115 protein-coding genes and 1 riboswitch (2 of these 116 cut by a window edge) are annotated in these 115,343 nt (G+C 35.7%); of the genes, 100 read left to right on the forward strand and 15 right to left on the reverse strand.

The genetic code is table 11. The features are described 5' to 3' along the window. From LA20249_RS01485 to LA20249_RS01530, 10 genes are all read left to right on the forward strand, one after another. Positions 1–35, forward strand: partial view of a F0F1 ATP synthase subunit epsilon gene (locus LA20249_RS01485; RefSeq protein ID WP_057739264.1) — the 3' end only. It extends 394 nt beyond the left edge of the window; only the last 35 of its 429 coding nucleotides appear in the window; its start codon lies off the left edge, out of view; it ends in the stop codon at positions 33–35. Positions 36–157: 122 nt separating this feature from the next. Then, positions 158–391, forward strand: coding sequence for a DUF1146 family protein (locus LA20249_RS01490; protein ID WP_057739265.1), 234 nt, complete (start codon positions 158–160; stop codon positions 389–391). Between the two features lie 24 nt (positions 392–415). Continuing rightward, a complete protein-coding gene (murA, locus tag LA20249_RS01495) occupies positions 416–1,738 on the forward strand; it encodes a UDP-N-acetylglucosamine 1-carboxyvinyltransferase (protein WP_057739266.1) in 1,323 nt (440 codons plus the stop codon). Positions 1,739–1,843: 105 nt separating this feature from the next. Continuing rightward, entirely contained in the window at positions 1,844–2,833 is a 990-nt protein-coding gene (mreB, locus tag LA20249_RS01500) for a rod shape-determining protein (RefSeq protein WP_057739267.1), read from the forward strand. Between the two features lie 8 nt (positions 2,834–2,841). Next, on the forward strand, positions 2,842–3,024 hold the full coding sequence (locus tag LA20249_RS01505; protein WP_057739268.1) for a DNA-directed RNA polymerase subunit beta: 183 nt from the start codon (positions 2,842–2,844) through the stop codon (positions 3,022–3,024). A 1-nt stretch (position 3,025) separates the two neighbouring features. Next, positions 3,026–3,319 (forward strand): membrane protein insertion efficiency factor YidD, encoded by a 294-nt coding sequence (gene yidD / locus LA20249_RS01510; protein ID WP_057739269.1) that lies wholly within the window; start codon positions 3,026–3,028, stop codon positions 3,317–3,319. 11 nt (positions 3,320–3,330) lie between these two features. Further along, on the forward strand, positions 3,331–3,552 hold the full coding sequence (locus LA20249_RS01515) for a DUF2969 family protein (protein WP_057739270.1): 222 nt from the start codon (positions 3,331–3,333) through the stop codon (positions 3,550–3,552). 11 nt (positions 3,553–3,563) lie between these two features. Beyond that, the gene (locus LA20249_RS01520; protein ID WP_057739271.1) at positions 3,564–4,763 is read left to right on the forward strand and encodes an FtsW/RodA/SpoVE family cell cycle protein; all 1,200 of its coding nucleotides are present in this window, start codon (positions 3,564–3,566) and stop codon (positions 4,761–4,763) included. Positions 4,764–4,772: 9 nt separating this feature from the next. Next, positions 4,773–5,069, forward strand: coding sequence for a glycine cleavage system H family protein (locus LA20249_RS01525; RefSeq protein ID WP_057739272.1), 297 nt, complete (start codon positions 4,773–4,775; stop codon positions 5,067–5,069). Between the two features lie 103 nt (positions 5,070–5,172). Then, complete coding sequence (locus LA20249_RS01530; protein ID WP_057739273.1) at positions 5,173–6,030, forward strand: helix-turn-helix transcriptional regulator; 858 nt, start codon at positions 5,173–5,175, stop codon at positions 6,028–6,030. A gap of 86 nt (positions 6,031–6,116) precedes the next feature. On the opposite strand, the gene LA20249_RS01535 is transcribed toward LA20249_RS01530, so the two are convergent. The 3 genes from LA20249_RS01535 to LA20249_RS01545 form a co-directional block, all read right to left on the reverse strand. Next, positions 6,117–6,590 (reverse strand): universal stress protein, encoded by a 474-nt coding sequence (locus tag LA20249_RS01535; RefSeq protein ID WP_057739274.1) that lies wholly within the window; start codon positions 6,588–6,590, stop codon positions 6,117–6,119. 76 nt (positions 6,591–6,666) lie between these two features. Further along, positions 6,667–6,945 (reverse strand): hypothetical protein, encoded by a 279-nt coding sequence (locus tag LA20249_RS01540; protein ID WP_057739831.1) that lies wholly within the window; start codon positions 6,943–6,945, stop codon positions 6,667–6,669. Positions 6,946–6,952: 7 nt separating this feature from the next. After that, entirely contained in the window at positions 6,953–8,239 is a 1,287-nt protein-coding gene (locus LA20249_RS01545; RefSeq protein WP_057739275.1) for a replication-associated recombination protein A, read from the reverse strand. A gap of 51 nt (positions 8,240–8,290) precedes the next feature. Between LA20249_RS01545 and LA20249_RS01550 the strand changes: the two genes are divergently transcribed. Next, positions 8,291–8,890, forward strand: coding sequence for a DUF1054 family protein (locus tag LA20249_RS01550; RefSeq protein ID WP_057739276.1), 600 nt, complete (start codon positions 8,291–8,293; stop codon positions 8,888–8,890). A gap of 59 nt (positions 8,891–8,949) precedes the next feature. Here the strand turns inward: LA20249_RS01550 and rpsD are convergent, their stop codons facing one another. Then, on the reverse strand, positions 8,950–9,561 hold the full coding sequence (rpsD, locus tag LA20249_RS01555) for a 30S ribosomal protein S4 (RefSeq protein WP_057739277.1): 612 nt from the start codon (positions 9,559–9,561) through the stop codon (positions 8,950–8,952). 323 nt (positions 9,562–9,884) lie between these two features. Here rpsD and LA20249_RS01560 point away from each other — a divergent pair, with 323 nt between their 5' ends. From LA20249_RS01560 to thiT, 12 genes are all read left to right on the forward strand, one after another. Then, positions 9,885–11,573 carry a septation ring formation regulator EzrA gene (locus LA20249_RS01560; RefSeq protein WP_083477943.1) on the forward strand — a complete coding sequence of 563 codons (1,689 nt, stop codon included), beginning with the start codon at positions 9,885–9,887 and terminating at the stop codon, positions 11,571–11,573. A gap of 74 nt (positions 11,574–11,647) precedes the next feature. Further along, complete coding sequence (locus LA20249_RS01565; RefSeq protein ID WP_057739278.1) at positions 11,648–12,793, forward strand: cysteine desulfurase family protein; 1,146 nt, start codon at positions 11,648–11,650, stop codon at positions 12,791–12,793. A gap of 9 nt (positions 12,794–12,802) precedes the next feature. Further along, positions 12,803–14,020 carry a tRNA uracil 4-sulfurtransferase ThiI gene (gene thiI / locus LA20249_RS01570; RefSeq protein ID WP_057739279.1) on the forward strand — a complete coding sequence of 406 codons (1,218 nt, stop codon included), beginning with the start codon at positions 12,803–12,805 and terminating at the stop codon, positions 14,018–14,020. Between the two features lie 470 nt (positions 14,021–14,490). Beyond that, the gene (locus tag LA20249_RS01575; protein ID WP_057739280.1) at positions 14,491–17,139 is read left to right on the forward strand and encodes a valine--tRNA ligase; all 2,649 of its coding nucleotides are present in this window, start codon (positions 14,491–14,493) and stop codon (positions 17,137–17,139) included. Between the two features lie 75 nt (positions 17,140–17,214). Then, positions 17,215–18,480: a bifunctional folylpolyglutamate synthase/dihydrofolate synthase gene (locus LA20249_RS01580; RefSeq protein WP_057739281.1), complete on the forward strand. Its 1,266-nt coding sequence runs from the start codon at positions 17,215–17,217 to the stop codon at positions 18,478–18,480. Between the two features lie 11 nt (positions 18,481–18,491). Then, a complete protein-coding gene (gene radC / locus LA20249_RS01585) occupies positions 18,492–19,127 on the forward strand; it encodes a RadC family protein (RefSeq protein WP_244946205.1) in 636 nt (211 codons plus the stop codon). Between the two features lie 93 nt (positions 19,128–19,220). After that, a complete protein-coding gene (locus LA20249_RS01590) occupies positions 19,221–20,222 on the forward strand; it encodes a rod shape-determining protein (protein ID WP_057739283.1) in 1,002 nt (333 codons plus the stop codon). Positions 20,223–20,267: 45 nt separating this feature from the next. Continuing rightward, positions 20,268–21,128 carry a rod shape-determining protein MreC gene (mreC, locus tag LA20249_RS01595; protein ID WP_057739284.1) on the forward strand — a complete coding sequence of 287 codons (861 nt, stop codon included), beginning with the start codon at positions 20,268–20,270 and terminating at the stop codon, positions 21,126–21,128. After that, positions 21,128–21,670, forward strand: a complete 543-nt coding sequence (mreD, locus tag LA20249_RS01600) for a rod shape-determining protein MreD (RefSeq protein WP_057739285.1) — start codon at positions 21,128–21,130, stop codon at positions 21,668–21,670. The genes mreC and mreD overlap by 1 nt, the downstream gene beginning before the upstream one ends. Beyond that, the gene (locus tag LA20249_RS01605) at positions 21,667–22,335 is read left to right on the forward strand and encodes a septum site-determining protein MinC (RefSeq protein ID WP_057739286.1); all 669 of its coding nucleotides are present in this window, start codon (positions 21,667–21,669) and stop codon (positions 22,333–22,335) included. The genes mreD and LA20249_RS01605 overlap by 4 nt, the downstream gene beginning before the upstream one ends. A 2-nt stretch (positions 22,336–22,337) precedes the next feature. Next, the gene (gene minD / locus LA20249_RS01610; protein ID WP_057739287.1) at positions 22,338–23,135 is read left to right on the forward strand and encodes a septum site-determining protein MinD; all 798 of its coding nucleotides are present in this window, start codon (positions 22,338–22,340) and stop codon (positions 23,133–23,135) included. Between the two features lie 33 nt (positions 23,136–23,168). Then, positions 23,169–23,269, forward strand: a riboswitch (TPP riboswitch). A 49-nt stretch (positions 23,270–23,318) separates the two neighbouring features. Continuing rightward, entirely contained in the window at positions 23,319–23,903 is a 585-nt protein-coding gene (thiT, locus tag LA20249_RS01615; RefSeq protein ID WP_057739288.1) for an energy-coupled thiamine transporter ThiT, read from the forward strand. A gap of 101 nt (positions 23,904–24,004) precedes the next feature. Here thiT and LA20249_RS01620 read toward each other — a convergent pair whose 3' ends face one another. Further along, the gene (locus LA20249_RS01620; RefSeq protein WP_418236094.1) at positions 24,005–24,133 is read right to left on the reverse strand and encodes a DUF4044 domain-containing protein; all 129 of its coding nucleotides are present in this window, start codon (positions 24,131–24,133) and stop codon (positions 24,005–24,007) included. A 223-nt stretch (positions 24,134–24,356) separates the two neighbouring features. Here LA20249_RS01620 and mraZ point away from each other — a divergent pair, with 223 nt between their 5' ends. The 26 genes from mraZ (at position 24,357) to recD2 (ending at position 50,156) form a co-directional block, all read left to right on the forward strand. Next, positions 24,357–24,788 (forward strand): division/cell wall cluster transcriptional repressor MraZ, encoded by a 432-nt coding sequence (mraZ, locus tag LA20249_RS01625; protein ID WP_057739289.1) that lies wholly within the window; start codon positions 24,357–24,359, stop codon positions 24,786–24,788. After that, on the forward strand, positions 24,778–25,728 hold the full coding sequence (gene rsmH / locus LA20249_RS01630; RefSeq protein ID WP_057739290.1) for a 16S rRNA (cytosine(1402)-N(4))-methyltransferase RsmH: 951 nt from the start codon (positions 24,778–24,780) through the stop codon (positions 25,726–25,728). The genes mraZ and rsmH overlap by 11 nt, the downstream gene beginning before the upstream one ends. 12 nt (positions 25,729–25,740) lie before the next feature. Further along, positions 25,741–26,106: a cell division protein FtsL gene (gene ftsL, locus LA20249_RS01635; protein WP_057739291.1), complete on the forward strand. Its 366-nt coding sequence runs from the start codon at positions 25,741–25,743 to the stop codon at positions 26,104–26,106. Further along, positions 26,097–28,271: a penicillin-binding transpeptidase domain-containing protein gene (locus LA20249_RS01640; RefSeq protein ID WP_057739292.1), complete on the forward strand. Its 2,175-nt coding sequence runs from the start codon at positions 26,097–26,099 to the stop codon at positions 28,269–28,271. The genes ftsL and LA20249_RS01640 overlap by 10 nt, the downstream gene beginning before the upstream one ends. Before the next feature lie 14 nt (positions 28,272–28,285). After that, on the forward strand, positions 28,286–29,251 hold the full coding sequence (gene mraY / locus LA20249_RS01645; RefSeq protein WP_057739293.1) for a phospho-N-acetylmuramoyl-pentapeptide-transferase: 966 nt from the start codon (positions 28,286–28,288) through the stop codon (positions 29,249–29,251). 16 nt (positions 29,252–29,267) lie between these two features. After that, entirely contained in the window at positions 29,268–30,641 is a 1,374-nt protein-coding gene (gene murD, locus LA20249_RS01650; protein ID WP_057739294.1) for a UDP-N-acetylmuramoyl-L-alanine--D-glutamate ligase, read from the forward strand. Positions 30,642–30,649: 8 nt separating this feature from the next. After that, positions 30,650–31,750, forward strand: coding sequence for an undecaprenyldiphospho-muramoylpentapeptide beta-N-acetylglucosaminyltransferase (gene murG, locus LA20249_RS01655; protein WP_057739833.1), 1,101 nt, complete (start codon positions 30,650–30,652; stop codon positions 31,748–31,750). Between the two features lie 18 nt (positions 31,751–31,768). Next, positions 31,769–32,464: a cell division protein FtsQ/DivIB gene (locus LA20249_RS01660; protein ID WP_158294582.1), complete on the forward strand. Its 696-nt coding sequence runs from the start codon at positions 31,769–31,771 to the stop codon at positions 32,462–32,464. Between the two features lie 74 nt (positions 32,465–32,538). Continuing rightward, entirely contained in the window at positions 32,539–33,873 is a 1,335-nt protein-coding gene (gene ftsA / locus LA20249_RS01665) for a cell division protein FtsA (RefSeq protein WP_057739296.1), read from the forward strand. Positions 33,874–33,918: 45 nt separating this feature from the next. After that, positions 33,919–35,166 (forward strand): cell division protein FtsZ, encoded by a 1,248-nt coding sequence (gene ftsZ, locus LA20249_RS01670; protein ID WP_057739297.1) that lies wholly within the window; start codon positions 33,919–33,921, stop codon positions 35,164–35,166. Between the two features lie 14 nt (positions 35,167–35,180). Continuing rightward, complete coding sequence (locus tag LA20249_RS01675; RefSeq protein WP_057739298.1) at positions 35,181–35,591, forward strand: cell division protein SepF; 411 nt, start codon at positions 35,181–35,183, stop codon at positions 35,589–35,591. 16 nt (positions 35,592–35,607) lie between these two features. Next, a complete protein-coding gene (locus LA20249_RS01680) occupies positions 35,608–35,874 on the forward strand; it encodes a YggT family protein (protein WP_057739299.1) in 267 nt (88 codons plus the stop codon). 1 nt (position 35,875) lies between these two features. Further along, entirely contained in the window at positions 35,876–36,670 is a 795-nt protein-coding gene (locus LA20249_RS01685) for a YlmH family RNA-binding protein (RefSeq protein WP_057739300.1), read from the forward strand. 12 nt (positions 36,671–36,682) lie between these two features. Beyond that, entirely contained in the window at positions 36,683–37,426 is a 744-nt protein-coding gene (locus LA20249_RS01690) for a DivIVA domain-containing protein (protein WP_057739301.1), read from the forward strand. Between the two features lie 175 nt (positions 37,427–37,601). Continuing rightward, entirely contained in the window at positions 37,602–40,379 is a 2,778-nt protein-coding gene (ileS, locus tag LA20249_RS01695; protein WP_057739302.1) for an isoleucine--tRNA ligase, read from the forward strand. A gap of 12 nt (positions 40,380–40,391) precedes the next feature. Next, complete coding sequence (locus LA20249_RS01700; RefSeq protein WP_057739303.1) at positions 40,392–40,607, forward strand: cold-shock protein; 216 nt, start codon at positions 40,392–40,394, stop codon at positions 40,605–40,607. Positions 40,608–40,642: 35 nt separating this feature from the next. Next, positions 40,643–42,064, forward strand: a complete 1,422-nt coding sequence (locus tag LA20249_RS01705; RefSeq protein ID WP_057739304.1) for an MFS transporter — start codon at positions 40,643–40,645, stop codon at positions 42,062–42,064. Further along, positions 42,057–42,626 carry an NUDIX hydrolase gene (locus tag LA20249_RS01710; RefSeq protein WP_057739305.1) on the forward strand — a complete coding sequence of 190 codons (570 nt, stop codon included), beginning with the start codon at positions 42,057–42,059 and terminating at the stop codon, positions 42,624–42,626. The genes LA20249_RS01705 and LA20249_RS01710 overlap by 8 nt, the downstream gene beginning before the upstream one ends. After that, positions 42,627–42,911 carry a hypothetical protein gene (locus LA20249_RS01715; RefSeq protein ID WP_057739306.1) on the forward strand — a complete coding sequence of 95 codons (285 nt, stop codon included), beginning with the start codon at positions 42,627–42,629 and terminating at the stop codon, positions 42,909–42,911. 10 nt (positions 42,912–42,921) lie between these two features. After that, positions 42,922–43,611: a 5'-methylthioadenosine/adenosylhomocysteine nucleosidase gene (locus LA20249_RS01720; protein ID WP_057739307.1), complete on the forward strand. Its 690-nt coding sequence runs from the start codon at positions 42,922–42,924 to the stop codon at positions 43,609–43,611. A 12-nt stretch (positions 43,612–43,623) separates the two neighbouring features. Then, positions 43,624–44,772, forward strand: a complete 1,149-nt coding sequence (locus LA20249_RS01725) for a cysteine desulfurase family protein (RefSeq protein WP_083477946.1) — start codon at positions 43,624–43,626, stop codon at positions 44,770–44,772. Positions 44,773–44,818: 46 nt separating this feature from the next. After that, positions 44,819–45,166, forward strand: a complete 348-nt coding sequence (locus tag LA20249_RS01730) for a DUF1831 domain-containing protein (protein WP_235806777.1) — start codon at positions 44,819–44,821, stop codon at positions 45,164–45,166. A 9-nt stretch (positions 45,167–45,175) separates the two neighbouring features. Further along, positions 45,176–46,294, forward strand: a complete 1,119-nt coding sequence (mnmA, locus tag LA20249_RS01735; RefSeq protein WP_057739309.1) for a tRNA 2-thiouridine(34) synthase MnmA — start codon at positions 45,176–45,178, stop codon at positions 46,292–46,294. A 166-nt stretch (positions 46,295–46,460) separates the two neighbouring features. After that, positions 46,461–47,111, forward strand: coding sequence for a histidine phosphatase family protein (locus LA20249_RS01740; RefSeq protein ID WP_057739310.1), 651 nt, complete (start codon positions 46,461–46,463; stop codon positions 47,109–47,111). 8 nt (positions 47,112–47,119) lie between these two features. Continuing rightward, a complete protein-coding gene (locus LA20249_RS01745; RefSeq protein ID WP_057739311.1) occupies positions 47,120–47,785 on the forward strand; it encodes a tetratricopeptide repeat protein in 666 nt (221 codons plus the stop codon). Then, positions 47,772–50,156 (forward strand): SF1B family DNA helicase RecD2, encoded by a 2,385-nt coding sequence (gene recD2, locus LA20249_RS01750; protein WP_057739312.1) that lies wholly within the window; start codon positions 47,772–47,774, stop codon positions 50,154–50,156. Before LA20249_RS01745 ends, recD2 begins: the two co-directional genes overlap by 14 nt. Positions 50,157–50,196: 40 nt before the next feature. Here the strand turns inward: recD2 and LA20249_RS01755 are convergent, their stop codons facing one another. The 4 genes from LA20249_RS01755 to def all read right to left on the reverse strand — a co-directional run bounded on the left by LA20249_RS01755 (position 50,197) and on the right by def (position 53,811). Then, the gene (locus LA20249_RS01755; protein ID WP_057739313.1) at positions 50,197–51,150 is read right to left on the reverse strand and encodes a diacylglycerol/lipid kinase family protein; all 954 of its coding nucleotides are present in this window, start codon (positions 51,148–51,150) and stop codon (positions 50,197–50,199) included. Between the two features lie 57 nt (positions 51,151–51,207). Further along, positions 51,208–52,899, reverse strand: coding sequence for a ribonuclease J1 (gene rnjA / locus LA20249_RS01760; RefSeq protein ID WP_057739314.1), 1,692 nt, complete (start codon positions 52,897–52,899; stop codon positions 51,208–51,210). Between the two features lie 3 nt (positions 52,900–52,902). Then, complete coding sequence (locus tag LA20249_RS01765; protein WP_057739315.1) at positions 52,903–53,115, reverse strand: DNA-directed RNA polymerase subunit epsilon; 213 nt, start codon at positions 53,113–53,115, stop codon at positions 52,903–52,905. 135 nt (positions 53,116–53,250) lie between these two features. Next, positions 53,251–53,811, reverse strand: a complete 561-nt coding sequence (def, locus tag LA20249_RS01770; protein ID WP_057739316.1) for a peptide deformylase — start codon at positions 53,809–53,811, stop codon at positions 53,251–53,253. A gap of 224 nt (positions 53,812–54,035) precedes the next feature. On the opposite strand from def, the gene LA20249_RS01775 reads away from it, so the two are divergent. The 16 genes from LA20249_RS01775 to holA all read left to right on the forward strand — a co-directional run bounded on the left by LA20249_RS01775 (position 54,036) and on the right by holA (position 70,681). Beyond that, positions 54,036–55,034, forward strand: a complete 999-nt coding sequence (locus LA20249_RS01775; protein ID WP_057739317.1) for a D-2-hydroxyacid dehydrogenase — start codon at positions 54,036–54,038, stop codon at positions 55,032–55,034. A gap of 146 nt (positions 55,035–55,180) precedes the next feature. Beyond that, complete coding sequence (locus LA20249_RS01780) at positions 55,181–56,284, forward strand: thiamine pyrophosphate-dependent dehydrogenase E1 component subunit alpha (RefSeq protein WP_057739837.1); 1,104 nt, start codon at positions 55,181–55,183, stop codon at positions 56,282–56,284. Between the two features lie 2 nt (positions 56,285–56,286). Continuing rightward, a complete protein-coding gene (locus tag LA20249_RS01785) occupies positions 56,287–57,264 on the forward strand; it encodes an alpha-ketoacid dehydrogenase subunit beta (RefSeq protein WP_057739318.1) in 978 nt (325 codons plus the stop codon). A gap of 25 nt (positions 57,265–57,289) precedes the next feature. Then, a complete protein-coding gene (locus LA20249_RS01790) occupies positions 57,290–58,570 on the forward strand; it encodes a 2-oxo acid dehydrogenase subunit E2 (RefSeq protein ID WP_057739319.1) in 1,281 nt (426 codons plus the stop codon). 6 nt (positions 58,571–58,576) lie between these two features. Next, entirely contained in the window at positions 58,577–60,004 is a 1,428-nt protein-coding gene (lpdA, locus tag LA20249_RS01795) for a dihydrolipoyl dehydrogenase (protein ID WP_057739320.1), read from the forward strand. A gap of 123 nt (positions 60,005–60,127) precedes the next feature. After that, a complete protein-coding gene (locus tag LA20249_RS01800; protein ID WP_057739321.1) occupies positions 60,128–60,421 on the forward strand; it encodes a UPF0223 family protein in 294 nt (97 codons plus the stop codon). Continuing rightward, the gene (locus LA20249_RS01805) at positions 60,405–61,184 is read left to right on the forward strand and encodes an inositol monophosphatase family protein (RefSeq protein ID WP_057739322.1); all 780 of its coding nucleotides are present in this window, start codon (positions 60,405–60,407) and stop codon (positions 61,182–61,184) included. The genes LA20249_RS01800 and LA20249_RS01805 overlap by 17 nt, the downstream gene beginning before the upstream one ends. A 74-nt stretch (positions 61,185–61,258) precedes the next feature. Then, positions 61,259–63,094, forward strand: coding sequence for a translational GTPase TypA (typA, locus tag LA20249_RS01810; RefSeq protein ID WP_235806778.1), 1,836 nt, complete (start codon positions 61,259–61,261; stop codon positions 63,092–63,094). Between the two features lie 131 nt (positions 63,095–63,225). After that, on the forward strand, positions 63,226–64,401 hold the full coding sequence (locus tag LA20249_RS01815) for an FtsW/RodA/SpoVE family cell cycle protein (protein WP_057739324.1): 1,176 nt from the start codon (positions 63,226–63,228) through the stop codon (positions 64,399–64,401). A 6-nt stretch (positions 64,402–64,407) separates the two neighbouring features. After that, the gene (locus LA20249_RS01820; protein WP_083477947.1) at positions 64,408–64,674 is read left to right on the forward strand and encodes a DUF2129 domain-containing protein; all 267 of its coding nucleotides are present in this window, start codon (positions 64,408–64,410) and stop codon (positions 64,672–64,674) included. Continuing rightward, the gene (gene rsmD / locus LA20249_RS01825; protein WP_057739325.1) at positions 64,671–65,225 is read left to right on the forward strand and encodes a 16S rRNA (guanine(966)-N(2))-methyltransferase RsmD; all 555 of its coding nucleotides are present in this window, start codon (positions 64,671–64,673) and stop codon (positions 65,223–65,225) included. The genes LA20249_RS01820 and rsmD overlap by 4 nt, the downstream gene beginning before the upstream one ends. 1 nt (position 65,226) lies before the next feature. Continuing rightward, positions 65,227–65,718 (forward strand): pantetheine-phosphate adenylyltransferase, encoded by a 492-nt coding sequence (coaD, locus tag LA20249_RS01830; RefSeq protein ID WP_057739326.1) that lies wholly within the window; start codon positions 65,227–65,229, stop codon positions 65,716–65,718. A gap of 6 nt (positions 65,719–65,724) precedes the next feature. Next, positions 65,725–66,771 (forward strand): SepM family pheromone-processing serine protease, encoded by a 1,047-nt coding sequence (locus LA20249_RS01835; protein WP_083477948.1) that lies wholly within the window; start codon positions 65,725–65,727, stop codon positions 66,769–66,771. Positions 66,772–66,819: 48 nt separating this feature from the next. Beyond that, the gene (locus LA20249_RS01840) at positions 66,820–67,440 is read left to right on the forward strand and encodes a helix-hairpin-helix domain-containing protein (protein ID WP_057739327.1); all 621 of its coding nucleotides are present in this window, start codon (positions 66,820–66,822) and stop codon (positions 67,438–67,440) included. A gap of 204 nt (positions 67,441–67,644) precedes the next feature. After that, positions 67,645–69,693: a DNA internalization-related competence protein ComEC/Rec2 gene (locus LA20249_RS01845; protein ID WP_158294583.1), complete on the forward strand. Its 2,049-nt coding sequence runs from the start codon at positions 67,645–67,647 to the stop codon at positions 69,691–69,693. Then, positions 69,668–70,681 carry a DNA polymerase III subunit delta gene (holA, locus tag LA20249_RS01850; protein ID WP_057739329.1) on the forward strand — a complete coding sequence of 338 codons (1,014 nt, stop codon included), beginning with the start codon at positions 69,668–69,670 and terminating at the stop codon, positions 70,679–70,681. The genes LA20249_RS01845 and holA overlap by 26 nt, the downstream gene beginning before the upstream one ends. A 70-nt stretch (positions 70,682–70,751) precedes the next feature. Here holA and rpsT read toward each other — a convergent pair whose 3' ends face one another. After that, positions 70,752–71,000: a 30S ribosomal protein S20 gene (gene rpsT / locus LA20249_RS01855; protein WP_057739330.1), complete on the reverse strand. Its 249-nt coding sequence runs from the start codon at positions 70,998–71,000 to the stop codon at positions 70,752–70,754. A 215-nt stretch (positions 71,001–71,215) separates the two neighbouring features. Between rpsT and rpsO the strand changes: the two genes are divergently transcribed. From rpsO to yihA, 7 genes are all read left to right on the forward strand, one after another. Next, on the forward strand, positions 71,216–71,485 hold the full coding sequence (gene rpsO / locus LA20249_RS01860) for a 30S ribosomal protein S15 (protein WP_057739331.1): 270 nt from the start codon (positions 71,216–71,218) through the stop codon (positions 71,483–71,485). A 170-nt stretch (positions 71,486–71,655) separates the two neighbouring features. Beyond that, positions 71,656–73,353 carry a ribonuclease J gene (locus LA20249_RS01865; protein WP_057739332.1) on the forward strand — a complete coding sequence of 566 codons (1,698 nt, stop codon included), beginning with the start codon at positions 71,656–71,658 and terminating at the stop codon, positions 73,351–73,353. 36 nt (positions 73,354–73,389) lie between these two features. Continuing rightward, positions 73,390–74,337, forward strand: a complete 948-nt coding sequence (locus tag LA20249_RS01870) for a hypothetical protein (protein WP_057739333.1) — start codon at positions 73,390–73,392, stop codon at positions 74,335–74,337. A 205-nt stretch (positions 74,338–74,542) separates the two neighbouring features. Further along, positions 74,543–75,733 (forward strand): elongation factor Tu, encoded by a 1,191-nt coding sequence (gene tuf / locus LA20249_RS01875; protein ID WP_057739334.1) that lies wholly within the window; start codon positions 74,543–74,545, stop codon positions 75,731–75,733. Between the two features lie 213 nt (positions 75,734–75,946). Further along, on the forward strand, positions 75,947–77,233 hold the full coding sequence (gene tig, locus LA20249_RS01880; protein ID WP_057739335.1) for a trigger factor: 1,287 nt from the start codon (positions 75,947–75,949) through the stop codon (positions 77,231–77,233). 139 nt (positions 77,234–77,372) lie between these two features. Next, positions 77,373–78,620, forward strand: a complete 1,248-nt coding sequence (clpX, locus tag LA20249_RS01885) for an ATP-dependent Clp protease ATP-binding subunit ClpX (protein WP_057739336.1) — start codon at positions 77,373–77,375, stop codon at positions 78,618–78,620. 48 nt (positions 78,621–78,668) lie between these two features. Continuing rightward, entirely contained in the window at positions 78,669–79,256 is a 588-nt protein-coding gene (gene yihA / locus LA20249_RS01890; RefSeq protein WP_057739337.1) for a ribosome biogenesis GTP-binding protein YihA/YsxC, read from the forward strand. 77 nt (positions 79,257–79,333) lie between these two features. Here the strand turns inward: yihA and LA20249_RS01895 are convergent, their stop codons facing one another. After that, positions 79,334–79,915 carry a histidine phosphatase family protein gene (locus LA20249_RS01895; RefSeq protein ID WP_057739338.1) on the reverse strand — a complete coding sequence of 194 codons (582 nt, stop codon included), beginning with the start codon at positions 79,913–79,915 and terminating at the stop codon, positions 79,334–79,336. 336 nt (positions 79,916–80,251) lie between these two features. On the opposite strand from LA20249_RS01895, the gene tyrS reads away from it, so the two are divergent. The 6 genes from tyrS (at position 80,252) to LA20249_RS01925 (ending at position 86,417) form a co-directional block, all read left to right on the forward strand. Then, positions 80,252–81,496, forward strand: coding sequence for a tyrosine--tRNA ligase (gene tyrS, locus LA20249_RS01900; protein WP_057739339.1), 1,245 nt, complete (start codon positions 80,252–80,254; stop codon positions 81,494–81,496). 260 nt (positions 81,497–81,756) lie between these two features. Continuing rightward, positions 81,757–82,656, forward strand: coding sequence for an aspartate carbamoyltransferase catalytic subunit (locus LA20249_RS01905; protein WP_057739340.1), 900 nt, complete (start codon positions 81,757–81,759; stop codon positions 82,654–82,656). Beyond that, positions 82,656–83,939, forward strand: coding sequence for a dihydroorotase (locus tag LA20249_RS01910; RefSeq protein WP_057739341.1), 1,284 nt, complete (start codon positions 82,656–82,658; stop codon positions 83,937–83,939). The genes LA20249_RS01905 and LA20249_RS01910 overlap by 1 nt, the downstream gene beginning before the upstream one ends. A 2-nt stretch (positions 83,940–83,941) precedes the next feature. Next, entirely contained in the window at positions 83,942–84,634 is a 693-nt protein-coding gene (gene pyrF, locus LA20249_RS01915) for an orotidine-5'-phosphate decarboxylase (protein WP_057739342.1), read from the forward strand. After that, positions 84,634–85,269, forward strand: coding sequence for an orotate phosphoribosyltransferase (pyrE, locus tag LA20249_RS01920; RefSeq protein WP_057739343.1), 636 nt, complete (start codon positions 84,634–84,636; stop codon positions 85,267–85,269). The genes pyrF and pyrE overlap by 1 nt, the downstream gene beginning before the upstream one ends. Beyond that, positions 85,269–86,417, forward strand: coding sequence for a quinone-dependent dihydroorotate dehydrogenase (locus tag LA20249_RS01925; protein ID WP_057739344.1), 1,149 nt, complete (start codon positions 85,269–85,271; stop codon positions 86,415–86,417). Before pyrE ends, LA20249_RS01925 begins: the two co-directional genes overlap by 1 nt. Before the next feature lie 81 nt (positions 86,418–86,498). Here the strand turns inward: LA20249_RS01925 and LA20249_RS01930 are convergent, their stop codons facing one another. Further along, a complete protein-coding gene (locus LA20249_RS01930; RefSeq protein WP_057739345.1) occupies positions 86,499–88,085 on the reverse strand; it encodes an L-lactate permease in 1,587 nt (528 codons plus the stop codon). A gap of 179 nt (positions 88,086–88,264) precedes the next feature. Here LA20249_RS01930 and LA20249_RS01935 point away from each other — a divergent pair, with 179 nt between their 5' ends. Next, positions 88,265–88,615, forward strand: a complete 351-nt coding sequence (locus LA20249_RS01935) for a PadR family transcriptional regulator (protein WP_057739346.1) — start codon at positions 88,265–88,267, stop codon at positions 88,613–88,615. Continuing rightward, positions 88,608–89,951: a DUF4097 family beta strand repeat-containing protein gene (locus LA20249_RS01940; protein WP_158294584.1), complete on the forward strand. Its 1,344-nt coding sequence runs from the start codon at positions 88,608–88,610 to the stop codon at positions 89,949–89,951. The genes LA20249_RS01935 and LA20249_RS01940 overlap by 8 nt, the downstream gene beginning before the upstream one ends. Positions 89,952–90,019: 68 nt before the next feature. Here the strand turns inward: LA20249_RS01940 and LA20249_RS01945 are convergent, their stop codons facing one another. Continuing rightward, on the reverse strand, positions 90,020–90,562 hold the full coding sequence (locus LA20249_RS01945) for a hypothetical protein (protein WP_057739348.1): 543 nt from the start codon (positions 90,560–90,562) through the stop codon (positions 90,020–90,022). A 167-nt stretch (positions 90,563–90,729) separates the two neighbouring features. Here LA20249_RS01945 and LA20249_RS01950 point away from each other — a divergent pair, with 167 nt between their 5' ends. From LA20249_RS01950 to LA20249_RS11805, 14 genes are all read left to right on the forward strand, one after another. Then, on the forward strand, positions 90,730–92,232 hold the full coding sequence (locus LA20249_RS01950) for a YfcC family protein (RefSeq protein WP_057739349.1): 1,503 nt from the start codon (positions 90,730–90,732) through the stop codon (positions 92,230–92,232). A gap of 17 nt (positions 92,233–92,249) precedes the next feature. Then, positions 92,250–93,587, forward strand: a complete 1,338-nt coding sequence (locus LA20249_RS01955) for a M20 family metallopeptidase (RefSeq protein WP_057739350.1) — start codon at positions 92,250–92,252, stop codon at positions 93,585–93,587. Between the two features lie 145 nt (positions 93,588–93,732). Then, positions 93,733–95,037, forward strand: coding sequence for a 3-phosphoshikimate 1-carboxyvinyltransferase (aroA, locus tag LA20249_RS01960; protein WP_057739351.1), 1,305 nt, complete (start codon positions 93,733–93,735; stop codon positions 95,035–95,037). Between the two features lie 78 nt (positions 95,038–95,115). Then, entirely contained in the window at positions 95,116–95,937 is an 822-nt protein-coding gene (locus LA20249_RS01965; RefSeq protein ID WP_083477950.1) for a Cof-type HAD-IIB family hydrolase, read from the forward strand. A gap of 234 nt (positions 95,938–96,171) precedes the next feature. Beyond that, positions 96,172–96,480 (forward strand): PTS sugar transporter subunit IIB, encoded by a 309-nt coding sequence (locus LA20249_RS01970; protein WP_057739352.1) that lies wholly within the window; start codon positions 96,172–96,174, stop codon positions 96,478–96,480. A 99-nt stretch (positions 96,481–96,579) separates the two neighbouring features. Beyond that, positions 96,580–96,912 (forward strand): PTS lactose/cellobiose transporter subunit IIA, encoded by a 333-nt coding sequence (locus LA20249_RS01975; protein ID WP_057739353.1) that lies wholly within the window; start codon positions 96,580–96,582, stop codon positions 96,910–96,912. 6 nt (positions 96,913–96,918) lie between these two features. After that, a complete protein-coding gene (locus tag LA20249_RS01980; protein ID WP_057739354.1) occupies positions 96,919–98,364 on the forward strand; it encodes a 6-phospho-beta-glucosidase in 1,446 nt (481 codons plus the stop codon). 16 nt (positions 98,365–98,380) lie between these two features. Further along, a complete protein-coding gene (locus LA20249_RS01985) occupies positions 98,381–99,838 on the forward strand; it encodes a 6-phospho-beta-glucosidase (protein ID WP_057739355.1) in 1,458 nt (485 codons plus the stop codon). Positions 99,839–99,977: 139 nt separating this feature from the next. Then, entirely contained in the window at positions 99,978–100,751 is a 774-nt protein-coding gene (locus LA20249_RS01990; protein ID WP_057739356.1) for a MurR/RpiR family transcriptional regulator, read from the forward strand. A gap of 143 nt (positions 100,752–100,894) precedes the next feature. Continuing rightward, positions 100,895–102,199 (forward strand): PTS cellobiose transporter subunit IIC, encoded by a 1,305-nt coding sequence (gene celB, locus LA20249_RS01995; RefSeq protein ID WP_057739357.1) that lies wholly within the window; start codon positions 100,895–100,897, stop codon positions 102,197–102,199. Between the two features lie 26 nt (positions 102,200–102,225). Beyond that, a complete protein-coding gene (locus tag LA20249_RS02000) occupies positions 102,226–103,311 on the forward strand; it encodes a DUF871 domain-containing protein (protein ID WP_057739358.1) in 1,086 nt (361 codons plus the stop codon). Positions 103,312–103,372: 61 nt separating this feature from the next. Continuing rightward, positions 103,373–104,536, forward strand: coding sequence for a GNAT family N-acetyltransferase (locus LA20249_RS02005; protein ID WP_057739359.1), 1,164 nt, complete (start codon positions 103,373–103,375; stop codon positions 104,534–104,536). Positions 104,537–104,667: 131 nt separating this feature from the next. Further along, on the forward strand, positions 104,668–105,795 hold the full coding sequence (locus LA20249_RS02010; protein ID WP_057739360.1) for a GGDEF domain-containing protein: 1,128 nt from the start codon (positions 104,668–104,670) through the stop codon (positions 105,793–105,795). A gap of 597 nt (positions 105,796–106,392) precedes the next feature. Next, entirely contained in the window at positions 106,393–107,028 is a 636-nt protein-coding gene (locus LA20249_RS11805) for a GGDEF domain-containing protein (protein ID WP_236900095.1), read from the forward strand. Between the two features lie 59 nt (positions 107,029–107,087). Here LA20249_RS11805 and LA20249_RS02020 read toward each other — a convergent pair whose 3' ends face one another. Further along, positions 107,088–108,437 carry a uracil-xanthine permease family protein gene (locus LA20249_RS02020; RefSeq protein ID WP_057739361.1) on the reverse strand — a complete coding sequence of 450 codons (1,350 nt, stop codon included), beginning with the start codon at positions 108,435–108,437 and terminating at the stop codon, positions 107,088–107,090. Next, the gene (guaD, locus tag LA20249_RS02025) at positions 108,430–109,731 is read right to left on the reverse strand and encodes a guanine deaminase (protein WP_057739362.1); all 1,302 of its coding nucleotides are present in this window, start codon (positions 109,729–109,731) and stop codon (positions 108,430–108,432) included. Before guaD ends, LA20249_RS02020 begins: the two co-directional genes overlap by 8 nt. Before the next feature lie 409 nt (positions 109,732–110,140). On the opposite strand from guaD, the gene LA20249_RS02030 reads away from it, so the two are divergent. The 6 genes from LA20249_RS02030 to LA20249_RS02055 form a co-directional block, all read left to right on the forward strand. Further along, positions 110,141–111,094 carry a glycosylasparaginase gene (locus LA20249_RS02030; RefSeq protein ID WP_057739363.1) on the forward strand — a complete coding sequence of 318 codons (954 nt, stop codon included), beginning with the start codon at positions 110,141–110,143 and terminating at the stop codon, positions 111,092–111,094. 12 nt (positions 111,095–111,106) lie between these two features. Beyond that, entirely contained in the window at positions 111,107–111,823 is a 717-nt protein-coding gene (locus tag LA20249_RS02035; protein WP_057739364.1) for a GntR family transcriptional regulator, LSA1692 subfamily, read from the forward strand. Positions 111,824–111,839: 16 nt separating this feature from the next. Continuing rightward, positions 111,840–112,364 (forward strand): GrdB-related putative oxidoreductase, encoded by a 525-nt coding sequence (locus LA20249_RS02040; RefSeq protein WP_057739365.1) that lies wholly within the window; start codon positions 111,840–111,842, stop codon positions 112,362–112,364. Positions 112,365–112,380: 16 nt separating this feature from the next. After that, the gene (locus LA20249_RS02045; RefSeq protein WP_057739366.1) at positions 112,381–113,697 is read left to right on the forward strand and encodes a PTS sugar transporter subunit IIC; all 1,317 of its coding nucleotides are present in this window, start codon (positions 112,381–112,383) and stop codon (positions 113,695–113,697) included. A 13-nt stretch (positions 113,698–113,710) separates the two neighbouring features. Continuing rightward, positions 113,711–115,015, forward strand: coding sequence for a Sapep family Mn(2+)-dependent dipeptidase (locus LA20249_RS02050; protein ID WP_057739845.1), 1,305 nt, complete (start codon positions 113,711–113,713; stop codon positions 115,013–115,015). 263 nt (positions 115,016–115,278) lie between these two features. After that, positions 115,279–115,343, forward strand: partial view of a Cof-type HAD-IIB family hydrolase gene (locus LA20249_RS02055; RefSeq protein ID WP_057739367.1) — the start only. 697 nt of this gene lie beyond the right edge of the window; 65 of the gene's 762 nt are visible here — the first part of the coding sequence; it begins with the start codon at positions 115,279–115,281; the stop codon falls past the right edge of the window.

Consider the following 115,343-nt stretch of genomic DNA (forward strand, 5'->3'; position numbering starts at 1 on the left):
TCAATAGAATTAACGTAAGTTCACATCGTAATTGATATAAGTAATTCAAAGACTGAGGAGACTCAGTCTTTTTTTTTAAATAATTTTAAAGTATTTCGAAGAAAGAAGTCTCCCTAATTGTAAAAATGTTATTATCTAGAAAAGTGAGGTTTATAAAATGACAAATTTAGGAATAAATGCAATAATTACGCTTGTAAGCCATATTATCTTCATATGGATAAGCTTTAATATATTACAAGTTGTGGATTGGAAAAAGATATATAACAAAACTAATCCTAAAATGTTACAATTACTTGTAGCGTTTATTTCAATCGCTCTTGGCTATACTGTCAGCTCTTTTTTTATGAGCATATTTAGTTTATCCCAGAATATAGTCTTGCTTTTTAAATGATTCCAGGTTTTGGAGGAGAATATTGTGCAACAAATAATCGTAAATGGACCTACGCAATTAAAGGGAAATGTAAGAATTGAAGGCGCTAAGAATGCGGCCCTACCAATTTTGGCGGCGACTATCTTGGCGTCTAAGGGGAAAACCTCTTTAACAAATATCCCTCCGTTATCAGATGTAATTACAATGTCAAAAGTTTTAAAAGCTTTGAATGCTAAAGTTTCATATGATGAAATTGACGAAGTATTGACGGTTGATACAAGTGAAGGGACATCTACTACAGCTCCTGAAGATCTAGTCGATAAGATGCGTGCTTCAATTGTTGTTTTAGGGCCTCTACTAGCTAGAAATAAAGAAGCCCATGTTGCTATGCCTGGTGGCTGTGCAATTGGCTCCAGACCTATTGATTTGCATATCAAGGGTCTTGAAGCTATGGGTGCTGTTTTTAATCAAAATGGTGGTTTTATTGACGCCAAAACTGATGGATTACATGGTGCAAACATTTATCTTGATTTCCCAAGTGTTGGTGCTACACAAAATATTATGATGGCAGCAACTCTTGCCGATGGTGAAACCACAATTGACAATGCTGCCAGAGAACCAGAAATCGTTGATTTAGCTAATATTTTAAGTAAAATGGGTGCTGATGTTACAGGGGCTGGTACAAATACAGTTCGTATCAATGGTGTATCAAGCTTGCATGGATGTGAACATTCAATTATGCAGGATCGAATTGAAGCTGGTACATTTATGGTTGCAGCTGCTGTAACTAATGGTGACATCTTTATTAAAGATGCTGTTGCCGCTCATAATCGTCCACTTATTGCTAAATTAATTGAAATGGGCGTTTCAATCAAGGAAACAGACGAAGGTATTCGTGTTACTGGCAATAATCAATTGAAACCAGTTGATGTTAAAACAATGCCTCATCCTGGATTCCCAACAGATATGCAAGCACAAATGACTTTGGCTCAATTATTGAGTGTTGGAACGACCGTTATGACAGAAACTGTCTTTGAAAATAGATTTATGCATTTTCCAGAATTTGGAAAAATGAAGGCTGACTATAAAATTGAAGGTAATTCTGTCATAATGTTTGGTCCGGCTCAATTGAGTGGTGCTAATGTTGCTGCAACTGATTTACGTGCCGCTGCAGCACTTGTATTGGCAGGTTTAGTTGCCGAAGGCGAAACAAGAGTTTCTAACCTTCAATATTTGGATCGTGGATATTACCATTTCACTGAGAAATTAAGGAACTTAGGCGCTAATATAAGACGTGTAGCTGTCGATGAATCTGGTCGAGAAAGTTTAGTATTGAATACAATACCAAGTGTTACAAAATTGGCTTAAAGTTAGCTTAAGGAAGTGGAAGTTCCACTTTCTTTTTTTATTGGTAATTTAATGATTGAGCTGGTTATGATATACTTTTTGTGTTTAGATTTTGGAGGATATAGTATGTCGAAATATCTAGGAATTGATTTGGGTACAGCAAATGTACTTATTGATGTAAAAGGACAGGGAATCGTTCTAAATGAACCCTCTGTCGTAGCAATTAATACGAAGAACAATGATGTGGTAGCAGTAGGTAAAGATGCTTACTTGATGGTTGGTAGAACTCCAGCTAATATTAAAGCAATCCGTCCTTTAAAGGATGGTGTGATTGCCGATTTTGATATTACTGAGAAAATGCTTCAATACTTTATTGATAAGTTGAAGATGGGTAGTCGTTTCTCTAAGCCAACGATCATGATCTGTGCACCAACGAATGTTACTCCAGTGGAGCAGAAGTCTATTATTGAAGCGGCTGAACAAGCTGGTGGCGGTAAGGTCTATTTGCAATTGGAACCTAAGGTAGCTGCTGTTGGTGCGGGACTTGATATTTTTAAGCCTCAAGGTAACATGGTTATAGATGTCGGTGGTGGTACAAGCGATATCGCTGTTATTTCCATGGGAGACATCGTTACAAGCCGTTCATTGCGCTTTGCGGGTGATAAGATGACTGGTGCTATTCAAAGCTTTGTGAAGCAAAATCATGGCCTTATCATTGGTGAAAGAACAGCTGAACAAATTAAGATTGAGATTGGCTGCGTTATTGGCGCTGATGAGAATAAAACATTTTCAGCCAGTGGGATTGATGTTGTCACTGGATTGCCAAAAGAAATTACAATTAATGAGGTTGAAGTTCAAAACGCTTTATCTGATGGGGTCAATCAAATTGTTGATGCTGCTAGAAACGTTTTGGAACAAACACCTCCAGAATTGTCAGGAGATATTATTGATCGTGGTATTATGTTAACTGGTGGGGGTGCTTTATTGAAGAATCTTGATAAACTACTTTCAGAGAAGTTGCAAGTACCAGTATTGATGACCGATAGTCCATTGGATTCCGTAGCATTAGGTACTGGAGTTTTGTTAGAGAATATCGAAAAACATAAGAAATACTAGGATGAAAAATGAAAAGAGATTTTGGTAAAGAATATCGTCGAGATATTTTCAAAAAAATAGGTTGGGTACTATTATTGATGTTAATATTTTTAGTTTTGGGTATGTTGATTGGTTCGACTTTGGGTGGTTCTAATCCTTTAGCTGTTTTGTGGCCTGGGACATGGATGCATATGTTTGACTTCTTAAGGTAAAATGTTAAAAAAGATTTTAATTGGATTCGTTAAGTTATATCAAAAGTTCATATCACCCGTTTTACCACCCAGTTGTCGATATTACCCAACGTGTTCGACTTACTTTATTGATGCAGTAAAAAAACACGGTGGAATTTTAGGTGCCATTATGGGGATTGCACGAATAATACGTTGTAATCCCTTTGTGCGTGGTGGGGTAGATCCCGTACCAGATAATTTCACCATTTTTAGAAATCCTCATCCGGAAAAATATGAAGATGAAATTATAGCAAAAAAATTTCATAACGAAGAATAGGAAAAGATTCAATGTCTAGAAGAAAAAAATCAGTTGAAATAAATTTAAAAGATATCAGCAGCGATCCTGAAACGTATGAACTTTGGGATGGCAAACATTATGTTGGTACTATCAAGAAAGAAGGAGAACGTTATTTATCATTTGTTGAAAGCAATGACACTCCTTTTAAGTCAGTTAAACTTGATGATGCGATAAATGAGCTGTTGATGCAATATAATTTACATAATCATTAATAGGTGTAGATATGCAAATAAGAAATGAAAATAAAAAGAACGATGTAGATTCGAGAATTGATTATGGAATAATTTTTTCCGTAATGATGTTGGCAATAATTGGTTTGATGTCTATTTATGTAGCAACGATTCAAGATTCTCAAAATCCATTAAGAAACGTAGTTTCGCAATTTGCTTGGTACGTCATGGGAGCAATCATTATTGCAATTATTATGCAATTTGATGCAGAACAACTCTGGCAGGTGGCGACTTATGCTTATTTTGCTGGACTGGCGTTACTATTTTTGGTTTTGATTTTTTACAGTCGTTCATATGCAGCAAATACTGGTGCTAAAAGTTGGTTTGCAATAGGTTCCTTTACGTTTCAGCCCTCTGAGGTAATGAAGCCGGCGTTTATTTTAATGTTGGGAAAAGTTATCACAAATCACAACAGTGAGTACACACACACAATCAAGAATGATTTTGTTTTGATTGGAAAATTGCTTTTGTGGACTTTGCCAGTTATGGTGCTTTTGAAATTGCAAAATGATTTTGGTACAATTTTGGTTTTCGTTGCCATTTTAGGTGGAATGATTTTAGTTTCAGGTATAGATTGGCGTATTTTGTTAATCGGATTTTCTATTTTGGCTGTTGTCGGTGGTACAGCTTTACTGTTTGCCACGACTGACTGGGGTCGTGAGATACTAGGTAATTTCGGATTTAGATCTTACCAATTTGCTCGTATTGACAGTTGGCGCAATCCGTCAGCGGATACGACCGAGAATGGCTATCAGATCTGGCAGAATATGAAAGCCATCGGGTCAGGTCAGTTATTTGGTAAAGGCTTTAACGTATCAAATGTTTATGTACCGGTTCGTGAATCAGATATGATTTTTTCAGTAATTGGTGAGAATTTTGGATTTGTGGGTTCTTGCGTTTTGATTTTATTGTATTTCTTATTGATTTATCAAATGGTTCAAGTAACTTTTGATACTAAAAATGAGTTTTATGCCTATGTTTCAACTGGCGTTATTATGATGATTTTGTTCCACGTCTTTGAAAATATCGGTATGAGTGTTGGATTGTTGCCATTGACTGGTATTCCGTTACCGTTTATTTCTCAAGGTGGTTCGGCTTTGTTTGGTAATATGATTGGAATTGGTTTGATTATGTCAATGAGATTCCATCATAAGAGTTATATGTTTGAAAATGGAACGTTTAAGCAAAGGTAGGAGTTTATGATGAGTGATAAAAAGAATTATTATTGGATAAAAAAGGACGAGCATACAACTCGTATAGGTCTAACAAAAGAGGCTCAAGATACTTTAGGCGATGTCAAATATGTCGAATTGCCTGATCTAGATTCTGACGTAAAAAAGGGAGAATCCAGTGGCGAGATTGAAGCGCAAAAGGCTGTGGTTGAGTTGGAATCGCCAGTTAGCGGGAAAATCGTCAAGGTCAATGATAAATTAAATGATAATCCTGAATTATTAAATGGTACTGAAAAAGACGCATGGTTCTTTGAAGTAAATAATTAAATTTTTAAAATTTATCTTTTTATTGCTGCATATTTCTTGCAACATTTTTTAATAACTGTTTAAATTATCCTTGGAATTAATAAATGAATGGGGATAGTTTAGAATGAAAATCTTAGGTGAAAAAATTCGCCATTACAGAAAACTCAGAGGTATTTCACAATCTGAATTAGCTGATGGCATTTGTACACAGGCAACTGTCAGCCTGATTGAAAAAAAAGACAAGATTCCAAGTATGGAAATATTGGTTCGCATTTGTGAGAGACTGGGTATCACAATGAACCTCGTGATCGTCAATGACGATAGTCAAATTTATTCAATAATCAGTGACATTAAAAAGTCATTTTATGAAGATGACTTTGATGGGATTAGTGATAAACTGGGTAAGCTCAATAACATCAATGTCAATAATAAACAGGAAATCAAGTTGATTCACTTTTTCCACGGTTTAATTGAATATGTTTCAAGTAAGAATTATGACAAAGCAATCTTTGACTTTAATCGCGCCATGAATGTGAATATTGCTAATGTCGATATGTATGATATCTTGATTGATATCTTTACGGCCAAGGCTTACATCAATAAGAAGTCGGACGATGAAGCTAGAGTTTATTACGATCAAGCCAAAGACTTGATCAAATCTAGTTTGGATAAAATTGGCGACGAGAACTATCATGATAGTATTTTGATTTATGCTAATATGGCTGATCTGTCATTGAGATTAGATGATAATCAACAGGCTGTCGAATATGCAAACGAAGGTATTTTCATTGCAAGAAAAGAACAAACATTATTCAAGCTTGATGAAATGTATTGTTACTTAGCTGATGCGGGAACTCGTGAAGGTCAAAAGACTGATGAAGATTATATCAAGGCCTATGTGATTTCAAGCGTTAGTGAAAATAAACAAGTATTTGAGAAGTTAAAATCTAAAGTGAAAGATATGCATTTAAATATCTTTTAATATAAAAAAATAATTTATTAATTTCCAAAAAAAGAGGATCGATTCGAAAGAATCGGTCCTCTTTTAATAGTTATAATTTGAATTAATTATTTTTTAGGTTTTTTGATAGCTTGGTTATCAAGATCAGTTCTTACGACTAGAACGTCACAAGCTGCTGTTCTAGTAACGTATTCAGTAACTGAACCGATTAATAATCTTTCCATGGCGTTGAGTCCAGTAGCTCCGATCATGATTAAATCAACTCCTAATTTCTTAGGGAAATCAGTGGCAATGATAGCCTTAGGAGCGCCGTATTCAATGCTGTAATCAATTTCATCTAATCCAGCGTCTTTAGCTGTTTTGACGTAACTCTTAACTGTTTCTTTGGCTTTTTCAGTAATTTGTTCGACCATTGTTGAATCAAAGCTAGAAACGTTTTGGAAAGCTCTAGTATCAATAACATGCAACAGATGAACTGCTGCATTGTTTCTTTTGGCTACTTCAACCGCTTTTTTAAAAGCTAATTCTGCTTCGAATGAACCATCAATTGGTACGAGAATGTTTTTATATTGTTGTAACATAATTATCACCCCGTTAGTGTAGTATTACTGCTTTTATATATCCATTTTAGTTGATTAAGGTAAATAAATACAGTCATCAGCGAATATTTGCTAAATAAATTGAAAAAGCAGCTGCAATTAAACTGCCAAGTAGCAAAGTTATCAAGTTTGATTCCTCACTACCAATAATTAGAATAACTATTCCAAGGATTGAAACTAGAACTAATAAGATGGCTGTAAAACGCATAATATTTTTTAATGTTAAGTTTTCATTTGGCGAATAAATCAGAAATTTTTTATCGCTGTGAGACCATAATGTGTAAGCTAATGCTAAAAGGAAGACAATGAAAAAGATCATTAATACTTTGATTATCATAGATAGTTTAACTCCGTTTTGAATTTTGTTTCCATTCATTAATTTGTTTCATACGTAGATTTAATGCTTGTTCATACTTACCAGTACTTTTAGGTTGATAGTATTCTTTATTAATTAAATTATCAGGCAGATACTGCTGTTTTACCCAAGAATTAGGGTAGTTGTGAGGATACTTGTAATTAACGCCGTGACCGAGTTTTTTGGCGCCAGAATAGTGTGCATCTTTGAGGTCGTCAGGGATCGAACTAGCTTTCCCATTTCGAACATCTTCTAAGGCTGTATCAATAGCGTTCATACCAGAATTAGACTTGGGACAAAGACACAGGTCAATAACGGCATCGGCTAGAGGTATACGTGCTTCGGGTAAACCGACCATTTGAGCAACCTGAGCTGCTTGAACCGCTCGACTGCAAGCTTGAGGATTAGCTAGCCCAACATCTTCATAAGCACAAACTAATAATCTTCTGATTGCAGACGTTAATTCACCCGCTTCTAAAAGCCGTGCAAGGTAAAGAAGAGCTGCATTGGGGTCGCTGCCACGGATAGATTTTTGAAAAGCCGAGATCACATCATAGTGACTGTCACCGTTCTTATCAGCTGAGATAGCTTTTCTTTGAATTGATTCCTCGATAGATTTAAGGTCAATATGAATCGTTTGATCTTTGTCGGGTTCTGTCGACAGAACTGATAATTCTAAGCCATTGAGGATACTTCTTAGATCGCCATTGGTTGAATCAACCAAGAGATTTAGAGCATTTTCGTCTAGCTGAACGTGGTATTTACCTAGACCATTTTTATCGTCATTAAGAGCTCTCTTAACGGCTTTTTTTAGATCATCACTATTTAGTGGATGAAGCTCAAAAATCTGCACACGTGAGCGAATAGCAGGGCTGATGTTGATGTATGGATTCTCAGTCGTCGCCCCAATTAAAATAATTGAACCACTTTCTAATAGTGGCAAGAGAAAATCCTGCTTAGTTTTATCTAGTCGATGAATTTCATCTAATAAAAGGACAACTGTACCACTCATCTTGGCTTCTTCGGCAACAATCTGTAAATCTTTTTTACTATCGGTTGCTGCATTGAGTTTTCTGAAAGCATATTTTGTACTCCCAGCAATCGCACTAGCAATACTAGTTTTGCCGATCCCAGGAGGGCCGTAGAGAATCATCGACGATAGCATTTTGGCTTTTACCATACGACGAATAATTTTATTGGGGCCAACTAAGTGCTGTTGCCCAACGATTTCATCAATATTTGTCGGTCGCATTCGATATGCTAATGGTTTTTGCATAATTCCTCCTATATAATTGATATGTATATTCTACAACAAAGGATTGAGAACATGTTTGATAAAAAAGATTTTCAAGTTTTCAATGATGATACCTTGAGTGGGCGATTAAACTTGATTAGAAGTGACTTAGACCCAAAATTTGAAATTTTAGGTCAAGAGTTACTTCAATCGCTTGAAAAAGAATATCACCAAAAATTTTTCCTTAAAATTGCTAAACACCAACGTCGAACGAAAAATCCACCACCTGATACTTGGTTAGCAATTAATCAGGATAAAAAGGGCTATAAAAAGACTCCGCATTTGGAATTTGGTTTGTGGCCCGATCGCTATTTTATTACGTTTAGTCTATTGGCTGATATCCGGCAACGTGGCGATTACTATCCCATTTTAGAGAAATATCAAAATGAGATCATAAAAGACGGGTGGGGCGTATCGAATAATCATACTTCGAGCGAAATGAAACCAGCCAGTGACTTTAAGCAAGTCATTAGTCATTATCAAAAAGTTAAATCTAGTGATTTGGTTATTGGTTTTGAATTAAAACAAAATGATCCAATCGTGATAGCTGGTGATTATGACAGATTGTTGAAAGATAAATTTATGAATTTGAGTAAGTATTTAGTCTTATTCAATGAGGAGGTCGCTAAATAGGCGGCTTTTTTTGTAAAAAAAATACATCCACCAAAGAGTGAATGTATTTTGTCCAAATATTAAAGAATTTGGTTGTAGTATTCAACGATCAATGATTCGTCAATATTTGGTTCTAGTTCGTCACGTTCTGGGTTACGTACTAGTGAACCTTCCATTGAGTTTTCGTCATAGTTAACGAAACCAGGACGACCAACAACGTTTTCAAGGTTATCCTTAACAATTGCAAGTTCCTTTGACTTTGTACGAAGGCTGATCTTTTGACCAATTTTAACTTCGTATGAAGGAATATCAACGCGTTTGCCATCAACAGTGATGTGACCATGGTTTACAAGTTGACGAGCTTGTGGGCGTGAACTTGCGAAACCTAATCTGTAAACTAAGTTATCCAATCTTTGTTCAAGAAGGATCATCAAGTTAACACCGTGGATTCCTTCCATCTTACCGGCACGGTTGAACAAGTTACGGAATTGACGTTCGTTAACATCATACATGAAACGTAACTTTTGCTTTTCAGCTAATTGTTGACCGTATTCTGAAACCTTACGACGACCACCATTTGGTCCATGTTGACCTGGGGCATAGTTTCTACGGGCAATTTCCTTACCTGTACCTGAAAGTGAAATTCCTAAACGACGTGATAATTTCCAACGTGGTCCTGTATATCTTGACATAAATATATTCCTCCAAAATGTTTGTCTGGAGTAAAATAATTAACTAGAACTTAGCATTCGTGCAGTTACCGTTACAAGCTTCACCATGCGCAGCCACAGGTTACTGGTTGAACTAAATCGTCGATAACTGTTGACGTTCTTGCCGTCCTTTGCTGCATATTTTACACGATGACTAGTGTAACGTGATTAATAGCAATTGTCAAAGTAATTTTTTTCTAATAGTTTAAAACTTTATTATGAAAAGTTAATAGCACTAATAATGCCAATAAACTTTGGTATAATTTCCCTAAGATAAGACTTAATTGTCAAATAGGGGTGTAAAAGTGTTTGCAATTATTATTGGAATAATATTGATTATTTTGATCTTCTTATGGTATATGTGGTTTTTGCAAAAGAAAAACGCATCGACGCTTAATAAGTTAAAAGATCAAACAGAACAATTAAAAAAAGCAAAATTAGATGACAAAATTGAAAAGTTGGAAAAAATGAAGCTGGCTGGAGCAAGTAGCGATCGCTTCAATCAACTTAAAGATGATTATAAGAAACAAACTGATCAAAATTTCTCTGATATTTTGACGCAGATGAGGACGGCTGAATATCGGAATACGGAATTTAAGGTGTTTGGTTCTTCTAGTCTCTTGAAAAAAACTAATACTGAAGTAGCTGATTTTGAAAAGAAATTAAGTGAAATTTCCAAAGGTTTTGATGATCTATTAGTCAGCAATGAGCGAAATGCCACTCATAGTGAGGAATTACAAAAAAATTATCAATCTTTGCGGAAACAAGTTTTGACACAATCCTTTAATTACGGTTCGGCAACGGATAAATTGGAAGATGAATTATCAGAGATTGCTAATTTACTTGATAAAGAGAAACAATTGACTAATAAGGGGGATCACATTGAAGCTAGTCAATATTTAGATGACATCAAGTTGAAATTAGGATTGATTACAGATCAGTTAAAGGTGATTGAGCCCTTATTTCACGATTTAAATGAAGTTTTTCCAGGTCAAATCGATGAAATCAAGCGTGTGTATCAAAAGCTGGTTAAACAGTATTTTCAATTTCAAGATGATATTGTGCAATTAATTTCTGAGACACAAGATGAAATTGATGAGTCCAATACTAAATTGGGTGAGCTTAACTTCGATGCAGTTAATACTAAAAATGAAGATATTAAGCAAAGAATCGATGATCTATATGAAACTTTGACAGTGGAAATCGACGGCAAGAAAGATGTTTTAAAAGAGCAAAAACCAGTTTTAGATTATTTAAATCATGCTGTTTTCCAACACAATCGACTTGATACTCGTATTCAAAAGTTGCAAGAAGGGTATATCTTAACTGACAAGACGGTAAAGACCTTTAATGATAATTTCACGATGTTAAATGAGGTTCGACAAGAATACGATGCAGATGTTCAAAGAATTGCCGACAAAAAAGCTGTGTTTTCAGCAGTAAGAAATGACTTCAAGGAAATAGTCAAACACTTGGATGATATTGAAGCCAGTGAAAAGACTATTAATGATGATTTGAATCAGATGCTATCAAGTGAACAGATTGCTCGTAACAGTGTGGATGACTATGCTAAACGACTAGAGATTCAAAAGAAAATGGTTGAACAATTGCGATTGAACGGTTTGCCAGATGATTATTTAGATTACTTTTATATGGTGTATGATGAAATCAATAAATTGTACGATGAATTAGATGCTAAACAAATTAATATGGAAGATATTAGTAAACAGGTCATTGTAACTCAAGAAGATTTGAGTAATTTGGTTGAGAAGACGAAGAAGTTAAAATACAATGTTGTTCTTACCGAAAAGTTATTGCAATATGCTAATCGTTATGCAAACAAGAATCCAGAGTTTACGGATCAATTAGTAAGAGCTAGGTCTTTATTTGATAATGATTACAATTATGATGAAGCGACAGAGGTTATTTCAAAGGCACTCGAAAGCGTTGAATCTGGATCAGTTGCTCGAATAAAAGAAACAATTACTGCATGATAGGTTACTTTTGTGTTAAGTTATAAGAGATAAAATTTTAGGCCGTGAGGCCTTTTTGTTTTGGTGAGGCAGACATGATATATTTTGATAACAGTGCAACAACTAAAGTTAACGATTCTGTTTTGAAAACTTACAATGCTGCTAGCGAGGAATATTTTGGTAATCCTTCTAGTTTGCATAAATTGGGTTTGAAAGCATATGAATTGTTAGAAACATCTCGTAAACAAATTGCGAATTTATTAGGATTTAAGCAGGATGAAATCGTCTTTACCAGTGGCGGTACTGAAGGAAATAATTGGGTTATTAAAGGAACTGCTTTTAAGAAGCGTGAATTCGGTAAGCATATTATTACGACTGAGATTGAACATCCCTCAGTTATGAATACGATGCATCAACTAGAAGAGTTAGGTTTTGAAGTAACTTATTTACCAGTTGATAAGTCTGGTCACATCAGTGCAGATGATTTGAAAAAGGCTATTAGAAAAGATACAATTTTGGTTTCAACAATGGCAGTTAACAATGAGATTGGTGCGATTCAACCAATTCATGAGATTGCTAACGTTTTAAAAGATTATCCTAGCATTAGCTACCATGTTGATTCGGTCCAAGCGATTGGAAAGAATCTTCAAGATCGTTTTATCGATCCACGAGTTGATTACTATACTTTCTCAGGTCATAAGTTCCATGCACCACGTGGAATCGGCTTTATTTATATGAAAGAAGGTAAACAATTGGAGCCATTGATGGCTGGTGGCGGTCAAGAGTCAAACCTTCGTAGTGGTACGGAAAATACTCCAGCAATTGCTGGTATGGCTAAAGCTATTCGTTTGTTAAAAGAGAATGAAGCACAAAAAGCTGACAAGATGGAACAATTGAAGGAAAAATTAGTCAATCACTTAAAGACTTTGGACAACGTTCATGTCTTTTCTAAGATTGGCGACGACTTTGCTCCTCATATTATTTGTTTCACAATTGATGGCGTTCGTGGCGAGACGATTGTTCATACTTTTGAGGAACGTGATATTTATATTTCAACAACTAGTGCTTGTTCATCTAAAAAAGGTCTCGAATCAGGTACATTAAAAGCTATGAATGTTCAAGAAAATGTCGCAACTAGTGCTGTGCGTGTCAGCTTGGATGAAAGTAATACAGAAAAAGAAATGGATGAATTCATTAAGAATTTAGATGAAATTCATGATCATTTCCAAATTTTGAACTAGGAGATTCAAATGGAATATACGGAAATTATGGTTCGTTATGGCGAACTATCAACTAAGGGGAAGAATCGTAAAAGCTTTATCGACCGCCTTCATGGTAATGTTGCTAAAGTTTTGAAAGATTATCCTGATTTAAGAATGCAACCACATCGTGATCGTCTGCATATTAAATTAAATGGTGTCGACGCTAAGCCGGTTATGGAGAAGTTAAAGAATGTCTTTGGTATTCAAACTTTTTCTTTGAGTGTTAAAGTTTCACGTAATTTTGAAGATGTGAAGAAAAAAGCTGTTGAAATGATGCATGAAGCTTATAAACCAGGCATGAGTTTCAAAGTGGGAACAAAGCGCTCAGACCATACTTATGAACTAGATACTAATCAAATCAACTTACAACTTGGGGATGCTATTTGTGATGAATTCCCAGGAATTGATGTTGAAATGAAGAAACCTGATATTAAGATTTCAGTCGAAGTCAGACAAGATGGGATTTATTTATCATATTTGACTGTGAAAGGTGCTGGTGGTCTGCCAGTTGGTACAGCTGGAAAAGCTATGTTGATGTTGTCTGGCGGAATTGATTCACCCGTTGCCGGATACTTGGCGATGAAACGTGGTGTCGATATCGAAATGGTTCATTTCTTTAGTCCGCCATATACATCAGAGCAAGCCTTGAACAAAGCTAAGGAGTTAACTTCAAAATTGACTGCCTTCGGTGGTAATATCAAATTTATTGAGGTTCCTTTTGCTGAGATTCAGGAAACAATTAAAGCCGGCGTTCCTGAAGGTTATTTAATGACAATTCAACGTCGCTTTATGTTACGCTTGACCGATTTGATTCGTGAAAAAGAAAATGGTTTAGCCATCTTTAACGGTGAAGCAGTTGGACAAGTTGCCTCCCAGACTTTGGAAAGTATGGCAGCAATTAACGATGTAACGACAACGCCAATCCTACGTCCCGTTGCAACAATGGATAAGACAGAGATTATTCGTTTAGCTGAAAAAATTGATACTTTTAATTTATCAATTCAGCCATTTGAAGACTGCTGTACGGTCTTTGCACCACCATCACCAAAGACCCGTCCTAGCATTGAGAAGACACGCAAATTTGAAAGTTCTCTCGATGTTGACGGTTTGATCAAGCGTTCAATGGAAGGTATTAAGATCACAACAATTGAACATGGCGATAAGTTCATGGAAAGTGATCAAAAAAACATCAGTAGTTTGCTATAAATTTAATTGACGTTTACAAAAATATGATTTATTATCAATTTATCAGCTTTGATCAGGAGGGTTAATTAGTTAGATTTCAGAGAAGGCATGTGAGTGTGAATTGCCAAATCAAGCTAGTTAATTGTTACCTGTGAGCTATCATAATGATCGGGCCACCGTTATCTGTTGAGTGAAGAGTCAAGTTGACTCTTAATTTAGGTGGTACCGCGAGTCTTCGTCCTATTGGGATGAGGGCTCTTTTTTTTATAGCTTCTTAGTGGCTAAGCCACTTAGAAGCTATTATGGGGACGTCGTAGACGTCCGTATGCCAAGAATTTAGTGGCTGAGCCACTTAGAAGCTGTTATGGGGACGTCGTAGACGTCCGTATGCCAAGAATTTAGTGGCTGAGCCACTTAGAAGCTGTTATGGGGACGTCGTAGACGTCCGTATACAGCAGCTATTATGAATTGAAAAGTTAAGGAGAAAACATATGAGAGAAATCGACATGGATACCAAATATAATCCGCAAGAAGTCGAAGAGGGACGTTATCAAGCCTGGCTAGATGACGATGATTTTAAACCTTCTGGCGATAAGAAAGCTAAACCTTATTCAATCGTTATTCCACCACCAAATGTTACTGGAAAATTACACTTGGGTCATGCCTGGGATACAACAATTCAAGATACTTTGATTCGTTACAAACGTATGCAAGGATTCGATACACTATATCTTCCTGGAATGGATCATGCCGGAATTGCAACACAAGCTAAAGTCGAAGCTAAGTTGCGCGAACAAGGCGTTACTCGTTATGACCTTGGTCGTGAGAAGTTTGTCAAAGAAGTTTGGAATTGGAAAGATGAATTTGCCAAAATCATTAAATCACAGTGGGGTAAATTAGGTTTATCACTTGATTATTCCCGTGAAAGATTTACCTTGGATGAAGGTTTGTCCAAAGCCGTTCGTAAAGTTTTCGTTCAATTGTACAATGAAGGCTTAATTTATCGTGGTGAGTACATTATTAACTGGGACCCACAATTACAAACAGCTTTATCAGATATTGAAGTTATCCATAAGGATGATCAAGGTGCCTTTTATCACGTTAAGTACCCTTATGCTGATGGCTCTGGTTACATTGAGATTGCTACGACACGTCCAGAAACAATGTTTGGTGATGTGGCAGTCGCAGTTGCACCTGACGATGATCGTTATAAAGACATCGTTGGTAAAGAAATCGTCGTACCACTAGTTGGTCGTAAGATTCCAATCATTACCGATCATTATGTTGATAAAGAATTTGGTACTGGTATGGTTAAAATTACTCCGGCTCATGATCCTAATGACTTTGCAGTTGGTAATCGTCATGATCTCAAGCGGATCAATACAATGAATGCTGACGGAACAATGAACGAAAATGCCGGTAAGTATAACGGTTTAGATCGCTTTGCTGCTCGTAAGGCTATCGTTAAAGACTTACAAGATCAAGGTTATATGATAAATATTGAACCATACGTACACAGTGTTGGACATTCAGAACGTTCAGGCGTTCAAGTAGAACCTAGACTTTCAACACAGTGGTTCGTGAAGATGAAGCCACTTGCTGAAATGGCTTTGAAGAATCAACAAGGCGATGAAAAAGTAAACTTTGTCCCAGAACGATTTGAAGAAACGTTCACACAATGGATGGATAATGTTCATGACTGGGTTATTTCACGACAACTTTGGTGGGGACATCAAATTCCAGCTTGGTATAACAAACAGACTGGTGAAACTTATGTCGGTGAAGAAGCTCCTAAAGATATTGAAAATTGGGACCAAGAATCTGACGTTTTGGATACATGGTTCTCAAGCGCTTTGTGGCCATTTTCAACTATGGGCTGGCCAGATACTGACGCTGATGACTATAAACGCTATTTCCCAACTGATACTTTAGTTACTGGCTACGATATTATTTTCTTCTGGGTTTCAAGAATGATTTTCCAAAGCTTGAAATTTACTGGCAAGAGACCATTTGAACACGTTGTTATTCACGGATTAATTCGTGATGAGCAAGGTCGCAAGATGAGTAAATCACTTGGTAATGGTATTGATCCAATGGATGTTATCAAAAAATATGGTGCTGACGCTTTGCGTTGGTTCTTAATGAATGGATCAACTCCAGGACAAGATACTAGATTTAGTTATGACAAGATGGATTCAGCTTGGAACTTCATCAATAAGATTTGGAATGCTTCACGTTACGTTATTATGAATCTTGATGACGATACACCAGCAATGGATGATCTTTCACAAGTAACTAACTATGATTTGTCAGATAAGTGGATCTTAGCTAAATTGAATCACACAGTTAAAGAAGTAAATCGCTTAATGGATAACTTCGAATTTGGTGAAGTAGGTCGTAATCTTTATAACTTTATTTGGAATGATTTCTGCGATTGGTACATTGAGATGAGTAAGGCAACTCTTACAGGGGATGATGAGGTTGCCAAAAAGCAAAAGAAGATGATCTTGACTTATGTACTTGATCAAACACTCAGATTAATGCACCCAATTATGCCATTTGTAACTGAGAAGATCTGGTTGACGATGCCTCATAATGGTAAAACTATTATGCAAGCCAAATATCCAGAATATCAGGCTGAGTTGGATAATGATGACGCGGTTGCTCAAATGGATGTCTTGATTGACTTAATTAAATCATTGAGAAAGATTCGTTTGGAAGCTAATGCTCCTATGTCTAAAGCTGTTGATATCTTGATCAAACCCCAGGATGAAAAGGTTAAAAATATTATTTTGAACAATAAAGAATATATTGACCGCTTCATGCATCCAAAGGAATTGCAAGTGGCAACTGATATTGTTGCACCTGCATTAGCAATGACCACAGTAACTAATAGTGCTGAATTGTCGGTTCCATTGGCTGAATTGATTGATCTTGATGAGGAAATTGCTCGTCAAAACGATGAGATGAAGAAATTGGATCAGGAAATCACACGTTTAGATAAGAAATTGTCGAATAAGAATTTCGTGGCTAAAGCTCCGGAAAAAGTGGTTAATGAACAAAAGGAAAAATTGGCTGATTATCAATCTCGTCAAGTTAAAGTTCAACAAAGAATTCAACAATTAAAAGAAAATAAATAAAAAATGAGTATATAATTATTGGGGTTGGCAAATGTCCAACCCCTTTTCTTTAAGAAAAAATGAGGTGAATAAGAATTGCTAAGTAGTTATCAAGAAGCTGTGAACTATATTCACTCGTTACCAAAGTTCCATCGAACTAATAATTTAGATAATATAAAAAAAGCCTTAAAAATTTTGGGCAATCCGCAAAATAGTTATGAAACCATTCATATTACCGGGACTAATGGCAAGGGAACGACTAGTAATTTTTTGGCTAATCTGTTAGAAGCAGATGGTAAAAGGGTTGGATTATTCATTTCACCCTATGTCAAAATCTTTAATGAACGGATTCAAATAAACCATCAATATATTCCTAATGATGATTTATTAAAAAATGTTAACCTATTAATTGAAAAGATTGGACAAATTCCTCTAGCTGAATTTGAATTTGTGACGGTTTTGGGTTATTTTTATTTCCGTGGGCGTGTCGATGTTGCGGTAATTGAAGCTGGAATTGGAGCACGGCATGATAAGACCAATGTGATTATTCCGGATGTTTCAATTATTACTTCAATTGATTTGGATCATGAGGCTTTGATTGGTCCGACTTTACAGGATATTGCTACTGAAAAGTCTGGTATTATTAAAGCAAATACGCCAATCATAACTGGAGCGTTACATGATTCGGTTAAGGGGATTATTGCTAAAGAAGCTGAGAAGTTATCCAGCCCATTGTTTAAATTTGGTCAAAGTTTTGGAATTAATGATTTTCAAACAAAGAATTTTAGAATATCATTTACATATTATGATGATAAGGTAACAATTAAGAAGGTACATTGTAATGGATTTGAAAAAACTACAGCGATAAATGCCGCGATTGCAATTTGTGCGTATAGCCGTTATGCTGAGAAGCATCATCAGATTGTTTCAAGTGATTTGATTTTGAAAAATTTAGATAGTCATGCTTTATTAGGACGAGCACAAATTGTAAGAAAACATCCATTGATAATGATGGATGGGGCACATAATATTTCAGCAATTTACAATTTAATTAATTCTTTGACTACAAACTATGTAAATAAAGATATAATTGTTTTGTATGCTGGAATGAAAGATAAGGATCGCAGTGAAATTATTCAAGAACTAGCTCCAAGAGTGAAGCATATTTATATAACTACTTTAGAAATGCAACGTTCTGCTGGTGTGAGTGATTATGATTTATCACAGTACGGGAATATTTCTTTTATTGAAAACTACCATCGGGAATTACAGAAAATTATTGCTAATTTGAGTGAAAAGCAAATGCTATTGATAACTGGTTCTTTTTACTTAATTTCGGATTTGGAAAATTATTTTTCGTAATTTCTAGTATGATGATAAATTTAAGAGAAAAAATTTTGACATATGGTGTCAGCACTTTAAAAGATGAAGAATTATTAGCCGTTATTATTGGTAACGGTACTAAGAAAAACAGCGTTTTGGATTTAGGTAGAAAAATTGTTTATAATTCGGATGGTTTAGATTTGAATTTAGATCAATTAATGGCTTTTAATGGTATTGGAGTGGCCCAAGCCTGTAAAGTTTTGGCTGCAATTGAACTTGGTACTAGAAAAGTCGAGTCTGACACCCTATCTGATGAGGTTGTTTCAATTGATGATGTTGGAAAACACTTAATAAATAGAATAGGTCATGCTCCACAAGAGAAGCTAGTAGCTGTTTATTTAAATAATGGTTATCATGTAATAGATGAAAAAGTTATTTTTGTAGGTACAATTGATCAAGCAACAGTTCATCCTAGGGATATATTGCGGGAAGCCTTGAGAATTTCAGCGACACAGATAATAATTGCCCACAATCATCCCAATGGATCAATGATGTTTTCTAAGAATGACCAAGCGTTTAGTTTGAGGTTAAGAAAATGCTGTCATTTAATAGGAATTAACTTACTAGATCATTTGATTATTACAAAGAAATCGTATTCAAGTTTAAAGAGTTTAAATTTAATTTAGGATATAGTTTTGTCATACTTTAAATCGTTATTTTATATGATATAATTTTGATTAGCGTAAAATGTGGTGTGTACTTTAAAGGAGAGAAATAAATTGTTTGGTATTGGATCAAAGAAGCTCGGCATAGATTTAGGAACGGCGAATACATTAGTTTATGCAGAAGGCAAGGGTATCGTGTTAAATGAGCCTTCTGTTGTCGCAAAAAATAATAATACAGGAGAAATTGTTGCTGTGGGCTCTGATGCCCGTGAGATGATTGGACGTACTCCAGGTAGTATCTCAGCTATTCGTCCCATGCGTGATGGTGTGATTGCTGATTATGATACAACTGCTGCCATGATGAAATATTTCATTGAAAAATCAGCGGGGAATTCTAAGCCATCAGTTATGGTTTGTGTTCCTAGTGGTGTTACTGAAGTTGAAAAAAGAGCCGTTATTGAAGCTACTCAACATGCGGGCGCTCGTGAAGCCTATGTGATTGAAGAGCCATTTGCTGCAGCTATCGGTGCAGGACTACCTGTTATGGATCCAACTGGTAACATGGTTGTTGATATTGGTGGTGGTACAACTGATGTTGCTACTATCTCATTAGGTGGTATCGTATCGTCACGTTCGATTCGTGTAGCTGGAGATAAGTTCGATGAGTCGATTTCAGCTTATATCAAATCTAATTATAACTTGCAAATTGGTGAGAGAACTGCTGAAGACGTTAAGATTCAAGTTGGTTCAGCTTCCATTGAAAAAGCTAAAGAAATTGATCCAATGCAAATTCGTGGACGTGACTTAGTTACTGGTTTACCAAAGACGGTTCAATTAACTGGCGAAGATATAGCAACTGCTATTCATGAAAATGTCGAAGAGATCATTGAAACAATTAAAGAAACTCTTGAGGAAACATCTCCTGAAATTGCTGCCGATGTTATCGATCATGGTATTGTTTTAACTGGTGGTGGAGCTTTATTACACCATCTACCAGAAGTTATTTCAGAAGCAACTGGAGTTCCTGTGTTCATTGCTCAAGACCCACTAGATTGTGTGGCTATCGGTACTGGAGAATCACTTAAAAATATCGATGTAATGCGTCGCCAAAAATAAGCGGGTTAATCCCGTTTTTTTTATTTGATCTACTAGGAGGAAGCAATGCAAAAATTTTTTTCAAATAAAAAATTAATTATTTTAATGATACTTATTATTGTTACTTTTGGTCTTCTGGCGGTAACGGTCAATATTCGTGATAACAAGAATACGCCACCAGTAGTACAACAAGTTGGTAATGATGTCGTCAGTGTTGTTGGAGGAGTCTTTGCTTATCCGACTAACGCTGTGAAGAATGCTACCTCAGAATTCTCTGATTTGTATGATACCTATTCCGAAAATAAGCGTCTTAAAGCTAGAATCGGTGAATTAGCACAGAATCAGGCAAAATTAGAAGTAGTTCAAGATGAAAATAAGAAATTGAAACAAGAATTAAAACTAGATGGAACTTTGACAGATTATAGTACTGTCAACGCTTCAGTTTTGTCGCGCTCACCAAGTAGCTGGCAAAACTATTTAACAATCAATCGTGGACAAACTAGTGGCATCAAGAAAAACATGCCGGTTATGTCTGGTAAGGGATTGATTGGAAGAATCATTGAAGTTGATAAGATAAGTTCTAAAGTTGAATTGATTTCCACTAATAACGAATTGAATGATAAATTTGCTGCTGAGATTTTAGGTAGTAATAAAAATGTCACTGGAGTTGTTAGTCGTTATGATAGTTCAACTGGTGATTTAGTGATGGAAAACGTTAATTCTACAAAGAATATTAAAAAAGGCCAAAGCGTTATTACATCTGGTTTGGGTGGCTTAACACCTCGTGGGTTGTACATTGGTAAAGTTTATGGAATTAAGAAAGATAATTACGGTATGACTAATTCTGTATATATCACTCCTGCAGCCGAATTGAGAAACTTTACAGTTGTGACGGTAATTAAGTCATCTGTTCATGGTGAAAATTAATGACAATTAAAACTCGAAAGATTGTTGGTCAAGTATTATTCATTTTATTCGCATTTTACCTAGATGGTTTAATGAAATGGGCCTTTTTGAATAATATGAATCGAGAAACAATCGTAGTTTTGCCACAACTAATGTTGATGACAATTGTTATGTTAACGATGCGAATTGAAGATCGTCGACAGTTGATTATTTACGGGATTGTTTTTGGGGTTGTCTATGATTCTTATTACTATGGAATAATTGGGTTGTATACAGTGTTATTGCCATTGGTAATGGTTGGGATCGACCATTTTAGATTTTTGTTGATCAAAAATAATATGGGGTATGACTTATCCGTTTATTTCTTAGCATTGACGTTTTTGCAATCAGGAATTTATTTATTAGAAAGATTATTACAACAAACTAGTACAGATGTTTTGGATTTCATTACATATACTTTGGGACCTACATTACTATGGAATATTGTGGTTTTTTTCATTCTGTATATTCCAATAGCAAATCTGTCAGAGTGGTTGGTGAAATATCGGAGGGATAGTAAATGAGTGACATCATTTTAAAAGGTGGTAAAGATGGCTTTTCAGTCATTTTTGACGAGAAAGCTAATTATGATGAGGCGTTTAAAGAATTAAAGGAATTAATTATGCAACAAAACGTTAAATCAACCAGCGAAAATGATGACATTATAAATTTTACTATTAAGACCGGTCGTCGGTTATTTACCGATGAACAAAAAGAAAGTATTGAAACTTTTTTCGATAAGTATCCTGAACTAGAATTAAAAGATATCGAGTCAGATGTTGAATCTAAAGTAGATGTTCAAAAATTACTAGACAAGAATAAAACTACTGTTGAATCGGGAATAGTTCGTAGTGGTCAACAATTAAAGTATCAGGGTGATTTAATTTTTCTTGGAACATTACACCGTGACGCACAGATCTGTGCTACTGGTTCAATTTATATTCTAGGAGAAGTAGATGGAATAGTTCATGCAGGTTATCCTGATAATACCAACGCCGTGATCTTTGGAAATTTGAAGAACGTTGACCAATTAAGAATCGCTGATGTGATTGAAATTGTTACAGACGATAATCGAATTAACTTTGAAAATGGCAAGTTTGCTTTTGTTGATGATTTACATGCAATCAGCATAGATGATTTGAAAAATTATAAAAACCGAATAAATGATTTAAGAAAAAGGACAGGTTAACTATGGGAATATCAATAGTTGTAACTTCAGGAAAGGGTGGAGTTGGTAAAACTACCACTACTGCCAATGTAAGTACTGTCTTGGCAAGTCTAGGGAAAAAAGTCTGCATGGTTGATTTGGATATCGGATTACGTAATTTGGATGCGGTAATGGGATTAACCAATCGAGTTGTTTATGATATTGTCGATGTTGCACAACACCGTGTCGTTGTATCTCAAGCATTAGTACGAGACCCTAGATTTGAGGATAACTTGTATTTACTAGCGGCCTCACAATTTGCTGATAAATATGTTTTAGATAAAGATTCTGTGGCTATGATCGTGAATGAATTGAAACAAAGGTTTGATTTTGTGATGATTGATTGTCCAGCAGGAATTGAATATGGCTTTCAAAATGCGGTTTCTACTGCTGATGGTGCCTTAGTTGTAACTAATCCAGAAGTCGCATCAGTCAGTGATGCTGATCGTGTGGTTGGTATTTTAGAGAATATGAATATGCCAATTACTCCTCATTTAATCATCAATCGTATTCGGAAGAATATGATCAATGATGGAACTTCAATGCGAATAGATGATATTGTTAATCATTTAGGAATTCCGTTGCTTGGAATCGTAATTGATGAGGATCGAGTGATCTCAGCGTCTAATTCAGGGCAAACTGTGGCTTTTGATCGTGATAGTGATGCTGGTCGAAGTTATCAAAACATTGCTAAGCGTATGCTGGGTCAAAATATTCCTTTGGATTTATTTAGCCAAACAAAAAAGGTTGGTTTTTGGGGTCGTATTTTTGGAAAAAATTAATCTGTATGCTATACTTTTAATTGAATTTAATAAAGTCAACACAGGGGGAGCCTTTGGCTGAGAGTGAACTATTCGTTCAGACCCTTTAAACCTGTTATGTTAATACATGCGTAGGGATGTGTTGTTCAAGCAAAATGCTCGAACTCTCTTGTGATGACTAAAATCAGAAGGGAGTTTTTTTGTATGATCGATAAAGCGAGTCGTCAAGATAGTTTAGTTGTCTTGACAGAAGGGGCAATCATTACGGCTTTGGCCATGGGATTATCCTATATTCCACATTCGACGGGGGTATCTTCAATAGAATTTGTCTATGGACTGATTCCAATGTCTATTTACGCTTTGAGAAGAGGCTTGAAGCCAGGATTAATGGCTGGATTAGTTTGGGGATTATTGGATATGCTTCTAAGAGGTCTCAGTACTGGTGGCGTCTTGAATCCATTTCAAGGTATCGTTGAATATCCATTGGCTTTCGCTGTTGTGGGATTGATTGGTCTAGGAAGTGTTCGAGTTCAACAGGCTATAAAAAATGGCAAGAATGCACTAGGTCTGATTATTTTCTATTCTGCAATTGGCTTTTTTGCCAAATACTTCTTACATTTCATTGCCGGTGGTATTTATTGGGGTTCATATGCACCTAAAACTATGAATCCTTGGATCTACTCTTTAGTTATCAACGGTGGTAGTTTTGTTGCTAATATGATTATGCTATTAGTTTTAGCAGTCATTTTGAATCGTATTTTTAAACAATTAATAATTCCTAAAAATTAATTCTAAATATATCAAAATAAAATGGCATCAGGTAATTTCTTACCTGATGCCATTTTATTTTGATGAAGAGTGAGTATTTATCTCAGTCGTTTATTCTACATTTAGATGAAGCTCATGACTGAGCCAAGGACTACACCGCCAATTGTGATAATAATCATTAGCCAAACAACAATTTGAATGATTTTGGTTAATGTGCTTTTAGGCTTTTTTTCGTTCAAAACTTCCACCACCCAATTAATATATAGTGAAATGTTACTTCACAAAGCAGATTTATGCAATATTTGTAATGGCTTTCTTTAGAAATAAAAATAAATTCCCCACTTCTATAAAGCTAATATTACCAATAGTTGACAAGTTTTTTTGTCAGTTTTAAATGATTGTAAAATATCGTGTGGTTAATTGTGGTGATTTGTGGTAAATTAGGAAGTGTTAAAGAATTGGGGTGAACTGTCCATGTTTATGGGTGAATTTCATCACACGCTTGATACTAAAGGCAGAGTGATTATTCCTGCTAAATTTCGAAAATTACTTGGCAACGAATTTGTGATCACTCGTGGAATGGATGGTTGCCTTTTTGGGTATCCATTGGATCAGTGGAATAAGCTTGAATCGCAATTGGATAAATTACCTTTAACAAAAAAGGATGCGCGAGCATTCACAAGATTCTTTTACTCTGCAGCTGCAGAGGTAGAATTTGACAAACAGGGGCGAATTAATTTATCGTCGCCGTTAATTGATTTTGCTAAACTGAATAAGAATTGTGTAATAGTAGGTGTTTCTGACCGAATTGAAATTTGGGATGAAGACCGTTGGAACAAATTTAGCCAAGAGGCTGAAGATAATTTTGAAGAAATATCGGAGAAAATGACAGATTTTGACTTCTAATGAATATAAACATAAGACAGTACTTTTAAAAGAAACTATTGATGAAGTAAACCCTCACGATAATGGTATTTACGTGGACGCTACTTTTGGACGTGGTGGTCATAGCAAGGAATTATTAAGTCGGATTCATCAGAGTCAACTTTATGTTTTTGATCGTGATGAAGCTGCCATTGAAGTCGGTGAAAGTATTCAAAATGATTCAAAAATAATTGGTGACAATTCACTAACGTTAATACGAGATAATTTTGAAAATATGCAAGAACGTTTGTTGGAGTTTGGTGTAACTAAAGTTGATGGTATCGTCTATGATTTAGGAGTTTCTTCTCCTCAATTTGACGATGCTGTTAGAGGATTTAGTTACAGAAAAGCAGCACGTTTGGATATGCGGATGGATCAAAGACAAGATTTAGATGCTGAAAAAATTGTCAATGATTGGTCTTATAATGATTTGGTCAGTATTTTTTATAAATATAGTGATGAAAAATTTTCCAAGCAGATTGCTCGAGCAATTGAACGTACTCGAGAAGATCATCGTATTACTTCTACGTTGGAATTAGCTGATATTATTAAAAATGCTATTCCAGCAGCTAAGAGAAGAACTGGTGGTCATCCTGCTAAGCGAGTCTTTCAAGCAATAAGAATTGCTGTTAATGATGAATTAGGATCTCTTGAAAGATCTTTAAATCAGGCAATTGACTTGTTAGCATCAAAGGGCAGGATAAGCGTTATAACTTTTCAATCAAAAGAAGACAGAATTGTAAAACATATTTTTAAGAATAATTCACATGTTGATTTGCCAAGAGGACTACCTGTAATACCGGATGATATTAAACCGGCTTTAAAACAGATAACTAGAAAACCGATCCTGCCTAATAATGAGGAATTATCTGAAAATAATCGTGCACATAGTGCCAAATTACGAGTTGTTGAAAAGATATAATGGAGAAATAATATGAGAGAAGAAAGCACAGCTAGAAATTTACAAGACTATCAAGTTGATCCTCAACCTAAAAAAGTTGAGCAATCAGCTCCCAGACGCCGTAGTGTTAGTTTGTCAAAATTTGAGACTTTTTCAATTGTTGGTCTCTGTCTTTTGACGTTGGCATTAATGGTGACTTTAGTTAGTATGAAAGTTTCTATGACCTCCTCTCAAAACGAGCTAGATAGTCTCGTGACACAAATATCCAAAACAAATACAAGTAATGTTAACTTAAGACAAGAAATTTCTGAGTTAAGTAGTTTTGATCGTTTTTCTTCTTTCGCTAAAAAGCACAATTTAAAAATGAGCGACAATAATGTAAGGAATATATCAAAATGAGTAAGTTCAGAAAACTATTAAAAAATAAGGCAAGACGCAATCATTATATAGTTGGTATATTAATCTTGATTGTGACTGCCTTTTCTTTTATCCTTTTTATCCAAAGATTCGCTTACATCTCGACAAGTAAGCAATATGACGGTGTTAATCTGGTAAAAAAGACTAAACAAAAGTATGAAAAAGTGACTAAGGTCAATGCTAAACGGGGCGACATCTTGGATGTTAATGGCGATATGATTGCTGGAGATTCAACGATTTATAATATCTATGCAATTGTTGATCATAAGTCAAAAACTGCTGCCGGTAAGGCGGATTATGTTGTCAATAAAGAAAAAACAGCCCAAGTTTTGAGTAAGTACTTACCACTTTCAAAGAAACAACTGATCAAGTATTTGACCCCTAAGAATAAAAAGCAATATCAAGTCGAGTTTGGCCAATCTGGGCGAGGTTTATCAATTGAAATTAAGCGAAAAATCAATGCTCAAAAATTACCGGGAATTCATTTTGTGGAATTGCCATCTCGATCTTATCCAAATGGTGTCTTTGCAACTAATTTAGTCGGAATCACTAAAGCTGATGATGTTAATGATCAAAATAGCAATATCAGTGGTGTGATGGGGATTGAGAAGTATTTCAATAAAATGCTTTCTGGTCAAAATGGTAAAAAAATTACTAAAGTAGATTTTAATGGTAATGAGTTGCCAAATTCTCAAGTTAGTGAGAAAAAGACTTCCAATGGTTCTAATGTCTATTTGACTTTAAATAGTAAGATACAACAGTATGCAGAGATTCTGGCGCAAGAAACTGCTGAAAAATATGAGCCTAAAAACTTACAGATATTAGTTATGAATGCTAAGACTGGTGCGATTGAAGCGGCCACACAACGCCCCACATTCAATCCCACCACTGGTAAGGGTTTGGCTAACAGTTGGCGTGATACTTTAGTTGAAGATCAATTTGAACCTGGTTCTGTAATGAAAATATTGACGCTTTCTGCTTCAATTGATTCTGGTAATTATAATCCAAATCAACTATACAAATCGGGTTCAGTTGAAGTTGGTGGTCGAACAATTAGTGATTGGAATAATGCTGGCTGGGGAATGATTCCTTTATCTGAAGCCTTTCCCAGATCATCCAATGTGGGAATGGTAAAGCTGGAACAAAAGATGGGTTCTAAAACTTGGCTAAAGTATATGCATCGTTTCAATATTGGTGAAAAGACTGGCATTGATTTACCAGGAGAAGTCGCTGGAGGAATTTCTTATCAACATACTAGTGATCAGGCGATGACTTCATTTGGTCAAAGTGTCAATGTAAACACTATGCAAATGTTGCAGGCATTTTCAGCAATTGCTAACGGTGGAAAAATGGTTAAGCCACAAATAATTCAAAAGGTTGTCAACAGCAATACAGGTAAGACGACACAAAGTTTTAAACGTCAAGTGGTTGGTCAACCAATTAAGAGTTCTACTGCTAAAAAGGTTCAAAAAGCAATGCGTCAAGTTGTTACTAAGAGTTATGGAACTGGACTTGTTTATAATATTCCCGGCATTAAAGTTGGGGTAAAGACTGGTACAGCTCAGATTGCTTCTTCTAAGGGAGGCTATTTAACTGGTTCTAACAACTATATTTTCTCCGTTACAGGGATGATCCCTTATGATGATCCAAATTATATTGTCTATATCACTATGAGACAGCCTCAAAAAATGACTGAATTTCCAGAAAAGATTTTATCTGAGATTTTCAATCCGCTGGTAAAACGATTGGTCAATCAAGGAAAATCACCAACAAGTGTGACTGAGGCTGGAAGTCAATATGTTAAGGTCCCAGGTCTATTGAATAAAACAACCGAAACAGCACTTTCCAAGATCAAAAAACTGGACTTGCAGTCTGGTGTTGTTGGGACAGGGGACAAAGTTGTTCAACAATTGCCATCTAGTGGCGAGAAAGTTATGCCTGGACAAAGGATGGTCTTATTAACTAATGGAGCGATGACTATGCCCGATCTAACAGGATGGTCTAAAAATGATGTTTTGAAGTTTGCTGAGATCACTGGTAAGCAAGTCACAACTAAAGGTGATGGTTATGTTACTGAGCAGTCAGTGAAGGCTGGTCAAGTGATAAATGACAGTGGTAAAATCATAGTTACATTGAAAAATAAATAAATAAGGGGATTTTCATGGAAATCAGTCATATTGTTTTCGATATAGTTAGCTCGTTTGCAATCGTAGCAATTTTAATGCCTTTTCTAATTGGTTATTTGGTTGCACATAAAGAAGGACAGTCCATTCGCGAAGAAGGACCTAAGTGGCATGAGAAAAAATCTGGTACGCCAACAATGGGAGGCTTGCTAGTTATTTTAGCCACATTGATTACTAATATTTGGGTCGGAGCTTGGCAAGGGCAATTGACTCATTCATTGTTGATTACAACATTTGTAATTGTACTTTACGGATGCATTGGTTTTATCGATGACTTCATTAAAGTTTTTAAGAAACGAAATTTAGGTTTAAGAGCTTACCAAAAGGCTCTCTTGCAAGTAATTGTTGGTTTTATCTTTTTGTATGTTTATAATGACGATCAATTACCAATGAACTTTACAATTCCTGGGGTTTTGTCAGTCAATTCCGCTATCGTTTTTATACTATTTACGCTGTTTTGGTTAGTTGGTTTTTCAAATGCTACTAACCTAACTGATGGTTTGGATGGCCTATTGGGCGGATTGGGAATTATTTCGTATGCAACTTATGGATTTATTTCTTTATATCAGAATCGAATCGACCTTGCTATCGTTTGTTTCTCAGTCGTTGGTGCATTGTTAGCCTTCTTGTTCTTTAATCATAAACCAGCTAAGATCTTCATGGGCGATGTTGGTTCACTAGCATTAGGAGCTGGTCTGGCAGCAATTTCTATTTTGTTAGGACGCTACTGGTCACTGCTTTTGATAGGTTTTGTTTATGTAGTTGAAACATTGAGCGTCATGTTACAAGTCTTTTCATTTAAAGTATTTCATCGCCGAATTTTCAAAATGACACCAATTCATCACCATTTTGAAATGTTAGGTTGGAGTGAATGGAAGATTGATATTGTTTTTTGGATTGTCGGTGTAATCTGTTCTGCAATTTATTTAATTTTATTTGTATAGGAAGTAAGTAAAAGCAATGAAAACTAAAAGTAATTATTCAAACAAAAAAATCTTAGTTTTAGGTTTAGCCAAGAGTGGTTTTGCAGTTGCTAAACTATTGAAAAAAATGGGTTCTGACGTTACAGTGGTCGACTCAAATCCTTTGGAGAAGAATACTGAGGCTAAAGCCTTGATGGATGCTGGATTCAAAGTTATTACTGGTAGTAATGATAAAAAATTGATTGATGATTCTTTTGATTATTTGGTTAAGAATCCTGGTATTTTCTATTCTAATGAATTAGTTCAACAGGCTGAAAAATTGAATATTCCAGTTATCACTGAGCCAGAAATAGCCTATAGTTATTCAGATGCGACTATGGTTGCAGTCACAGGGACTAACGGAAAAACTACAGTAACGACTTTGATTCAATTGATGTTAAAGCATTCCCCTGAATTCAAGCAGTCTTATTATGCCGGAAATATTGGTATTCCTATTTCAGACGTGATTCAAAAAGCCACTAAAGATGATGTCGTTGTAACTGAATTATCAAGTTTTCAACTTCAAGGAACCATTGATTTGCATCCACATGTGGCAGTTCTAAATAATATTTATTCAACACATTTAGACTTTCATAAGACTCGTGCAAATTACATAAAAGCTAAGATGCATATTACTAAGAATCAAAAAAAGAATGATTACTTTGTTGTAAATTGGAATACAAAAGAGTGGCAGAATTTGGCTAAAGAATCTGCTGCCAAAATTTTACCCTTTTCAGATAATCAAGAATTAGATAATGGAGCCTTTGTAAAAGATGACGTTATCTACTGTAATGGCGAAAAAATTATGTCTACAGCAGATATTCAGATTCCAGGCGAGCATAACGTTCAAAACGCTTTGGCGGCTATCAGTGTTGCTAAGCTTTATGATGTGTCTAATGATGACATAATTGAAGTATTGTCGTCATTTAGAGGTGTTAAACACAGAATTCAATATGTTGATACCTTCGGCGGACATAAATTCTATAATGATTCCAAAGCAACTAATGTTGAAGCCACAATCGTAGCTTTAACAGCCTTCAAAACACCGATTACTTTGATTGCCGGCGGACTTGATCGAGGAAATGGATTCGATGAATTGATTCCTTCTTTGAAGGGCAAGGTTAATAATCTTGTCGTTTATGGTGAAACCGCTGATAAAGTAATTAAATCAGCTGAAAAAGCTGACGTTTCGAATATTGTTAAGGTTAATAATTTAAAGGAAGCTGTTCCTGAAGCTTATAGACAAAGTAGTAAAGGCGATATAATTTTGCTTTCACCAGCTGCTGCAAGCTGGGATCAATTTAAGACCTTCGAGCAACGTGGAGATCAATTCATTGATGAGGTCGAAACATTAAAGGGAGAAGTTAAGTAATGACAAAAATGCGCATAATTGTCTCTGGTGGTGGAACCGGCGGGCATATCTATCCCGCAATGGCCCTTATAAAGCGCCTAAAAGAAAGAGATCTAATTGAGGATGTTTTATACGTAGGAACAGAAAAAGGCTTAGAGAGTAAAATCGTCAAGAATGCTGGGATTGATTTTAAAACAATTGAGATCCGTGGTTTTAAGCGTAAGCTGACTGTAGAAAACGTTAAAGTTGTTGAATTATTTCTCTCAAGCATTCGTAAATCAAAGAAAATTATTAAGGATTTTAAGCCAGACATAGTTGTTGGAACTGGCGGATATGTTTCAAGTGCCATTGTCTATGCAGCACATGTTTCGCATATTCCAACTGTGATTCATGAGCAAAATACTATTGCCGGCGTAACCAATAAGTTCTTGGCACATTTCGTTGATAAAATTGCAATTGCTTTCCCCGATGTTGTAGATCAATTTAGTGAAAAAAAGAAATTGGTCTTTGCTGGTAATCCTCGGGCTCAGGAAGTTGTCGATATTAAGAAAAATGATCGACTAAAGGAATTCAATTTAGAGGCTAACAAACCAACCGTAATGATTTTTGGTGGCTCTCGTGGAGCAAAGCCAATTAATCTTGCTACAATTGAAGCAATGGACAAATTTTTAACAGCTGATTATCAGATTTTATTTGTCACAGGACGAGTTCATTATGATAATGTTGTTAAAAAAATTGATTCAAAGTACCTAAAGAGTGCAAATATTTCCGTATTACCATATATTGATAATATGCCTGAAATTTTGCCTGATCTTAATTTGATCGTTGGGCGTAGCGGTGCGACAAGTATTGCTGAGATTACTGCCTTAGGAATTCCAGCGGTATTTATCCCTAGTCCGTATGTAACGCATGACCATCAGACTAAGAATGCTTTATCGGTTTCTAATGTTGGCGCAGCTAAGTTGATACCAGAATCAGACTTAACAGCCGAATCTCTTTTTGAAGAAATTGATGGAATAATGCGTGATGAGTCGTTACAAAAAAAGATGTCAGTTGAATCGAAGAAGATTGGTGTTCCCGATGCCGCTGATCGACTGATAAAAGTTTTGTTAGACTTGGTAAATAAGTAATATAAGGATTTGATGGTGTTGAAAAAAAGAATTAGGATAAGTAAAAATAGTCTGATATTTTTGATTGTTTTTATTATAATAATAATTGCTTATTTTGGTTCTCCATTGAGCAAGGTTAGAAATATCAATGTTGATGGCGTTAATGATTTGGGAGCGCAACAAGTAATTAATGCGACTAAAATTGATGATCATTCAGTGCTTTTAAATGTTATGCTACATCACAAATCCATTTCTCAAGAAACACAAAAAAAGTTGCCATCAATTAAGTCAATATCTATTAAGACAAAGAATTTACGCGATATAACGGTTCAAGTGAAAGAGTATTCCACATCAGGCTTTATCTATAAAAATGGCTATTATTACCGTATAATCAGTGGTGGTCAAGTGATAAATCAAAAGATAAGTTCACCAATTGGTAACTATCCAGTTTACAGTGGCTTTGGTACAAAACGTTTAAAGGAGATGTCAAATCTCTATTCTAAGTTGCCAAGTAATGTGAAGACCAATGTTTCTGAGTTTTATAACGCACCAACAAAATTGAATCCATATCGCATCAAGATAGATATGAATGATGGCAATAAGGTTATTGCAGATATGAGAACTGTTAATTCAAAATTAAAATATTATCCAGGAATGGCTGCTCAGATGAAGAAAAAGGGCGTTATAGATTTGGAAATAGGTGCTTATTCATATCCTTTTAAAGATAATAAATAGGTTTAATATAATCATATTTGTGTTAAAATTTTTTAGTGAATAGATTTTCTAGGTAAGGGAGGCTGCCACGATTAATGGACAATTCAGAGTTTTTTGTAGGTCTTGATATTGGCACAAATTCAATAAAAGTAGTGGTTGCTGAATCGTCAGATGATCGCTTAAGTATCGTTGGCGTAGGAAGCGAAAGATCACAAGGAGTTAGCCGTGGCGTTATAGTGGATATCGACAAGGCTGCTGGCGCTATTAAGAAGGCTGTCAAACGGGCTGAAACACAAGCAAACATTTCCATTCGTGACGTTGTGGTCGGTATATCGGCTAATATGTTACAAATCGAAAAATGTCAAGGAATGATTGCAGTAGGATCTCAATCTAAAGAGATCACTGAAAATGATGTCAGACAAGTTATGTTGGCTGCAATGGTACAAAACTTACCTAGTGAGCGAGAAGTAGTTTCTTTAATTCCCAAACAATTTTCCGTGGATGGATTCAATAACATTCGTGACCCACGTGGCATGATCGGTGTTCGATTGGAAATGTCTGGAATTATTTATACCGCACCAAAGACTATTGTGCATAATACTAAAAAAGCCATTCAAAAAGCTGGTTTAAATATTATTCATAAGGTTATTTCTCCGATGGCATTAAGCCAAGTTGTTTTAAATGATGGTGAGAGTGATTTTGGAGCGGTAATCATAGATATGGGGGCTGGTCAAACGACTGCCTCAGTTGTACATGATCACAACCTTAAATTATCTACTGTAGACTTTGAGGGTGGGGACTATGTTACCCATGATATTTCAGTGATTCTAAATACAACCGTTGATAATGCTAATCAATTAAAACTTTATTATGGTAATGCTTCATCGACTAAATCTTCGACTGAGGAAAATATCAATGTCGAGGTAGTTGGTAAAAATGATCCAGAAGTAATTTCCGAGGAATATTTATCAGAAATTATTGAGGCTAGGTTAGAACAGATCTTTACTAGATTACAGGCACCGCTTGAAGATGCCGGAGCATTGTCGCTTCCTGGTGGAATCGTTCTAACTGGTGGAGTGGCAGCAACTCCAAATGTTGAGGAACTGGCTCGAAGAATCTTTGATGTTAAAGTAAGAAGCTATGTGCCATCACAAATGGGGATGAGGTATCCTTCATACTCATTGGGCTTAGGATTGGTAACTTATGCTTCAAGATTAAACGATATTGGAATTATTGCTGATAATGTTGTTAATGGGGCAACTGTTAACCGTAATCAACCTCCTGTTCAGCAGACCCAACCGGTTAATCCTACGAAACCAAAGCAAGAACCCACTCAACCTCAACCAGATGAGACTGAGGATGTAAAAGAGGTTGAGAAACCTAAAAAAACATCCAAAATCAAGGATTTTTGGAGTAAATTTTTTGATTAATAATGAACAAATTAAATTTAATTTTAAACTAGGAGGAACTCCTTAATGGAATATACTTTAGACTCGACCGACAATAAGGGAGCGGTAATTAAGGTCATCGGTGTAGGTGGCGCCGGTGGTAACGCCGTTAATCGAATGGTAGAAGCAGGGATCAAAGGCGTTCAATTTATTACTGCTAATACTGATGTACAAGCACTAGAAAGTTCTAATGCTGAAACTAAAATTCAATTGGGACCTAAATTGACAAGAGGGTTAGGTGCTGGTTCAAATCCCGAAGTTGGACAAAAGGCTGCTCAAGAAAGTGAAGAAGCCATTAAAGAGGCCCTTGAAGGCGCCGATATGATTTTTGTTACTGCCGGAATGGGTGGTGGTACCGGTACTGGTGCTGCACCTATTGTTGCTAACATTGCCAAAGAAAGTGGTGCATTGACCGTTGGTGTCGTGACACGTCCTTTCGCCTTTGAAGGTGCTAAACGTTCACGCTTTGCAGCTGATGGAATCACTGAACTTAAAAAAGATGTTGATACATTAGTTATTATTTCTAATAGTAAGTTATTAGAGATTGTTGATAAGAAAACACCGATGGGCGAAGCTTTCAGCATTGCTGATGATGTCTTACGTCAAGGTGTTCAAAGTATTTCTGATTTGATTACATCACCAGGATTCGTTAACTTGGATTTTGCTGATGTTAAGACTGTTATGTCTGATCAAGGTTCAGCTTTGATGGGTATCGGTACCGCTAATGGTGAAAACAGAATTACTGAGGCAACTAAGAAGGCTATTTCTTCTCCACTATTGGAAGTTTCAATTGATGGAGCAAAACAAGTTCTTCTTAATATTACTGGTGGACCAGACTTGTCATTGTTTGAAGCTCAAGATGCAGCGCAAATTGTTTCCGAACAAGCTACATCTGATGTTAATATAATCTTTGGTACTTCAATTGATGATACTTTAGGTGACCAAGTTAAGGTTACTGTGATTGCTACTGGTGTTGAAAGTGAAGATAAGAAGCGCGAACCATCAAGACGTCCTTTAAATAATCCTAGAGCAGCTTTTAATAACAATCAAAATAAAGCTGAAAAGACTGATGAACAACCAGCTAAGCCAAAGGAACAAACTACTAATAATGATCCTTTGGCAGCTTGGGATATTAATCGTGACGCCTCAAAATCAAAGGATGTTTCCGGAGAAAAGGGAGATTTTGAAATTTTCCAAAAGCCAGAGACAATTGATTTAAGCGATGATGACGATGATTCAACTCCTCCAATCTTTAAACGTCGTAACAATAAATAAAAGGAGATTTTCTTATGGCATTTGAAAAGTTAAGCAGCTTTTTTGGTATTAATGATGATGAAGACTTTGAAGAAAAAAAAGTTGACGATCCACAACCCCAAAAAAATTATTCGAATAATGAAAAGGTCGTTTCAATGAGTGCAGCTAGTGAAAAAAATAGAAGTTCGGTAAATAGTAAAATTGCTATTTATCAACCCAGAGTTTATTCAGATGCAAAGGTTATTGCTAAACAACTCTTGAATAATAAAGCTGTGATCGTTAACTTTAATAATGTCAATGATGAGCAGTCTAAGAGAATCGTAGATTTTTTAACTGGGACAATTTTTGCCTTAGACGGTGAAATAAAACGTGTTGGAGAAAAAATCTTTCTTTGTACACCACCAAAGTTTGAAATTGATGGAAGTATACCAGATATAAACGAATAGTAAGTCGAGGAAAGATATGGATCGAATTGTAAGTGGATTACCATTTATTATTAGTATGGCATTTGAATTGTATGAATTCATTTTATTCGTATACTGTTTGATGTCGTTTGTACCGTCACTGTATGGTTCTAGTTTTGGAAGGTTCGTCGCATCACTGGTTAATCCATTGTTAAATCTGATCAGAAGAGTTATACCTACTACAATAGGTTTTCTTGATTTCTCCCCAATAATTGCCATAATATTGATTCAATTATTGCAGAAAGTGATATTTTTGATAATTTAAAATGGAAAATAAAAATAGTGTCATAGGCGGAGGTTACTTTAGACCTGAAGAAAAGCCATTCATTGATAAAATGAGTGATATTTTACTGAAGACTCAAACGATGTATACTCCACAATTAACTGATTTTTTAAACTTACGTGAACAAACGATTTTAAATAATTTAGTTAATAAGTATGATGATTTGTTTGTACATTACTTCGGTGGATTTAATAATGCCGAAAGAGTCAGGGGAATAATTGCTCCTGACTATTTTGTACCTCAAGAAAAGGATTACGATATTTCAATGTATGAGATTCGTTATCCCGAAAAATTTGCTAATTTACATCACGGTCAAATCTTGGGATCATTGACTGGTTCTGGAATTGATCGAGATCGCTTTGGCGATATAATTACCGATGGTGAAAATTGGCAATTTTTTGTGTTCAAATCAATGAGTGATTATGTTGAAGAACAAGTAAAAAAGATTGGTCCATTTAAGGTCCATTTGATAGCAAAAGACTTTAATGAATTACTTTTACCTAAGGATGAATCAACTGATGAGACCATCAATGTGCAGTCATTGCGATTGGATACAATCATTGCTACGGTATACAATTTATCAAGACAAAGCGCTAAAGCCCTAGTCGATCATGGAAAAGTTCAAATAAATTGGGCTGTTAATAAAAATGCTAGTTCATTTGTTACAATAACTGATACACTTAGTGTAAGAGGTTTTGGTAGAATAAGAATTAACGACATTATGGGACGTTCGAAAAATAATAAGTACATATTGTTCGTTAATGTTATTAAGAAATAGGGGCGTGAAGTTATGGTATTGTCACCAGTAGAGATACATGATAAAGAGTTTGATAGTAAATTTAGAGGCTATGACCGCGACCAAGTTAGTGATTTTTTAAAACAAGCAGCTCAAGACTATAATTTAGCATTACAAAAAAATGCTGAGTTAGAAAAAGAATTGAAGGATACTACTGATCAATTAAAATATTTTACTGATATGAAAGACGCCTTGAATCAGTCAATCTTAGTAGCTCAAGAAGCGGCGGAAAAGGTTAAATCAGAATCGGAAAAAGAAGCACAGATCATTGTCGAAGAGTCGCAAAAGAAGGCTCGAGATTTACTCAATCAATCTACTGAAAAATCTAATCAGATTTTACAGGATGCTTCCGATCGAGCACGTCAGGTAACGATCGAGACTGATGATTTGAAGAAATCAGTTAGTTCTTTCCGCAAGGGGTTGCAAGGAATGCTTAAGCAACAGTTGGATATGGTTGATAATCCTGAATGGTCGAAACTCAATGACAAGACTTCTACAGAAAAGTTGAAGCAAAAAATTGGTGGGCAGACAGCCTATAATTCAACTAATAATATGCAAACGGATCAAGTTAATTCTGAAAATGATCAAGATACGGTTTCCAAGAACGATCAAATGAATTATAATAATGATATTCAAGATGATCAGCCGGATGAATCATATACGATCAATCATCAGAAGAATGAACCAACATTCAATTTCAATGATGGTCAGACTGATAATGAATCTGAGAAAAATTAAAAGAACAAGTGCTTAAATGATATTTTTTCAGCGAACTAGTGAATGGTGTGAGACTAGTAAAAATTAATTTAGGTATATCAACTTTTAGACAATCTATGTAATTTACCAATAGGTGGTATAGCGAGAACTCGTCCTAAATTGGATGGGTTCTTTTTATTTTAGAAGGGGTGAAAGAATGCGAGTAAAAGATACTTTAAATTTGGGTAAAACCAAATTTCCTATGCGTGGTAATTTGCCAAACAAAGAAGCAGAATGGCAAAAAGCTTGGGAAGAAAATAAACTTTATGAACGTCGTCAAAAATTAAATGAGGGAAAACCAACTTTTGAATTATTAGATGGACCTCCATTTGCCAATGGTGATATCCATATGGGACATTCCTTAAATAAGATTTCCAAGGATATTATTGTTCGTTACAAATCAATGGACGGTTATCGTTCACCATATGTTCCCGGCTGGGATACTCATGGTTTACCAATTGAACAACAATTGGCTAAAAAGGGTGTTAAGCGTAAGGAAATGAGCATGAGTGAGTATCGTAAATTATGTTACGAATTTGCTCAAGGCGAAATTAAGAAACAAATGGCTGGATTCAAGCGTCTAGGAATCTCAGCTGATTGGGACAATCCATATATCACTTACCAACCCGAGTTTGAAGAAGCTGAGGTAAAAATCTTCGGTGAGATGGTTGATAAAGGTTACATTTATCGTGGTAAAAAACCAGTTTATTGGTCACCTTCTTCAGAATCAACCTTGGCTGAGGCTGAAGTTGAATACAAGGATGTTAAATCACCATCAATTTTTGTAGCTTTCAAAGTTCGAGATGGTAAAGGTGTGGTTGATAGTGATGCTTCATTCATTATTTGGACAACTACTCCTTGGACAATTCCATCAAATGAAGCTATCTGTGTAAATCCTAAATTTATTTACGCCGAAGTTAATGCCGACGGTAAAAAGTATGTTGTAGCTCAAGAAAGAATTCAATATGTTCAGGAACAATTAGGTTGGGAAAATGTTGAAATCCTTAAAACATTCAAGGGTTCTGAACTTGAAGGTTTAACAGCTACACATCCATTCTATGACCGTGAATCAGAATTGATCCTAGGTTTCCATGTTACTTTGGATGATGGTACTGGATTAGTTCATACAGCTCCTGGATTTGGTGCTGATGACTTTGTTGTTGGTATGAAGTATAAACTACCAGTCTTTTCTCCAATTGATGCACAGGGACGTTTTACTGATGAAGTACCTGAATATGAAGGTGTCTTCTATGATGATGCTAATAAGATGATTACAGAACGAATGAAGGAAAATGGTTCACTATTGAAATTGAGTTTCTTCACTCATAGTTATCCACATGATTGGCGTACTAAGAAACCAGTTATTTTCCGTGCTACACCACAATGGTTTGCTTCAATTGATAAATTTAGACAACAGATCCTTGACGAGATCGACAAGATCGACTTTAAACCAGAATGGGGTAAAACTCGTCTTTACAATATGATTCGTGATCGTGGTGACTGGGTAATTTCCAGGCAACGTGCTTGGGGTGTTCCATTACCAATTTTTTATGCTGAAAATGGCGATCCAATCTTAACTAAAGAAACAGTTGACCATGTAGCTGAATTGTTCGGCAAGTATGGTTCAAATGTTTGGTTTGAAAGAGATGCCAAGGATCTTCTTCCAGAAGGCTATACTAATGCAGGTAGTCCTAATGGTAAATTTACTAAGGAAACTGATATTCTTGATGTTTGGTTTGACTCTGGGACAGTTCATTCAGGTGTTGCAAGAACACGTAAGAACATGACTTTCCCAGCTGATTTAATCCTTGAAGGTTCTGATCAATATCGTGGTTGGTTTAATTCAATGTTAGTAACATCAGTTGCTGCTTATGGAGTTACTCCCTACAAGTCACTCATTTCTCAAGGCTTCACGCTTGATAAAAATGGCGTTAAGATGAGTAAGTCACTAGGTAATGTCATTTCTCCTAGCGATATTGAAAGACAATTTGGAGCTGAAATTATTCGTCTCTGGGTTGCCTCAGTTGATTCAAGTTCTGATGTCTCTGTTTCAGTTGATTCCTTCAAACAAGTTTCTGAAACATATCGTAAGATTAGAAATACGATCAGATTCATGTTAGCTAACACGACTGACTTTGATCCTAAGACAGAAGCTGTTGACTATAAGGATCTTCGTCCAGAAGATAAATACATCAAAGTTAAGTTAAATGACTTGGTTAAAGATGTTTTGGCTGATTATGATAAATACGATTTTGCTGATGTTGAGAAATCAATCGTTAGTTTCATCGTTAATGAAATGTCAACGTTCTACTTAGATTTTGCCAAAGATGTTGTTTATATTGATGCTGAAGATTCACATTCACGTCGTTCGATGCAAACTGTTATCTATGACGTCGTTGTTAAATTGGCTAAGATGTTGACACCAATCTTGCCACATACGATGGAACAAGTTTGGGAATATCTTAAAGAACCAGAGGACTTTGTTCAATTAGCAGAGATGCCAGAAGTTGAAGATATTCCTGATCAAGCCGAAATCGAAAGTGATTGGTCAACTTTCATGGACTTTAGAGATAATGTCTTGAAGTCACTAGAAGTTGCTCGTGGCGATAAGATGATTGGTAAATCACTTGAAGCTAAAGTAACAGTTCATCCAAGTGCTGAATTGAAAGCTGTCCTTGATAAAATTGACAGTAACTTTGGTCAGTTGTTGATTGTTTCTCAATTTGAAGTTTCTGATGAAGAACTTGAAAATGCTGATAAGTATGAACTTGCTGATGTTCTAGTTGAAAAAGCTCAAGGCGATGTTTGTCAAAGATGTCGTATGATTAAGACTGATGTCGGTAGCGATAGTAATTATCCAACATTCTGTGCTAGATGTGCTAAAATTGTTGCTAAAGAGTATCCAGAAACAAAGACTGAGGGCTTTGATGATTAGGAATGGTGAATAATGTTCACAGGAAAAATAGTAAGGTTCAATAAGGACCGTGGCTTTGGCTTTATAAATAATGGAGAAGAAGATATCTTCTTCTTTGCAGACTCGATTCTTAACCGTGATGATTTTTATATTGAAAAGGGACTAAGTGTTACCTTTGAGATTGCACCCGGATATAAAGGACCACAAGCTGTAAATATTAATGTCAAAGAAGAAGAAAGTGCTGAATAGTGCTTTCTTTTTTCTTTGGAATATGGAGTGAGAATATGAATGAAAAAGTGAATCCAAGAAGATGGATGATCTTGATTTCAGTGGGAATTTTTACTTTGATGGCAACGTTAGACGGTTCAATTGTTAATATTGCCTTGCCGATTATCAGTAAGAATCTTCATATTGAAATGAATATGGCTGAATGGGTCGTTTCCATTTATTTAGTAACCATTTGTATCTTTTTATTGATGTTTGGAAAGATTGCAGATTCAATTGGAAAAATTAAAATTTTTAAAATTGGATCGGTGATGTTTATTTTAGGTTCAATTATCTGTGGATTGAGCAATAATTTAGTTATGTTGTTGTTGGGACGTGTTGTTCAAGCGATTGGAGCTTCCATGGCTATGGCCACTAATAATGGGATCATTACGCAAACCTTTCCCTTGAGTGAACGTGGTTATGCTCTGGGATATATTGGTTCTTTTGTTTCGATTGGAGCTATTGCAGGACCAGGTATTGGTGGCTTGATATTAGGACACTTTCACTGGAGCTATATTTTTTGGATCAATATTCCTATTGGATTGATAGCTTTGATCCTTGGCTATATAAACTTACCTAAAGCAGAATCAACTAATCCAACTAAATTTGACAAAAGGGGTTTTGCAGTCTATTTTTTAACTCTATTGTTATTTTTCGGAGCAATTTTTATTGGTCAATCAGTTGGATTTACTAATCTTTATATAATCTTGACTTTCATTGTAGCTGTTGGTTGTTTTTTCTTGTTCTTACAAATTGAAAAAAGTGTCACTGACCCAATGATTGAATTGAGAATCTTTTCTAACCATAATTTCACTTTAGGTTTAGTTGCAGGATTCTTTATATTCGTTACTAATTTCTTTTTCAACGTTGTTTCGCCATTTTACTTGGAGAACGCCTTAGGAATTGCGGCTTCGACTGCTGGGTATATTTTAATGGCATTTCCGGTGGTACAGGTTGTCGTGGCACCAATTTCTGGTAAAATATCAGCAAAGGTCAATCCAATTGTTCTAACCATAATTGGATTAATCGTAATTGAAGTGGCTCAAATCGGTTATTTATTCTTCAACTTACAGACACAAATTTGGTTTATACTACTCTGTATTGGTTTGAATGGTTTAGGAAATGGACTTTTTCAAGCTCCTAATAATACAATGATTATGAGTTCTGTGGAAACAAAAGATTTGGGAATTGCCGGTGGCTTGAATGCTCTTTCTCGTAATTTAGGGATGATCATTGGAGTTTCACTTTCTACCACCGTGCTCTTCTTATCAATGAGTAAATTTTATGGAAAATCTGTGACAACTTATATTAACGGTAGACCGGATATTTTTATTGATGGGATGCGTGTTACAATGACATTTGCAGTAATAATTTGTTTGATTGCAATTGTGATGTCAGTTATTAGATTAATTAAGTCAGGAAGGTCAAATAATGAGTAAAGAAGATTCGAGATATTATGAGGAAGTAGTAGCTAAGAAAAGAATGTTTGGCGGTAAGATTTTTAACGTCGATGTTGAACAAGTTGTCTTACCTAACGGTATTCCTGACATTCGTGAAATTGTCGAGCATCATGGTGCGGTAGCAATTATTCCTTTTACTGACAACGGTAAAATGATTTTTGTCAGACAATGGCGTTCCCCTTTGGAACAAGAAACTTTAGAAATCCCAGCTGGAAAGATTGATCCAGATGAAGGCAGCGATTTGAAAGAAGTTGCTTTACGTGAGATGGATGAGGAATTAGGTTTGTCGACCGATAATTTAGAAAAAGTGACGACATTCTTTGCTAGTCCAGGATATTCCAATGAAAAAGTAACGATTTTCAAAGCTACTGACTTGAAGAAAATTGAATTCAAACGACCACTGGACCCAGATGAATTTTTAAATGTGGAAGAATTAACGTTAGACGAGGCTAAAGAACAAGTGAAAAAGGGCGTTATTTGTGATTCGAAATCAATTTATGCCATTACTTATTGGGAATTATTGCAAGCAAAGGAAAAATAAATGTTTTCAAAAATAAAAGACTTTTATCACATGAAGATAAAAAAAGATCAACCACAAACAGTAGTTCGAGCTGATCAAGTAGTTCAACAGCAAGAAAAGATGCGCAGACAAGAACAACAGCGTTCAAACCAAGAGTATAATAAGCAACATCCTGAACAAATTGCTGAAGAAAAAATGCAAGTTTTTGATTATAAGACAAATCGGTTGAAAAAAAAGTTAAATATTGCGATTATTACTATATTCGGCCTAATTGTTTTGGTATTTTTAATATTATTTTTTATTTAAGGAGTAAAGTATGAAAATTGGCGTAATCGTTCCTATGGAAGAGGAAATTAAATTAATGAAAGAATCTCTTACTGATGTTAAAAACGAATCAGTCGCTGGGGTTGATATTACAATTGGTAGTTATAAACAACACCAAGTGTATTTAGCTCAAAGTGGAATCGGTAAGGTTCAAGCGGGAATGACAACGACAATTATCAATGAACGTTATCAACCAGACTTCGTTGTAAATACGGGTTCAGCTGGTGGAATTGGTGAGGGTTTGCATATCGGAGATGTCGTTATTTCTGATAAAATGGCTTATCATGATGTTGATGCAACTGGCTTTGGTTACAAAATAGGCCAATTACCACAACAAGAGCTTTATTTTAAAGCAGATCCAACTTATGTTGAAAAAATTGCGGCAGCGGCTAAAAGAACTGGTTTAACATCTCGTGTAGGATTGATTGTAACGGGAGACCAATTTATTGACGCAGCTGAAAAAATTGCTACAATTAAAAAGTCTTTCCCAGATGCTTTGGCATCTGAAATGGAAGGTGGAGCTGTGGCCCAAGTTTGTACACAATTTAAAGTACCATTCGTCGTTATTCGTTCAATGAGTGATGTTGGTGATGAAGATGCTAGTGTAAACTTTGACGAATTTGTTTTACAAGCCGGACGCAAATCAGTAACAATGTTGCTGAACTTTTTAGACCAAGAATAGAGGGGATTTATTGTGGCATTTGTTTACTTAGATAATGCTGCTACGACACCAATGGCTACATCTGTAGTCAACGTGATCAGCGACCAAATGGCCCATAATTTTGGCAATGCTTCTGCAACCAATTATTTTGGACGTCAAGCTCGCAAGGTATTAGATGAAAGTCGGCATGTAATTGCTCAGAGTATCAATGCAAAAGATTCAGAAATTGTCTTTACAAGTGGTGGTACTGAAAGTGATAACACCGCTGTCATTGAAACGGCATTATCTCGACAAAAGTTAGGAAAACACATTATTACTACGGCTATCGAACATGAAGCAATTTTAAAACCGTTGGCTTATTTAGAGACCTTAGGTTTTGAAGTTACTTATTTGAAACCAAACAGTCGTGGTGAAGTAACCGTCCAACAAGTTAAGGATGCTTTGCGTGATGATACGATTCTAGTAACAATCATGTATGGTAATAATGAAGTTGGTTCAATGAATCCAATTAAAGAAATTGGTGAATTGTTAAAAGATCATCAAGCTTTCTTTCATACTGACGCTGTGCAAGCATTTGGTATGGAAGATATTGATGTCAAAGCTGAACACATTGATATGTTGTCAACTTCAGCACATAAGATCAATGGACCTAAGTTTATTGGTTTTCTTTACATAAATGATAAGATTCATATTCCATCCTTTGTGAAGGGTGGAGATCAAGAAACCAAACGTCGGGCTGGAACGGAAAATGTCCCAGCTATTGCTGGATTTGCGAAAGCTGTACAATTGTTGACCCCTGCTGAAAAAAAAGCTCGTCAAGAAAGATACTTTGGCTTCAAGCAAAAGATACAAGAAATTTTACGACAAAATAAGATTGAATTTGGTATCAATGGACCAACGGATAGTCATGCTTTGAATCATGTGATGAATCTGTATCTACCAGGAATCGATCGAGGGGTCTTGTTAACTCGTTTGGATCTGGAAGGTTTCGCTATATCTGGTGGCTCTGCATGTACAGCGGGTAGTTTGGAACCATCACATGTTTTGGTAGCGATGTTTGGTAAAGATAGTAAGAAAATCAATGATTCAGTCAGAATTAGTTTCGGTAAAGATAATACTGAAGAAGAAATCGTTAAATTTACAAATAAATTAGTAGATATCGTTAGAGACTTGACTAATTAATTAATTTTATTCAAACTTATAACTAATAGAAGATTACTTATAAGGGATGATAAATGTGGATAAAAGACAAGCTCAAGTATTAGGAGATCAAGAGATTTATGAATTGAACCCTGATGTAAAGCGTTACTCATTAATGGATAGTGGTTTTATGGAAACTAATAAAGGTGGTTTTCGTTTGGAACATCCACTTAATGGGACGTCTCCTTATGCAGCTAGATTTTATTTAAAGGCGGTCGTTAATAAGGATTTAGATAATCTAAAATTGTCGATCACTGATAAAAGCGGGATGCATAATATTAATATTTTTAAGCTTAAGGATTCTGAAGCAGAAATTGATGATTATCGTTATTTAATGAAGTTTTTAAAAGAAAAAAATGTATTAACAAATAAATGAGGTTTTAAAATGGATAATAAGAAGAAGCGTGTAGTTGTAGGTATGAGTGGTGGCGTTGACTCGTCAGTTAGTGCACTTCTTTTGAAACAACAAGGCTATGATGTCATTGGGGTTTTCATGAAGAACTGGGATGACGCAGACGACTCTGGCGTATGTACTGCTACTGAGGATTATGAGGATGTTGCTAAGGTTGCTAACAAGATTGGTATTCCTTATTACTCAGTTAATTTTGAGAAGGAGTACTGGGACCGTGTTTTCGAGTATTTCTTAGCTGAATATCGTAAGGGTAGAACTCCTAATCCTGATGTTATGTGTAACAAGGAGGTTAAGTTTAAGGCTTTCTTAGACTACGCTAACAAGTTAAATGCTGATTATATTGCTATGGGACATTATGCACAATCATTCCGTGATGATAATGGTGTTGTTCATATGCTCCGTGGTGGCGATGCTAACAAGGACCAAACTTACTTCCTAAGTACTGTTCAACAGGATCAATTGCAAAAGGCTTTGTTCCCAATCGGTGGTATGCAAAAGTCAGAGGTTCGTCGTATTGCTGAGGAAGCTGGACTTGCTACTGCTAAGAAGAAGGATTCTACCGGTGTTTGTTTCATTGGTGAGAGAAACTTCCGTAAGTTCTTAAGCGAGTTCTTGCCTGCCCAAGAAGGTACAATGATGACACCCGATGGTGAAGTTAAAGGTAAGCATGCTGGTTTGATGTACTACACTATCGGTCAAAGATCAGGTCTTGGTATTGGCGGAAATGGTAAGTCAAACGAGCCTTGGTTCGTTGTTGGTAAGGATATGTCAAAGAATATTCTTTATGTTGATCAAGGATATGATAATCCTAGATTATATGCGGATCATTTGGATGCGTCTGATCTATCATTTATCACTGGTTTAGATTATGGTGAGACATTCCATGCCACAGCTAAGTTCAGATACCGTCAACAAGATACTGGCGTTACAGTTCATGTTTTAGGTGACGGTAAGGTCAATGTTGAGTTTGATAACCCAGTCCGTGCAATTACACCTGGACAAGAGGTTGTCTTCTATGATGGTGAGGAGTGCCTTGGTGGTGCTACAATCGACGCTGCTTATATGGCAGAGAAGAAGTTACAGTATATTTAAGGACATAAGTTTTAAATAGGTCGTTATATTAATTATTTTTGATAATTAGTATAACGGCTTTTTTCATATTTGCTTCTTGGTATTTTCTGTAAAAGCAGTATCTAGCTTGAAAAAAGTAATCAATAAATCCATAATTATAAGTAACTAACTTTGTAAGGTGAGAAAAATGGAATTGTACTTTGTCAGGCATGGAAAGACTGAATGGAATTTAGAAGGAAAGTATCAAGGAGGTCACGGTGATTCTCCACTTTTGGAAGAGAGCTTACATGATATTAAGCTTTTAGCCAAACGGCTTAAGGACGTGCAAATAAATCATATGTATTCAAGTCCTTTGCCACGCGCAAAAACTACCGCTGAAACTTTGATCAAAGATTTGAATAAAAAAATTGCTTTGTCAGTTGTCGATAAGTTGCGTGAATTCGATTTAGGAATCATGGAGGGAAGGAAATTCTCCGAATTAGAACAAGAAATGCCGGAGGTTATCTATGCTTTCAGACATCAGCCTAAGGATTATGATTATAGTTTGATTCGTGGCGAATCTTTTGAACAAGTCGCTAAAAGAACCACAGAAGCGGTTAAAAGTATTGTTGAAGATAATCACGGTCAGGGTAATGTTGTGATTGTTAGTCATGGAGCTTGTTTAGTTACTCTGATACAATCTTTGTTAGGAACCAGCATTAATGATATTAGAAAAGATGGTGGACTTTCGAATACGAGTTTGACGCATCTTCATTATAATGATGGTCAGTTTACATTGATTAAATGGAATGAGACTGGATATTTGGGAAAGAAACTTGAGAGTTCAGACACAATTTGAGGTATTAAATGAACAAAAAAGCAGAACAATTATTTAAACAAGATAAAAAGCAAGAGGCAATTAAATTATTAGTCGCCGATTTAAATAAGGATGCTCACCAATTACCTGAGATTTTGCAATTGTCGACCTATTTGGTGCAAGCAGGTGATCTGGAGCAAGCAGAAGAATTAATAGCTCGGTCCTTAGAGATATTTAAGGATAATCAGGATTTGCTTTATAATTTGGGCAATATTTATTATTTAGCTGATAAATATGATAAGGCTAATAAAATTTTTAAAAACTTAGCTGATGATAATTATGCTTTTGAGGCTTATTTCATGTTGGCTAAGACACTTGATCAACAGGGTAAACGTCAGTTGGCAATTATGTATGCATTGACGGCGGTTGAAAAAGCTCCTAAAGATCTAGCCGCAAATGAGCTATTAGCTGATTTATTGCTTGCTAACGGCAATTTCCAAGAGGCCTTAGGATTTTATAAGACAGCTAATAAAATTAAACCAGAGGCCAAGAATTACTTCAACATGGCCTTATGTGCAATGAATTTAAAAGAAGATTATCAAATATATTTAAAAGAGTCTAAGAGATTAGATGAACAATATTATTTAAAGCATGAAAAAAAATTAGCCGATTTACAGGAATTTATCAAACAAGGAGAAAATCATGGCGGAAAGTAATAAGCAGTATTTTGTTGGTACTGTTAAAGCCATCTTTTTTGAGAATCCAGAGAATTTATTTAAGATTTTTACGATTAAGATTAAGAAGACCAATACGGATTGGGATGCTGGCGATATTGTCGTAACTGGTAGTTTTGGTGAAATCTCCGAAGAAGAAGAATATCGTTTTGAAGGCCATATGGTGGATCATCCTAAGTATGGAAAACAATTTCAGGCCACTTCTTACAAAAGGAGTTTGCCCAGTGGTCGTAAGGAATTGATTAGTTTTTTCTCCAGTGATGAATTTCCCGGAATTGGGAAGAAAAAAGCTGAAAAAATCGTCGATAAACTCGGTAACAACGCAATCGATAAAATCTTACAAGATCCACATGCTTTGGATTTTCTAAAATTGGGTGAAGAAAAAACTAATACTATCGTTGAACAAATTTCCAAGAACCATCAGACAGAACAAGTTCTATACCAATTAAATAATTATAGCTTTGGTAGTACTTTAAGTGCCCGTATTTATCAAAAATATGGTGTGCAGACATTAGAAAAATTGAATGATGATCCTTATCAATTAGTTTTGGATGTTAAAGGTGTCGGTTTCAAACGAGCAGATGAATTAGCCAAAAAATTAGGCATTACTGGCGATGACCCTCGCAGAATCAAGGGTGCTTTAATTCAGATGGTCAGTTTGATGATCAATGAGACTGGAGATACCTTCGTTTTACAAACAGAGCTTATAAAGCGTGTCAGCGGTGTTTTGAATACTAACTCAACACCCGATTTAAATAAGAAATTACTAGATGGTTTGAAAAAACTAGTCAACGATGGCGTGCTGTTGGTTGAAGATGGTCATGTGTATGACAAAGGACTATCTGATAGCGAATGGTCGATTGCCCAATCTTTGAAAATGATTACTGACACTTTCAAGGGTGTTTCCTGGACAAAGCATCAATTTAAAAAAGAACTCAAGCACGTTGAAAAGTCATTTTCAGTTCAATATGATAAATCGCAGGAAAGGGCTATTGAACAATCGTTAACTCATTCAGTTTTTCTTTTGACTGGTGGACCGGGAACTGGTAAGACAACGATTATTAATGCAATCGTATCTGCATATGCTAAGCTAAACGATGCAACTTTAGACCCAGCTTCAGAAGATTACGCGATTGCTCTAGCAGCTCCAACAGGAAGGGCTGCCAAACATATGGGTGAATCCACTGGTTTACCAGCTATGACGATTCATCGATTGTTAGGTTTGACGGGAACAGAGGATGATGAGTTTGCTGAGCCAACTTTGGATTGCAAGCTTTTGATTATTGATGAGATGTCGATGGTTGATACTAAATTGTTTAGGACCTTGATTGATGCAGTACAGCCAGGAACACAGGTGGTTTTAGTTGGTGATAAGGATCAGTTGCCCTCAGTTGGGGCGGGTCAAGTCTTCTCTGATTTGATTAACAGTCAAGTATTTCCCACGACAATTTTAAAGGAGATTCACCGACAAGATGAAGATTCAACGATTATTCAATTAGCTCACGACATTAATGAGGGCGTGATTGTTGATGGGATTTTTCAAAATAGAGCTGATCGTAGTTTTATTAATTGCAATAGTCGAAATGTACCAGAAGTTCTATCGCAGATCATCAGTAAATCAAGTGAACGTGGTTTCGATATTGCTGATGTACAAGTTTTGGCCCCGATGTATCGAGGACAAGCAGGTATCGACAACTTAAATGTCGTGATTCAAAATGTGGTCAACCCAATGGCACCTAAAAGAAAAGAAGTTTCCGTAGGCAATACTAAGTATCGGATCAATGATAAAGTAGTTTATTTGGTCAATACACCGGAAGACAATGTTTTTAATGGTGAGATTGGGAAAATTGTTGGGATAATCTTGGCTAAGGAGAATACTGATCACGTTGATAGATTGGTGATTGATTTTGACGGCAACGAGGTTACTTTGGATCGAAAAGATTGGCTAAATATTTCTTTAGCCTATTGTACTTCGATCCATAAAGCTCAGGGGTCTGAATTTGAGATGGTTATTCTACCTTTGGTCAATGAGGAATCAAGAATGTTAAGGCGAAACCTTTTATATACTGCAGTAACAAGGTCTAAACGTTTACTGATTATGGTAGGAGACCGTCAAGCTTTTGAACGTTCTATTAGAGATCAATCAAATGAGCGTCAAACTACTTTAAAGGAACGTATTTTTGCTAGTTTTAAAGTCAAACCTCAAGAAACAGTTTCTGAAAATAAAGATGAAGTAACTGAACCTAAAGATTATCATTTGACTTTAGATATGGTGATGAATAATTCGATTGATCCAATGATTGGGATGGATAATGTGACACCATATAATTTTCTAGAAAAAAATAACGCTTAATGTGATTTTACTCACATTAGACGTTATTTTTTTGCAATGCTTAAAAATTATTTTTTACTGGAAGCCAAAAGGGATGTTGACTTATTTCAAAGTTGAAATCAAATTCATGCTGATTTAACTCCTCACCATCCATTTGACCGTGTTGTTTAGTATAATTTTTTAATTCGAACTGTTTTTTTTCAATGTGCCAAACATTTTTATCTTTTAAATGTGAACCATCAGTCAATAGTTTAGTCATTAATTTAGCAAAAGTTAATCCTGTGATTTTTTTAACCACGACTAAATTTAAATGGTGATTAAAAGGAGTAGCTGTGGGGTCAATGGCAAAGCCGCCACCAAAATAGGGATGGTTTGTAGCAACAACAATATAAGCTGAATCAAAGTGCTTTTGTTGCTGCTGATAATTGACATCTAAACCAAAAGCTTTTTGTCTCTTGATGACTTTGAGTAGATTAGTGAAGTAGGATAAGGTTCCTAAACCAAGGCGATTGAGAAATTCCTTACGCTCGGAATGATTAGTGTAATAAACCGTACTAGCATCGAAACCAATTCCAATATTATTGATGAAGTAATGTGAGAATTGTTTGCTAGAGGCTTTTCCGACATCAATAACTTGCGGTGTCTTTAGAGATAAAATGGCTTGTATTAAAATAACAGGATCTTTGATCTTTAACTTGATGCCACGGCAAAAGTCATTCCCAGATCCACCGGGAATATAGCCTAGAGCAGTGTCGGGATAAGAAGAAGCCTTTACCCCGTTGACAGCTTGATTTAAAGTGCCATCGCCACCAATAACGACTATCTTATTTGGTTGATGAAGATTGGCTAGTTGTTTAGCAATTCTTTGTCCATCACCATTGCATTTAGTTAAATGAATTTCATAAGGAATATTTTGTTGAGTGAGGAAATTAGAAACCTTATTACAAGCTTTTTGAGCACGACCGTTTCCGGCGTGGTGGTTTAAAATTATTTCTATTTTTTCAGTTTTTTTCATTTTATTGCAACCCTTAAATAAAAAAAGTAGATCAAGTGATCTACTTTAAAATTGAATTTAGATTGAAGTGCCAATTAACATTGGTAGGATAACCGTATTTCTTTCTGTACGTTTGTACAAGAATTCTTGTAATCCTTCAATGATAACTCGCTTTAAAACGGCCTCAGTAGGCTTAGTGTCTTCATCGTCAAAAGCGTTTTTAATCAGATGGAAGACACGTTTTTGTGCCTGATTGATCAATTCGCCTGACTCACGCATATAGACGAAACCACGTGAAAGAATATCAGGTCCAGCCAAAACGATATGTTTTTGATAGTCAATTGTTGCAACAACCACGACCATACCTTCTTCGGATAGAACTTGACGGTCATGAATAACAACATTACCAATGTCACCGACACCCTTACCATCAACGTAAACGTCACCAGCAGGGAAGTGCCCAGCTACATGGGCGCTATCTTTAGTTAATGCTAAGACGTCACCATTTTCCAAAAGGAAAGAGTGATCTTGAGGCACGTCACATAGAGCAGCTAATTCAGTATGAATTTTTAACATTCGATACTCACCATGAATAGGCATAAAGAATTTTGGCTTCATTAAACGAAGCATTAATTCCTGTTCTTCTTGACCACCATGTCCAGAAGCATGAATATTGTTAACTTTACCATGAATAACTTCTGCACCAGCTTCAGAAAGTTGGTTGATTAGATGGTTAACACTGATTGTGTTACCAGGAATAGGGTTACTTGAGAAGATAACAGTATCGCCTGGCTGAATCGTAATTTGTCTATGAGTACCGTTGGCGATACGACTCAAAGCAGCTAATGGTTCACCTTGAGAACCAGTACATAGGATCAAAGTCTCATTAGCGGGTGTTTTGTTTAGAGCATGTGGATCAATCAACATATCATCTGTGATATTTAAATAGCCTAACTCACGACCATTTTCGATTGCTTGTTCCATGCTTCGTCCAAAGACGGCAATTTTTCGACCTTGTTGGATAGCAGCATCGACTGCTTGGGAAATACGGTAAATATTTGAAGCGAAGGTAGCAAAGATAATTCTACCCTTAATAGTTTCAAATATTTGATGAATAGTTAAACCAACTGAACGTTCAGACTTTGAAAAAGTAGGAATCTCAGCATTAGTACTATCTGATAGTAAGCAAAGAACACCTTTTTGTCCTAAGGCAGCCATTTTTTGAAGATTAGGTGAAGGTAATCCCGCAACTGGAGTCAAATCAAATTTGAAATCACCAGTTTCAACGATAATACCTTGAGGTGTGTGGACAGCAATACCTAAGGTATCAGGAATTGAATGAGTTGTTCTAAAGAATGAAACGCTTGTCTTAGGGAATTTAATAACATCGTCTTCATGTAAGACGTGCATTTCAGTTGTACTTAATAGTCCATGTTCTTCCAATTTACCCTTGATCAGTGCACATGCCAATGGACCGGCGTAAACAGGGATATTTGGAAGTTGTTGAAGTAAATAAGGAATACCACCGATATGATCTTCGTGACCATGGGTGATAAACAATCCTTTGATTTTATCCTTATTTTCTACTAAGTAACTGTAGTCGGAAATGACATAGTCAATTCCTAAGAGTTCATCTTCAGGAAATTTGATTCCGGCATCAATGACGATCAATTCATCTTGATATTGAACTCCATACATATTTTTACCGATTTCGCCAAGGCCCCCGATGGCAAAAACGGCAACTTCATTATTTTTAACTTTAAATGACATTAACTAAAACTCCGTCAATTTAAATTCAGGATTCTTTTTTTCATACTCTAAGTGTTTTTCGTCGAGCTCCTGAATAAATTCAATGTTATAGTCAGTATTCTTTTCAACGGCTTCACGTACCGCAATACTTGATTCTGCATCCATGTAAAGTGAATGTGTGAATTCGCGACGGGGGTTATCTAGTTCGCTTGTTTGATATAAAACTTTATAAATCAATATAAATTTCTCCTTTAATCGAATTAAATGAAACAGGTCAGTTCCATTTGTCTTTTTTCTAGTCCATTTGCGCATTAATCAATAGATAGCACAATTCTACCATATCTAATGAGGTAAGTATACTTACAGCCTATATTAAGAAATAACAACTGTACTTGGATCCAAGTCGAATGGTTCCTTTTTATTGATCTTGTCGTAATAAAGATGACCATTTAGATGATCGATCTCATGTTGACAAACGATGGCTGGGTAGCCTTTGACACGTAGAGTCTGTGAGTTACCTTCGAAGTCATCATATTTGATAGTAATTCGATCTGCTCGTGGAACGAATCCAGGAACATCTTTATCAACAGATAAACAGCCTTCGCCTTCAGAAAGAGCAGCTCTTTGAACAGAGTTTCTAATAATAACTGGATTGATCAAAGTGATTTTTAATAATGGCTTGTCAGGATCTTCTTCATTTGGTACTAGAACTGAGGCCATCATTTCCGAGACACCTACTTGTGGAGCGGCTAAGCCAACACCAGCACGTAATTGATGCTTTTCAGCATAATCTTCATCTTGACTCTTAACCAAGTATTCCATCATATTTGCGGCTAAGTTTTTATCTTCATCACTCAATGGGAATTTAACGTCTTTTGCGACTTTTCTTAAAACGGGATCGCCATCACGGACGATATCTTTCATAAAATACATAGTTTCCTCCGAATGTTTAATTGTATATAAATACTTCAGTATATCTATTATAGATTATTTTTCATTAAAAATAGGCAGAATTGAAAAAAAACATTCATCGGATATATAGAAAACGATTTCAGATGACACTATCTTTGTTAAAGGAAGTATCAGCATGATAAAATATCATTGTATGTTATCGGTTTCAGACCAATACATAAATAATGCTACTGGAGGCTTTTTATATGAAGTTAATTGATTTTGGTGTCAGACATGACGAGAAGAAATATATTCAAGAGTGGTCAAAGGACAATAATATAGAAGTAAAAATTGTTTCAGAATTATTGACTCCTGAAACTGTTCAGCTGGCAAAAGGATACGATGGAATTGTTGCCTATCAACAACTTCCATATGAAGAAAAGATTTTTGACACAATGAATGAATTTGGAATTAATGTACTTTCATTGAGAAATGTGGGTGTAGACAATGTGCCAATAGAAGCATTGAAAAAGAACAATATTCGCTTAACTAATGTTCCTAGTTATTCACCAGAAGCAATCGCTGAATATTCTGTAACCGGATTAATGGCTTTGTTAAGAAATATGAAACATATGATCAGAAAAGTTGATGCTCATAATTTCCAATGGGCTCCAGATATTGGGCGTGAATTAAATGAATTGACAGTCGGTGTTGCAGGTACTGGTAGAATTGGTCGCGCTGCTATAAAAATCTACCAAGGATTCGGTGCCAAAGTTATTGCATATGATAAATTTCACAATCCTAAATTAGAAAAAGCGGGATTATATGTCGATGACTTAGATACCTTATTAAAAGAATCAGATGTTGTTACATTACACATTCCAAGCCTTGGTAAGGGTCATACTTTGATTAATCGCAAGAGTATTTCCGAAATGAAAGATAATGCAATTGTCGTTAATACTGCTAGAGGAGATTTGATTAATACGTCAGATCTTTACGATGCGGTTGCTTCAGGAAAGCTTTATGGTGCTGTGATGGATGTCTATGAAAATGAGGTTGGAATCTTTAATTCCGATCTAAGCGATCAAGAATTCACAGATAAGTTGCTCGAAAAAGTGATCAAAAGTCCGAGATTTATTCTGACGCCACACATTGCTTTTTATACAACTAAAGCAGTTAAGAACATGGCAACAGTTTCATTAAATTCGATGGTCTCAGAATTGCAAACTGGGACTTCAGAAAATGAAATAAAGTTCGATAAATAGTGACTATTTTCACAAATAGTTTCAAAAAAATATGCTGAAAGAAAGCCTAAACTGCTTGTTTTTTGAGCGATCAATGTTAAACTGAAAATATATGAAAGCCCTTACAGATTCACAAGGGATAAGCTTTTATGAAAGGACTGTGGAGAATGGCAAATAAACCAATTGTTGATTTTGAAGCGATTAAAAATAATTTATCCAATGTTTCAAAACCTATTCAAGTATTGAATGAGAATGCTGAAGTAACTGATCAAGATATTTTTGATTCATTTTCAGATGATGATTTAGTTGAGTTTATGAAAAAGATGGTATGGGAGCGTGCATTGCATGAACAGACAATGAACTTTTCACGTCAAGGTCGTATGGGATTTTATGCTCCGACCGAAGGTGAAGAGGCTTCCGAAATGGGGACTGTCTTAGCAATGAAGAAGAATGATTACCTTCTTCCTGCTTACCGTGATGTACCTCAATTGATTCAACACGGTGCCACCATAACTGAAGCATATCTTTGGTCACGTGGTCATGTCTTAGGAAATAAATTTAAGGCTCGTTCAATGATGCCACAAATTATCATTGGTGCTGCATATGATGAGGCCGCCGGTGTTGGTTTGGGAATCAAGAAGAACGGTGAAAAGGATGCACTTGCTTTCACATATACTGGTGATGGTGGTACTTCTCAAGGTGATAGTTATGAAGGAATGAACTTCGCTGGTGCCTTTAAGGCTCCCGTATTGTTCATCGTTCAAAACAATGGCTTTGCTATTTCAACGCCACGTGCCAAACAAACCGCTGCTCCAACCTTGGCACAAAAGGCTGTTGCTTCTGGTATTCCAAGTGTTCAAGTTGATGGAATGGATATTCTAGCTTGTTACGCCGTTGCCAAAGCTGCCCGTGATTATATTGTTGCTGGTAATGGTCCGGTAATGATTGAGACATTGACATATCGTTATGGTGCTCACTCAAGTGCTGGTGATGATCCTAAACGTTACAGAACAAAAGCTGAAGAGCAACCATGGTTTGATAAAGATCCATTGATTCGTTTAAGAAAAATTTTGGAAGATAAGAAACTTTGGTCAGAAGATCAAGAAGATAAGTTGGTTGATGAATATAAAGCTTCATTTAAGGAAGCAATCAAGGAAGCCGATTCAGCTCCCGAAGATAAGGTTTCAGATATGTTGAAACGTACATTTGAAATTCCAACTCCAGAAATGAAAAAAGAAATCGCTAAATTTGAAGCAAAGGAGTCGAAGTAAAAATGGCTAAGAAAACTTATATTCAAGCAATTACCGACGCCTTAGACATCGTTCTTGAAGATGATCCAAAAACTTTGATCTTTGGTGAAGATGTTGGTAAAAATGGTGGTGTTTTCAGAACCACACAAGGACTTCAAGAAAAATATGGTGAAGATCGTGTTTTCGATACACCATTGGCTGAATCAGGTATTTTAGGATTGGCAACTGGCTTAGGTTTAACTGGTTGGCGTCCAATTCCCGAAATTCAATTCATGGGCTTCTCTTTTGAAGCAATTGATCAAATTGCTGGACAAGAGGCAAGAATGCGCTTTCGTTTTGATGGTACTAAGACCGCTCCAGTTACAATCAGAACTCCTTATGGTGGTGGTACTCATACTGCCGAAATGCATGCTGATAATTTGGAGAACTTCTTTACAGGGGTTCCTGGATTACGTGTCGTTATGCCAAGTAATCCATATGATGCTAAAGGACTTTTAATTTCGTCAGTTGAAAATAATGATCCTGTTATGTTCTTGGAAAATTTGAAGTTGTATCGTTCGATGAAGGATGATATTCCTGACGGCAAGTACACAGTACCTTTGGATAAAGCTAAGGTTGCTCGTGAAGGAAATGACATTACAATCGTAGCTTATGGAGCTGAAGTAAACGAAGCTTTGAAAGTTGCTGATAGTTTAGCAGAGAAGAATATTTCTGTAGAAGTCATTGACCTTAGAACTGTTTCACCAATCGATAGCGAAACGATTTTTAAATCTATTGAAAAAACTCACAAGGTTGTCATTGTCCAAGAAGCACAAAAGATGGCAGGTGTTGGTGCCCAAGTTGCATCAGCAATTGCTGAAGATGCGGTTCTTTCTCTTGATGCACCAATTGGTAGAGTAGCTGCTCCAAATAGTGTCTATCCATTTGCTTTAGGTGAAGACATCTGGATTCCACGCGCAAAAGAAATTGAAGAAAAAGTAAATGAAATACTCAACTACTAATTAATCGAAGGAAGGAAATCCGACTATGGCTTACAAATTTAAATTACCAGAACTAGGCGAAGGGATGGCCGAAGGTGAAATTTCCAGCTGGCTAGTCAAAGAAGGAGATTCTGTTAAAGAAGATGACTCTTTAGTAGAAATCCAAAATGATAAATCAGTTGAAGAATTACCTTCACCAGTTTCTGGTACTATTAAACAAATTGTTGCTAAGGAAGGGGAAACTGTTGAAGTTGGTGACACATTGATTGTCATTGATGATGGTTCTCCTGATACAGGTGATGATGAGCCTGCTAAAGCAGATGATAAAAAAGAGGAAGCTCCAGAAAAAGATGAGAAATCTGCTTCTGAACCTGCTAAAGAAACGGCAACTGCTACGGGTTCAGCCGATACAAATTATTTGGCTATGCCATCAGTTCGTCAGTATGCTCGTGATAAGGGCGTTGATCTTTCAAAAGTAACTCCTAGTGGTAAACATGGCCAAATCACAAAAGCAGATGTTGACTCATTTGATAGTTCAGCTGCACCAAAGAGTAGTGCTGATTCTGCCACTGCCCCAGCTGCTGCACCAAATAAAGTTACTCCATATGTCTCTGCTACACCAGAACTTGAAACACGTGAAAAGATGTCTATGACTAGAAAAGCCATTGCTAAAGCAATGCTCAATAGTAAACGCACCGCACCACATGTAACGAGTTTTGATGACGTTGAAGTAAGCGCTTTGATGGCTAACCGTAAGAAGTATAAGGCAATTGCTGCTGATAAGGATATTCATTTGACATTCTTACCATACATTGCCAAGGCTTTGGTTGCCGTATTGAAGGCTTATCCAGAATTGAATGCTTCAATTGATGATTCAACCGACGAAATCGTTTATAAACACTATTACAATATTGGTATTGCAACAAATACTGAACATGGACTATATGTTCCTAATGTTAAAAATGTTGATTCCAAGGGTATGTTTGAAATCGCCAAAGAAATCACTGAAAATTCACAGGCTGCTTATGACAATAAATTGAGTCACGACAAGATGTCTGGTGGTTCAATCACTATCAGTAATGTTGGTTCAATTGGTGGTGGCTGGTTCACTCCAGTTATCAATTATCCAGAAGTTGCTATTCTTGGTGTTGGTAAAATTGCTAAAGAGCCATATGTTGATGATGACGGCAATATCCAAGTTGGTAAGATGCTTAAATTGTCATTAAGTTACGATCATAGATTGATTGATGGTGCCTTGGCACAAAATGCCTTGAACCTCTTGAAGAAGTTGTTGCACGATCCAGATATGTTATTAATGGAGGGCTAGATTAACATGGCAGATGATGTTATAGAAAAAGATACCGTTATTATTGGATCCGGACCTGGTGGCTACGTTGCAGCAATCAGAGCCTCAGAACTCGGACAAAGCGTTACTATTATTGAGAAATCAGATACAGTCGGTGGAGTTTGTTTAAATGTTGGTTGTGTACCATCAAAGGCTTTAATCACAGCTGGTCACAGACTTCAACAAGCTAAAAACTCACAGACATATGGAATTACAACAAGTGATGCCAAGATTGATTTTACCAAGACACAAGCTTGGAAAGATCAAAAAGTCGTTAGTAGAATGACTAGTGGTGTTCAAATGCTTTTGAAGAAACATCACGTTGAACTCATTAATGGTGAAGCATACTTGGATAGCGATACACAATTACGTATCATGCCAAGTGGCGAGAGACAATTTATGGATAATGGTGGCGGTCAAACAATCAAATTTAAACATTTGATTTTGGCTACTGGTAGTCGTCCAATCGAAATCAGAGGTTTCAAGTTTGCTGATCGAGTAATTGATTCAACTGGTGGTTTGAACTTAAAAGAAATTCCTAAGGAATTCATTATTATCGGAGGAGGTTACGTTGGAACTGAATTAGCTGGCGCATATGCTGATTTAGGTTCACACGTTACTATCTTGGAAGGATCGCCTAATATCATTCCAAACTTTGAAAAAGATATGGTTTCAATCGTTAAGAAGAACCTTGAGAAAAAAGGCGTTACAATTATTACTAATGCTATGGCTAAGAGTAGCGAAAACAAAGGCGATAGCGTTGATGTAACTTATGAGGTTGATGGCAAACCAACAACTATCAGTGCTGATTATTGTATGGTAACCGTTGGTCGTCGTCCTAATACTGATAATTTCGGACTCGAAATGACAAATGTGAAATTATCTGACAAAGGCTTAGTTGAAGTCGATGAACAAGGTAAGACCTCAGTAGATAATATTTACGCAATTGGTGATATTACTAAGGGCCCAGCTTTAGCTCATAAGGCATTCTTTGAGGCTAAGACAGTTGCTGGAGCAATTTCTGGTAAACATACAGCCAATGATTATATCGGCGTTCCTGCCGTTTGTTTCACTGATCCTGAATTAGCTAGTGTTGGTTTAACAGAAGCTGACGCTAAAGATAAAGGAATCGAAGTCAAAACAGCTAAGTTTCCATTTGCTGGTAATGCTCGTGCTGTCTCTTTGGATGCCGCTGAGGGATTTGTCAAGTTGATTGCACAAAAAGACACTGGAACATTACTAGGTGGACAAATTGTTGGACCTGGTGCCAGTGACTTGATCTCTGAATTAAGTGTAGCAATCAATTGTCAACTTAATGCAGAAGATATTGCCTTGACAATTCACCCACATCCAACGTTAGGTGAACCAATTCAAGAAGCTGCGGATATTTTAATTGGTTACCCAACTCATATTTAGAATTTAAACGTTTAGAAACCGAAAAAAAGTTTTTTCGTATACTAAATTAGTAAAAATCAATCGAAAAGCGATGCAATTGTATCGCTTTTTTTGTATAGTAGAGTAAAAATGGAGGGGTAATTGATGCAAGATAACTACAGCTATCCACTTGATACCGATTGGACCAAAGAAGATATGGTCAAAGTGGTCTCCTTATACAATGCGGTCGAGAAAGCTTATGAATCCAGTATTAAAAGTGATGAGTTCTTACAAAAGTACCGTGCATTTCAAGAAGTTGTTCCAATGAAAATGGAGCAAAAAAGATTGGATAAAGAATTTGAATTGCAGTCTGGTTATTCTATCTACCAGGTTTTTAAAAAATGTCGAACAATGAAAAATGGTGAGAAGGTCAGAATCCACAATGAGAGAAGACAGTAAAGAAATAGATGCTTTTTTAGTTAGCTTGTTGAGAACCGTCGGTGAAAGTTTGCGTGGAGATTCAATTAAGAAAAAGTCTGTCGGTACTAAAAAGAATCGAAATGACTTAGTAACTAATTTTGATAAAAAAACTGAAAAATTTATTAATAGTGAAATAAAGAAAAATTATCCACAAGCAACAATTGTAAGTGAAGAAGGCTATGGCGATAAGGTTCAAGATATGTCAGGCTTAGTTTTCTTTGTTGATCCGATTGACGGTACCATGAATTTTGTTAAGCGTCGAGATGATTTTGCATCAATGATTGGCGCTTACATTGACGGTAAACCATTAATTGGTGCTATTATTAACGTTATGGATAATGAAATTTATCACGGTGGTAAAGAGATTGGACTATTTATTAACGATAAAAAAATAGATAATCCAAAAGATCTATCGTTGATAGAAGGGCTAGTAGATGTTTCTGCTCCGATGGCTTTGGCAAATAAATTTAATGTTCAAAGTGTCATCAAGAAAAGCAGTGGCTTTAGGGTTTATGGCAGTGCCGGAATAATTTTTGGGCATTTGCTGACTGGAAAAGAAGTCATGTATATGTCATACTTAGCTCCTTGGGATTTAGCCGCTGGACGTGTTATGTGTGAGGCTGCAGGGATGAGCATCGTAAGTATTGACGATAGCCCAATAAATATGTTAGAATCACAAGTCGTAATAGTTGGTACTCAGAAAGTAGTTTCTGAAGCACTGAAGACACTTAAAACGCGTTAGTGAACTGTGACAGTCATTCACAGTTTTTTTATTGCAAGTAATCTAAACACGTATTTATGGAAGGAAGAACTAATTTGACTAAGAGAAGAGAAGATATTAGAAATATTGCGATCATCGCTCACGTTGACCACGGTAAGACTACATTAGTTAACGAAATGCTAAAGCAATCAGACACACTAGGAAAGCATTATGAGATCCAGGATCGTGCCCTTGATTCAAATGCTATTGAAAGAGAACGTGGTATCACAATCCTTTCAAAGAATACAGCTGTTGATTACGATGGCAAGAAGATCAATATTTTGGATACACCAGGACACGCTGACTTCGGTGGTGAAGTTGAACGTATCATGAAGATGGTTGATGGTGTATTGTTGGTTGTTGATGCTTATGAAGGAACAATGCCACAAACACGCTTTGTTTTGAAAAAAGCTTTGGAACAACACTTAACACCAATCGTTGTTATTAACAAAATTGATAGACCAGGTGCTCGTCCTGCAGAAGTTGTTGACGAAGTACTTGAATTATTTATTGAATTAGGTGCTGATGATTCACAACTTGATTTCCCTGTTATTTATGCTTCAGCTATCAACGGAACATCAAGTTATTCAGATGATCCAGCAAAACAAGAACATACAATGAATCCATTGTTTGATACTATCTTGAAGACAATTCCTGCACCAATTGACAACTCAGATGAACCATTACAATTCCAAGTTGCCTTGCTAGATTACAACGATTATGTTGGTCGTATTGGTATTGGACGTATCTTCCGTGGAAAGATCAAGGTTGGAGATTCCGTTACAGTTATGAAACTTGACGGTTCAACTAAGAACTTCCGTGTAACTAAGTTGTTTGGTTTCATGGGCTTGAAACGTGTTGAAATCAATGAAGCTAAGGCTGGAGATTTGATTGCCGTTTCTGGTATGGAAGATATCTATGTTGGTGAAACTGTTACACCAGTTGACCATCAAGAAGCACTTCCATTGCTACGTATCGACGAACCAACATTGAAGATGATGTTCTTGCAAAACAACTCACCATTCGCTGGTCGTGAAGGTACAGAAGTTACTGCTAGAAAGATTGAAGATCGTTTGAAGAAACAATTACATACTGATGTTTCATTGCGTGTTGAAGATACTGATCAAGCTGGTGCTTGGATGGTTTCTGGACGTGGTGAACTTCACTTGTCAATTCTTGTTGAAGAGATGCGTCGTGAAGGTTTCGAATTACAACTATCACGTCCTGAAGTTATTTACAAGACAATTGATAACAAGAAGTGTGAACCTTTTGAAGAGGTAACAATTGATACACCTGACGAATATGTTGGTTCTGTGATCGATTCAATGGCTCAAAGAAAAGGTGACATGCAAAATATGGAGAGTACTGGAAATGGTCAAACTAGACTTATTTTCTCAACTCCATCACGTGGTTTGATTGGTTATTCAACAGAATTCCTTTCAATGACAGGTGGTTATGGTATTTTGAACAATACTTTCTCAGAATACAAGCCAGTCGTTAAGAACTGGAACCCAGGTAGAAGAACTGGTGCTTTGGTTTCAATTAACCAAGGACCATCAACTACATACAGTCTTGAATCAGTTGAAGATCGTGGTACATTATTTATCGGTGCCGGTGTTGATGTATATGAAGGTATGATCGTTGGTGAAAGTAGCCGTGATCAAGATATCGCTGTTACTGTTACTAAGGGTAAGAACCTTACTAATACACGTGCTTCTGGTAAGGATCATGCTGCTGCTATCAGAACACCTAGAGATATGTCACTTGAACAATCAATCGAATTCCTAAACGAAGACGAACTTTGTGAAGTAACACCTAAGAATGTAAGATTACGCAAGAAGATTTTGAACACAAACGAACGTAAGAAGTTTGACAAATCTAAGAAAAACTAATAAATAATTTATTATAGAGAGTTGGGGACGTTTAGTCTTCAGCTCTTTTTTTATAATCAGATAATTGGCACTGTTTTTTTCTTTATTTGTTTGGTGGTATAATCTTATTATCAGATTTTAGGAGTTCAATTGTGAAAAAATTAAAAAAAATTGACTTATGGATTGTCATTCCGTACATTCTCTTGTTAGGAATTGGAATCGTTATGGTTTATTCAGCCAGTTTTTATAATACCCTCATGGCTGGGGGAAAGACGGATCAATATCTAATTAAACAAGCTGTATTTGCTGGGGTAGGGTTGTTTTTGTGCTATTTCTGCTTTATTCTCAAAGCAAAATTTTTTAGAAAACGAGTTGCTATTAAATATGCATTACTATTTACCATTTTGTCATTGGCTTCGTTGCCAATCTTGGGAAAAATATTTCCTAGCTTGCGAGTCAATGGTGCTGTGGCTTGGATTCCTATGGGACCTTTTGGTAATTATCAGCCTTTGGAGTTAGCTAAATTAGTTTTAATTTTATATTTGGCTTTTGTATTAACCAGTAAGCAAGAGCGATTATTGTCGTATCAAAATTGGAAAGAAGTTGGTTTTGAAGTTTTACCTCCAATCTTGGTCGTAGGAATGATTGTGTTCTTGCTTTTGATTCAACCAGATTTTGGAGGAGCCATTGTTATTTCATTAATAACTTGGGTTTTACTTGGAGCGTCTACAATTCCTGGAAAGTACATTGTTCGTTTGAGTACAGCATTAGCAGCCTTTTTAGGTTTAGTGATTTTTATGATTCTTAAATTAGCTCCTTCGATCATTACCAGCCATTATCAATATAAACGTATTTTAGCGATGCAACATCCATTTAAATGGGAACAACAAGCAGGTGCTCAATTGGTAAATTCCTTTTACGCGATTAGTAATGGTGGAATTTTTGGAGTTGGATTAGGAAATGGGATTCAAAAACGTGGATACTTACCTGAACCGCATACTGATTTTATTTTAGCGGTTATCAGTGAAGAATTAGGTTTAGTCGGCGATGTTGTAGTTTTAGGACTTTTAGCAATAATTATTTTTCGAATTATCTTAATTGGAATCCGTGCAAAGAAAAACTATAATGCTTTAGTTTGTTACGGAGTGGCGACAATGCTTTTGACACAAGTAATATTAAATGTTGGAGGATTGTTGAGTTTGATTCCTTTGACGGGTGTTACGTTACCGTTTATTAGTTACGGAGGCTCCAGTATGTTGATTTTATCAATCGCATTGGGGATAGTATTAAATCTGGATGCCACAACGAAATTTGAAAGAACAGGGTGATTTTTTATGTTTAAAAAAACTGAGCGTCAAGCTCTTTATGTTTGGGTGTATTCGTTGAAATGGCGGAAAAAATTGCAACATTATGGTACGATTTATTACACTTCTCCTAAGATGAAATACGTTATGATGTACGTAAATACCAATCGGGTGGCAGAAGTGAAAAAAGAATTAAGTTCAAAGAATTATGTCAAACGCGTTTCATTGGCACATCGAAAAGAGTTAGATGAACATTACGTGTTAAAAACTGATAGTAAACGAGAGGAAAAAGAATGAAAGTTGTTTCAGGTAAATTTCGAGGTTTAAATTTGAAGGCTGTTCCCACTAACAATACTCGTCCTACTTCAGCTAAGGTTAAAGAGGCTGTCTTTAGCATGTTGACGCCTTATATGGTCGATCAGGGCGTGGCCTTGGATCTATTTGCAGGAACGGGTAGTTTGGGTATTGAAGCCGTTTCACGCGACTATCGCCTGTCCTATTTGGTTGATAAGGCTTATAAGGCAGTTAATACAATTAAAGAAAATGTCGAAAAGACACGTTCAGCTGATAATTTCGTAATTTTAAAAACCTCTGCAGTTGAAGCCTTGAAAAAATTTCAAGCGGATGGTATCAAATTTGATTTGGTTTTTCTTGATCCGCCTTATCGAATGAAGATAACTGAACAAATTATCAAAGATATGGTTGAAGGAAATCTTTTGAATGACGGAGCTATCATTGTCGACGAGACCGATTATGATATTGATTTAACGGATTTTTCTAAGATTAATTTATTAAAAGAAAAGAGATATAAGGATACTAAAGTTGCAATGTATCAGTTTGGAGGATAATATGTCTCAAAAAATAGGACTTTACGCTGGTAGTTTTGATCCCGTTACTAACGGTCATTTGGACATTATAAGAAGAGCTGCAAAATTGTTTGATAAGTTGTATGTGGCACCTATGACTAATACTTCCAAAAAGTATTTGTTTTCCTATCAGGAAAAAAAGTCTTTTATTGAGGCGGAAATTAAGGATCTGCAAAATGTTGTTGTAGTCGATGGTAAGTCTGAGTTATCAACGGACTTAGCTCGTAAATTACACGCTAATTTTATGGTTCGGTCCATGCGTAATCCAGATGATTTTGGTTACGAATCAGGTGTTGCTTCAATTAATCGAGTTTTGGACAAGAATATTGAAACAATATTTCTACTAGCAAATGACAGATATGCTACTATATCATCATCAATGATGAAAGAGGTGGCCAAGTTTGGCGGTAATATATCTGAATTTGTGCCTCAAGCGGTCGCATTGGAATTGATCAAGAAATTGAGGAAGGACTAAACTATTTTGAGATTTAATAAAACTAGAAATAAAATCTTTGGTGGTATTTTTATTTTTATCATCGTTGTGGCATTTTTCTTTACACCAACAGGTTATTATTTGGAAGTTCCAGGTAGTGCCGAAGATACTTCTCAATTTGTAAAAGTTAATGGCAAACAAGATAAGAAGAAGGGAAGCCTCCTGTTAACCACAGTTGGAATTGTTAGTGGTACACCGTTTACCTTATTAAAATCGTTAGGGAATAATTTTGAAACAATTTATTCACAGCAAGATTTAATGGGTGATGAGAATAGTCAACAATACTTCCAAGTACAAAAGTATTATATGCAGTCGGCTCAAAACAGTGCAATCCAAGCTGCCTATACTAAAGCTCATAAGTCGTTTACTAAACAGTATCTTGGTGTTTATGTGATGGATGTAATGGATAATTCGGATTTTAAGAATAAATTAGAAGTAGGAGATACTATAACTTCTATCAATAATTATCACTTTAAGAGTTCGAACCAATTTATTAAATATGTTAAAAAATTGAATAAGAAAGCTACTGTTAGAATCAACTTTACTCGTAATGGCAAGAAGAAGTCAGCTACAGGTAAATTAGTGAAATTGACTGGTACTAAGCGCCATGGTCTTGGAATTACTTTGACTGATAATACCAAAGCCACAGGGAACCCTCCAACCAAGATTGATGCAGGCGATATCGGTGGTCCTTCAGCAGGATTGATGTTTACCTTGCAAGTTTATTCACAGATTAGTAAGCAAAATCTAAAGAATGGAAGAACAATCGCCGGAACTGGAACGATTTCTCCTGATGGTACAGTTGGTCCCATTGGTGGAATTGAAAAGAAAGTTTATGCTGCTTCAGCAATGGGTGCTACAATTTTCTTTGCACCAAATGATCCAGTGACGAAAGAAATTAAAAAGTATGATCCTGGTTATGTCAATAATTATAATTTAGCCAAGAGAGCTGCTAAGAAGATTCATACGAAGATGAAAATTGTTCCTGTCAAGAACTTAGATGATGCAATAAATTATCTTGAAAAAACAAAATAGTCCAATAAGGACTATTTTTTTTACGTAATTTTATTCGAGGTGATTAAAATGAAGGAAATATTTCATTATATTAAGAAGAATAAAATTATTTTGATTGTACTTTTTATTAGTTTGATTGGTGGAGGTTATTTTATGCTTCATCAAAAAACAACCCCTAGTCCCGATCAGATTAAAACGGAGGATCTGGTTGAAAAGAAGGCTCCTGAGAAGTCCAATAAAGAAACCAAAAAAAATAGTAAAACTCTTGGTGAGAAATTAGTTGTAGATGTACAAGGTGCAGTAAAAAAGCCAGGAGTTTATCGAGTTAAGGATAAGGCGATTGTTCAAGAAGTGTTACAAATAGCAGGTGGAGTGACACAGAATGCTGATTTAAAACAGTTGAACCAGGCTAAAAGAGTTTCAGATCAGATGCAGATCTATGTTCCAACTAAAGGTGAAAAGAGTATTAATAATTCCACAGCTACAAATGATCAAAAGAAGATCGTCAATATCAATACCGATAATCCGGATGATTTTAAAGATGTTACTGGAATTGGACCTAAGAAAGCAGAAAAAATCATTGCCTATCGTCAAGAGCATGGGGATTTTAAGAATTTGCATGATTTAACTGGAGTTTCTGGCATTGGTGAGAAGAGTCTTGATAAATTGAAAGAACAATTGACTGTTTGATCTATGAGAGGTAAGTTGATTTTTCCAGCTTTAGCAATAATTCTACTAATTACAATTTATTTTCAGACAAAATGGTTTACTATTTTTTTAATAATCTTGATGATTAGAATTAGTCTTTTAAAAAATTGGCAATTAGATTTATTAGTGATTTCATTAATATTGATATTTGCAATTAGATGTCAGACGCTAAAAGTAGTGCCTGATATGCCCCAGATAACTACTGGTTTGATTTCGCCGGATAAAGTCAATATAAATGGCGATATTTTGAGTGGTGAAATGGAGACTACAAGTCAATCCGTGAAATTTATTTATCGGATTAAAACTCAAACAGAACAAAAAAGATGGCAGAATCTAGAAAGAATGGTCTCAGTTCAGCCAGTAATTAAGGAGATAAAACCGGTAACCAAACCTAGGAATATTGGTGAATTTAATTACGCCAAATATCTGGCTAATAAAAATATTAATTATAATGTTCAAATAGACAGATTCAAATCTATAAAAGAGTTTGAGCCACAAAAAATTGAAGATAGAATAAATGTTTTACGGATACACATAATTAAATATTTAGCAAAACTTCCAAAATGGTTAAGAATCCATGCCCAAAGTTTGATTGTCGGATATACAGGTTCGGATAATAAAGACTTTTTGAAAATATTGAGTGCCTTAGGAATCATTCACTTGTTTAGTTTATCGGGATTACACGTTTTGATTATTCTAACTATCTTACGAAAATTGACCTCATTTTTTAGAATACCTGTAGAGTGGGTCGATTTCTTAATGCTATTTATCTTACCGATGTACGGAATATTGGTAGGTTCAAAGAGTGGTATTTGGCGTGCAATTGTATTGACTTTAGTGAGCATTATTTTAAAGAAATTAAGGATTTCTTTGAGCCGCTTAGACATTTTTAGTATTACCATGATTATTTGTCTTTTTATTTATCCTTTTGGAATAATTGAAATGGGTGGACAGCTAAGTTTTTTGTTGGCATTTGCTATTCTCTATTTGTATAAAGGGAGTAATTTTTTTCAAATGACTTTCAAGATGAACTTAGTTAGTTTACCAATTATCTGTTTTTACACCTATCAAATTAATTGGTTGACATTATTAGTGAATTTAATCTTTATTCCCTTTTTCTCATATGTTATCTTACCGATTACTTTGATATCTTCTTTAACGGTTAATTGGCATTTTTGGTCAATAATTAATTCAACCTTTGAGAAAATGTATGTCACACTAGATTTTTTTGCTAATAATTCATTTTTCGTTTTAATAACTGGTAAGTTTCCTAGTTGGTTAGTAATTGTTTTATTGATTATTAGTTTGTTTTATGTTGAAAGTAAAATGATTTTGAATAAATATTTATTTCATTACTTAGCGCTCATTCTTTTCTGTATCGCTCTTAATAAATTTCCTATCTTTGGTTCCGTTAATATAATTGATGTTGGGCAGGGAGATAGCATTTTAATTACTACACCTTTAGTTCGACGGACTTTTCTAATTGACGTTGGTGGCAAGTTGAATTTTTCTACTAAATCATGGGCAAAACGGTTAAGCCATGATCAGGTCGAGACTACTACCTTGCCATTTTTAAAATCTAAGGGTATCAGCCATATTGATAGATTATTTTTGACACACAAAGATGTGGATCATATTGGTAATGTGGAGACGCTTTTGAAAAACTTTTCTGTACGGCAGATAAACTTTGGAATTGGTCTGGAGCAAAATAAACGTATTAAGAAGCTGATTCGAAAATATCCGCAGATAAAATTTATCGGTCATAAACAAGGAGATGTTTTAAATACTGGCTCAATTAAGTGGCAAGTATTGTGGCCAAAGCATAGGGGAATTGGAGAGAATAGTGATTCATTAACTCTATTGGCTTCAATTAAACATCGGCGTTGGCTTTTTACAGGAGATTTGGATATTGCCTCTGAAAAAAAGATCTTACAAGATTATCATTTTAAGGTGGATTATTTAAAATTAGGACACCATGGATCTAAGACTTCCATGGGTGAACAGTTATTGTCAACGATTCAACCCAAATTAGGATTCATTTCGGCGGGGGTGGATAATCGCTATGGACACCCAAATCAAGAGACATTAATACGTTTAAAAAAGCATCGAGTCAAATATTTAAATACAGCTGAATATGGTATGATATCTTGGTATTATAATTTCTTTGATGATAAAGAAGAAATAACAACTTTTTTAAAGGGTGACTTGATTGAAGATAGCAGAGTTAAAAAATAATTTAAACCAGGGTAACTTAAGTAATTTGTATCTGGTTACTGGTAAAGAACAAGTTTTTATCAAGGATATCCAAAAGTCCTTTAAAGAAATTATGACTCCTGAGGAAAGAGACATGAATTTTTCTAATTTTGATTTAGAAGAAGTTCCATTGGCTGATGTTATTAATGAAGCTATTTCTGCACCATTTTTTGGTGAGCGTCGAGTAGTTTTTGCCAATAATCCTTACTTTTTGACAGCTGAACGTACCAAGAATGCCGTGGAACAGAATACAGATTTACTTTTGAGATATATCCAGAATCCGATCCCATCGACAATCATGGTAATATTTGCAACTTACGATAAATTGGATGCTAGAAAGAAAATAGTCAAACAATTGAAGAAACTAGCTGTAGTGGTGGATGCCGGTCAAATGGAAGGACCAATGTTGACACGGACGATTCAGTCGGATTTAAAAAAAGATGGGTACCAAATTGAACCTGGGGCTTTAGATTTATTAGTTAATAAGACTAAAGGTAATTATTCTTTGATCATAAATCAGTTAGCCAAATTGAAATTATATGCTTTGAAAACTAAACAAATAGATCAAGCGGCGGTTTCAAAACTTGTTCCACAATCTTTAGAGGATAATGTTTTTGACTTAATGAATCAAATTCTACAAAAGAACGTTTATCAAGCTGAAGAATTGTATCGTCAATTTTTGCTTCAAAAAATTGATCCTATTTTGTTAATCGCTATTTTGATTTCGCAATTACGATTATTGATTCAAGTCAAAATATTAACTGAACGAGGATTGACCGAAGCAACAATCTCTAAGAATCTTAAATTACATCCTTATCGAGTTAAATTGTCACATCGTCAAGCTCGTACCTTGCAAATGAAACCATTGCAGGTAATGTATCAGGACTTGGTCAACTTAGATTTTCAAATTAAATCAGGACAAGGCGATAAGGAGTTATTGTTTGATCTATTTATCGCTAAATTTGCATAAAAAAAGGGAGTCCAGAATTTCTGAACTCCTTTTTTATGCAAATAAAAAAGCAACCTTGTGGTTGCCTATATTAATTCAATTTAGCAAGTCTTGACTTATCACGAGCAGCCTTGTTAGCCTTGATTAGACCTTTTGACTTAGCCATATCAATAGCACGAACTGCCGTTCTAAACATATCATCTTTGTTGTCAGCGTTCTTAGCTGCTGAAGCTTCAAAGTTTTTAATAGCTGAACGCATAGCATTCTTTTGTGAATTGTTGCGAAGACTTGCACTTTCTGCAGTCTTTACACGCTTCATAGCTGATTTAATTTGTGGCATCAATTTCACCTCCGATTACCTAGTAAGCTTAAAACTCAATATATAGAATTATACATAATTCGCTTTATCAATGCAATGAAATGTCGCTTTTTTTTATGGTATTGCAATATTTGTCGATTTGTAGTAAATTATTTAGATGTGTTAACCATGCTCTGTTTGACGAATCACCAACGCAAGCATAGTTTGGCTAAATATATAAGGAAAAGGTGAATGAAATGGCTATTTCAAAAGAAAAGAAAAATGAAGTTATCAAGCAATATGCTCGTAAAGATGGAGACACAGGTTCTCCAGAAGTACAAATTGCTGTTTTAACATATGATATCAATTCTCTAAACGATCACTTGAAAGTTAACAAGAAAGACCACCACTCATATGTTGGTCTATTGAAGAAGATTGGTCACCGTCGTAATCTTTTAGCTTACTTACGTAACAAAGATGTACAACGTTACCATGAATTGATCAAGTCATTAGGACTACGTCGTTAATAAATTTAGGGAGTTTCCGAAAGGAAGCTTCTTTTTTTTCGCTTAATTTTTATATATCTTTGTTCGTATGGTAGAATAGCAGACAGGTATAGCTTAAATAGTCTTACAAGACTTAAAAATCACAATAGAATATTATGATCTATGCTATTTTAATGAAATGAGAGATGAAAATGAGCAAAAAAATTAAAATAATTTTGTTAAGTGGCGTACGTGAAAATGGAAAAAATATGTACGCGGTAGAAGTAAATGATGAGATTTATATTTTGGATATTGGTCTTCAATATCCAGATAATGATCTTTACGGAATTGACGTGGTCGTTCCCGATATGACATATATTAAGCAAAATATCGACAAAGTAGTTGGTATTTTCTTATCCCACGGTCATGCAGATGCAATCGGAGCTTTGCCTTATTTGATCAGTGACTATGATATTCCAGTCTTTGGTTCAAAGATGACAATTGAATTAGCTAAGATTGTCTGCTCAAATGATACACGTAGTAAGAAGTTCTCGGACTTCCACGTTATTGATGAGAATACAGCAATTGATTTTGAACAAGCTTCAGTATCGTTTTTTAAGACGACACATTCAATTCCTGGTTCTTTAGGAACAGTAATCAAAACTGAAGAGGGTCAAATCGTCTATACAGGTGATTTCAAATTTGATCAGGCAGCTGTGCCAGTGTATAAGACTGACTATGGTCGGATTGCCAAAATTGGTAGCGAGAAAGTCTTAGCTTTATTAAGTGACTCTGCTAATGCGGAATCCCCTTATGAGAATTCTAGTGAACGAGATATTTATGAATATATTTTAGATACGTTTAGTTACCACAATGGTCGTATCATCGTGGCTCAAGTAGCTTCAAATATTCAAAGAATGCAGCAAGTTTTGGATGCAGCCGTTAAAACTGGTAGAAAAGTATTTTTATCTGGAACAGATGCTGAAAAAATTGTTAAGACAGCGATGGATTTAGGCTACCTTAAAGTTGCGGATAAGGGACTAATTTTAAAGCCTAAGGATTTAAAGGGCTTTGATAAAAATAAATTAGTCATTATTGAAACAGGAAAAATGGGCGAACCAGTCCAAGTATTACGTAAAATGGCTAATCCAGCTGCCAAAACTAAGTTTCAAATTGAAGAAGGAGATCTTGTGTTTATTGCCACGACTCCTTCACATGCAATGGATACAACAGTTGCCAAAGCTCGAGACGCTATTTACCGTACTGGTGCTGAGGTAAAGGCTTTGAGTGATGATAAGCATTCTTCAGGACACGCTAATAAATCTGATTTGCAGTTAATGATTAACCTTTTGAATCCAGAAAATGTTGTGCCAGTTCAAGGGGAGTATCGTCTTCTTGATGCACATGCAAGAATTGCGCATGAAACCGGTATTCCTTATCAAAATATTTTCCTAACTAAAAAGGGTGATGTTTTAAATTACGAAAATGGCCAATTCTATCAAGGAAAAGGTGTCGATGCCGGAGATACTATGATTGATGGTAAAGGTGTCGGCGATATCGGTAGTATTGTTTTACGTGATCGTGAATTATTAGCCGAGGACGGTGTTTTCATTGCCGTAGCTACAATTGACCGTAAAAAGAAAAAAGTCGTCGCTAAGCCTAAAATAACGGCCCGTGGCTTCGTTTATATGCGTGCTAGTCGTGATCTTTTGTCTGAGAGTTCAGATATTATTGTTAAAACGATCGTTGACTATATGCAAAATAGTAAAGACTTTGATTGGTCTGATTTGAAACAGGATGTTCGTGATAAATTAAATCATTTCTTATATGAACAAACTAATCGTCATCCAGTTATCCTTCCAGTTATTATGGAAGTCAATCAAAATAGACATAGAAAAGCTAGAAAATAAGCAATTTAAATAGTTCAGATATGGTTGAGGTATTTTATGGATGATTCAGATAATCTAAAAAGACTGATTGATCAAGCCGATGAAGCCTTTGAACAGGGCAATTGGTCTGAAGCAATAGATTTATATACACAAGTTTATGCAATGCAGCAGTCATACTCGGTTAACAAGGGGTTGGCTGCTTCTTTGTTGAACCAACAAAGACCTGGAGATGCTGAGGCTGTAATTTTAGATTATTTTAACTACTACCTCAGTGAACCAGATACGGCTAAGTTAGCACTAGACATCATACTAGAGAATAATGATTTTTTATTGGCTAATCAGATGCTGAATTTTTATGATTTGGAAACTTTGCCACATATCAAACAAGATTTTGTTGATGATATAACCAAACGGATTCAGATAGCCGAGGATCGTCATGAAAGATCCTTCAAACCAGAGAAGGAAAAACTTTCCAGACGTGTTTTTTCGATTGTGACTGAGTCAACACCAGAACAAATTCAATTACTACGTAGTTTGCGTCAATTTAAAAAAGATGATTATGTAAAAAGTGCCAAGGTATTATTGGAAAATCCCTTGCTGCATCCGCTTTTGAAGAGTGAAGCGTTGGAAAACTTATTGAAGCTTGGTATTGATGAAAAAGTTGATATTATATTTTATGGCAAAAATAAAACTTGCAATCCAAGCAAGTTAATGCCTATTATGTCAACTGATGTCTATTTGAAAATGTGCGATGAATTAGAAAAATTATTAACGGATGGGAATGAATCACAACTTGAAAATTTCAAAGGTGAATTGTCATTGTATGCAGCATTCGTTTATCCGTTCGGTCAAGAAATAATAAAAGAGCCGAGACTCTGGACAAAAGCTATGCTTTTAAGGTATGGTTTAGTGGATGAATCACAAATAAGTGATAGTCAGGGGTTAAAAGATGTAAAAAAATGGTTAAAAAAGTTTGATGAACTCATAAATGCCTTTCAAGAGTGAATTATTTGAACTTTTTTCGCTTTGAGTATTTACAATTTCGTTTACTCCCCGTATAATCCAAAGAGTATATTTTTAGTCGGTGATTTGCGTTGAATTGATTTGCTTTCACCTCTGAAAGTAGTATAATTTTTCAGTAAAGAGTCGTCTAAAGAACATTTTCTTTGGATCAATCTTATGAAATGAAATTTTAGGAGGATTCTTTGTAATGGCAGAAAAAGAACATTATGAGAGAACAAAGCCCCATGTAAATATTGGGACAATTGGTCACGTTGACCACGGTAAGACTACTTTAACAGCAGCAATCACTAAGATTTTGGCTGACCAAGGTTTAGCTAAAGCTGAAGATTACGCTGATATTGATAAAGCCCCAGAAGAAAAGGAACGTGGGATTACTATTAACACAGCTCACGTTGAATACGAAACTAAGAAGCGTCACTACGCACATATCGATGCCCCAGGACACGCTGATTACGTTAAGAATATGATCACTGGTGCTGCACAAATGGATGGTGCCATCCTTGTTGTTGCTGCAACTGATGGTCCTATGCCACAAACTCGTGAACATATCTTGCTTGCAAGACAAGTTGGTGTTGAATACATCGTTGTCTTCTTGAACAAGACTGACCTTGTTGACGATCCAGAACTAGTTGATCTAGTTGAGATGGAAGTTCGTGAACTTCTATCAGAATACGATTTCCCAGGGGATGACATTCCTGTTATCCGTGGTTCAGCTTTGAAGGCTCTTGAAGGAGACCCTGAAGAAGTTAAACACGTCCAAGAACTTCTTGATGTTGTTGATGAATATATCCCAACACCAGAACGTGATAACACAAAGCCATTTATGATGCCTGTTGAAGATGTCTTCACTATCACTGGTCGTGGTACTGTTGCATCTGGTCGTATCGACCGTGGTGAAGTTAAGATTGGTGATGAAGTTGAAATTGTTGGTTTGAAGCCAGAAATTTTGAAGTCAACTGTTACTGGTCTAGAAATGTTCCGTAAGACACTTGATTTAGGTGAAGCCGGAGATAACGTTGGTATTTTACTACGTGGTATTAACCGTGATCAAATCGAACGTGGACAAGTTCTTGCTAAGCCAGGTTCAATCCAAACTCACAACAAGTTCAAGGGTGAAGTTTATATCATGAGTAAAGAAGAAGGTGGACGTCATACTCCATTCTTCTCAAACTACCGTCCACAATTCTACTTCCATACAACTGATGTTACTGGTGTTATTGAACTACCAGATGGTGTAGAAATGGTTATGCCTGGCGACCAAGTTACTTTCGAAGTTGACTTGATTGCTCCAGTTGCTATTGAAAATGGTACAAGATTTACTGTTCGTGAAGGTGGCCGTACTGTTGGTGCCGGAGTTGTTACAGAAATCTTAGACTAATTCTAAGTAGTAATGAATGGTATTAAAAAAGAGTTGGATTAGTCCAGCTCTTTTTTTTATGGTTAGAATGTTTAAAAATAATAAAAAGTGTCATATAATATACGAATGATGTCTTAAAAAACCTATTTAATAACGTCAAATGTTTACAATATCACCATTTTAGGGTAATATTACAAAGTATGAGATCGTTGAAATACCGGAGGGATAATATAAATGTCTGCTAAGGCTAAATTTACAAAAAAAGAAAAAAATACTGGTGAATTGAAATTTGAAATTGACCAAGATACGATTAAAAAAGGTTTAGATACTGCCTTTAACCGTGTTAAGAAGAGCTTAAATGTTCCTGGATTCAGAAAGGGAAGAGTACCTCGTCAAATCTTCAACCGTATGTACGGTGAAGAAGCATTGTACGAAGATGCTTTGAACGCTGTTCTACCAGATGCATACCAAGGTGCTGTCGATGAAACTAAAGTTGAACCAGTTGATCAACCACAAATCAGTGTTGAATCAATGGAAAAAGACAAGCCATGGGCTATTACAGCTACAATCACTGTTAAACCAGAAGTAAAACTCGGTGATTACAAAGGTATCGAAGTTAAGAAGCAAAAACGTAATGTCATGAAGGCTGATGTTGAAGATCGTCTTAAAGACCTTCAAAAACAACAAGCTGAACTTGTTCTTAAGGATGGCAAAGCTGAAAAGGGCGACACAGTTATTATTGACTATGTTGGTTCTGTTGATGGTAAGGAATTCGATGGCGGTAGTGCTCAAAACTACTCACTAGAACTTGGTTCAGGTTCATTTATTCCTGGATTCGAAGACGAATTGATCGGTCATTCTGCTGGAGAAGATGTTGACGTTAACGTTACATTCCCAGAAGACTATCAAGCTAAGGAATTAGCTGGTAAGAAGGCTATCTTCAAGACAAAGCTTCATGAAGTTAAGTCAAAAGAATTGCCTGAATTAGATGATGACTTTGCTAAGGATGTTGACGAAGATGTTGATACTCTTGAAGAACTAAAGACAAAGCTTCATGATGAAATTAAGGATCAAAAGAAGGAAACTGCTGAAGAAAATATTCAAGAAGAAGCAATTTCTGGTGCTGTTAAGAATGCTAAGATTGATGACATTCCACAAGCAATGATCGACACAGAAGTTGATAACCAATTGAATCAATATTTGGCTAACTTACGTCGTCAAGGTATCGATCCTAAGTTGTACTATCAAATGACAGGTACAGATGAAGATACTTTGAAGAAACAATTTGCTAAAGATGCTGAAGAACGTGTTAAGACAGACTTAGTTATTGAAGCAATTGTTGCTAAAGAAGATATTAAACCTACAGAAGACGAAATCAAGGACGAAGTTAAGTCACTTGCTGATGAGTATAAGATGGAAGAATCAGCCGTTAGAAATGCTCTTAGTGATGATATGCTTGCCCATGATATTGGCGCTAAGAAAGCAATTGAATTGATTGTTGATTCAGCTGTTGAGAAATAGTTATCTTTTGAATTAGAATAAAGGAAGCCAATGAGGCTTCCTTTTTTTGTAAAAGGATAGCTTCAAACTAATTACTTTACTCGCAGTTGTTACAATGCTAGACTTTCAAAGTAATTGGAACTATTGAAGGAGAATAACTATGTTTGATAGTACAGAAAATACTGGCACGATTAGCTGTTCGTTTTGTGGTAAAACACAAGATCAAGTAAAAAAGATTGTTGCTGGACCAGGTGTGTACATTTGTAATGAATGTATTGATTTATGCAAGGAAATTATTGATGAAGAATTAGATGATTCAACACCAATGGATCTTGAAAATATTCCAACACCTGTTGAAATCAAGAAAATTCTTGATGATTATGTGATTGGTCAAACTGATGCCAAAAGAGCTTTGTCAGTTGCTGTTTATAATCACTATAAGCGAATCAATAAGATGGAACATCTAAAAGATGGTGAAACAGAATTACAAAAGAGTAATATTGCATTGATTGGACCTACTGGTTCAGGTAAGACATTTTTAGCCCAAACTTTAGCTCGTATTCTAAAAGTACCATTTGCTATTGCTGATGCAACGACGTTGACCGAAGCAGGTTATGTTGGTGAAGATGTTGAGAATATTCTTTTGAAGCTTTTGCAAAACGCTGATTTTGATGTTGATAAAGCTGAGCATGGAATTGTCTACATTGATGAAATTGATAAGATCGCTAAGAAAAGTGAGAATGTTTCTATCACTCGTGACGTTTCTGGTGAAGGTGTCCAACAAGCTCTATTGAAGATTCTTGAAGGAACAACTGCTAGTGTGCCACCACAGGGTGGAAGAAAGCATCCTCAACAAGAATTGATTCAAATCGACACAACTAATATCCTCTTTATTGTTGGTGGAGCTTTTGACGGAATTGAACAAATTGTTAAGAATCGTTTAGGCGATAAGACGATTGGTTTTGGTGCCGAACAAAAAGCAACCGTTGCCGAAGAGAAGAGTTTGATGCAACAAATTATTCCTGAAGATTTAATGAAGTTTGGGATTATTCCTGAATTCATTGGTCGTATTCCAATCGTTACAGCGCTTGAGAAGCTAACAGAGAGTGATTTGGTTGCTATTCTTACAAAGCCTAAGAATGCCTTGATTAAGCAATACAAGGAATTATTGAGCCTTGATGGCGTAAACTTGATCTTTACTGATGGAGCTTTGAAGGAAATTGCCAGAATGTCCATTGAGAGAGATACTGGTGCCCGTGGATTGAGATCAATCGTTGAAGAGACAATGCTTGATACGATGTTTGATATTCCTGGTCGCGATGATGTTGAAAGCGTCAAAGTGACTAAAGATGCTGTTAGAAAGATCAAAGAACCAGAATTGATTCTAAAAAATGGAGAAGTTGCCTAGTGGGCAGCTTTTTTTGTTTATGGTAAAATTACTTCATTGAGGTGAATTATGCAGGTAAATAATGTATCAATGAATTTAAGCGCAGTTAGCTCTAAACAATATCCTAATGAAGGTTATCCAGAGATAGCCTTATTAGGACGTTCTAACGTAGGGAAATCATCTTTGATAAATACACTCATAAATCGTAAAAGCTTTGCGAGAACGTCAAGCACACCAGGAAAAACGCAAACATTGAACTTCTATAATATTGAAGATCAATTGTATTTAGTTGATGTCCCTGGATATGGATTCGCTAAGGTTTCTAAAAAGCAGCGAGAAGAATTCGGTGTGATGATCGAAGAATATTTAACGACTCGTGATGTTTTAAAGGGCGTTGTTATTTTAGTCGATGGACGTCATCAACCTAGTGAAGACGATATTTCGATGTATCAATATGTTAGTTATTATCATATTCCTACACTGATCGTGGCTACGAAAATGGATAAGGTTAAAGGCAACCAGTGGAATAAGACTATTAGCCAAGTGAAAAAATCAATGCAGATCAATCAAACTGACAATCTTCAACTGTTTAGTGCTGAGACTAAACATGGCAAAGATGAAGTCTGGGATTGGATTGAAGACCACATGAAAGCCTAAGTTTGTGAAATAAACAAAGAGAGTAGAAAAATTCTTATTAGGATTTTTCTACTCTCTTTTAATATTACAATTTCAAATTAAAGATTGTTTAAATTAATTATTTCTTTAAAAATAAATTCATTATTTTCAAAAGTGAATTTCAAAATACTGCCGTTACTAAAACCGGAAGTTATAATTTTATCAAGGTCAGTCCATAAACCAGTGAAGTTCATAATTGAACCAGCATGACTGACGACTAAGACAGTTTGATTATTCTGATTCATAAGATCAGTCAAAGTTTTCTTGATGCGAGTTTTATTTTCTTGAGCACTTTCGCCACCATATTGCATGAAGAAATCGTCATATTGTTTGTTAAAATCGGTAATCTTAGGATTCAAGTATTCATGTTCACCTTCAAATTTACCAAAAGACATCTCTCTTAAGCCTTTGAGACGCTTATAGGGCATATCTGTGACTAATTCCAAAGTATCGCTTGATCTTTCGGCAGTGGAACAATAGGCTGCATCGAATTTAATCTGGTGTTCTTTAAAATATTGACCAGCTAATTGAGATTGTTTGATTCCTTCCTCTGTTAAAGGAGAATCACACCAACCTTGAATTTTCTTTAGAATGTTGAAAAGCGTTTGACCATGCCTCATTAAATAAAGTGTTTTTACCATTGTTATCCCTCCATAAAAGCACTTACATTATACAATAATATTTATACTTGCCAAAAACTCTTGAAAAAAATAGTAGTTCTGTGTATCATCGTAATTATAATAGATTTTAGTTTTAATTTAAGTAGTAATTTACTTCGGTGATCAGAGAATTGACGTTTGGTGTGAGTCAAGCAGGGTAAATTATCAAATACGAGACTAGAATTCGTGTCCTACGTTATAGGAGTAAAGAGCAAGTAGCAATACTTGAATTTGGGTGGTACCGCGCATGAGCGTCCCTGCATATTTTGCAGGGGCGCTTTTTTTCTATAACGGGGATGGAAAATAGGAGGAAGTACAATGAATATTATTGATGAATTATCATGGCGTGGATTGATCAATCAACAGTCTGATGAGGAAGGTTTACGTAAATTGGTTGACCAAAAGGCCATCTCACTTTACTGTGGAATGGATCCAACTGGTGACTCTATGCATATCGGACATTTGTTGCCATTTATGACGATGGAAAGATTTGCTAATGCTGGAAATCACCCATATATTGTTATTGGTGGGGCAACTGGATCAATTGGTGACCCTAGTGGTAAAAAAGCTGAGCGTCCAATGCAAACAATGGACCAAGTTAATCACAACGTAGAAGCTTTGAGTAATCAAGCTAAAAGAATTTTTAGTGATTTTACGATGGTGAACAACTATGACTGGACTAATCAAATTGGTATTCTTGATTTTCTACGTGATTACGGTAAATTATTTAACGTCAACACCATGCTTAACAAGGAAATCATTTCTAGTCGATTAGAAGCAGGAATTTCTTTCACTGAATTCACTTACCAAATTTTACAATCACTTGATTTCTTAACATTGTACCGTCAACATGATGTGCAATTACAAATCGGTGGTGGCGATCAATGGGGTAACTTAACTGCTGGATTGGATTTAATTCATAAGGCTGAAGGACAAGATGCCAAGGTATATGCTTTGACGATTCCTTTGCTTTTGAAGGCCGATGGAACTAAGTTCGGTAAGACTGCTGGTGGTGCTGTTTGGTTGGATGCCGAAAAGACTTCACCATACGAATTCTATCAATTCTGGTTCAATCAAGATGACAAAGATGTTGTTAATCTATTGAAGAAATTTACTTTCTTAACTAAAGACGAAATTGATGAATTGGCAGAGTCAGTTAAAACTGCTCCAGAAAAACGTTTAGCCCAAAAGACATTGGCTCAAGAAGTAACAAAATTTGTCCATGGTGAAAAAGCCTTGAAGACAGCTGAAAAAATTACAGATGTACTATTTTCAGGTGAAATCCAAGCTTTGACTACTTCTGAAGTAGCTGAAGCCTTCCATGGTGTACCAAGTGCTGAAATCAGTAATGAAAAAATTAATTTAGTTGATTTATTGATTGCAACAAATGTTGATAAATCTAAGCGCCAAGCTCGTGAAGATATTCAAAACGGTGCTATCAGAATTAACGGCGAGAAGTTAACTGATACAACATTAGAAATTGATCCAAAGGATTCATTTGATGGAAAATATGTTGTTATTCGTCGTGGTAAAAAGAAATACTTCTTGGCAAAAATTAAATAAAACTATTGACTGAAAATGTGAAATCGTTTATATTATTTGCAACGAAAACTTTTAATCGAGTCCTGTGAGGCTTGGAAGGTTAATTACATTTGGCAGAAAAAGTGTAAGCTTCCTTTCCTTGTGGGATAGGAAGTTTTTTGTTTACTTAAAAAACTAGGGAACTTTTAATCAGATCCAGTGAGGTCTAAAAAGTCTAGCATCAAACAAACTTTTTAGGGGTAGCTGGAATAAGAGCTACCCCTTTTAATTTGGAGAAAACAATGAAAAATATACTTTCTATGTCACAGTTATCAAATCAAGAAGTAGAAGATTATCTTAATGCGGCTTTGGAATTCAAAAACGGTCGACAATCTAATATCGGTCAAGGTAAGTTTGCTGTTAACATGTTTTTTGAAAACAGTACTAGGACCAAATCTAGTTTTCAAGTAGCAGAAATGAAGTTGGGAATGCAACAAATTGTTTTCGATGCACAGAGATCATCAACTAAGAAAGGTGAGAGTCTCTATGATACTTGTCGGACCTTGGAAAGTGTCGGTGCAAATCTAGCTGTCATCCGTCACAGCCAAGATGAGTATTATAACGAACTTTTAAATCGTAATTTCAATATTCCCATTATCAATGCAGGTGATGGTGCCGGACAACATCCCTCACAATCTTTACTCGATTTAATGACAATTTATGAGCATTTCAATCGATTAGATAATCTCAAAGTTGGAATTATCGGAGATCTCAGCCATTCACGTGTGGCTCACTCTGATGCTGAAATTTTGACCCAGTTAGGCTCAGGGGTTTACTTTGGAGGACTTGATTCATGGTATACAGCTGAATTTAAAGCCATGGGACCTCACAAATCAGTCGACGACCTCTGTAAAGAAATGGACGTCGTGATGTTACTTCGAGTTCAACATGAACGTCTATCAGCTCAAGAAAATCAAAAATTTTCTAAAGCTGATTACTTTGAAAAATATGGACTTGATATGCGACGAGTCAATTTAATGAAACCTAAAGCAATGTTAATGCATCCGGCCCCAGTTAATCGCGGAGTTGAAATTGCTGGCGACGTTGTAGAATGCGATAAATCGTATATTTTCAAACAGATGGTCAATGGCACTTTTATTCGAATGGCAATGATCGAATCCGTTTTGAGAGGGAGCAAATAATGAAAACATTAATAAAGAATGCTCGATTATATTATCAAGGTCAATTGACCCCAGCAGATCTTTTAATAGAAAATGGGAGATTTACGCAGATTGCTGAAGAAATTTCAACCGTGGGTGTTCAAGTATTAGACGCCAAGAAACAATTAGTAACTCCTGGTTTAGTCGACGTTCATGTCCATTTCAGAGAGCCTGGTCAAGTTCATAAGGAAACTATCAAGACAGGAACGCAAGCTTCGGCACACGGTGGGTTTACGACTGTAGGAGCCATGCCAAACGTTACCCCAGTACCCGATAATGCAGAAAAATTTCAAAAACAATTGAATTTGAATCAGAAGAATTCTTTAATCAATACTCTACAGTATGCGCCCGTAACTAAAGGTGAAACTAGCGACGAATTAGTCGACATTGAAGCTCTATTTAAATTGGGAGCCTTTGCCTTCTCTAATGATGGGCACGGTATTATGAACGCACAGTCAATGTTTTCAGCTATGGAAAGAATTTCAGCAATCAATAGTCATCTGGCTGCACATGTTGAAGATAAGAATCTTTTCAATCATGGAGTGATCAACTTTGGTTCGGCTTCGCAAAGACTAGGATTACCAGGTATCAAGCAAGTTGCAGAAACCTCTCAATTGGCACGTGATCTAGTTTTAGCTAAGGAAACTGGTGTACATTACCATGTCTGCCATATCTCGACGAAAGATGGCGTACAGCTGGTTAGGATGGCTAAAGATGCAGGAATCAATGTTACTTGTGAAGTTACACCGCATCATTTATTGTTCAATGACGAAGATATATTAACTGACGACGCTAATTTTAAAATGAATCCACCACTGCGGAGTCAAATGGATCAAAGAGCGTTATTAGATGGTTTAGCAGATGGCACGATTGACATGATAGCAACTGATCACGCTCCACATGCTCAAGAAGAAAAAAATCAAGGCTTTGAAAAGAGTGCCTTTGGCATTACGGGAATTGAAACTTCATTTCCATTGATGTATACACGTCTGGTTAAAACGGGTTTGATCAGTTTAGAAAAATTAATTGACTTAATGTCCACTAAGCCTGCCCAAATATTTGGACTTAACAATGCCGGAACAATCACGTTAAATCAAAAGGCTGATTTTACCATTATTGATTTAGACCAGGATTTTACCATTGCAAAAGCTGACTTTTTATCTAAAGGAAAGAATAGCCCCTTTATTGGACAGTCCGTTTTTGGAAAAGTAGAAGCCACTTATGTTAATGGCAAGCCAGTCTATACAAACGAATGCGAGGAGTAAAAATGGATAAACCAGTTATAGTAGCATTAGATTTTGCAAACGAGGTTGAATGTATTGATTTCTTGGATCAATTTCCTAAGAAGCAATCATTGTTTTTAAAAATTGGCTTAGAAATGTTTTGTCAATATGGCTATCCGTTCGTCAAAAAATTACGGGAACGTGGTTATAATATTTTTCTCGATTTGAAATTACATGATATTCCTAATACTGTTAAAAGAACTTGTCAGATGATTGCCAAGTGGGATGTCCAAATGCTAACAATTCATGCCAGTGGCGGCTCCAAAATGATCAAGAGCGCTAAAGAAGGATTAGCGGGCTCCAATACGAAGCTGCTAGCCGTGACGCAATTGACCTCATTAGGACAAGTGGAATTAACTAATGAACTACAAGTCACGTTACGATCACAAGATTATGTTACGAGATTAGCTAAACTAGCTTTTACAAACGGAGCCGATGGCGTTATCTCATCTGCCTTAGAAGTTCCCATGATCAAAGAAGTTACCAGTGAGAGTTTTCTCTGTGTCACGCCAGGCATTCGTCCTAAATCTAGTAAAATCGGTGACCAAAAACGAGTTGCCACACCGAATCAAGCTAAAAAACTTGGAAGCGACCTAATCGTGGTAGGGAGACCAATCACTCAAGCTAAAGACAAATACAATGCCTATGTGAAAATTGAAAAGGAATGGAATAAATAATGGATAAAAAAATAGCAACCGATATTGCCAGTCAATTATTAAGAATTAAGGCTGTAACATTAAGTCCTAAAGAACCCTTTACTTGGGCTAGTGGTATTAAATCGCCAATTTATACGGATAATCGTTTAACTATTGCCTATCCTAAGTTCCGTCAAACGATTGCTGAAGATCTAGCAGTCTTAATTAAAGAAAAATATCCTGAAGTAGAGGTCATTGGTGGAGTCGCTACAGCTGGGATTCCTCACGCTACAGGAGTTTCTAATATTCTTGATTTGCCTTTAAATTATGTTCGACCTAAGAAAAAAGATCATGGTAAAAAAGGTCAAATCGAAGGTCGCTGTCAAACTGGGGATAAAGTTGTTTTGATTGATGACTTAATTTCAACCGGTGGCAGCATTTTAAAAGCGGTTGATGCAGTTCGTGAAACTGGAGCAGAAGTTATTGGCACAGTAGCTATCTTCTCGTATGATTTGCCAGAAAGTACGACTAATTTTGCCATAGCAAAAACAAAATTGTATACATTGACAGATTTTCCAACATTAGTTCAGGTGGCCAAAGAACAAAATTATGTTGAAGAAAATGACACAGAACTATTAGAACAGTGGTATCAAAACCCAGAAGGATGGTGCAAATAATGGATTTATATAAAGCAGTACGTCCATTGATCTTCAAAGTTGACCCTGAAGTTGATCATCATTTAGTGGCCAATGGTTTAAAAATGTTTAATCGGACTCCACAAGTTTTACAGATGATGTTTCAAACAAAAAAATATGCTAATTTAAAAGTTACAGTCAAAGGCGTAGATTTCGATTCACCAATTGGGATAGCTGCTGGTTTTGACAAAAAGGCTGAATTTTACAATAGTTTAGGTGCTTTGGGTGCAGGATTCGTTGAAATTGGTAGTGTGACTAGGGAAAATCAACCGGGAAATCCTAAGAAGAGGATTTTTCGTTTAACGCAAGACCAAGCTATCATTAATCGAATGGGTTTAAATAATCTAGGCATTGAAGAAACTAGAAAGCATTTGGCTAATACGCCTAAACATGTTGCCTTAGGAATTAGTGTGGCCCCAGGACATGGATTGAGTAGTGAAGAAATGGTTGATGAAATGGTCAACGATATTAAGGAAATTCATTCCTTTGCTGACTATATTGCTTTGAATCAAAGTTGTCCCAATCAAAAAGGTGTGACAACTCTACAGGAGATTCCAGTAGCTAAACGCTTATTGCAAAAAATTCATAATTTACATATTAAAGAACCAGTTTTTTGTAAGTTTGGAAATGATATCACTGCAGAACAATTGATTGAATTGATCAATGAAACCAAGGGCTTAATGGATGGGGTCATTTTAACTAATACAGCTTCCAACCCTAGTAAAGTTTATAATAATTTGAAATCAATTAATCGTAATGAAGGTGGCGGATTGAGTGGTAAGCCAATCTTTCTTAAATCATTGAGTTTGACTAAAGCAATTCATCAAGCTTTTCCAGAGCTTCCAATTATGTTTTCTGGCGGTATCTTCACGCCAGAAGATGCACAAACAGCTCTAGAAGCGGGTGCTAGTTTGGTTCAAGTTTATACAGGCTTCATTTACAATGGACCAACGCTTCTAGAAAAGATTAATCGTTACTTGTCTGTTAATGAAGTGTTACGTAAATTGGATTATACTTCCGTTGCAAAATCACCAGATCATAGTCAACAAGATGTTGAAGTTATTGATATTAACGAAGATAAAAAGATTGAATTAGATGCTAATTCTGGTGCTTCTTTTCATGAAGAATAGAGTTGAATTAGAAAGCTGGAAATACAAAAAAGTTCTAAATTAAGAGGAATTATCCTTTTAATTTAGAACTTTTTTGATTATTTAAATGAATAAAGTAAAGGCAAAGCCAACGATACCAACTAAAAGTCCGTATAACAAAGCTGGTAAAACAGTTTTACGTAAGACATTGCCCTCTTGACCACTGAGCCCAACGACGGAACTAACTGAGACAATATTGTGAACACAGATCATATTACCTGCTGCGGCACCGATTAATTGAGCGGCTAAGACTAATTCTTTGCTGACATTAGCATTTGTAGCAATATCTGCCTGAATTTGTCCAAAGGTCAAAGTTGAAACGGTAGTACTACCAGTAACGAAAGAACCTAGTTGGCCGAGGAATGGGGCAATGATAATCCAAATACCAGAGAGATATTTAGAAATAACTTCGGCAATATACATAGGCATGCTAGGTAATTTAGCTACATTGAGTTCAGAATTAGTAAAGATCTGAACCATGATCAGTGTTACAACTAGGGCTATAGCGGTTGATTTCATTGAGAAGACAACTTTTTTAGCAATTGGAAAGAAGTTTTTTAAAGATTTAACTTGAATTAGTAAACCTAAGATAACTGCAATTGTTAGGAGTGTTCCGGGAGAATACAAGAATTCCCAATCAGAATTAACTTGTGAAAACCCTAAAATGTTTTTCCATGATAAGTTGACATTATTTACCAAAAATTCTTTTAACGGGGCAATTGTCCGTGTTGCTAAAAGCATTAAGATGACAATGATATATGGTGACCAAGCAGTTAACAAGGACATTTTTTTCTCGGAGGCAATTGTTTTAGTGGAAGTAGTCCAAGGACTTGTGAAACTGTCCTTGGGTAGTAAGAATTTCAATTTGATAGTTAAAATAGCAATGATAATAGTTGCGAATGGAGCCAGGATGGAGACAAATTCGTAGCTGAGTACGAATGAAACTAAAATAGCAAAGATACTATAGACTAGTCCAATAAATAATGACCAAGGAACTAATTTTAAAAAGTCTTTTTTTTGATGACCATCATTCTTGCCAAATATAAAGACAAGAATAAAAATCAACATCAATGGCATAAAGGTCCCAGCAAAAAAATCTAATTGAGTGATACGTTGACCAATACCATTGAGAAATTCACTTTTTTCGCTGACATTACTTAAACCAACTGTTAGCGGTGTTCCGACAGCTCCAAAAGAAGCAGGAGTGGAGTCAGCGATTAAAGCTAGTGTAACGGCAGCCATTGGTGAGAATCCCAGAGCAATCATTAATGGAGCTGTAACCATGGCAGGAGTTCCAAATCCTGAAACACCTTCAATTAAGCCTCCAAATAAGAAAGCTACTAGAATCAGTTGAATCCGCATGTCCGCTGACAACGTGTGAAACCCTGAATTGATACGATCAATAGCTCCAGTATGTTGAAGCATATTGAGCATCATTAAAGCTCCAAAAAGAATCCACAAAATCGGTAAGGATTTATGAATAGATTGAAGAATTGAAGCCAGTAAAGCCTTTGAAGGCATCTTCCAAATAAAAAGTCCTTCTAAAAATACAATTGCCGCACTAATTGACATTCCCTTAGTGGCTGGCATATTGATAATCCCCAATAAAATTAATGGCAAAATGACTGCCGAAAGTGCAATTAAAATCATAAATAACTCCCTTAAAGCAATTTAATCCATTATATAATTTTTCACTACGCATAGCTAATTAGAACACAAACATAACATTTCTTTATTTCAAACTTAATTACTGTTTTATGAATATTACTTTGACACACATAGTAATTGGTGATACATTATAATCATAGAAACAAGGTGAGGCATTAATAATGAAACCATTAATTTCCAAGGATATTATTCGTGGTCACACGACGACGATTGTTTTAAATATTTTAAATCAAACTGACAGTTATGGTTATGAAATAGCTAAGAAAGTAAAAGAATTGAGTCACAGTAAATACGAAATAAATGAAGCAACACTATATACAGTTTTTAGACGATTAGAGAAAAATGGCGATATCAGTAGCTACTGGGGCGATGAAAGCCAAGGCGGACGTCGCAAGTATTACCAGATAACTGCTCAAGGCAAGACAACTCTAATAGAGAATATTAAGGCTTGGAATTTTGCCAAAGTCGTTATTGATGATTTGATACTAGGAAGGATAGATGATCATGAATGAAGAATTAAATGAATTGGTTGATAAAAAATTAGATAAGATTTTTGCGGATTACTCACAGACTAAGGATTTGAATGACTTACATGAAGAATTGGCGGCGGATCTATTAGCAGCTGCAAAAGATAACCTGATAGAAGATGTAACGCCAAAAGAAGCGGTTGATCAGGCTTTTGAAGATTTTGGTGATATTGATGAAGTAATTGACTCAGTTCTCAATGAAAATAATTCTAAAGAGAGTGATCACTATCATAAAACTCTTCACGAACATAATTTTGACGTAGATACTAATGGGGTCCGTCTCGACGATGGTAAACTTTTAAACATTGATGAGGATGGCATTACGGTCAACGGTGGTAAAACGATTCGGATTAATGATGAAGGTATTAAAGTGGGAAACATGACGATTGATGAGAATGGCGTTAGTTTTGGTAAAAAATCTAAGCATTCAACGCATAAGTTTCATGCCCAATTCAACAAAGATAACTATGACACCGAGGTTAATGTAGAATCGTTGCCATTAATTGATGAGAGTGAATTTGAATTTGCAGGATTGCAAAACATAATTATTTCCTATAAAAGTGCTAGTTTGAAAGTTTTGGCAACTGATGGCGATAAAATTAAAATCCGTGAATACATGTCACGTTCTAATCCTAATTATCAGGTGAAAACAGATTTGAATGGCGATACTCTAAAGATTACACAAGGCGATGTTCCACGCTTCTTATCCTTAAAGTTAAAAGTTCAAATACTTATTCCAAAGCAGTTTTCAGGGCTACTAGATGTTTATAATCATAGCGGAAAGATTCAAGTTCGAGATTTAAATAATTTGCAACAAGGTATTGTTAAAACTCAAAGTGGAATAATTTATGGAAATAATTTAAAGGGTAATGAAATAACAGCCAGTGCTGGGTCAGGCAATGTGACTTTGGAAAATATTTGTTCTAATGATCAATTGGTAATTAAAACAAATAGTGGCGTCGTTAATTTGGATTCTATTAATAGTGTTAAATATCAAATTGAGGCCAAGAGTGGCACAATCAAGGCGCTTGATTTAAGTGGTGCTGGAGTAATTGGAGCCAAATCCGGTACAATTAAGATTATTTATAAAAAAGTTACCGGAGATATCACAGTCGATAGTGGTAGCGGGACAATTAAATTGGAAATGCCAAAAGAAGATTCTTATACATTCGACTTAGAAGCAACTTCTGGAGTTGTTAAAATGAAACGGAATGCTCAATTAAAACACGATATTTTTAATTTAAAAGAAGGTCAGGTTGGAAATAATCCCCAATATAATTTAAAAGCAAGAGCCAAATCAGGTACGATCAAAGTTGAATAGTTTCTTGATAGTATTGTTCAAATCAAAATGACACCTACTGAGTAATTTCAGTAGATGTCATTTTTAGGTCAATTTATTTTTTGATCAATTACTTTTAAAGCGTTGGAAAGTCGATAAAGTGAATTTTTCCGATCGTGTAATTGGGTCCATGATAAGTCAAGTTTGATTTGGCCACCATTGACGACTAAGACTAAATAAAATGGTTTTCGTAGCCAGGGAAAAATTGACTGTCTAGTGGGATTGATTGTGAGAATATTAGTTAGATCGAATTTTTCCTTTTGTTCGATGACATAATAACTCTTCACTTGGGAAAAACTAATGAATTGAAATTCCGTTATATCCGGCAATAGAGTCATTTTTAATCTATCAAAATAGGAGTCCATTTTATAATAAGAAATTCCATGTTTTTCGACTTGCCAGTGACCAAAAAGTACTGAGAGATTATTTGGATAGTAGATGAACAACATGAAAATTAGAACAAGCAGAAATAAGGAAATGGCAAGTTTAAAATCAAAATAAGCACCAATCCCACCTGCGATTAAACTGAGAATAAGACTGATCATTATAGGACGACGATTAATCTTTTTACCGAATTCAATTGAGTTGGTCATTTGCGTTATCCTTTCTTTAAATCTAATAATATTGTAGTATCTAGTAAGCGCTATCACAAGTGCGGTTGTAAGAAATTATTTTCAAGTATTTTTTTGGAAAGCATTGTAAAAGCTAAATTTATCGTATATTCTACATATATCATATAGTGATAGAGGAGGATACATTTATGGGGAAAAAAGTAAAAAAATGGCAAATGCCGTCCGCATATACCATCTTATTTTTTCTGATAATCCTGGTGGCAATTTTAACTTGGATTATACCTGCCGGTGAATATGCGACAACTAAAGCCGGAAATATTATTGCAGGTACCTATAAAGCCCGAGCAAGTAGTCCCCAAGGAGTTTGGGATGTTTTCATGGCACCAATCAACGGAATGGTAGGGACTTCAGAAACTGAAGGATCAATTTCTGTTTCACTGTTTATCTTAGTTATTGGTGGTTTCTTAGGAGTCGTTAATAAGACAAAAGCATTAGATGACGGAATCAGTGCTACTGTAAAAAAATACAGCGGCAAGGAAAAAGCTTTGATACCAGTTTTAATGGTCTTGTTTGCAATTGGTGGTTCTGCTTATGGAATGGGTGAGGAAACAATTGCCTTTTACCCTATTCTGATACCAGTTATGATTGGAGTCGGTTATGATTCGATTACAGCTATTTCCATTGCTTTAATTGGTACACAGGTAGGATGTTTGGCCTCAACGGTCAATCCTTTTGCCACTGGAGTTGCTTCACAAACGTTGAATATTTCACCAGGTGATGGATTAATACCACGAATGATTCTTTTGGTAATTGTTACGGTGATCAGTATTGTTTACGTAATGCATTATGCTGAAAAAATTAAGAAAGATCCATCACAATCTTATGTTTTTGATCGTCGCCAAGAGGATCTTAAAGAATTTTCAATGCCTGAAAGAAGTATTGATGATAAATTGTCTAAGCGTCAAAAAATTGTACTTTGGTTATTTGGCTTAACATTTTTGATTATGATTGTTGGCTTGATCCCTTGGTCAAGTTTAAATGATAATTGGACTTTCTTTGATAGTTTTACAAAATGGTTGACAGATATTCCATTTTTAGGTGCTTTGATCGGTAAGGACCTAGTACCATTAGGTTCTTGGTACTTCACGGAGATCACGACGCTTTTCTTCATGATGTCAGTTGTGATCATGTTTGTTTTCAGAATGAAAGAATCAGAATTTATTGATGCCTTTCTTGGCGGAATGAATGAGTTCTTAAGTGTTGCCATTATCGTTGCTGTTGCTCGTGGTATTCAGGTCGTAATGAATAATGGGTATATTACAGCAACTGTATTACATGCTGGTGAAACAGGACTTCAAAGTCTATCTGCTGGGGTCTTTATCGTATTGACTTATATTTTCTATATTCCAATGTCATTCTTGATTCCATCAACTTCAGGATTGGCTGCTGCGACGATGGGTATCATGGGACCATTAGGCAAGTTCTCAGGCGTTGACGGTTCCTTAGTTATTACTGCCTATCAAGCAGCTTCTGGTTGGGTCAATTTGATTACACCAACTTCTGGTGTTGTTATGGGTGCCTTAGCTATTGGACACGTTAATATCATTAAATGGTTCAAGTACATGTGGAAATTAATGGCAATTCTTTTCGTTGTCGTGGCTATCTTTTTGGTTGTTTGTGCTGTTATTTAAATAAGGAGGAATTCAAGATGGAAAAGTTTATCACTGATGAAATTCAAAATGAAGCTATTGAGGATCTTTCAAAAATAGTTGGTATTGCCTCTTATAATGAGAAGGCAGAATCAAAGGCACCATTTGGTAAGGGTCCTAAAAAAGCTTTGGAACAGGTTTTAGCTATTACCGAGAAATTAGGCTTTAAAACTTACGAAGATCCAGATGGTTACTATGGTTATGCTGATATTGGAACAGGTGATCAAACCTTTGGGATCGTTGGACATATGGATGAGGTCCCAGCCGGTAATTTGGAAGCTTGGGATGTTGAACCTTATAAATTAACAGAAAAAGATGGTAAATTGTATGGTCGTGGAACCCAAGATGACAAGGGACCAACAATGTCTGCAATCTACGCTATTAAGGCAATTCTAGACAAAGGATACAAATTAAATAAAAAGATTAGAGTTATCTTTGGTACTGATGAAGAGATTCTCTGGAGATGTCTGGCAGAATATAATAAAAAAGAAGATCCAATTGATTTAGGAATAGCTCCCGATGCTGAATTTCCTCTGATTTATGCCGAAAAAGGATTACAACAATCATATTTAGTTGGACCAGGTTCAAAAGAATTACATCTAGACTTAGAGAATGCTTTCAACGCAGTTCCAGGCAAGGCCGTCTATGACGGTCCAAAACAGACAGAAGTTTTCGAAGCTTTGAAAAAGCATGGTTTTGAAGCTGATAAAAAGGATAATTCCATTGAAGTACACGGTAAATCTGTTCATGCAATGAATGCTCCTGAAGGTGTAAATGCAGTTGTTAGATTGGGTATAGCGCTAGCCGAGGTTTACCCACAAATCAAAGTATTGCAATTTTTGAAGGCTTTTGGTGAAGATGCTAACGGGACAAACTTACTTGGGGATGTTTCGGATGACGTATCTGGTAAATTAACCTTCAATATTTCTAGTCTTAAGATCACAGATGATGAATCAAGAATGCAAATAGATCTAAGAATTCCTGTTAAAATCGATCATGACCAATTAGTTCAACAAATTAGCGATGCTGTAGCTAAGTTTGGTTTGAAATATGAAAACTTTGATTACGTGGCACCACTTTATGTTCCAACAGATAGTGAATTAGTTAAGACTTTAATGTCTACGTATCAAGATTTAACAGGCGATATGAAGTCGCAGCCTGCGATTTCTGGGGGTGCGACATTTGCCCGGACGATGCATAATTGTGTTGCCTTTGGGGGAATGTTGCCAACGACACCAGATTTCATGCACCAAGCCAATGAAAATTGGAGTAAAGCTGACATGAGAAAAGCAATGGAGATATTTGCTGAGGCAATTTATCGTCTTTGCGTGAAGTAATATGAAATAAGCAATTTAATCGTATCAATTCATTTTGAATTGGTACGTTTTTTGATTTCAGGACAAATAATTTGTTTTATATCTTGAAATTAGGTAGCGTAACAGTAAGAAAGTTTTAGTTTTTATATATTGAGGTGTAATAGAAATGTTTGATTATAATACACAAGCATCAAAATTTAAGTTTCAAGGCGAGATCGTTGTTCCAGGTGATAAAAGTATTGGTCACACGGCGATAGCACTGGGTGCATTAGCAAACGGAGTTACACAAATCAGTAATTTTTCCTATTCAGATGATTTGACTGTTACCGCTAAAGTCTTCGAAAAATTAGGAGCTAAAATTCATACTGAGATGAGTACTGATGACATGATAATTAAAGGGGTCAATCATCAGCTTAAATCATTAGATGAACCTTTAAACGTTGATAACGTAGGAGCTTTAGAGAGTCTTTTATTAGGAATCTTAGCAACTAATACAAATGAGTACGTGATTCAGGGTGGAAAATATCTCAGTAAGAGATCCATTCAACGATTAGTTAAATTGCTTAAGGAAATGGGTGTCAAAATTCAACAATTAACGGATAATGTTTTACCAGTAAAAATTCAAGGCAGTGACAATTTAAAGGGGATCACTTATCAACAAGATATTTCTAGTGCTCAGATTAAAAGTGGTCTGGTTTTAGCAGGTATCTATGCCAAGTCACCGACTGTTATTATTCGAAAGTTGCCAACTAGAGACCATACCGAGATACTAGCCAATTATTTTGGAGCCAATATTGTTACGACACCGGAAACAATAACAGTAAACCCTGAAAAAACTGAGTTGACGGGTCAAAGTTTAACAATTCCAGGAGATTTCTCATCGGCAGCGCTTTATATTGCTGGAGCACTTTTGTCAAAGGGTAGTCAGATACGTTTACCTAAAGTCGGACTTAATTCTACCCGTATTGGTTTATTAAAAGTGGCTAAGCAAATGGGTGCAAACATAATATTGGAAAGTCATTCAATTAACAGTGTAGAACCATTCGGAGACTTGGTAATTAAGTCGCAGCAGTTACACGGTACAAAAATAACCGCACAGCAAGTCCCATTTATTATTGATGAAATACCCTTGGTTGCTCTGATGGCTTCACAAGCTGAAGGACAGACTGTTATAGAAGGCATACATGATGTACATTTACAATTAAGTGATCGTATTAGAAATATGCGTGTTGAATTAGCTAAATTAGGGATCATTATGCAAGTGAATGACGATTCAATCGTAATTGAGGGAGAACAGAAAATCAAAGTCAAGGATAATGTCGATAGTCACAATGATCATCGAATCGCAATGATGCTTTGTATCGCCTCAATTTTGACAGAAACCCCGTTTAAGATTAAAAATATTGAATCAATTGATATCTCGTATCCTAGTTTCCTCTCTGATATGAAGAAGGTTTTAGTAGCTAGGTAATTCAGAAAGGTACTTCTTTTTTTAGGAGTAGTGTCGTATCATTAATGTAATTGAATTATGTAAGGGGTTACTAAATTAATGATTAAATTTATTGGGACTGATCTAGATGGGACATTATTGAATAGTTACAGTAAGGTCTCTGCTAAAAATGTGCAGGCTATTCGTGATGCTGTCAATTCCGGAATTGTATTTGCAATTTGTTCGGGGAGAACGTTGCATTCGGTTAATAAATATTTTGTCAAAGATTTAAAAGTGTCGGGATACCGCGTTGTTTTAAATGGGGCGGTTGTAGTGAATGCTAATGGAAAGATGGTCATAGATCGGCCGCTCGATCGTGATATCGTAGCTGAGATTTTAAAGCGAGCAGAGTTTAGTAAATTCAAAATTGTTTTGGATGGTTTAAATGATACTTACATTTATGATCCTAATCACAACTGGAATACTTATTTTGAAGGGATGAGCCGGCATCACTACAAAGCTCATTCAGTGCAGGATTTGATGAAGTTAAATAATCAAGAAGATCTTAATATTTATAAGGTTTGTTTCAGTTGCCCACCAAAACGATTGGCAGAGTTACAAAAAAAATTGGAATCTTTTACAGCTTTGCCAATAACCATCAGTCGCTCAGGTAGCAATTATTTTGAGATTAATGGACAAGACATTACTAAGCTGTCCGCTTTGCAACATATCTCAGAATTAGAAAAAATACCGATGACTGATTTTATGTGTTTTGGTGATTATGGAAATGATTTAGAAATGGTTAAAGAAGCAGGTTATGGAGTGGCAATGGAAAATGCTATCAAAAATGTAAAAGATGTCGCTTGGAAAACTACTTTGACGAATAATGAAGATGGCGTTGCTAAAATGATCAAAAGAGTTTTAGCAAAGGAATTTGATTGAAATTAAGACTGGGAATTAATTTTTGAATATTAAAATGATGGGTTCAATGACTTTAGAATAAGTTATTGGACCCATTATTTTATTAGATCATATAAAATTTACATGTTTTTTAATAAAAACATCTTGATAAATTGGGAAACAAGTTATACAATTTAGGTGTTCTATGAAAGCGTTTTAAGCAAGCGTTTTTAATAAAAAACAAATAAATATTTTAATTCAAGAGGGGTTTTAATTATGGCTGAAAAAACAATTATGCTATGCTGTGCTGCTGGTATGTCAACAAGTCTATTAGTTTCAAAGATGCAAAAAGCTGCTGAAAGTGATGGCGTTGATGCTGAAATCTTCGCTGCTGCTGCTGCCGATGCTGATGCAAAGATCGAAGAGAAACATCCCGATGTATTGATGCTTGGACCTCAAGTAAGATATCTTGAAGGACAATTTAAAGAAAAGTTAAGTATTCCTGTTGAAGTTATCAATATGCAAGACTACGGAATGATGAACGGTGAAAAAGTTCTTAAGGAAGCATTGAGTTTGATTAAGTAATTTTTTCAATTATGAATGAACAAAAAAGGGCGCATATTAGCACCCTTTTCGTTTTTTACAGAAGAAGTAAGCGCTTAAATTGAGGAGGAAATTTTTAAAATGGCTGAAGAACATGATGAACAACTACAAACAGTAATGGGATTGATTATTAATGGGGGTAACGCTAAGAGTTCGGCTTTTGAAGCTATCAATGCTGCTAAGAAGGGTCATTTTACTGTTGCTGATCAAAAATTAAAAGAATCAGATAAGTTTTTAGTTGATGCTCATAATTCACAAACAGATATGTTAACTAAGGAAGCAAATGGTGAACATGCAAAAGTTACTTTATTAATGGTCCATTCACAAGATCATATTATGAATGCTATTACCTTTAGAGACCTAGCCGGCGAAATCGTTGACTTGTACAAGAGACTAGATAAAGAAGGAGACTAGATATTAATGAGTGAGGGAATTCAAATGCCCAAAGGTTTCCTTTGGGGAGGCGCTGTTGCAGCTCATCAATTAGAGGGTGGCTGGAACGAAGGCGGCAAAGGCGTCAGCATCGCTGATGTTATGACCGCAGGAAGCAAGGGCGTTGCTAGAAAAGTAACCGACGGCGTCAAGGATGGAGAAATTTATCCTAATCATTGGGGTAATGATTTCTATCACAAATATCCTGAGGATATTAAGTTATTTGCTGAATTAGGGTTGAAGTGTTTCAGAACGTCAATTGCCTGGACAAGAATTTTTCCGAATGGCGATGAAGCTGAACCTAATGAAGCGGGATTGAAATTTTACGACGATATGTTTGATGAGTGTCTCAAATATGGCATTCAGCCGGTAATTACTTTGTCACATTTTGAAATGCCATATCATTTGGTTAAAGAATATGGTGGCTTTAGCAACCGTAAAGTAATTGGATTCTTTGATCATTTTGCTGAGGTTTGTTTCAAACGTTATAAGGATAAGGTTAAATATTGGATGACTTTCAATGAAATCAATAATCAAACTGATTGGAAAGATCCACATCCATTGCTACAAGATTCTGGTTTGCAATTAAATAAAGATGACAACTGGGAAGAAGAAATGTTCCAAGCTGCTCATTATGAATTTGTTGCTAGTGCTAGAGCGGTTCAGATTGCACATAAAATTGACCCAAGTCTAAAAGTAGGATCAATGATTGCTATGTGTCCAGTTTATCCTTTGACTTCCAAGCCAGCTGATATCATGAAGGCCGAGCGTGCAATGCAATATCGCTATTATTTTGGTGATGTTCAAGCTTTAGGCTTTTATCCCGAATGGATTCAAAAATATTGGGAACGTAAAGGTTATAATCTTGATATTACTGCCAGTGATTTGGCAACTATCAAGGCAGGAACAGTCGATTATGTCGGTTTTAGTTACTACATGTCCTTTACAACTGAAGCACGTGCTGGTGAAACTCATTTTGATTACGACGAACATAACGATTTAGTTTCAAATCCTCACGTAGAAAAATCTGATTGGGGTTGGCAAATTGATCCAGTCGGACTTCGTTACGCTATGAACTGGATGACGACTCGTTGGCATAAACCTTTGTTCATTGTTGAAAATGGTTTTGGCGCTTACGATAAAGTTGAAAAAGATGGCAGTATTCACGATCCATATCGGATTCAATATTTCCATGATCATATTTTGCAAATGGAAAAGGCTGTCAAAGAAGATGGTGTTCAACTACTCGGCTATACTCCATGGGGTCATATTGATCTTGTGTCAGCAAGTACTGGTGAAATGAAGAAACGTTACGGAATGATCTATGTTGATGAAGATGATGATGGTCACGGTAGTCTCAAGCGTTCTAAGAAAGATTCTTTCTACTGGTATAAGAAAGTAATTGAATCAAATGGTAAAGATTTAGACATATAATAAGTGAGGTTTTTGTATGACTGAAACAACAAAGAGTGGATTAAGAAAAGACTTTCTATGGGGAGGTGCCGTTGCTGCCAATCAGCTTGAGGGAGCTTTTGATGCCGACGGTAAAGGTGTCAGTGTTTCTGATATTATGACAGCCGGTGCTTACCAAAAGCCAAGAGAAATTACAGATGGCATAGTTGCTGGGAAAAATTATCCTAATCATGAAGCAATTGATTTTTATCATCGTTATAAGGGCGATATTAAATTGTTTGCTGAAATGGGCTTCAAGTGTTTTAGAACATCAATTGCTTGGACAAGAATTTTTCCTAATGGTGACGAAGATGAACCTAACGAAGCTGGTTTGAAGTTCTATGATGACATGTTCGATGAATGTTTGAAATATGGAATTGAACCTGTTATCACATTGTCACATTTTGAAATGCCATATCATTTAGTTACTGAATATGGTGGTTGGAGAAATCGTAAGGTCATTGACTTTTTTGTTAAATTTGCTAAGGTTTGTTTCAAACGTTATAAGAATAAAGTTAAGTATTGGATGACTTTCAACGAAATCAATAATCAAACTACTTATACAAATGACTTTTCAATCGCAACTGACTCTGGTTTGATTTTCCGTGATAATGAATCAGAAGCAGAACGTGAAGCTTTGATGTATCAAGCATCACATTATGAAGTCGTAGCTAGTGCTTTAGCAGTTAAAATTGGTCACAAGATCAATCCTGACTTTGAAATTGGTAACATGGTTAACTTCACACCGGTTTATCCAGCTTCATCCGATCCTAAAGATATTTTGCTAGCAGAAAAAGCTATGCAAAGACGTTACTGGTGGGCTGATGTTCAAGCACTTGGGGAGTACCCAGTTGGTATGGAGGCTTACTTCAAGAATCATGATTTGAGACCAGATATTACCGCTGAAGATCGCGTAGTTCTACGTGAAGGAACTGTTGATTATATTGGTTTCAGTTATTACAATTCAATGACTGTTAAATACAGCGATGATAATCCAGAATTCAAGTTTGTTGGTGATCGTGAAACAGTTAAGAATCCTAATATGAAATATAACGATTGGGGCTGGCCAGTTGATCCTATCGGTTTGAGATATTCTATGAATTGGTTGACAGAACACTATCATAAACCAGTCATGATTGTTGAAAATGGTTTTGGTGCATATGATAAAGTTGAATCAGATGGCAGTATCCATGACGATTACCGAGTTGATTATTTACGTGCCCACATTAAACAAATGATTACAGCGGTTAATGAAGATGGCGTAGATCTCATGGGTTACACACCATGGGGCTGCATTGATTTAGTTTCTGCTGGAACGGGACAAATGTCCAAGCGCTACGGATTTATCTATGTTGATAAAGATGATGAAGGTAACGGAACACTTGCACGTTCAAAGAAGGATTCATTCTACTGGTATCAAAAGGTTATCCGTTCAAACGGAGCGGATTTAGACTGAATCGAATAAAATAAGCTGAGACAAAACTAAATCAGAGTTGTCTCAGCTTATTTCTTTCTAGAAAAAGTAACTTGTCACATGTATACTAAAGACAGTTTAGTAAAAATGATATATACCAATGCAAAGGGCGGTGAAAAAAATGTTTCCTTATCAAAAAGTTCATGAACTGAATCGTTTAGAATTGATCGTCTATAAATATATTATTGGACATACTAAAGAAGTTCAAAATATGACTATTCGAGAGATGGCAAATGAGGCACACGTCTCAACGACTACTATTCTTAGATTTTTAAAAAAGATGGATTATAGTGGCTTTTCTGAATTTAAATTTGCTTTGAAACAAAGTCTCAAACAACCCTCCAAGGCTCAACAAGATCCAAGTATGGAGCCAATTAAGAATTTTTTCCAATTGGTTGCTGACGAGGAACCATTTGATAATAAGATTGAACAAGCGGCAGATATGATCAATGCAGCTGATCTTGTTTTATTTTTCGGAGTAGGAAACAGCGGTCGCGTCGCACAGTATGGAGCTAGCATTCTTTCTAGCTATGGTATTTATTCGTTGCCAATTATTGATCCATTTCAACCAGAACCCTTTTCCGATCGAGATTTCAGTAAGACGTTACTTATTTTGGTTTCAATTTCTGGTGAGACTGATCAGGTTTTAGAGCAGGCTAGATACTATAAAAAGAATGGGGCAGAGACAATAGCGTTGACTGCCAATTCTTATTCGGTTTTGAATCAGATTACTGATTTTGCTATTTCCTATGACACCCCTCAGAATAGAAAAGGTCATATCAATGTAACAACGCAGGTACCAATTGTTTATACTTTGGAACAGATTTCAAATTGCGCTTATCATAAGATGGTAGACCAAGTGGATAATAGATTTACGGAACATGTCACTGATTAGTGACATGTTTTTTGTTTGTAAACATATTATTTAACTTGATAAAGTATATACATTCTAATGAAAAGGTTTACAATGATATTTGTAAGCAAATAGCAGTGTTACTGCTTAGTAACATATTTTATTTTTTTGAGGGGGTTTTGCTCATGGCTGGAAAGAAATCCAACAGTTTTATCAACGAAAAAGTCATTCCACTCGCTGGTAAACTTGCTTCTTCTCGTCATTTGATTGCATTGCGTGATGGTATGACATTGGCTGTTCCAATGATCATTATTGGTTCAATCTTCATGATTATCGCACAATTTCCAATTCAAGCCTATCTAGATTTCATGGCTGGTATCTTCGGTAAGAATTGGGCAACTGTTTTACAATATCCAACTAACGCATCGTTCCATATTATGGGACTGATTGCCGTTATCGGAATTTCTTATAACTTGGCTAAAAGTTATAAAGTCGATCCTATCTCCGCATCAGTTGTTTCATTGGGTGCATTTGTATTAACCATTCCATTGAAAACAGATAAAGCTGGTGCTTTGTGGATTCCATTAACACAATTTGATTCAGCTGGCTTATTTACAGCTATTATTGTTGGACTATTTATTACAGATTTCTATGTCTGGATGGTTCATAAGAACTGGACAATTAAGATGCCTGATACAGTTCCACCTGCAGTAAGTAATTCATTTGCTGCTTTGTTCCCAGGTTTCATCGTCTTAGCTCTTGTTTGGGTAATTCGTATTGGTGTTGAAGCTACACCAATGCAAAGTATTCCAAACATCATTTCATTCTTCTTGGCAACACCATTGAGTCACTTAAGCAACACATTACCTGGTGCTTTGGTTGCTGAGTTCTTAGTTTCATTCCTATGGATCTTTGGTATCCATGGTGCTAATGTTGTTTCCGGTGTTATGATGCCTATCTGGTTGACAGCTTTGAATGCTAACCATGCAGCCTTTAGTGCTGGTAAAGCACTTCCAAACATTGTTACAACATCATTCTTTGATAACTTTGTTCATATGGGAGGCTCTGGTGCTACAATCGGTTTAGCTATGTTATTAGCCTTTGCCGCTAAGAGTAAAGAACTTAAGACACTTGGTAAACTTGTCGCTGGGCCTGCGATCTTCAATATCAATGAACCTATTCTTTTCGGTTTGCCAATTGTTATGAACTATAAGATGTTGGTACCATTTATTGTGACACCATTGATTAACGTAGTAACAACATATGTTGGTATGGCTACGAATTTGGTTGCAAGACCAATGGGTGTTTACATTCCTTGGACAACTCCACCAATTCTATCTGGTTTTATTGCTACTGGTCATATTTCCGGTTCTGTAATGCAAATCATCAACATTGTGCTTGATACTTTAATGTACGTTTACTTCTTCAAGTCAATGGATAGAGATAAATTAGCTGAAGAATTAGGTAAGGCAACTAACGAAGCAAAATAATTTAGATAATTTTTGGAGGATACGTTTTGAGAAGACTTGGATTGTCATTATATCCAGAACACTCAACTTTAGCCGAAGATAAAAAGTATCTTGATACGGCTAGTAAATTAGGCTATACGCGGATATTTGCATCTTTATTGGAATTGGGTGTTGATAAGGATAAGACTATTGATCGTTTTAAAGAGACAATTGCCTATGGAAATAAGTTAGGTTTTGTAACGATTGTTGATATGAATCCTAGATTATTCAAATCATTGAATATTAGTTATGAGGATCTGTCATTCTTTAAAGAGCTTGGAGCATATGGCGTCAGGTTAGATGAAGGCTTTTCTGGTATGGAAGAAGCTAAGATGACTCGTAATCCATATGGGTTAAAGATTGAAATCAATATGAGCTCTGGAACTCATTATTTAGATAATATCCTTTCATATCATCCAGATACTAATAATCTTTTAGGTTGTCATAATTTCTATCCACAAAGATATACTGGATTAGGAGAGGACTTCTTCATCAAGTGGTCGAATTTCTTTAAGGATCGTAATATTCATTCAGCTGCTTTTGTCAGTTCACATGAAGCAACTTTTGGACCATGGCCCGTACAAGATGGATTGCCAACTTTAGAAGATGACCGTGACTTACCAATTTCAACTCAAGTTAAGCATTTACTTTTAAGTGGCGTGGTTGATGATGTAATCATCGGTAATACTTATGCGTCTGATTCTGAATTGCAAGAGGCTGCTGAAGCATTCTTTGCTTCATATCCGGCACTGAAAGTGGATTTTTCTCAAAATGTTACTGATTTAGAAAAAGAAGTTATTCTTAAGTCTACCCACGTATATCGTGGTGACGCTTCTGACTACTTGTTGCGCAGTACAATGACACGTGTAAAGTATCGTGACGGGAACTTTCCGGCTCATGATACTCAAGATATAAAACGTGGCGATATTATTATTGTTAATGAAAAGTATGGACAATATAAAGGCGAGACGCAAATTGCCTTGCGTGATATTAAAAACGATGGACGTCGTAACGTAGTTGGACACTTGAATTTCGATGAGGCTTTTCTATTGAACTATATAAAACCTTGGAGTAGTTTTAAGCTAACGGAATAAAAAGAAAAAAGAGTTGGGGATTACTATGTTTTGCCCGCTCTTTTTTTGTGGGGTGGAAATTATGAATAAATATTTGCTTGATAAAAACGAATTTAATAAATTTTATGATTTATATCTATATTCTTTTAATCGTGAAGATTCCCCTCAACGTAAGAGAGTCTTTCATGAGCGCTACGAGCATTCTTTAGTCTATGGCTTAATGAATGGTAAAAAGCTTGGCAGTGGCTTATTCAGTATTCCTTTTGAAGTCAATTTTCACGGTACTGACTATAAAATGAATGGAATCGGGGATGTTATGAGCGCTCCTGAATTTGGTGGTCGCGGTGGTGCTAGCAAATTGCTGAATCAAGCATTGAGTGACATGTACAATAATAAGGTTACGTTATCTTATTTGGCACCATTTTCTTTTGGTTATTATCGTCAATTTGGATATGAGCAGGTTTTTGATCACACACAGGTAACGATTTTAAACGATCGTTTGCCTAAAATTAAAAATCAAGATCAAGGTTATGTTAAGCGAGTTAAAATTAGTGATATTCCAGACGAGTTGAAGCAGCTTTATTCGAGTCAGGTGGATCTTGGTGGCGTTAACCGTTCTCAATGGTGGTGGGAGCATATGTTAGATAAGCACTCAGATTATTTAGCAGCATTGGCCTATGATAATGAAGATAATTTGATAGGTTATTTAATTTATTATCATCAGGAAGAGACATTTTATATTCATGAATGGTTCAATCTTAATCCCACTAGTCAAAATCTATTAGCAAAGTTTGTAACAAAACACCAATCCATTTTTAAGAAATTCGTCTATGAATCGCCCAATCCCGATTTTAAAGCTGATTTATTATCTGATCCATATTCTGCTACAGTACAAGTAACGCCATACATGATGGCAAGAATCGTTAATTTGGAAGATTTTCTAAAACGTTATCCACTTCAACAACAAGATTTAGATAAGGTCTTTTTTAAAGTTAATGATACTTTAGAATGGAATGATCATACGTGGTCAGTCGAAGTTAAAGATGGCAAGATAAACGTAGAAAACGCTGACGGAGAGGGAGTCGATTTGGAATTATCCATTCAGACCCTTACTAAAGCAATGTTTGGGTATCATTCACTTAATTCTTTAGCTGAATTGGGACAAGTTAAGGGTGATTTGAATAAGATTGAAAGTCTAGATAAACTGTTCTGGCACGAGAAACCGCAATTAATTGATTATTTTTAACTAATTATTACGATATATAAAAAATGAATACATTTTATTTTAATAATTAATGAAAAAATAAAAAAATTATAGTATTCTTGTCATGGGTGAAAGTTATTAGAGGGAAATACTAATGGGAGGTTTGACATCTTTTGACATGGCATGTATGGCAGGTGTCGCCGTTTATTACCAGCATTTTCTTTATTTTAGGTGTTTTTACGCTTTATCAAGTTTTATATGATTGGTTAAAGTCAGTAATGCATCTGAAAAAGATCAATGTTGATGACGATCGGTTGAATGCTGTTTTCGGTGTCCTCTACATGTTGATCTTTATCTTTAGTATGCAATCGACATTGGTTGGAAAAACAATTTCATGGGAATTTATGAATTTTCAAATAATAGCCTTAGTCTTTTGTGCTTATTTTTTGAATATTCATATGCCTTATCGAATCTTTATTCCAATTGTTTTAATCTATATGATTTTTAATGCCTCAATTGGTTATTGGGAGTCATGGTGTCACGCGTGGACCTTAATCATGTGTTATGAATCATTTAACCATATTCGCAGATTTCAAAATGATAAATTTCAATTTATCAACTATATATTAGTAGGTATCTGTTTTGGAGGATTAATGTGGTTCTTTGTTAAAATTAAATTTAATTTGACTTGGGCGACATTCTATGAGGAATGGTTTTACCTAATAATCTTTGAAATTTTATTGTATAGTTATGTCAATATGATTTTACGTGACAGTAAATTGAAACTCCATTCGGTGGAGTTTGCTAATCATGATGCTTTGACTAAAATTGAAAATTATGCCGTTTACAATTCAAAGATGAAGTATCTATTTGATACCAGTCGACGCAACAATTTACATCTTTCAATGATGATGTTTGATATTGACCACTTTAAGCATGTAAATGATACATATGGACATTTGGCCGGCGATCAAGTGCTACAACATGTAGCAGATATTACACAGACAGTTATCAACGCTAACGATCCTCATATCAAGTTCTACCGAACCGGTGGCGAGGAATTTAATGTTGTCTTTCCAGGATATGACTTGGATGCAACTAAAGTGATTGTTCAACAGATATTTGCGGCGATAAATAATACTAAAGTTAATTATAATGGAACGGATATTAATATCTCCATTTCGATGGGGGTCTCAGCTATTTCTGAGGCTGATATGCGTCCGAATGATTTATATAGTCGCGTTGATGACAATTTATATCATTCTAAGAATAATGGTCGTATGCAAATTACGGCTGACTAAATTTTGTTATTTCCTGAATTAATGAAATAGCAAAATTTTTTGTGCTAGAATAAATTAATGATATATATATAATTAGAATATTACCTTGAGGAGGTATATGCGTTTTTGACATGGGCTGTATGGCACGTCTCGCCATTTGTTACAGGTGTTTTCTTTGTGTTAGGAATCTTTACGCTTTATCAAGTCTTGTATGACGGACTCAAAACGTTGTTACACTCCAAAAATATAAAAATAGATGATGATTTGTTGAACTCGATTTTCGGCGTTTTGTATATGTTGATTTTCATCTTTAGTATGCAAGCGACCCTTGTGGGAACGCCGATTTCGTGGCAGTTTATGAATTTTCAATTAATAGGATTAATTTTTTGTGCTTATTTTTTGAATATAAGAGTACCTTATTATTATATTTTCCCTATTATGCTCGTTTATATGTTTTTTAATGGTTCCTTGGGCTATTGGGAATCGTGATGTCATGGTATAACTTTGATGATCTTTTATATTCTAATGAATAAATTAAGACGACAACATAATCTTGAGCATTCATTTGTTCACTATATGGTCTTAGGATCTTCTTTTGGTTTATTGTTGTGGTTCTTTATGAAAATTAAGTTTGATTTTCCTATGGCAACTTTTATTGAAGAATGGATCTATTTGGTTATATTTGAGGCACTACTTTATAGTTATGTAGGGATGATCCTACGTGACAGTAAATTAAAGTTACGCTTATTAGAGTTTGCCAATCATGATGCATTGACTAAGACGGAAAATTATGCTGCTTACGAGGCTAAAATCAACGATTTATTTGACAGCAGTGCGAAGAATAAATTGGATTTATCTATGATGATGTTTGATATTGATCATTTTAAAAAAGTTAACGATACCTATGGACATTTGGCTGGTGATAAAGTCTTGAAGCACGTGGCTGATGTGGTACAGACGGTAATCAATGCCAACGATACCAAAGTGAAGTTGTATCGAACTGGTGGCGAAGAGTTCAATGTTATTTTTCCGGGATACGATTTAGATTCCACTAAGTCGATCGTTAAGGAAATCTTTGCTGCTTTGAATCATTTAGATGTAAATATTAATGGTCAGGATATTTCAATTTCGATATCTGTTGGCGTCTCAACTATTTCTCAAGCGGATATGAAACCGAATGATTTTTATACGCGTGTAGATGGGAATCTTTATTATTCTAAGAGAAATGGTCGTATGAGAATTACAGCTATATAATAAAAGAGAACAAAAAATACCAGTAACTCAGAAATCTTTGAGTCACTGGTATTTTTTGATTAAACTGTTTTAATTTCTTTTACAGGTTCTTTGACCTTTGGCATTACTAGATTAAGAATGATAGCAGCAATGGCCGCTACCGCGATAGGTGAACCTAGTAAGTATTGAATGATCTGTGGAGCATTCTTAGTAACGTTGGCTGGTAAAAGTACCAAGGCTAATGTTAGAACGATAGGAATACCGATGATATAAAGATCACGATCGGTTGTTTCTAAGCCTCTAATAACATTTAGACCATTAAGCATAATTGTTACGGTGATAATGGCGAAGACTCCACCGATAACTGGAGCTGGAATTGCAGCTAGAAAAGCTGACAACTTACTGAAGAATCCAAGGACTGAGAACCAAATTCCAGCAAATAAGAAGACACGTTTACTAGCGACACCAGTGATGGAGATAACACCAGCGTTAGTTGAATATCCGGTAACTGGAGTTGTTCCTAGTAAAGCAGCAATCATACAGCTGAGACCTTCACCAATGATTCCATGGTTCCATTGTTTATCAGTAATCTTGTGATTAGTAACGGCACCCATAGCGAACCAAGTACCAGTGGTTTCAGTTGTGATAACGGCATAGATGATAATAAAAGTGATGATGGCTGAAGGGGAGAAATTGATACCCCAGTGGAGAACAGTGCCTTTAGGAAAGCCGACCCAAGGAGCATTGAAAACTGTTTTCCAGTCGAACATTCCCATCATACTTGAAACAATTGTTCCGACACCTAAAGCTAAAATAATGGAGCTAGTTCTAAAGAAACGTTTGACCTTAGTAAATTTCAAACTAATCCCAACAGAAACTAACAGTGTTAAAGCGGTAATAGAAGCTAAAATCATGTTTTTATCAATGTTACCAGGAGCGTTGAAAATATTACTATTTAGAGCTGTAGGAATCAATGACAATCCCACACAGGTGATAATTGTTCCACCAACTAAAGCAGGTACCAGCTTATTGATTATTTTTTGGAAAATACCGGTGGCACCTAAAATAATCAAGATAATCGATCCTATCAATAAGGAACCAATTAAAGTTCCCATTCCATTACCCTTTAAACCGCCAGAGGCTAAGACCACACCAGCCGCAGCCCCTAGAGGAACGAATGAAGGTCCTTGAGAAACAGGCATTTTCATGAAGACAAAGGTTTGAAGAATGGTTCCGATACCAGCAGCTAAGAATGTTGACTGCAACAGACTCATTTGGTCTCCTAGACCCATAGACATCATACCAGCTAAAATAATAGGTGGTACGTAAATGTCCATCGCCAAAACATGTTGTAAACCTAAGAATCCGGCTTCGCCTAAACCAACTTTATCGTCGGGTCCAACTAGTAAATTACTTTTATTATTATCCATTATTTTCTCCTAACTTGTTGTGAACCAGTTTTCCTGATACATAAACTTGTTGAATATCTTCTTTAGTCGTGTGGTAAATCAATCTTTCAAAGATTGCATGCGGCTGTTTTATTGAGATATTAAAGTATTTGTCTGAAACAATTTGTAGATCAGCTTTGTAGCCTGATCTAATTTGTCCTGAGTTGAGATGCAAAGCTTTAGCACCACCGATAGTTGCTAGATAAAAGACGTTGTCTGTCGTTAAGCGAGCTGATTGGTCTTTTAAATCAACTAACATCTGTGATGACATAATGGCTTGTTGCATATTGCGATAAATACTTGGAGAGAATCCTCCGGAAATATCGGTACCGAGACCGACTTTTACTTGAGAATGATGAGCTTTTTTGATTCTTGCGATACCATTGCCGAAATAAACATTCGAGATAGGGCAGTGGGCAAGAGCAGTTTGTCGATGATTAAATAAGTTTAGATCATCGTCAGTTAATTTGGTTCCATGTGCCATAACGGCTTTGTCGGTCAATAATCCAAATTGATCAAGTACTTGGGAATCTCGTTTCTGGAAATTATCAAGGGCGTATTGATCTTCCCAGTTACTTTCACTACAATGCGATTGAATTGGGAGATTATATTTTTTAGCCAATTGACCTAAGCCAGTCAACGTTTCTGCGGTACAACTAGGAACAAAACGTGGCGTGACGACTGGTGTCAATTCAGCGCCAGTCTCTTTTTGTAAAGAGAATATTGCTTTAATGAAATTTTCAGTTTCATTTATGGCTGTAGCAGATGAGTCGTCACGATAGTAAGTTGGAGTCTGCTTGGGATTATCCATGGCCACTTTACCGATAAAAGCGCGTTGTCCTAATTGAGCACAAATTTTAGCTAGGACAAGATTAGATTCTGTGTCGACTGTGCCGAAGAACAACCCTGTAGTAGTCCCATTAGCAAGTAGTTCTGTAATTAGACTGTGATAGACTTTTTTAGCAAAAGTCAAATCCTTAAATTTACTTTCGAGTGGGAAAGTATAAGTGTTGAGCCATTCATAAAGCGGCTTGTCTAAGGCTAATCCAGCTTGGGGCCACTGTGGAGCATGAATATGTAAATCAGTAAATCCGGGCAAAATATAGCTACCCTTTTTGACAGAATGAAGAATATCTTGATTCTTAGCGGTTTGCTTGACGGACTGATAATCAGAATCAGTAGCGGAAATTACGCGGTCAATGATACCTGACTGGTCTACACATATAAGAACATCTGGTGTAAAATCCGCCTTGTCAAACGTCGCTGAAGTAATCATTGATCCTTCAAGAACGATTTGATAGGTGATAATCTAACACTTCCTTAAATTTATTATTATAAGGGTAACATGAATAATAATGTAAATAAATAGTAAAATGTTCGCATTTTGCTAAGAATTGAAATGACTTATTCCAAAAACTTTGGAATAGGCCACTTTTTTGGTATAAAAATATTTTTGAATTCTTTTTCAAATACTGTTAATTAGAGCTTCTGTCATAGATGATTTCTAATCGTTAGATTTATCAAATGAAAAATATTCTGGAAAATTTTTATTAAAAATGCTAAATGGAACGTAAAAAAAGGACATTTTGTAAAGATTTCTTTACAAAGAATTTCAAAATTATGCTTGATTGTATATACAATCATGACTATACTATTTATAAAAGTGCTTACAAAGGAGTGATAAAATGACTTATGCAATGATTGGAACTTGGAGAATGGCTTACGAAGGCCTTTCTCAAGGATTAAATTTACTTAAAAGCGGAGGTTCAAGTGGCGATACTGTTGAATCAGCCATTAAAGTAGTGGAGGATTATCCGTTTTTTAAATCAGTTGGTTATGGTGGCTTGCCAAATGAAGATGGTTTGGTTGAATTAGATTCTGCTTTTATGAATGGGGATACTTTTGGAGTTGGAGCAGTAATGGGGATTAGAGATGTTAAAAATCCTATTTCAGTTTCCAGAAGTTTAAGTAAAGAGCATTTTAATAGTGTTTTAGTTGGTGATGGAGCGACCCAATATGCGGTAAAAAATGGTTTTGAACTTAAAAATATGTTGACATCGCGTGCTAAAAAGATTTGGGAGAAGAGAAAAAGAGAAATTGCCGAAAAAAATCTTTCACCATATGATGGTCATGACACTGTCGGAATGATCAGTTTGGATCAAGAAGGGTCAATGTCAGTAGGAACCTCGACTTCGGGATTGTTTATGAAAAAGGCCGGTAGAACTGGAGATTCGGCTTTAGTTGGTGATGGCTTTTATGTTGATAGTGACATTGGTGGTGCGGCTGCAACTGGATTAGGTGAAGATATTATGAAGGGATGTCTTTGCTATGAAATAGTTCGCTTGATGGGGAATGGTATTAGTCCTCAAGATGCTTGTGATCAAGCCTTGTATCCATTTTTAAGGAAATTGAAGAAACATTTTGGCAAAATAGGCGAATTTTCATTGGTAGCATTAAATAAATCAGGTCAATGGGGTGTAGCAACCAATGTAGAATTCACTTTTGCGATGGGTAACGACCATGAGACTGCAGCTGTATATATTGCTTACCCAGATGAAAATGATAAAACCAGAATTAATCCGATTACTCAAGATTGGATGGATGCATATGAAAAAAGAATTAAAGCACCAATAAATTAAGAGGAATTTCTTATGACAAAATATCTTTACAGCAAGATAGCTGACCAATTAGAAAAAAGGATAAAAGAAGGTGAATATGGAATTCATCAAAAGTTACCGTCGGAGCAAGATCTATCGGCACAGTTTAATACGACCCGTTTGACTATTCGTAAGTCGATTGATGAGCTAATAAGACGTGAGGTGGTAGTAAAAGATCGTAATCGAGGAACTTTTGTCTTGTCACCACATACTAAAATATCTAGTGGTATTAATGGATTGGTTGGTTTTACTGAGGCTGCTAAAAGCAGAAATTTAGATTCAAGGACTATTGTTTTAGATTTTCATTCTATTAAACGAGCGCCTAAAAAAGTTATTGAGAAATTGAATTTAAATTATGAGGAGCCCTTTTGGAGAATAGAGCGATTACGATTAATAAATAAAACACCAATGACTCATGAATTAATCTTTTTAAGAAAAAAATTTGTACCTAAAATGAAAATAGATGACGCCAAGGAATCTTTATTTGAAATCATTGAAAAGAGTGTCCCGATTGCATACGCTGATCAAGATTTAGAGGCAGTATCTATAGAAAAAGAAATGGCACAGATGTTAAAAATTAAAGAGAATGCACCTGCTTTTTTGGCACATACGGTTTCTTATTCGGCGGATGGTTATCCAATTTTATTTGATGAATCATATTATCGTGCTGATAAGTATACATTTCACAATGTTTTATACCGTAAACATTAAACTGGAGGCAATTAACATGAAGGTAATTGTTTTATTGGATCAGATTCAGTCAGGCCTAGGTGGAAAAGAAAAGTCTGATACTGAATTAGGTGGTAAAAAATTGGCAATGGGTGCTGCAGATACAATAGATAAGGATTTAAAGAAGCAAGACTCATCAGTTATGGCCACCTTTTTTTGTGGAACTAAATATTATGAAGAGAATAGCAAAATTGTACAAGGTAAAATTACTAGGATGTGTCAAAAAATGAAGCCAGACATTTTATTGGTTGGGCCGACATATGATTATGCTGATTTTGCAAAAATGGCTTGTGAAGTAGGATCAGCAGTTCAGAACAATTCAGATATTCCGGTTGTAGCAATGGTTGCTGAAGAAAAGAATGTAAATACGCTTGCTAAATTTAAGGATCAATTGGATATTATCAAAATGCCTAAAAAAGGTGGTACTGGACTGCAGGATTCAATTGATCATGGAATTGAATTGTGCAATAGGAAAGTTAATAAAGAAGATACATCGGATTTTATTAGTGAATATTGTTATTAGTTAGGGGATGAATTCAATGCAAAAGAAATTTGAGCAAGTTCTAATGCCTGTGGCAACAAAGCTAGCAAATAATGTTGTTCTACGTTCTCTACGGGATGGATTTTTAATTATTACACCTTTAATTATTGTTACCTCAATTTTTTTACTAATTGGTAATTTTCCAATTCCCGGTTGGAGTGATTTTTGGACAGGTATTCTAGGTCCAAAATGGACAGAGTGGTTTAGCGCTGTTTCTGATTCAGTCTTTAGTTTTACGGGACTATTAGCATGTTTTGGAATTTCATATTCTTATGGTAAAAATAGAGGCTTAAGAGCCGTTCATGCTAGTGCTGTAGCAATTGTTTCATTTTTGATCATGACGCCAACAACGGTAGAAGTTGGTAAAAAAACTATTGGTGCTGTTCAGACAATTTATTTAGGACCAAATGGTATTTTCTTAGGTTTGTTTACAGCTCTTATAAGTGTCGAATTATTTAGATTTGCAATTAAACGTAATTGGACTATTAAAATGCCAGAGGGGGTTCCACCAGCAGTTAGCGAGTCTTTTGATGCATTATTACCAAGTGGTTTTGTTATTTTGATATTTTTCTTAGTCAGAGTTATTTTTAGTTTGACTGATTTTGGTACAGCATATAACTTTATTTATACAATGCTTCAAGCTCCGTTGAAAAATGTTGGTAATTCCTTGCCATCAGTACTACTTTATAATTTCTTGGCTTCACTTCTTTGGTGCTTTGGTATCAATGGACCAACCATTACTAATAGTGTTTGGTCACCTATTTTCTTTGTGTTGACACAGGATAATTTGAAGGCTTTTCAAACAGGACACGAATTACCACATATCTATACACAACAATTTATTGATATTTTTACAACTTATGGTGGCGGAGGAAGTACGCTGTCCTTATTGATCGTTATGCTATTTGTATGTAAATCAAAACGTATTAGAGAATTAGGAAAGTTAGCCATTGTCCCGGGAATTTTTGGAATTAATGAGCCAATCATTTTTGGATTACCAGTGGTTTTGAATCCAATTATTGCTATACCGTTTATCATTGTGCCAGTTTTGAACACATTAATCTCTGGTATAGTCTTTACATTACATTGGATACCATATACTAATGGAGTAATGTTGCCATGGACAACACCACCATTGATTTCTGGTTGGTTATCGACGGGGAGTTGGTTGGCTTCAGTATTGCAATTATTTGAATTAATTTTAGGGGTCTTAATCTATTATCCATTTGTTAAGATGTTGGACAAACAGTATCTTAATGAAGAAGCGGCTGCATCACAAATGGATGATGTGGATATTGATTTTAGTAATATTTAAAGGGATGACTAAATTGAAAAAAGTAAGATCTGATTTTGAAGAACTATTCAACCAATCAAGAGATGAGTTTCTTGAATATTTTAACGAATTAATTCAAATTCCTAGCGTGAAGGGAAATAAGACTTATCAAGCTCCTTTTGGAGTTGGACCTAAAAGAGCTTTGGAGTACTTAATTCAATTATCTAAAAAATTAGGATTTAAAACTGGGAAAGTGTCTAATAGTGTTGGTTGGGCTGAATACGGTCCTGAGACGAAAGAATATTTTGGAGTTTTGGGACATTTAGATGTCGTCGATGTGACTAATGATTGGACATATCCACCATTTGATTTGACATTTAAAGATGGTTTCTTTTATGGAAGAGGGGTTTTAGATAATAAGGGCCCATTTCTGGCAAGCCTTTTTGCACTTTACTTGATCAAAAAGCAGGGTATTGATTTGAAAAAAAGGATTAGAGTCATGTTTGGTACAGATGAAGAATCTGGAAGTAAAGATATACCATTTTATCTTGAGTCAGAGAAACCACCATATGGTGGTTTTACGCCGGATTGCAAATTTCCGATTGTGTATGGTGAACGTGGATTAATAGATTTAACTATAACTACAACTGTTACGGATGATTCATTGGAACAAATTGACTCTCTTGGTGGTGAGTTTGATAAAAGTTTTATACCTGAATATGGATTCATTTCAATTTCAGGGAAGAAAACAGAATTTCATGGTAAAAAAGCTCCTAGCAATGCCCCAGATATGGCTGAAAATGTTTTGCCAATGATGATTAGACAGGGAACCACATTAAGCGGTCAGACTGGTGAATTATTTAAATGGATTGATTCAAAAATTGGAAATCAGGTAGATGGAAAAAATCTAGGATTGGATTTTACAGATAAGGAATCAGGTAAATTGCAATTGTCATTTTATTCTATGGAGAAAAACCTTGATAAACTTAGTATCAATATATCTATGCGTTACCCGGTTACCATTTCTGAGGATAAAGTTTTATCGCAATTAAAGACTCAGTTATTAAATGAATCCTTAATTAAAATTAATAGGCGTTTTCCATCGGTTGTCAAAGATAAGAATCTACCATACATGCAAGATTTTTCTAAAATTTATGAGCAGGACACCGGATTGGATGGTACACCAGTCACGACTACTGGAGCAACCTATGCACGTGCCATGCCAAATATTGTTGCGTTTGGTCCATCTTTTCCAGGACAAAAAGGAATCGCTCATAAAGGTGATGAATGGTTAAAATATAGCGATTGGCAGATGATGATGCAGATTTATTATGATTGTTTTTTGTCTGAACTCTGTTAATTGTTTTTAAATAACACGTAGTACTATGCGTAAACTAAATGGGTCGGGAACTCAATTTTGAGTCCCGATCTATTTTCTTAAAATTCATCGGATATTTTCCCTAATTACGGGATTTTTGTATTCAAGGGTTAGCAATAATAGGTTATTTGTAGAAATAGTCTCTATTTTATTAACTTAATATTTACAAAGTATATTTTTTAGACCACTTTTGTGTAAAGGATTACAATAATCTTGAGAACTATTATATAAAAGGGGTAAAATCTATGGATTATAAATTAATTGCCATCGATATGGATGGAACTCTTCTAACTGATAAAAAGAAAATAAC

Source organism: Companilactobacillus alimentarius DSM 20249 (assembly GCF_002849895.1).
Taxonomy (GTDB): domain Bacteria; phylum Bacillota; class Bacilli; order Lactobacillales; family Lactobacillaceae; genus Companilactobacillus; species Companilactobacillus alimentarius.

Bases quoted from the DNA above. Each gene is read 5' to 3' on its own strand.
- LA20249_RS01490 (WP_057739265.1), top strand. From the start codon at position 158: ATGACAAATTTAGGAATAAATGCAATAATTACGCTTGTAAGCCATATT.
- mreB (WP_057739267.1), top strand. From the start codon at position 1,844: ATGTCGAAATATCTAGGAATTGATTTGGGTACAGCAAATGTACTTATT.
- LA20249_RS01505 (WP_057739268.1), top strand. From the start codon at position 2,842: ATGAAAAGAGATTTTGGTAAAGAATATCGTCGAGATATTTTCAAAAAA.
- yidD (WP_057739269.1), top strand. From the start codon at position 3,026: ATGTTAAAAAAGATTTTAATTGGATTCGTTAAGTTATATCAAAAGTTC.
- LA20249_RS01515 (WP_057739270.1), top strand. From the start codon at position 3,331: ATGTCTAGAAGAAAAAAATCAGTTGAAATAAATTTAAAAGATATCAGC.
- LA20249_RS01520 (WP_057739271.1), top strand. From the start codon at position 3,564: ATGCAAATAAGAAATGAAAATAAAAAGAACGATGTAGATTCGAGAATT.
- LA20249_RS01525 (WP_057739272.1), top strand. From the start codon at position 4,773: ATGAGTGATAAAAAGAATTATTATTGGATAAAAAAGGACGAGCATACA.
- LA20249_RS01530 (WP_057739273.1), top strand. From the start codon at position 5,173: ATGAAAATCTTAGGTGAAAAAATTCGCCATTACAGAAAACTCAGAGGT.
- LA20249_RS01535 (WP_057739274.1), bottom strand. From the start codon at position 6,590: ATGTTACAACAATATAAAAACATTCTCGTACCAATTGATGGTTCATTC.
- LA20249_RS01540 (WP_057739831.1), bottom strand. From the start codon at position 6,945: ATGATAATCAAAGTATTAATGATCTTTTTCATTGTCTTCCTTTTAGCA.
- LA20249_RS01545 (WP_057739275.1), bottom strand. From the start codon at position 8,239: ATGCAAAAACCATTAGCATATCGAATGCGACCGACAAATATTGATGAA.
- LA20249_RS01550 (WP_057739276.1), top strand. From the start codon at position 8,291: ATGTTTGATAAAAAAGATTTTCAAGTTTTCAATGATGATACCTTGAGT.
- rpsD (WP_057739277.1), bottom strand. From the start codon at position 9,561: ATGTCAAGATATACAGGACCACGTTGGAAATTATCACGTCGTTTAGGA.
- LA20249_RS01565 (WP_057739278.1), top strand. From the start codon at position 11,648: ATGATATATTTTGATAACAGTGCAACAACTAAAGTTAACGATTCTGTT.
- thiI (WP_057739279.1), top strand. From the start codon at position 12,803: ATGGAATATACGGAAATTATGGTTCGTTATGGCGAACTATCAACTAAG.
- LA20249_RS01575 (WP_057739280.1), top strand. From the start codon at position 14,491: ATGAGAGAAATCGACATGGATACCAAATATAATCCGCAAGAAGTCGAA.
- radC (WP_244946205.1), top strand. From the start codon at position 18,492: ATGATAAATTTAAGAGAAAAAATTTTGACATATGGTGTCAGCACTTTA.
- mreC (WP_057739284.1), top strand. From the start codon at position 20,268: ATGCAAAAATTTTTTTCAAATAAAAAATTAATTATTTTAATGATACTT.
- mreD (WP_057739285.1), top strand. From the start codon at position 21,128: ATGACAATTAAAACTCGAAAGATTGTTGGTCAAGTATTATTCATTTTA.
- LA20249_RS01605 (WP_057739286.1), top strand. From the start codon at position 21,667: ATGAGTGACATCATTTTAAAAGGTGGTAAAGATGGCTTTTCAGTCATT.
- minD (WP_057739287.1), top strand. From the start codon at position 22,338: ATGGGAATATCAATAGTTGTAACTTCAGGAAAGGGTGGAGTTGGTAAA.
- thiT (WP_057739288.1), top strand. From the start codon at position 23,319: ATGATCGATAAAGCGAGTCGTCAAGATAGTTTAGTTGTCTTGACAGAA.
- mraZ (WP_057739289.1), top strand. From the start codon at position 24,357: ATGTTTATGGGTGAATTTCATCACACGCTTGATACTAAAGGCAGAGTG.
- ftsL (WP_057739291.1), top strand. From the start codon at position 25,741: ATGAGAGAAGAAAGCACAGCTAGAAATTTACAAGACTATCAAGTTGAT.
- mraY (WP_057739293.1), top strand. From the start codon at position 28,286: ATGGAAATCAGTCATATTGTTTTCGATATAGTTAGCTCGTTTGCAATC.
- murD (WP_057739294.1), top strand. From the start codon at position 29,268: ATGAAAACTAAAAGTAATTATTCAAACAAAAAAATCTTAGTTTTAGGT.
- murG (WP_057739833.1), top strand. From the start codon at position 30,650: ATGCGCATAATTGTCTCTGGTGGTGGAACCGGCGGGCATATCTATCCC.
- ftsA (WP_057739296.1), top strand. From the start codon at position 32,539: ATGGACAATTCAGAGTTTTTTGTAGGTCTTGATATTGGCACAAATTCA.
- ftsZ (WP_057739297.1), top strand. From the start codon at position 33,919: ATGGAATATACTTTAGACTCGACCGACAATAAGGGAGCGGTAATTAAG.
- LA20249_RS01675 (WP_057739298.1), top strand. From the start codon at position 35,181: ATGGCATTTGAAAAGTTAAGCAGCTTTTTTGGTATTAATGATGATGAA.
- LA20249_RS01680 (WP_057739299.1), top strand. From the start codon at position 35,608: ATGGATCGAATTGTAAGTGGATTACCATTTATTATTAGTATGGCATTT.
- LA20249_RS01685 (WP_057739300.1), top strand. From the start codon at position 35,876: ATGGAAAATAAAAATAGTGTCATAGGCGGAGGTTACTTTAGACCTGAA.
- LA20249_RS01690 (WP_057739301.1), top strand. From the start codon at position 36,683: ATGGTATTGTCACCAGTAGAGATACATGATAAAGAGTTTGATAGTAAA.
- ileS (WP_057739302.1), top strand. From the start codon at position 37,602: ATGCGAGTAAAAGATACTTTAAATTTGGGTAAAACCAAATTTCCTATG.
- LA20249_RS01700 (WP_057739303.1), top strand. From the start codon at position 40,392: ATGTTCACAGGAAAAATAGTAAGGTTCAATAAGGACCGTGGCTTTGGC.
- LA20249_RS01705 (WP_057739304.1), top strand. From the start codon at position 40,643: ATGAATGAAAAAGTGAATCCAAGAAGATGGATGATCTTGATTTCAGTG.
- LA20249_RS01710 (WP_057739305.1), top strand. From the start codon at position 42,057: ATGAGTAAAGAAGATTCGAGATATTATGAGGAAGTAGTAGCTAAGAAA.
- LA20249_RS01715 (WP_057739306.1), top strand. From the start codon at position 42,627: ATGTTTTCAAAAATAAAAGACTTTTATCACATGAAGATAAAAAAAGAT.
- LA20249_RS01720 (WP_057739307.1), top strand. From the start codon at position 42,922: ATGAAAATTGGCGTAATCGTTCCTATGGAAGAGGAAATTAAATTAATG.
- LA20249_RS01730 (WP_235806777.1), top strand. From the start codon at position 44,819: ATGATAAATGTGGATAAAAGACAAGCTCAAGTATTAGGAGATCAAGAG.
- mnmA (WP_057739309.1), top strand. From the start codon at position 45,176: ATGGATAATAAGAAGAAGCGTGTAGTTGTAGGTATGAGTGGTGGCGTT.
- LA20249_RS01740 (WP_057739310.1), top strand. From the start codon at position 46,461: ATGGAATTGTACTTTGTCAGGCATGGAAAGACTGAATGGAATTTAGAA.
- LA20249_RS01745 (WP_057739311.1), top strand. From the start codon at position 47,120: ATGAACAAAAAAGCAGAACAATTATTTAAACAAGATAAAAAGCAAGAG.
- recD2 (WP_057739312.1), top strand. From the start codon at position 47,772: ATGGCGGAAAGTAATAAGCAGTATTTTGTTGGTACTGTTAAAGCCATC.
- LA20249_RS01755 (WP_057739313.1), bottom strand. From the start codon at position 51,150: ATGAAAAAAACTGAAAAAATAGAAATAATTTTAAACCACCACGCCGGA.
- rnjA (WP_057739314.1), bottom strand. From the start codon at position 52,899: ATGTCATTTAAAGTTAAAAATAATGAAGTTGCCGTTTTTGCCATCGGG.
- def (WP_057739316.1), bottom strand. From the start codon at position 53,811: ATGTATTTTATGAAAGATATCGTCCGTGATGGCGATCCCGTTTTAAGA.
- LA20249_RS01775 (WP_057739317.1), top strand. From the start codon at position 54,036: ATGAAGTTAATTGATTTTGGTGTCAGACATGACGAGAAGAAATATATT.
- LA20249_RS01780 (WP_057739837.1), top strand. From the start codon at position 55,181: ATGGCAAATAAACCAATTGTTGATTTTGAAGCGATTAAAAATAATTTA.
- LA20249_RS01785 (WP_057739318.1), top strand. From the start codon at position 56,287: ATGGCTAAGAAAACTTATATTCAAGCAATTACCGACGCCTTAGACATC.
- LA20249_RS01790 (WP_057739319.1), top strand. From the start codon at position 57,290: ATGGCTTACAAATTTAAATTACCAGAACTAGGCGAAGGGATGGCCGAA.
- lpdA (WP_057739320.1), top strand. From the start codon at position 58,577: ATGGCAGATGATGTTATAGAAAAAGATACCGTTATTATTGGATCCGGA.
- LA20249_RS01800 (WP_057739321.1), top strand. From the start codon at position 60,128: ATGCAAGATAACTACAGCTATCCACTTGATACCGATTGGACCAAAGAA.
- LA20249_RS01805 (WP_057739322.1), top strand. From the start codon at position 60,405: ATGAGAGAAGACAGTAAAGAAATAGATGCTTTTTTAGTTAGCTTGTTG.
- LA20249_RS01820 (WP_083477947.1), top strand. From the start codon at position 64,408: ATGTTTAAAAAAACTGAGCGTCAAGCTCTTTATGTTTGGGTGTATTCG.
- rsmD (WP_057739325.1), top strand. From the start codon at position 64,671: ATGAAAGTTGTTTCAGGTAAATTTCGAGGTTTAAATTTGAAGGCTGTT.
- coaD (WP_057739326.1), top strand. From the start codon at position 65,227: ATGTCTCAAAAAATAGGACTTTACGCTGGTAGTTTTGATCCCGTTACT.
- LA20249_RS01840 (WP_057739327.1), top strand. From the start codon at position 66,820: ATGAAGGAAATATTTCATTATATTAAGAAGAATAAAATTATTTTGATT.
- LA20249_RS01845 (WP_158294583.1), top strand. From the start codon at position 67,645: ATGCCCCAGATAACTACTGGTTTGATTTCGCCGGATAAAGTCAATATA.
- rpsT (WP_057739330.1), bottom strand. From the start codon at position 71,000: ATGCCACAAATTAAATCAGCTATGAAGCGTGTAAAGACTGCAGAAAGT.
- rpsO (WP_057739331.1), top strand. From the start codon at position 71,216: ATGGCTATTTCAAAAGAAAAGAAAAATGAAGTTATCAAGCAATATGCT.
- LA20249_RS01865 (WP_057739332.1), top strand. From the start codon at position 71,656: ATGAGCAAAAAAATTAAAATAATTTTGTTAAGTGGCGTACGTGAAAAT.
- LA20249_RS01870 (WP_057739333.1), top strand. From the start codon at position 73,390: ATGGATGATTCAGATAATCTAAAAAGACTGATTGATCAAGCCGATGAA.
- tuf (WP_057739334.1), top strand. From the start codon at position 74,543: ATGGCAGAAAAAGAACATTATGAGAGAACAAAGCCCCATGTAAATATT.
- tig (WP_057739335.1), top strand. From the start codon at position 75,947: ATGTCTGCTAAGGCTAAATTTACAAAAAAAGAAAAAAATACTGGTGAA.
- clpX (WP_057739336.1), top strand. From the start codon at position 77,373: ATGTTTGATAGTACAGAAAATACTGGCACGATTAGCTGTTCGTTTTGT.
- yihA (WP_057739337.1), top strand. From the start codon at position 78,669: ATGCAGGTAAATAATGTATCAATGAATTTAAGCGCAGTTAGCTCTAAA.
- LA20249_RS01895 (WP_057739338.1), bottom strand. From the start codon at position 79,915: ATGGTAAAAACACTTTATTTAATGAGGCATGGTCAAACGCTTTTCAAC.
- tyrS (WP_057739339.1), top strand. From the start codon at position 80,252: ATGAATATTATTGATGAATTATCATGGCGTGGATTGATCAATCAACAG.
- LA20249_RS01905 (WP_057739340.1), top strand. From the start codon at position 81,757: ATGAAAAATATACTTTCTATGTCACAGTTATCAAATCAAGAAGTAGAA.
- LA20249_RS01910 (WP_057739341.1), top strand. From the start codon at position 82,656: ATGAAAACATTAATAAAGAATGCTCGATTATATTATCAAGGTCAATTG.
- pyrF (WP_057739342.1), top strand. From the start codon at position 83,942: ATGGATAAACCAGTTATAGTAGCATTAGATTTTGCAAACGAGGTTGAA.
- pyrE (WP_057739343.1), top strand. From the start codon at position 84,634: ATGGATAAAAAAATAGCAACCGATATTGCCAGTCAATTATTAAGAATT.
- LA20249_RS01925 (WP_057739344.1), top strand. From the start codon at position 85,269: ATGGATTTATATAAAGCAGTACGTCCATTGATCTTCAAAGTTGACCCT.
- LA20249_RS01930 (WP_057739345.1), bottom strand. From the start codon at position 88,085: ATGATTTTAATTGCACTTTCGGCAGTCATTTTGCCATTAATTTTATTG.
- LA20249_RS01935 (WP_057739346.1), top strand. From the start codon at position 88,265: ATGAAACCATTAATTTCCAAGGATATTATTCGTGGTCACACGACGACG.
- LA20249_RS01940 (WP_158294584.1), top strand. From the start codon at position 88,608: ATGAATGAAGAATTAAATGAATTGGTTGATAAAAAATTAGATAAGATT.
- LA20249_RS01945 (WP_057739348.1), bottom strand. From the start codon at position 90,562: ATGACCAACTCAATTGAATTCGGTAAAAAGATTAATCGTCGTCCTATA.
- LA20249_RS01950 (WP_057739349.1), top strand. From the start codon at position 90,730: ATGGGGAAAAAAGTAAAAAAATGGCAAATGCCGTCCGCATATACCATC.
- LA20249_RS01955 (WP_057739350.1), top strand. From the start codon at position 92,250: ATGGAAAAGTTTATCACTGATGAAATTCAAAATGAAGCTATTGAGGAT.
- aroA (WP_057739351.1), top strand. From the start codon at position 93,733: ATGTTTGATTATAATACACAAGCATCAAAATTTAAGTTTCAAGGCGAG.
- LA20249_RS01965 (WP_083477950.1), top strand. From the start codon at position 95,116: ATGATTAAATTTATTGGGACTGATCTAGATGGGACATTATTGAATAGT.
- LA20249_RS01970 (WP_057739352.1), top strand. From the start codon at position 96,172: ATGGCTGAAAAAACAATTATGCTATGCTGTGCTGCTGGTATGTCAACA.
- LA20249_RS01975 (WP_057739353.1), top strand. From the start codon at position 96,580: ATGGCTGAAGAACATGATGAACAACTACAAACAGTAATGGGATTGATT.
- LA20249_RS01980 (WP_057739354.1), top strand. From the start codon at position 96,919: ATGAGTGAGGGAATTCAAATGCCCAAAGGTTTCCTTTGGGGAGGCGCT.
- LA20249_RS01985 (WP_057739355.1), top strand. From the start codon at position 98,381: ATGACTGAAACAACAAAGAGTGGATTAAGAAAAGACTTTCTATGGGGA.
- LA20249_RS01990 (WP_057739356.1), top strand. From the start codon at position 99,978: ATGTTTCCTTATCAAAAAGTTCATGAACTGAATCGTTTAGAATTGATC.
- celB (WP_057739357.1), top strand. From the start codon at position 100,895: ATGGCTGGAAAGAAATCCAACAGTTTTATCAACGAAAAAGTCATTCCA.
- LA20249_RS02005 (WP_057739359.1), top strand. From the start codon at position 103,373: ATGAATAAATATTTGCTTGATAAAAACGAATTTAATAAATTTTATGAT.
- LA20249_RS11805 (WP_236900095.1), top strand. From the start codon at position 106,393: ATGAAAATTAAGTTTGATTTTCCTATGGCAACTTTTATTGAAGAATGG.
- LA20249_RS02020 (WP_057739361.1), bottom strand. From the start codon at position 108,437: ATGGATAATAATAAAAGTAATTTACTAGTTGGACCCGACGATAAAGTT.
- guaD (WP_057739362.1), bottom strand. From the start codon at position 109,731: ATGATTACTTCAGCGACGTTTGACAAGGCGGATTTTACACCAGATGTT.
- LA20249_RS02030 (WP_057739363.1), top strand. From the start codon at position 110,141: ATGACTTATGCAATGATTGGAACTTGGAGAATGGCTTACGAAGGCCTT.
- LA20249_RS02035 (WP_057739364.1), top strand. From the start codon at position 111,107: ATGACAAAATATCTTTACAGCAAGATAGCTGACCAATTAGAAAAAAGG.
- LA20249_RS02040 (WP_057739365.1), top strand. From the start codon at position 111,840: ATGAAGGTAATTGTTTTATTGGATCAGATTCAGTCAGGCCTAGGTGGA.
- LA20249_RS02045 (WP_057739366.1), top strand. From the start codon at position 112,381: ATGCAAAAGAAATTTGAGCAAGTTCTAATGCCTGTGGCAACAAAGCTA.